Raw genomic sequence first — 115,343 nt, 5'->3', positions numbered from 1 at the left:
CTTTGCCTTTACCCTTGGCGAAGGCAACGACCTGGTTTGCAAGGCCGCCCATTATTATGCGAGCAAACTGGCAGGTAAAGATATTGAAGAGACCATGGCCGATTTTGGTCGCTTATTTAACCAATTGTCAAATGATCAGCAATTCCGTTGGCTGGGGCCGCATAAGGGTGTGGTACATCTGGCCCTGGCTTCGGTTACCAATGCCTGTTATGATCTTTGGGCCAAAAAGAGAGGCGTTCCCTTATGGAAATTACTGACAGATCTTTCACCCGAGCAAATCGTGGCCACGCTTGATCTTTCGTACCTGGAAGATGAACTGACCCACGCGCAAGCCATCCAAATGCTGACGAATCAACGGTCAACCAGCCATCAACGGGAAAATATTTTGCAAACTGGCTATCCAGGCTATGATACTTCTATTGGTTGGTTCAACTATTCCGACGAAAAAGTGCGCGAAAATTGTAAAAAAGCGCTGGAAGAAGGTTTCACCGCAATGAAACTTAAAGTGGGTTCTGTTGATCCGGAAAGGGATATCCGCAGGGCGCATATCGTGCGCGAAGTAGCCGGGGATAGCGTGAAAGTAATGTTGGATGCCAACCAGCAATGGAGTTTGCCGCAGGCTATATCTATCTGTAATAAATTTAAAGGCATGAACCCTTACTGGGTAGAAGAACCTACCCATCCGGATGATGTATTGGCCCACAAAACCCTGGCCGATGCCGTGACACCGGTAAAGCTGGCCCTGGGCGAACATGTGCCCAATAAGATCATTTTTAAAAACTACCTGCAAACCGGTTGCGCCTCCTTTATCCAGGTGGATGCGGTGCGTGTAGGCGGGGTAAGCGAATTTATAACCGTAAGCCTGTTATGCAAAAAATATGGTGTACCGGTTGTACCGCACGTGGGCGATATGGGGCAGCTGCACCAGCATCTGGTATTGTTCAACCATATTGCTATGGGGCACGAAGCTTTGTTTTTAGAACATATACCACATTTGCAGCAGCATTTTGTAAACCCTGTACATATCAGTAATGGCGTATACATCACCCCGCAGGAGCCCGGCAGCAGCTGCGATCTGATAGCGCTGGGGTGAGTTGTGAGTTGTGAGTTGTGAGTTGTGAGTTGTGAGTGGTGAGTGGTGAGTGGTGAGTGGTGAGTGGTGAGTGGTGAGTGGTGAGTGGTGAGTGGTGAGTAAAAATTACCTGGCAATTTAGAGTTTAGAATTTAGTAGTTAGAATTTAGAGTTTAAAAAGAACATGATCCACACTCCCGATTTAGTTATCAGTGCCTTATACATCGCCTTTATTTTTATTATAGGGCTATGGTCGGGCATCCGCCATCAGCGTAAAACCCGGAATAACAATAACGAGGCGGGGGAGTACTTTTTGGCAGGTAAAAAACTGCGCTGGCCTATGATCGGTTTAGCGCTGTTCGCTACTAATATATCCTGTGTGCATTTGGTAAGCCTGGCGCAAAGCGGTTTTGACAAGGGGCTGCTCAATGGCGATTTTGAGTGGATGGCGGCCTTTACGCTCATATTGCTGGCTTTGTTCTTCGCGCCTTTCTATATTAAATCTGGCGTAGCTACATTACCCGATTTTTTGGAGAAAAGATATGATCGCGCCAGTCGCGATTGGCTGGCTATTATATCCGTAGTATCCGCGGTGCTTATTCATATCGCTTTTTCCTTACTGGCCGGTGGGGTGGTGCTGCATACGCTTTTTGGGGTTGATATGTATACCAGCGTTATCGTTATCTCCATCATTACTACCATTTATACTATTGTTGGTGGCCTAACCGCTGTAGTGGTGACTGAATCTATCCAAACCCTGGTACTCTTAGGTGGCGCTATTATTATGAGTATTGCTGCATACAATAAAATGGGCGGCTGGGAGCCGATGGTTGATGTATTAAAACATACAGGCGAATTAAACAAGCTCTCGATGCTTCGCCCTCATGGCGACCCAAGCGGAATGCCCTGGTACGCCGTATTTTTAGGCTATCCCGTATTAGGTATCTGGTATTGGTGCGCAGATCAAACCATTGTGCAGCGGGTATTGGGTGCCAAAGACGAGAACCACGCCCGAGTAGGACCTTTATTTTGCGGCTTTATTAAAATATTACCCGTTTTTATTTTTGTAATGCCCGGCTTGTTTGCTTACACCCTGGCCCAAAGCGGCCACCTGGATATTTCGGCATTAAAATCGGTTGTTGGCGGGAAAGAAGTAGTGGACAGCAAAGGGATCTACACCCTCATGATCACGCAGTTAATTCCACAGGGATTGATCGGGGTACTGGTGGCCGCACTGTTATCGGGCTTAATGAGCCAGATTTCGGGTGCTTTAAACTCCATCTCTACTATTGTGAGCTATGATATTTATAAAAGATACAAGCCGGAGGCAAACGATGCCGGACTGGTAAAAGTGGGCAAAATAGCTGCCGGCATATCGCTGGTTTTATCGCTGGCCTTGCTGCCCTTGCTCAACAGATACGGCAGTATTTTCGATGGTTTGAATGATATTATCGCACACATAGCGCCGCCTATAACTTGTGTATTCCTGCTGGGAGTATTCTGGAAAAAGGCATCGGCGGTATCAGCTAAATATACTTTATGGATAGGTTCGGCTATTGGGGTGATCGTATTCGCGATGAATAAATTATTTCCGGATACGGTGATAGGGCAGATACCATTTATGATGATGGCTTTTTATCTTTTTGTGATCTGTGTGTTAATACAGGTAACCCTATCCTATGCCTACCCGGTAATACATACCAAAGAAAGCTCGGTATTGTACTGGCGATCACCCTTGGAGCCTTTACGCGGCCCTGCATGGAGTGGTTTAGGAAATTATAAAGTGCTCTCGGTATTGCTGGTATTAATTATGGTAGTGCTTTTTTACATTTTTAGATAACGGGTTATGTATATAAATAAACGCTGTATAATGATCATCTGCCTGCTGGCTTTCACCGCGTGTAATCATCGGCAAGCACATCAATCAGCAACTGATGCGGTTAAAGTAAAACGCTTTGGCATGGTTACCGGCTTAAAACCCGAAAAGATGGTGTATTATAAAAAACTTCACGCCGCTGCCTGGCCAGGGGTATTAAAAAGGATCAAAGCGTGCCATATCCGTAACTACTCTATCTACATTCAAAAAATAGAGGGCAGGTATTTTCTGTTCAGCTATTTTGAATACGTGGGGACTGATTTTGATAAGGATATGGCCCTGATGGCTGCCGATACTACCACACAACGCTGGTGGAAAGAAACCAATCCCACACAAAACCCACTGCCCGAAGCAGCCGCCCAGCAAAAAATATGGCAAAATATGGAAGAGGTTTTCCATACCGATTGATCATGATATCCGGTAAAATGTAACAAATATCATATGTGTTTAAATTAAAACTGTAAGTATTACATTTAATTTATATTTTTAACCCCGATTGCTACATCTGGGTGCTTTTGGAGATAGAATACGGTATGAATGCCGGAGCAAGCAATAAAACCAATTAAACACATAAATTTTCTTTTCTGATGATTAAAAAGATTGCTTGTTTTTCGCTTTTTTTAACGCAAACCGTATGGGTGTTTACCGCAGGTGCCCAGCAGGTAAACCCGGGCCTGCACCAAAAGAGTTTGGTGGTTTGGGATGATAAACCCGCTAAAACCTGGATGACTGAAGCCTATCCCATAGGTAATGGCCGCATAGGCGGTATGGTATTCGGCGGACTGGCGCAGGAACATATCCAGTTTAACGAGATCAGTTTATGGACAGGCGACGAAAACGAGACCGGCGCTTACCAGGCCTTCGGCGATCTTTACATCGATTTTAAGGGTAAAGATTCTACCCAAAAAATACCCGCAAATTATCGCCGTCAACTGGACATCAGCAAGGCGGTACAACAGATCAGCTATACCGATGCTGGTGTAACTTACAACCGTGAATATTTTTGCAGCTTTCCCGGTAAGGTGATGGTGCTGCATTTTGGCGCTGATAAAAAGGGCGCTTATTCTGCTACCATTAAATTAAAAGATGCCCATAACTCGGTGGTTGCTGCCAATGGTACAACATTGCAAATTACCGGCCATTTAGATAATGGCCTGGCCTATGATAGCGAGGTAACTATTAAAACAGAAGGCGGTTCTACCTACGCTGAACCGGACGGTAAAGGTGGATCACAATTAGTGATCAGCAAAGCTGATGGTTTTACCATATTATTGGCTGCAGCTACCGATTACAGCAACCAGCGCGAACAACATTGGCGCGGTGAAGCCCCTGGCATGAAAGTAAAACAGGCACTTGCTGGTACTCTGGGTAAAACCTTTACTCAATTGTTAACAGCCCATCTTCAGGATTACCAGGCCTTATTCGGTCGGGTGGCTATTGATCTGGGCAATACCCCGGCTGATCAAGCTGCTTTACCCACATATAAACGTCTTATCGCTTATAAAACCAAAGGCGACCCGCAGTTAGAAGCTTTATTATATCAATACGGCAGATATTTGCTCATCAGTTCATCACGTAAAGGTGGATTACCCGCTAACTTACAGGGTTTATGGAACGAAAGTAATAATCCACCTTGGCGCAGTGATTATCACTCCAATATCAACATCCAGATGAATTACTGGCTGGCCGAACCAACCAATCTTTGGGAATGTTATGTTCCATACATTGATTATATAAACAGTATGCGCGAGGTGAAAAAGGAAAGCACCCGTAAACAATACCCAGGCGTTCGCGGCTGGACGGTAAAAACCGAGAATAATATTTACGGTGGTTCCAGCTTTTTGTGGAACACTCCCGGCAGCGCCTGGTATATGCAGGGCATTTGGGAGCCTTATGCTTTTGCACTCGACAAAACCTATCTTAAAAACTTTGCTTACCCTATTCTGAAAGAAGTAGTGGAGTTTTGGGACGATCACCTGAAACGCCGTCCGGATGGTACGCTGGTATCACCGCTGGGCTGGTCGCCCGAGCATGGGCCAACTGAAGATGGAGTTACCTACGACCAGGAAATAGTATACGACCTGTTTACCAATTACATTGAAGCTGCTGATGTTTTGGGTATGGATAAGGCATATCGCGACCATGTTGCGGATATGCGGGAGCACCTCCTGTTGCCCAAGATTGGTAAATGGGGACAACTACAGGAATGGGAAACCGATCGTGACGATCCTAATGATAAACACCGTCACTCCTCAAACCTGTTTGGCCTGCATCCGGGAAGAAGGATCAGCCCCTTAAAAACACCTGAGCTGGCTAAGGCTGCCAAAGTAAGCTTACTGGCCCGTGGCGATGTATCAACAGGCTGGTCGATGGCATGGAAAATGAATTTTTGGGCCCGTTTACAGGATGGCGACCATGCCTATACGATTCTGAATAATTTTATAACCCTGGTAGGTGGTTCTGGTGTAAATTATAATGAAGGCGGCGGTTTATATTCCAATCTTTTCTGCGCTCATCCGCCGTTTCAGATAGATGGGAACTTTGGCTATACCGCCGGGATAACCGAAATGCTGCTGCAAAGCCAAACCGGCGAACTGCAACTATTGCCCGCATTACCAAAAGCATGGCTAACAGGCAGTGTACAAGGTCTGCGTGCCCGCGGCGATTTCGAGATCAGTAATATGGAATGGAAAGACGGCAAAATTATTAGGCTCAGCATTAAATCATTAGCAGGCGGCGAATGTAAACTGCAAAGCCCAAATGCTTTAAAAACCGATGTACAGGTGTCAAAAGCCGATGGAGCAGGTAATGATATGGCTTATAGTTTTAAAACGGATGCAGGTAAGGTTTATGATTTTGTGGGGAACTGAACAAGATAGGCATATCGCAGAATCGACTCACCCCGTCTGCGCTTTGCTGGACGACCCTCTCTTCCGCTTTGCGGTAAAGAGGGTTGAGAATTCTTTATTTTTATTTCTATTTTTTCAAATCCCCTCTTTGCGCCAAAGGCGGAGAGAGGGTGACCGAGCGCAGCGATGGTCGGGTGAGTAGTCTACGACATGTGAGGCAAGGGGAATTGTCCATCTACTTCAAAGATTTATCCATTTTTTGAGATACAATTAGCCAATACATTTACCAAACCAGTAAAAGCCTTCCGGCAAAACCATTATAACAGAATACAAGGCATGATAAACTTTAAATACCTATTTATTTTAACGATATCGTTCGGCGCTTTCTTACCGGTAAAAGCTCAGGACAAAACCAACCTTTGGAAAGGTTTTGAAAAAACAGTTGTAAGCATTGATGGGCATGATGCCTATTTTGTAAAACCTGCGCACCCATTGCCCGGTAATCCCTGGGTATGGCGCGCCTCCTTCCCAGATTGGCATACCGAAATTGACAGCATATTGCTTACCAGAGGATTTTACGTTGCCTTTGTCAATGTCGATAATCAATATGGCAGTCCGCAGGCATTACAGGTTTGGGATAAATTTTATACTTATTTAACCGAAAAACAAGCATTCGCGCACAAAGTTGCGCTGGAAGGGGTGAGCCGTGGTGGTCTTTATGTATATGGCTGGGCCAAACGCAATCCCGATAAGGTAAGCTGTATTTATGGCGAAACCCCGGTTTGCGATTTCAAAAGCTGGCCCGGCGGCAAGGGGAAAGGTCCGGGTGATGCGAATAGCTGGAAAGAGTTAAAAGCGGTGTACCATTTTACCGAGGAGCAGGCATTGGCCTATAAAGATAACCCGATAGATAACCTCGAAGGGCTGGCCTCGTTCCGCGTGCCGGTGCTGCATACCATCGGCCTGAATGATAAATTGGTACCTCCCGACGAAAATACTTATCCCTTTGCCAAAAACTATATCGCTTTGGGCGGCCCGGTGAGCATTCAGCCTATAACCCAGGGACCTGTGGAACTGCAAGGTCACCATGTTAAAATTGATCGCCCGGATTATTACGCCGATTTTATCTACAGCAATTCGTACCCGGTAAAAAATGCACTGCCGTACAGTAATTATGTAAACACGGCCAGCAAGCTGAATAACTTTTATTATGCGGTTACGGTTAAAAAGAAAGCCACGGTTTCATTTTTAGGAGGATCCATCACCTTTAACCCGGGCTGGCGCAATAAGATCTGCCGGTATTTAAAAGAAACTTATCCCGAAACAGATTTTCACTTTATAGCCGCCGGGATACCTTCACTCGGTAGTTTGCCTCATGCTTTCCGCGTGCAGCGCGACATACTGGATTCGGGCAAAACTGATCTGTTGTTTTTAGAGGCGGCCGTGAATGATCGCGGTACCGACAGCACCACCCAGGTACGCGCGTTGGAAGGTATTGTGAGGCACGCCCGCAACGCCAACCCATATACCGACGTGATCATGATGGCCTTTGTTGATCCGCAGAAAATGGAAAACTACGCTAAAGGTAAAGTATCGCCCGAATTGCTGAACCATGAATTAATAGCCAAACACTATAACCTGCCTTATGTAAACCTGGCGCTGGAAGTAAACGACAAGATCAAAAATAAAGAACTGACCTGGGCCGATGATTTTAAAGATATCCACCCGGCACATTACGGGCAGGAGCTTTACTTCGCTACCATCAGAACCTTGCTACAGGAATGTGTGGAAGACAAATACACAGCACCGTTTAAGATGCCTATGCCACAGGTAATTGATAAAGCCCGCTATGAAAACGGCAGCTACTATGATCTTACGAATGCCAAATTGGGCAAAGGCTGGCAGATCACGCCTGATTGGAGTCCGAAGGATGGTCTTTCAACCCGTGCAGGTTTTGTACACGTGCCGGTACTGAATGCCGATGAACCGGGTTCAGAGCTTTCGCTGCCATTTAAAGGTAACGCGGTAGGTATTGCTGTGGTGGCCGGCGGAGATGCAGGCACCATATCCTATGCGATTGATAATGGCCCATATAAAGATAAGGACCTGTTCACGGAATTCAGCAGTTGGCTGCACCTGCCCATTTATCATTTACTGGGCGATAATTTGAGCAATGGCAGCCATGTACTCAAAATTAAGATCAGCGACAAAAAGAACAATGCGAGTAAGGGGCATGCCTGCCGGATAGTCCATTTTTTGGTAAACAATAAGTAAATCCCAAATATGATGAAGAAAAAAGCAGCGCTGATCATGGCTCTGGCATTAAGCATTTTCGCGGCATTTGCCCAGGAAGTTAAAACACCCAAGGCAGTTATGGATCAGTTTATGGACAAGCGTTTTGGCATGTTTATCCATTTTGGCCCGGTAACACAACGCGGCACCGAAATTGGCTGGAGCCGCAACAAGGAAGTGGCCCAGGCCGATTATGACAACCTGTACCATGAGTTTGATCCCCAATTATTTAATGCCGATACCTGGGTGAAAACAGCCAAGGATGCCGGTATGAAATACCTGGTTATTACCGCAAAGCATCACGATGGTTTTTGTTTATGGCCAACCGCTTTTTCAGATTATAACATATCTAATTCGCCTTTTAAAAGAGATATCGTAGGTGAGCTGGCACAAGCCTGCAAAAAGCAGGGCGTAACTTTTTGTATCTACTTTACTGTTTTGGACTGGCATGACCCTGATTATCCTATCCATAACCCTTATGACTCTACCAAAAATGTTAAAGGTGATATGACCGCCTTTAAAACCCGCATGAAAAATGAGCTGAAGGAAGTGATCACCAAATACAAACCCTTTATGCTTTGGTTTGATGGCTATTGGGAAAAGCCATGGACAAAAGAAGACGGTAAAGAAATATACCAGTTTATCAAAAGCGTAGACGCCAATGTTATTGTCAATAACAGGCTGGGTAAGATCAGCGAAAAGCTGAATGAGGAATCGGTAGGCGACTTTTTGACCCCAGAACAGCGCATAGGGGAGATCAATATGAATGAACCCTGGGAAAGCTGCATCACCATTTGTAACCAATGGGCCTGGAAACCGAACGACCAGATGAAATCGTTAAAACAATGCATCCAAACGCTGGTAACCACCGCGGCCGGCAATGGCAACCTGTTGTTTAATGTTGGCCCAGCCATGGACGGACACATCGAAGCCCGGCAGGTAAAACGCCTGCAGGAAATGGGCGACTGGATAAAACAATACAGCGAAAGTATCTACAGTACGCAGGGAGGGCCTTATGCCCCTAATGCCGTCTATGCGGCTACCCGTAAGGGCAATAAAATATACCTGCATGTTTTTCAGCGTAAAGATGGGGTGCTGACTATTCCCGCTATTCCGGGTGTTAAGATCAACAAGTCCTATTTTATGAATGGGGACGCTGTAGTTATTAAAGCAGATAAAAACAATTATCAGATTACCCTGCCTGCAATCATGCCCGATGAAAATTGCTCGGTGATTGTTCTCGATCTTAACAAAAGCGCTCAGAACCTCCCGGTAATATCTACCAAAGCCTAATTACTTAAAACTAATGATATCCAAACGTCTCACATCAATAACAAGCATGCTGTTATTAACCTCAACGCTGAGTTTTGCGCAAAAACAAGCATTGAGATTGCATTACGACAAACCCGCCGCGGTTTGGGAAGAAACTTTGCCTTTGGGTAACGGTCGCCTGGGTATGATGCCCGACGGCAGGGTGAACGATGAAAAGATCGTGCTGAATGATATTACCTTGTGGTCAGGTTCGCAGCAGGATGCCAACAACTATGAGGCCTATAAACAGCTGCCGAAGATAAAAGAATTACTATTGGCCGGTAAAAATGTAGAGGCACAGGCCCTGATTGATAAAGATTTTGTGTGTAAAGGCCCGGGCTCTGGCAGTACACGATGGGGCTGCTACCAGGTTTTGGGCGATCTGGACCTGAAATTTGACTATGGCAAACCCGATGCGCAGGCTACGAACTACCAAAGAGCATTATCCCTCAATACCGCAGTAGCTAATACCAGCTACCAGGTTGATGGTGTTACCTACAAACGCGAATACTTCACCAGTTTTGGTGATGATGTAGATATGATCAGGCTAACGGCGGATAAACCCGGCAAACTCAATTTTAGTATCAATATCTCCCGTCCCGAGCGGTCGGCTACCAGCACCAGCGGCAATACGTTGCTATTGCAGGGCCGCCTGGATAACGGTACCGATGGCAACGGCATGCAATACCAGGCCAGCGTTAAGGCCAAATTAACCGGCGGAACGCTGAGCAGTACCGCCAACAGCTTGGTGGTAAAAAATGCTACCGAGGTTATCATTTATATATCGGCAGGTACAGATTTTCGCAAACCTGAATTTAAGCAAAGAATCCAGCGCGATCTGGATGCAGCTATGAAAAAGCCGTATGCTGTACAAAAACAACAGCATATTACCAATTTTCAAAAATTGTTTAACCGGGTCGACATTAATTTAGGATCGCCGGAAAGTACCGAAACTACCGATCAGCAACTGATCAGTTTTCATAAAGAACCCGGCAAGCATAAAGATATGCCGGTACTGTTCTTCCAGTTTGGCAGGTATCTGAGTATCAGCAGTACACGTGTTGGCCTGTTGCCTCCGAACTTGCAGGGGCTTTGGGCTAACCAGGTGCATACCCCCTGGAACGGCGACTACCATCTTGACGTGAACGTACAGATGAACCATTTCCCGGTGGAGGTGTCTAATCTATCTGAACTAAACTTACCCTTGGTTGAGCTGGTACGCGGCCTGGTAAAACCCGGCGAACGTACAGCCAAAGCCTATTACAATGCCGATGGCTGGGTGGCTCACGTGATCACCAATGTTTGGGGATGGACAGAACCAGGAGAAAGCGCCTCCTGGGGTGTAACTAAAGCTGGCTCGGGCTGGTTATGCAGCAACCTTTGGGATCATTATGCTTTCAGCAATGATAAAGCTTATCTGAAAAGCATTTATCCCATATTAAAAGGATCAGCACAGTTTTACAGCAGTATCCTCATCAAAGATCCTAAAAGCGGCTACCTGCTTACAGCGCCGTCTTCATCACCAGAAAATAGTTTTTACCTGCCCGATGGCAGTCACGCCAGTATTTGCATCGGCGCGACTATTGATAACCAGATCATCCGGGAGTTATTTACCAATGTAATTACCGCCTCTGAAACCCTGGGCATCGATAAAGCATTCCGCGATATGTTGCAGGCAAGGCTAAAACAGATCCCGCCCCCAGGTATCATCAGTAAGGATGGCCGTATACAGGAGTGGATGGAAGATTATAAGGAAACCGAACCTCAGCATCGGCATATTTCACATTTGTACGGTATTTATCCCGCCTCCGAAATTACGCCCGATGGTACGCCCGAACTGGCCGAAGCCGCTAAAAAAACGCTCAACGTTCGCGGTGACGATGGCCCGAGCTGGTCTATCGCTTACAAACTGTTGTTCTGGGCAAGATTGCATGACGGTAACCGCGCTTATAAGCTGTTTACCGAGATCATGAAACCTACCACGCGTACCGATATCAATTATGGCTCGGGTGGCGGTATTTATCCCAACCTGCTGTCTGCCGGTCCACCGTTCCAGATCGATGGCAACTTTGGTACCACCGCGGGTATTGCCGAAATGCTGATCCAAAGCCACGCCGGTTATATCGACCTGCTGCCTGCCATACCCGATAACTGGAAAGCATCCGGTTCTGTCAAAGGCCTTAAAGCCCGTGGAAACTTTACCGTTGATTTTGCCTGGAAAGATGGTAAGGTAACCACTTACAAGATCACCTCACCCCATCCGCGCAGCGTGAAGGTTAAAGTAAACGGAGCGATAAAAAATATTACTGCGCAAAAAAGCTAAACAATTCAAACTATACATGAAGCCTATTGCAATAGTAACAAACCTATTCATCCAAAAAATAGCCCGGCCGGTTTTAGTGTTAGCACTACTACTGGCTTTGCCATTTGTAAGCATAGTCTCGGCGCAGGCATATAAACAAGCTGTCGCAGACCAGGCAGTAATACCTTATGGCACAGGTAACGTTATCATCTACAACTTAAAAAACGGCTTGTATTCCGTTATTAAAAATAAACATCAGGTATACAGCAAGGTAAGCGCCATCATTTCACTCAATGGTAAAACTGTTTCCACTAAAGATTATACATCCCGTACCCTTACCAAAACCAATATTACTGATGGTTTTGGTAAGGGCGTTAAATACACCATTACATTAAGCGGCAAAGGTTTATACTCCATTAAACAGGTGTTTTATACCTACGCTGGGCATGAATATTTTATCACCCAGATAGAGGCCTCTGGCAAAGGATTGCAAACCAATTCCATCGTTCCGTTCTCAGGTAATATAGCCGCGGTTACTGGCGATGCACGCAGTGTTTTTGTGCCTTTTGATAACGATACTTTTATCCGCTATAATGCCAAACCTTTTACAGCCCCGTTTAGCAATATGAGCGCCGAAGTAGGGGCTGTGTACAGTAACGATAGCCGGAATGGCTTTGTAGCAGGCTCCATTGAGCATGAGGTATGGAAAACAGGCGTCCGCAGTACCGCAAAAAAAGATAGCGGTAACAGGGTTGAAGTCTGGGCCGGGTACACCGAAAACAGCGTCACCCGCGATAACATCGCCCACGGAATTATTAGCGGGGATTTGGTTAAATCCCCAAAAATATTGGTAGGTTACTTTAGCGACTGGCGCACCGGCATGGAAGAATATGCCAAAGCCAACCGCATTGCCGAACCGCCTTATGTGTTTAACTGGACAAAGCCAACACCCGTAGGCTGGAACAGTTGGGGCGTGATGCAGGAGAAACTCACCTATGAAAAAGCCACCAAAGTAGCCGACTTTTTTGCCGATAGTCTGGCCGGTTTCCGCACGGGTAAAACCGCTTTCATCGACCTGGATTCCTACTGGGATTTTATGGTAAAAGGCGGTCCTGAAGGCGATTACAGCAAGCTGAAACAATTTGCCGATTACTGCAAAAATAAAGGCCTGGAACCCGGCGTATACTGGGCGCCATTTACCGATTGGGGCTGGAAAGACGGCCCTCAGCGCAAAGTGCCCGGCAGCAAATACACCTTTGGTGATATCTGGACAAAAGTAGGCAACGGTTATCATGATATCGACGGCGCCCGTGCTATCGATCCAACGCATCCCGGTACCCGCGAACGCATTGACCTGACTATAGGTAAACTAAAAGCCTGTGGTTTTAAAATGATCAAGATCGACTTTTTAGGTCATGCCACGGCCGAGTCGACCCATTTTTATGATCCAACGGTAACCACCGGCATGCAGGCCTACCGCAAAGGCATGGAATACCTGACCGATAAACTGGGCGATCAGATGCTTATTTACGCCGCTATTTCGCCAAGCCTGGCAACCGGGCGTTATGTGCATACCCGCCGCATAGCCTGTGATGCCTTTAAAACTATAAAAGACACCCAATACACCCTTAACAGCGTTAGCTACGGTTGGTGGCAAACTTTTTTATATAATTATGTTGATGCTGATCATGTAGTGTTATCTACCGAGAGTGAAGGGGCTAACCGTGCCCGCTTTTTATCGGCTGTGATAACAGGTACGGTAATTACAGGCGACGACTTTTCTGTTCACGGCCAATGGAGCGACAGAGCCAAAGCCTGGTACCAAAATCCAGAGATCATCAAGCTGATCGAAAACGGTAAAACGTTTAGACCTGTTGAAGGCAATACCGGCGAAAGCGCCTCCGAAATGTTTACCCAGAAAATAGGAAATAGTATCTATATTGCCATTTTCAATTACAGCAACGAGCCCAAGACTTTTGCTATGGATGGCAAGCGCCTGGGCATGAGCGGTAAAACACAGTACGAGTTACACGAGTTGTTACAGGGTGATATTCTGGGAAAAACATTAAGCTTTAAACTGAATAGCGGTGACGCGGCTTTGTATAAATTGGATATTGATGAAAAAAATAATGTGCATTAAAAGCCTAAGGCCTGTGCGAATTCCCTCTTGAGAGGGGCGGAGGGGTGTGTTTATCAAAGCGAAGAACACATCGCTGTCCGAAGTTCGCCGCTGTCCGAAGTCTCTGACTTCGGACGATTATGCCTGTAGTTTGCAACTACAGAAAGCAGGTAGTCTGAAGACTACGAGCATACAAGTTCGAAGTCAGAGACTTCGAACAGCACTTGAGAATTAATAAAACACATAGCACTGAAAATAACCGCGCTGTCCGAAGTCTCTGACTTCGGACGATTATGCCGGTAGTTTGCAACTACAGAAAGCGGGTAGTCTAAAGACTACGAGCATACAAGTTCGAAGTCAGAGACTTCGAACAGCGCTGAATCTTAAAAAAAATATAATTAACACTGAAAATAACCTTATAAATTGAAAAGAATGTTCCGAAATCATTTACTGCCCTTATGCCTGGTGGGTGGCCTGTTTACGGCAGGCAGCAGTTTTGCCCAGGTAGTGACCATCCCGGTCGAAACACAGCACAATGCGCTGGTATTGCAAACTGATGCCAATAAAAATCTGAAGATGGTTTACTTTGGTGCCAGGTTGAGCAACACTGCCGAGTATGCACGCATCCAAAAAATGTATAACCAAAAGGACGACTCCGGCATCCTCAACTCGGCTTATACACCATCTGGTTCAGCAAACCTTTCCGAGCCAGCCATTACCGTTACCCACGCCAATGGTGATAAATCACTAAGCCTGGCTTATGTAAGCCATGAGGTTACCAAGGTTGCCGACGATATTTCGTTATTAACCGTTACGCTGAAAGACCCTGTTTATGATTTTGAGGTGAAACTGTTTTATAAAACCTATTTTAAAGAGGATGTTACCGAACAATGGTCGGTGATTAAGCATGGCGAAAAGGGTGAGGTGATATTAAACAAATTCGCATCAGCCAACCTCAACTTAAAAGGTGATGGCTTTTGGCTGAAACAATACCATGGCAACTGGGCCGAAGAAATGCGCCCCGAAGAAGCCAGGCTGACTCACGGCATCAAAACCATCGACAGCAAACTGGGTACGCGTGCCAATTTGTACGAGCCATCTATGTTTGCTATATCTGTAGATAAACCGGCAACTGAGGATGAAGGTAAAGTACTATTAGGTGCGCTAGAATGGTCTGGCAATTTCAAGATAGACTTTGAACTGGATGTGGCTGATAACCTGCGACTGATAGCCGGCATCAACAACGCCGCGGCTGAATATCATTTAAAACCTAACGAAGAGTTTGCTACACCCGCTTTTGTGTACACCTACTCAGATCAGGGTAAAGGCGATGCCAGTAGGAAATTACAGCGCTGGGCCCGTAAATACAAAATTGTTGATGGCGAAGGTTCGAGGCTTACCCTGCTGAACAACTGGGAATCCACCTATTTTGATTTTAATGAAACCAAGCTGGCCGAACTATTAAAAGATACCAAGAAGTTAGGTGTCGACCTGTTTTTGCTGGATGATGGCTGGTTTGCCAACAAATATCCACGTAATGATGACCATGCAGGCCTGGGCGACTGGCAGGAGAACAAGCAAAAGCTACCAGACGGTGTGAGCTGGCTGGTAAAAGAAGCGCAAAACAACGGCGTAAAATTCGGTATCTGGATTGAGCCCGAAATGGTTAATCCTAAAAGCGAGCTTTATGAAAAACATCCGGATTGGGTGATCAAACAACCAAACCGTCCCGAAAAATATTTCCGTAATCAACTGGTGCTTGATCTGACTAATCCTAAAGTGCAGGATTTTGTATTTGGCGTAGTAGATAACTTGTTCACCAAAAATCCTGACCTGGCTTATATCAAATGGGATTGCAACGCGGTGATCTATAACGCGTATTCGGCTTATCTCAAAAAAGATCAGTCGCATTTGTATACCGATTACGTTCGTGGCTTATACAAAGTGCTGGAGCGTGTGCGGGCTAAATATCCAAAAGTGCCATTGATGCTATGTTCAGGCGGGGGGGGGCGTGTAGATTATGGCGCGCTGAAATACTTCACCGAGTTTTGGCCAAGCGACAATACCGATCCGCTGGAACGTATATTTATCCAGTGGGAGTATTCCTATTTCTATCCGGCCATCACCAGTTCAAACCACGTGACCGACTGGGGTAAACAACCACTTAAGTTCCGTACGGATGTAGCCATGATGGGTAAACTGGGTTTTGATATTGTGGTAAGTAAACTGGGTGAGCAGGACCTGGATTATGTTCACGGGACTCTAAAGAACTACGATAACCTGAAAGAGGCCATCTGGCACGGTGATCAATACCGTTTACAAAGTCCATGGGATAATGATGCGGCATCCATCATGTATGTAGATAATGCCAAAGCAAAGGCGGTGATGTTTAATTACCTGGTGAACAATCGTTACGGTACAGGTACCCACGTGCCAATCCGCTTAAAAGGCCTTGATCCGCAGAAAAAATACCAGGTAAAAGAGATCAATCTTTATCCCGGCGCGAAATCACCCATAGAAAACGACCTGGTATTAACCGGCGACTTTTTAATGAACGTAGGTGTAAACCCACGTGTAGACAAAAACAGAACCAGCGTGGTGTTGGAGCTGGATGAAGCGAGGTAGTGAGTGGTGACTAGTGAATGGTGAGTAGTGAGTAGTGAGTAGTGAGTGGTGCCTGGGGGAAGAGAAACTTTAACTGTCATTTGGAACGGGGTACGAGGAGATGTCTTTTGGGTGGGATGGGTTCTACATACCACGGCCCGGTTCTCTATTTTGGAGAGAACCGGGCCGTTTGTATAAAAGCCAAAAAGGAACAAAAATCTACCGTTTGATATTTAGTTATTCGATGTAAATTATTTATTACTTTTTAAACTTTTCAAAACCCATCAAAAATTTGTTAAAAAGTGTTAAAATGGCATTGAAATTTAGTTAAATGAGCAAAAGAGGTGCGTATTTACCCTGTTTTTAGCTAAAAAAGTGTTAAAAATTAAGGTTTAAAAAGTTTTTGTCCGTGGTTTATCGGGCAGTAAAAACAAAAACAGGCTAACAATAGCCAGCAAAAAAATATTGATCCAGGTAGCCAGCCGGTAAGCCGATATATACCCGGCCAAAGTGGTGTCACCAGCCAGCTTGTAGAAAAATACACCGCCTACAATACCAATCCCCAAAGCAATAGCGGTTTGCTGAAAGGTAGAGAAAGTACCTGAGGCAGCCCCGGCAAAATGGGGCGGGATGCTTTTCAGGGCCATGGTCAATAAGGAGGGTAACACTGATCCGCAGCCGGTACCATAAATAAAAAGCACGGGTAATAGTAAATACCTGCTGATGGTCAATGAGTTAAAAAGCAATAAATGAAACAGGAGCGAAGTAACCATGATCAATACACCTATCTGCAGCACCCGCTTACCATAAAGCGGCACCAGGCGAAGGGAGAGTAACGAGGCTACCACATACCCAACACCCTGAAACACAAAGAATACCCCGGTTTCGGACGAGCTGATGCCGAAGCCATTCTGAAACAGGATCACGTTGATCACAAAATAGGTATCCTGCACCATAAAATAAAAAAGTACAGCACAAAGTCCGATATTGAAATCTTTAAAAGTAAAGAGGCGTACATCAACCAAAGGCTCCTGATCGGTATGTAGCTTACGACGCTGGTCGAATACAAACAGATATAACAATATAAGAGATAAAGCAATAGATACCATGCTCCACCAGGGCCAGTGAAGCTCGGGGCCGCGCACCAGCGGGTAAATCAAGGCTATCAGGGCTACGGTGAGCAAACTAACTCCCGAATGGTCGAACCGTGATTTTTTGATGGTTTTGGTATCCTTCAAAAATACAGCTGCCAGTATTACGGCAACTAAACCCAGGGGCAGATTGATGAGAAAGATCAGCCGCCATCCATCCATCAAAAAGTGAACATCGGGCAGCAGGCCACCTAAAAACTGACCTATGACCGAGGCTGTACCGGCAATGCTACCGTAAATACCAAGCGCCCGGATGCGGTCATGGTGCAGCGGAAAAAGTACCTGGATATAAGTGATGCTCTGGGGGATCATAAAAGCGGCGCTGATACCCTGTAAAAAGCGTGCAGTATTGATTTGCCAGGCAGTTTGCGAAAAGCCGCACAGGCAGGAGGTGAGCACAAATAGTGACATGGCGAATATAAAAACGTTCTTTTTGCCATAGTAGTCGCCGGCCCGGCCACCGGTGATCAGGAAGGCGGCATAACCCAGCAGATACAGCACAATAACCAACTGGATGTCGCTATCAGACCCATGTATCCCCCTTTTAATGGACGGAATAGCCACGTTGACGATAAAAATGTCGATCACGGATAAAAACACCGACGATGACAGGATAATCAGCAGAAACCACCTTGAAATTTGCTTGTTCATAATTTGCAGATAAATGAATTTAACCGGCTTTAAGCCTGATTTTGTTAACTTTACGGTTCAAAGATGAGCGCGGTAGGAGAGGCTCACAAGTAGTTTGAAGGAGGATACTAAGTATGAAAAATGATACTAATAATGACGATCAGCTGGTTATAAAAACCGAAAATGAAGAATTTTTGGAAGATAACTGTCCCATGACAAATGCGCTGGACATTATCGGCGGAAAATGGAAGCTGATGCTGCTCAACAAGATCAGGGAAGAGTGCCCTATGAGGTTCGGGGTGCTCCGAAAAAAAATGCAGTATATCACCCAGGCCACATTGACGGCCCAACTCAAAGAACTGGAACGCGATGGCATCCTGTTACGCACCGCCTATGCCGAATCGCCCCCGCGGGTAGAATACAAGCTCACAGAGCTGGGTAAAACACTCATCCCCATTATGGATGCCTTATGTGATTGGGGCAATAATTATTGCCAGATAAAAAAGAGTGTTAACTAATTCAGGTCAGTTAGACATCTTCATATATTTATAGGGACTCGCCGGGTATAGGACAGAATCGTCGCCATAATTAACCTGTTTTCTATAGTTATTAATACGCGTTTTTAAGTTAGTGAATTGAGTTCAAGTACGCTGATTTTAAGGTAGTTATACGGTATTTTTTTGATGTTTCTGTGCTCAACTTTGAGCTGCAGAATAATCTGTACCGATAAATTCTATAACTCTTTAACAATCAAATTTCATGAAAAAACTTAATTACTTATTTGTGTTGTCAGCGTTGGTGATGTTGATAACAGCATCGTGTGGAAAAGATGGGGCTGTTGGCCCGGCAGGCTCACAGGGAGCTCAAGGTACACAAGGCGCAGTTGGCCCCGCAGGCCCTCCGGGAGCTAACGGGCAAAATGGAAGTGTTATTTACAGTGGCACCACAGTTCCTGCCACCACTACCGGCGTGGTTGGTGATTTTTATCTAAATATATCTACCAGCTTGCTATACGGCCCAAAAACTGCGGCTGGCTGGGGTACAGGTTTCGCACTTAAAGGGCCTGCTGGAGTCGATGGTGCACCTGGTAATAAGATCCTTAATGGGACAGGGGTTCCGGCAAGCTCATTAGGTAACAATGGCGATTATTATCTTGATGTGGTAAATTATCTATTGTACGGCCCTAAAACGGACGGAGGATGGGGAGCTCCGGTATCATTTAAAGGAGCCACCGGCGCGCAGGGCCCTCCAGGTACCGCCAACGTGATGTACACCGGCTGGTTTACTCCAACTACCTATGTACAGGAAACTGTTTTTGGATCATTGGGATTTTACCACGACATCAGCGTTCCTGCTATTACACAAAATGTGCTTGATAAAGGTACTGTAATCGCTTTTGCCAAGTTAAATGGTTATAATCCGGTTATTTGGCCTACAGACCAGGTAGGGCAGTTGCCTATCGTTATTACTTATCTGCAAGGCACAACTCCTAATTTGGATACCTGGTCTGATGTTGTTTCGCTGGGCAAAGTAAGGGTTAAATTAATAAGCAGCCTGAACGCTTATACCAGCATTTCTAATGCTCACCAGTTTCGGTTTGTAATTATACCGGGCGGAGTTAGTATTCCTGGTACATTGAATTACGCAAACCTACAGCGTTATTTACGGATACCGGAGGAGCATTGATAAATAAAACGCCCTGATAAAGGGTTGCTGTAAAAGTATAAAAGCTAAAAAAGCCTGCATATCATTTGATATACAGGCTTTTTTAGACGATTTAAATCTTTGATGTAGCAGTTGAGCTGGCTATTAAAAAAGATATACCGCTAAATGCCAGGGCTACAAACAGACTTGTCCACTCGGGTTCGGTGTGCACATTGGCCGTTACACGCGGTAAATGGAGAATCAGCACCCATATTAAAAACATAAGGCCTAAAAGACTACCGGCCAGGCGGGTCAGTCTCCCGATAATAAAGCTTATGGCTGATGCAAAAAAAGCAACCATAACCAGATAGTCGCAAAACAAATGAGCGGGTATCCAGGTGGGTATCAGATTGGCTACAAACTGGGCGTACATATAGTGTTGTACCCCAAATACCAGCAGACCAATAACAAAAAGACAGGTACCTGTTTTTATCAGCTTAGTGCCATCCTTACTGATATTGCCCAACAGGATAAGCGTACCACCCATGATGCAGATCACCTCAAATACGGCTGCCCACTCTGATGGATTATTGGGATCGGCCAGTACTTTAGGAACATGGATCAGAAGCAAGGCTAATAAATATAGCAATGCTGCTAAAGAAGCGCCGTAAGTGGCGTATTTTTTTGTTAGAACAAGTACACCAGCCATAATCATTAGCGAACCGGTTAAGTAAGCCAGCGCCTGTTTTACTGGCAACGAAGCTGCAACGGGCATAAGTCCGGCGGGAAAATGGCCAGATATAATGTGAATTGCGCCTATGGCGATAATACTGATCACCAGGAATAGCTTTCCGATGTTAAGGTAAAGGTTGTTATTCATTATTTAGGTTTTTGAATGTGGCATAAGATAAATAAAAAATCAATAAAAAAATAAGTTATAATACTCATATTCAGTTTATTAATCATGTTTAAACATGTTTTATGCCAGTAGATTAAATGGCAGATTTGCTTGTAAATGGAAAATATTTTTTTAATTTTATTTTCCATTTATGACCAGACAAGATATCATCCAGAATTCGCTCAGACAGTTTTTACTCAACGGCATCCGGAAAATGACCATTCAGCAGATCGTGGCACCATTGGGTATTTCAACCAAAACGGTGTATAAATATTTTAGTGGCAAGGAGGAATTATTGGAGGCTTGCCTGTTAGTTCATTACGAAAAAATGAGCCTGGATTTTAATAATCTGATGGCAAATAGTTCTAATCCGGCAGAAAAGTTGTTTCGCTTGTTTTTTATGAGTCTGGAGGAGGATTTTAAAGTGGCACCGGTGTTTTACCACGACCTGAATTATTACTATCCCGAAATGCAGGATAAAGTGATTGCCAGGTATTTTGAAAACAATGGTCAATATATTAATGATGTCATCAAAAATGGTATAGAGCAGGGTTTTTTTAGGCCAGAGCTTAATACCACCGTGGTAATAACCGCTTTGCACCTGCTGTACAGATCGCTTACCCGTACCGGCGAATATCGAAAATTTAACCTAAGTCCTTTTGAACTCGCTTCCAATACGCTGGTAGTATACCTGAGAGGAATCTGTACGCCTAAAGGAATAAAAATATTGAATAACCTTAAATACTTATCACCATGAAAAAAACACTCCTGACCTGGTTTTTATTTTATGCTGTATTTGCAGCTAACGCGCAAAACAGCTCGCTTTTGCCCGTACCCCAGCATGTATCATTTGGTAACGGACGTTTTCTGCTGAACTCCGGTTTTACTATTGCGATAAAAGCTGACTCAAGCGATAGCGCCTTATATTTTGCTGTTAACAGGGCTTTTCAAACACTTAACCGACGCACAGCGCTTTATTTCAGGCAGCAACGGATAACCGCTAAAGATATCAGTGATACGAGTTCACTGATCATCCGGGTTAAACAGAAAAAGGAAGCGATACCGGGTGGTGACGAATCCTATACTTTAACCGTTACACCCCAAAATATACATTTGGAAGCTCCTGCCACAGCTGGCGCCTTACATGGCCTTGAAACTTTATTACAACTGGTACAGCACGATAAGGAAGGAATTTTTTTACCTGTAGTCAGTATACAGGATGCTCCGCGCTTTGTATGGCGGGGACTGATGATTGATGTGGCCCGGCATTTTATCCCAGTTGAGGTGATCGAAAGAAATATAGATGCCATGGCGGTTGTAAAAATGAATGTTTTACACCTGCACCTGTCTGACGATGAGGGTTTTCGGGTAGAATCAAAACTGTTTCCGGAATTGCAGAAAAAAGGTTCCTACGGCGAATATTTTACACAGGCACAAATAAAGCAATTGATCATTTATGCCAAACAACGGGGAATAATCATTGTGCCCGAATTTGATATGCCAGGTCACACTACCGGGTTTTTAGCCGGTTATCCCAATTTGTCGAGCACTCCAGGACAAAGCTATCAACCGGGCCCACGTTTTGATTTGGGCGATAAGCAGATGGGCCTGATGGATATCATGAAAATGATCAATACTTATCCTACGCCTTCATTTGACCCCTCTAAAGAATCTACCTATACCTTCATTGATAAATTCCTGGGCGAAATGGCCTCCCTATTCCCTTCGCCCTATATTCACATTGGTGCTGATGAAAATAACGGCGTATCCTGGCGCAATAACCCGGATATTGTGGCATTTATGAAAAAGAATAACCTGGCAGACACCCATGCCTTACAAGCTTATTTTGTAAAGCGGATACAACAGATCTTGACCAAACATCACCGGCATACCCTGGGCTGGGAGGAGTTGTTATCCAAAGATCTGCCAAAGGATGTAGCCGTACAGGTATGGACGGATGGTAAAAAAATGAATGAAGCCGCGAAGCTGGGCCACCCGGTTATCATATCAAAAGGCTTTTATCTGGATCTGTTTATGCCTGCTTATACCCATTATCAGAATGATATGCTGGCGGGCAATCTTCCCGATAGTGTAGCATCAAAAGTTTTAGGCGGCGAGGCCGCGCAATGGGCCGAAGCGGTTGACAAGAATAATATTGAAACCCGGATATGGCCGCGGGCCGCTGCTATCGCTGAGAGGCTATGGTCGCCTTATAAAGTAAATGATGTAGATGATATGTACCGTCGCCTGTTTGTGATCAGCTACCAATTGGATGAGATTGGTGTGCAGCATATCAGTAATTATGAACGTGCTTTGCGGCGCTTTACCGGCGGGGCTGATATTGCACCATTAAAAATATTAACAGATATTTTAACCCCGCTTAAAGGCTATAAAAAGCTGTTTGCAAGAATGACTGCACCTAAAAGTGTGAGTTATCAGACTACACCGTTAACGGCCATTTCTGATATTGTTTTTGTTGATCCGGAAGTGAAAAGGCAATTCCGGTTAACGGTAAAAAATTATTTGGATAAACCCAATGATGCAGCTGCCGCATCCATCACCTTGCAGCTTGAAAAATGGCGTGATCATAGTGCCGCATTAGAACTCCTGATGGATAGGGGGTTAATAGACAACAACATCAATGAAAATTCAAAAAAATTATATGCTGCGGCTGTGATAGGTCTGGAAGCCATCAAACTATTAAAAAACAAAGAAAAGCCATCGGTCGATTGGCTAAAACAACAATTGGATGCGCTTGATCAGATGAAAAAGGCCTATGGCGAGGTGGAGTTATCTATTATCCCTGAGATCAGAGCCCTGGCAAACCAATGGATAGACACAGAGCCGGCGAGTTATCCTGTTTTTTAGGGCTATCTGGTATATGTATGAATAACAGCAAGTCGCTAAGAAATTGGCGGCTTGCTGTTGTGTTTAGCAAAGTTAAGTTTCAAGTGCCGGTGTATATTCACCACGCCTGGCGGCATTATTGATGCTCAGTCGTTTATAAAATAGTTGCTGGGCAACGGCTACATTTTCATCTTTTCCCTTCCAATATTCCATAGCTGGTTGCTGAACCGCCCTGGCAAATGAAAAGGTAAGCGCCCATGGCAACTTGTTTTTGTATTTTACATGCATGGCACTTAAATGCGCGCTGGCGGCCGGAGCCGGTTGCCCACCCGACAGAAACGCAACACCTGGTACCGCAGCGGGCACACAACGCAGTAAACACTGAACTGTTAGGTCGGCAACCTGTTCAACGCTGGCTTGCACCGATGCATCAACTCCAGAAACCACCATGTTGGGTTTTAATATCATGCCTTCCAGGTAAATACGTTGTTGTATCAGCACTTCAAATACAATATGTAACACTCTTTGGGTTACTTCAAAACAGCGTTCAATGGTGTGGTTACCATCCATCAATACTTCTGGCTCTACTATAGGTACCACATCCGCTTCCTGGCAAAGGGCGGCATAACGAGCCAGTGCGTGGGCGTTGGCATAAATGCTGCCATCGGTTGGCGTATCGCCCGAAATAACGATCACAGCACGCCATTTGGCAAATCTGAGTCCGGCTGCAGCGTAATTTTTTAACCGTTCCCGTAGTCCGTCAAGGCCTTCAGTTATTTTTTCTCCGGGGAAGGCGGGCATATCTTTAGCCCCTTCATCCAGCTTTATGCCCGGGATAACACCGGCTTTAACCAGCAGTTCAATAAATGGGGTACCATTGTCCGCCGCTTGTTTGGTAGTTTCATCAAACAAAATAGCACCGCTGATGCATTCGCCCAGTTTGGGGGTGGTTACTATCAGTTCGCGGTATTTTCGGCGGTACTCTTCTGTTTGGGGTATGCCGGCTTCTGCAAAGCGTTTGTTACAGGTGGCTATACTTTCGTCCATGGCCAAAAGGCCTTTGTCGCCCGCCATTAGTTGTTGAGCGGTACTTTTTAAAGTTTGTTTATTCATGGGGTATGAGGTATATAGGGCAAACGTTTGGGAATGTTGCTTTGTTGTAAATATAAATAAATGATTCTGTATGGTTGATCTCTGTATTTGGTTCTACTATAAAATCAGATAAAAGTGACAAAAACAACAATGAACAACCGGTGTTTATTTAGAAATACCTAAATTGTAATCGATTACGAACCTTAAAAATCAATACCTATGAATTCACGTCGCGACTTTTTGCAGAAGTTGGGAATCTCCGCTTTAGCCTTGCATCTGGCCCCGCTTTCGGGATGGGCCGACTCAAACAGTAATAACGAAGCTCCTTATGAAGGCCGTGTACTTCGCGTAGCCATTATGGGGCTCGGCAGTTATGGAACACGGGTGGCTGAAGCCATGCAATCATGCGTAAAAGCCAAACTGGTTGGTGTGGTAAGTGGTACGCCTTCAAAAATTAAGGACTGGCAAAGCAAGTATGGCATCCCTGCAAAGAATTGCTACAATTACGAGAATTTCGACAACATCAAAAATAATCCCGACATTGATGCCGTTTATGTGATCACGCCAAACGCGTTACACCATGATATGGTATTGCGGGTGGCCAAAGCGAGCAAACATGCCATTTGTGAAAAGCCCATGGCTGTAAACGCCAAAGAAGGGCAGGAGATGGTGGATGCCTGTAAAAAGGCCAATGTGAAATTGCTGGTGGGTTATCGCATGCACTTTGAACCCAAAACACTCGAGGTGATCCGGATGCGTAATAACGGCGAGTTTGGGAAGATTCTGTTTTTCCAGGGCCAGTGCGGTTTTAAAATTGGCGACCCTACACAATGGCGGCTGAATAAGCAATTGGCCGGTGGGGGCTCTATGATGGATATTGGCATTTATGCTATTAATGGAGCGCGCTATATGACTGGTGAAGAGCCTGTTTGGGTTACCGCCCAGGAAACCAAAACCGATCCTGTGAAATTTAAAGAAGGAGTTGATGAAACCATCCAGTTTCAGTTTGGCTTTCCAAGCGGAGCCGTGGCATCCTGTTTATCAACCTATAATATGAATAACCTCGACCGCTTTTTCCTGGATGGTGAAAAAGGTTTTGCCGAGATGCAACCATCTACAGGTTATGGCCCCATACAGGGACGTACCCACAAAGGCGCGCTCACTCAGCCGGTTACAACACATCAAACGGTACAAATGGAAGAAATGTCGGCAATTATTTTTGATAATAAACAGCCTGTAGTGCCGGTAAATGGAGAAGAAGCGGTAAAAGACCTGAAAATTATTGACGCTATTTACCAGGCGGTAAAAACCGGGTCAAAGGTTGCGTTAAGTCTTTAGTCTGAAGTCTTTAGTCCGAAGTCCTTGGTCTAAAGTTTTTTATTTTCGGAGAAAGACACTTGTGTATTCGAATCCGTGGCTTCGGACTAAAGACTTCAAAATCAATATTATTCATTCGTCAGGAAACCACCTTTACCGCGATAAAGATCGAGTTTGCCATTCAATTCAACTTTTATAACAGACATGTATTTGTCCTGTACGCTTTCGGGGATGGTAATGTACGTTAAACCTGATACAACACTCCAGGATATCTTACCCACAACTTTATAGGTCAATGGTTTATCGCTGCCCAGTACGCTTACTTTTTTAATGCTATTTTTTTAGTCCTTTTATCAATATCGGCGCCTTGTTTTGGCGGGTACAAATAAGTATACCGCGGTGGAGTCTTTTGACAAAGTACTTGCCCCGTAATAATGGCCCTGTGGCATTCCGGCAATGGTATTAAAAACGCCTTCACCATTCTTTTTGTTCCAGGTGCCCAGTTCTTTAAGCAGGTTCACTTCTTCCGGCGGGATACTGCCATCGCCTTTTGGGCCGATATCCAGCAATAAATTTCCACCGTAACTAACAGCATCGGTAAAAATACTGATGATCTCGTAAGGGGTTTTAAAATTTTTGTCTTGTGGCTGGTAGCCCCAGTTATCATTACTGGTTAAGCAAAGTTCCCACCATTTATAGGCAGGTCTTGATACCGGGAAGTTTTGTTCTGGTGTATCATAGTCGCCGTACCCCTGTAAACGGCCATTGATGATAGTGTTGGGGTTGTAACTTAAGAGTTTCTGTCTCATCCCAGCTGCATTCCATTCTTCGGCGCTGTGTTCCCAATCGCCATCAAACCACCACAGGTCAGGGTTGTATTGTTTGGCAAGCTCATCCAGCTGACCGTTCATAAAAGTTAAATATTTAACCCATTTAGCTGGCTGATCTTTTACCTGGTACCTGCTGCTATCCTTTAAAAAACCAGGATAATTGGCATGGCTCCAGTCAATCAATGAAAAATAAGCGCCGGTTTTTACCCCACGCTGGCGTAAAGCGTCATAAAGTGGTTTTAACAGGTCTCTTTTAGCAGGGGTTTTCTGCACCACATTTAGCGGACCGTACTTACTGTTCCATAAAGCTACGCCGTCATGGTGTTTGGTGGTCATTACTGCGTAACGGGCGCCGCTTTCCTTGATCAGGTTGGCCAGTTCATTAGGTTTATACTGGTTTGCCGTAAAGCCCTTTAACTGGCTCATATAGTCAGCATAACTGATCTTTTTGTTATGAAAGCTCCAGCTTTCATCTATTCCTTTTACAGAGTAGATGCCATAATGAATAAATATGCCCAGTTTGGCATCAGCAAACCATTGCATTTTTTCTTTGATGTCATCGGGGTTTATACGGTGTTGTGCTTGTGCAAAACCCGAGTATAGCATGATAAATAGGGATAAAAAGTAGTGATAAAGCTTTTTTGACATGTAGACTAATTGATTTTTTTATATAAATTTAATATCTTTTTAATAAATTTAAAAAGAATTCTTTTATTATTAAATTTTTTTTTATAAATATGCAAATATAAAATCTTTTTAAAATGTTTTTCAAGCACATAGATATTGTTAAGGGATTGTACTACGGCAAAACTGCATCGTTATATGACCTTAGCATCAGTGTGGGGAGGAGTATTCCATATATAACCAAAGGTGTAGCTGATTTAGTCAAGTTAAATATTGTAAAAGAAATTGGCATAAGAACCTCAAGCGGTGGCCGCAAACCCGCAACCTACTCACTGGTAGCTGATACCGGCTTTATCATTTCGGTGGCAATGAACCAGTTTATGACCCGAATCGTTATCGTAAACATGAACAATGAGTTTGTAGATGATGTGCAGGAGTTTGAGCTGAAGCTTAATGATAACCATGATGCTATTCATTCATTAGTAGCCCATATTAAAACTGTGGTTATTAATTCAGGACTGCCAAAAGATAAATTCCTGGCTATAGGCATTACCATGCCGGGCTTTATCGATGTCATTCAGGGTAATAACCTGAGCTTTCTGCAAACGCCCGAAGATACCTTAGTAAGCTATATAAACAAGCAGGTTGAATTACCGGTTTTTATAGAAAATGATTCAACAGCCATAGCCGTGGCCGAGCAAAAATTTGGTCTTCCTATTGCACAAAATAATTCTATGATCATTAACCTGGGTTGGGGTGTTGGTTTGGGAATGATCATCAACAAAGAAATGTTTAGGGGGCACAGGGGTTTTGCAGGAGAATTTAGTCACTTGCCGCTTCATAAAAACGGTAAACTATGCTCATGCGGAAAGCAAGGGTGTTTGGAAACAGAAGCTTCCTTGCTGGCTATTGAAGCCAAAGCCATTGAGGGCTTAAAACAGGGGCAGGTAAGTAGTTTAATAAAATACGATATCGTATCGGCAGATAATATCATGGATGAAGCACTTAAAGGAGATGCTTTTTCTGTAAAAATAATTGCTGAAGCAGCATATTATATTGGACAAGGGCTGGCTATACTATTGCACCTGATGAATCCGGAAAGTATTATTCTAAGTGGAAAGGGGAGTGTTATTGGCAAATTATGGCTTAGCCCTATTCAGCAAGCCATAAATGAACATTGCATCCCTCATTTAGCTATTGATACGCAATTAGCGGTCTCTAACCTGGGTAATAATGCACAACTATTAGGAGGGGTAACCACAGTAGTAGAAAATTTATATAAACTTAATCCGGAGGCCAATATTTCTGAACCTGTATAAACAGGTGTTAAAAAGCTTTTATACTTAATTAATCATATAACAAACCAAAACAATTTTACATGAAACAACTTTACTTAATTTTCAGGAAATGGGTGGTGCTGCTACTCGTACTGATTTCGGCAAGTTCATTTGCCCAAACAACCGTTACCGGTGTGGTTCGTGACGAAGCCGGGCCACTGCCTGGTGTAACCATACTCATAAAAGGTACAACAAATGGTGTCCAAACCAACGCCAATGGTGCGTATAGCATCAAAGCGGCAAAAGGCAATGTACTTAAATTTTCATCCGTAGGGTATGATACAAAAGAAGTTACTGTTGGCGACGACCAGGTTATCAACATCACGTTGGCCGCAGGTAGTAATCAATTAAAAGAAGTTACTGTAACTACTTCTTTTGGTATTAAAAGGCAGGATAGATCACTTGGTTATGCAACCAGCACGGTTTCGGCCAAAGAAATTACCGAAGCTGGTAATACCAATTTTGGATCAGCTTTATATGGTAAGGCACCGGGTGTACAAATTACTACCGCTCCCGGTGGGTCAAGCAGCGCCGTTAACATCCAGATCCGTGGTTTAACATCCCTGAATTATCAGCAGCAACCTTTATTTGTGGTTGATGGTGTAATTATCAGAAGCGAGGGACAATATGGTTCTAAAGGACGTAATAATGGGGGGTTTTATGACGATCAGCGTATCAGGGGGAATGGTATATTGGATATTAATCCCCAGGATATTGAAAGTCTTACCGTTCTTAAAGGTGCTGCGGCGTCTTCACTATACGGATCTGATGCCAATGCTGGTGTAATTGTGATCACCACCAAAAAAGGCGCTAAAGGTAAGGGCCCAACTGTTGATTTCAACTATATTGGAACATCTGAAAGAGCTGCTTTTTTACCACAGTATCAAAATGTTTATGGCCAGGGATATGACAGGGCAACCAATTTAGCGGTAGGTGCATCAGAAGATGGATCTTTCCCAGATTCACAATCACCTGCAGGCTGGAGACCAAACTTTAGGGCTTATGCCGATTTTGGCCCAAAAATGGAAGGTCAAAAGGTGCGTTGGTGGGATGGTTCAATCCAGTCGTACTCACCTCAACCTGATAACTATAAAAACATCTTCAGGAATGGCTTCAGTTCACAAGCCAACGTTTCATTATCAAACCAAACAGATAATTACAACTACCGGATCTCGGCATCAAGATTGGATTATAGCAGTATCCAAAGAGAATCGGATCAGAAAAAAAACACGTTTAGTTTAAACAGCGGTTTAAAACTAAGCAAAAGTGTAAGTGTAGACATCATAGCCAACTATGTAAATACCTTAACGCATAATAGGCCATACCAAACAAACAGATTGGCTCAATCATTTGATGGTTTTTTTGGCCGTGAGGAAAAAATGGACCTGGTATTGGATAAATATCAAACTTCGCAAGGTTATTCATGGGTGCCTTATAACCAAACTGCCCGTAACCCTGCCGAGGCATTTACCTTTAACGTACGCCCTAACCTTTATGACTATTTTTTCACAACTTTAAAGAACACGTATGACGAAAATGAAAACCGTTTATACTCCAGTGCTACTTTAAATATTGACCTGTTAACCCATTTAAAATTAAGGGGAAGAATAGGGCAGGATTATACAGGTCGCAGTACCGATGAAAAAAATTACAATCAATACCCGGTTGCCTTTAACAATCCAGGCTCAAGCACAGGTGCATACAACGTAGGTACCGGTATTTACTCCATTGTTTATGGCGATGCATTGTTAACCTACTCCAATACTATCGCTAAAGATTTTGGCTATTCATTAGCCGGTGGTTTTACTTCAAGATCTGAGCGTTATAAAGATGAAACATCGGGTACCAGCCAAGGTTTAGTTTCTGAAAACTTCTTTTCATTAAATAACTCTTATGGCATACTCAATACAACCTATGCCAGGCAGTCGCTCTTAAAATATGGTTTCTTTAGTATATTGGATCTTTCATACAAAAACTACTTATTTTTAGAAGGAACCTATCGCCAGGAATCATCGTCTACTCTGCCTCCGCAAAACAATAACTACAATTATTCTTCACTAAGTGGTAGCTTTGTATTTACTGATGCCTTTAAAGATAACTTACCATCATTTATCAGTTATGGTAAATTAAGAGCATCTTATGGTGTTGTAGGCAACCCTTCCGCAATTTATGCTTCTAATATACTTTATGCGCAAAGTTCTTTACAAACAGTAAATGGCTCCGTTGCCCAGGTATCAATTCCTAATACTAACTACGGCAATAATAACCTTCAACCAGAAAAGAAGCATGAAAGTGAATTTGGTCTGGAAAGTAGGTTTTTTAATGATAGGGTTGGGTTTGAGATTACTTACTATCAGAACAAAATTAAAGATCAAATATTAAATCTGCAGATAGCTCCTACAAATGGTCAGTCAAGCCAAGTTGTTAATACTGGTGAAATTGGTAATCATGGATTGGAGCTTGGCATTAATGGCCGTCCTTTAGATGGTGATTTTAAATGGCAAACAAGATTGAATTTTTCTTTTAACCGCTCCAAAGCTTATTCGTTAAATGGAGTTTCACAAATTAATTATTATAATGCTGAAAATAGTGGAATACAACTTGTAGTAAAACCAGGTGAGGACATTGGTAATATTTATGTACATCCGGTAGCTACAGACAAAAGCGGTAACAAGTTGATTGATGATAACGGATATTACATTATTGACAAATTATCCTACAAAAAAGCGGGTAATGTTTTACCAAAGGTTGTTGGTGGTTTTTCCAATACATTTGGGTATAAAAACTTCTCGCTTACGGTGTTAACAGATTACCGTTTTGGCAGTAAGGTAATATCTACACCATTAAAATATGGTATAAGCAGCGGTATGTACCAAAGTACCTTAAAATACAGAGATGCCGAACATGGTGGTATATCATACTATGATGCGGGCAGCGGAAACTATATAGGTGTACCTGCTTCAACCACTGCGGGTCCGGGAGGACAAAAAGTGTATCATGATGGCTTAATCCAACCTGGTGTTTTAGCCAACGGGCAAGCAAACACTAAGATCATCGATGCGGCTTCGTATTATGAAAACGAGTTTGCTGCAGGCAGTGATGATGCATTGAACGAAGAAGGAGCTATTTTTAAAAATGATTACATCAAATTACGTGAAGTAACTTTTGGTTACACACTGCCAAAGTCTTTAACTAACAAGTTACACGTATCAAACATCAGATTTTCCTTAATAGGAAGAAACCTTTTATACTTCTACAGGACATTGAAAAACCTGGATCCTGAAACCTTAATTGGTAACCAGTGGTACAGCCAGGGTGTTGATAACGGCTCATTGCCGGCAACACGCAGTTTTGGTGCCTCATTAAACGTGACTTTCTAAATTATTAACATTTAAGTAATTAATGATGAAAAAAATATTCATACACATCAGCTATATACTTGTTCTGGCTGTTTCTTTCAGCTCTTGTAAAAAGAGCCTGACAGATCAGTACAACAATCCCGAACTTACATCAAAAGCCAGTTTGGCTACTCTTTTTACAGGCATATTAAATAATGACAGGGTAAGACCCGCTTATTGGAACCAACGTACCTATTTAATGCCACACGCGGCGGTTTATGCTCAAACGGCTTCATTTGATAACGTAAATACTGCTTATCAGCAAATTGACGGATATGTTGGCAATTATTGGTCAGATTTTTATTATCCTGCTGGTAATGGCAGCGGTCCAATGGCAATTTACCGTACGATGGAGAAGGCCTATGCTGCATTATCTCCGGCAGATCAGGCAAGCCAGGCTGTGTTTTTACAGGCTGCTAAAATAGTAATGTATGATCAGGCTTCTAAAATGATCGATGCCTGGGGCGATATCCCTTTTACCGATGCAGGTAGCCTTGAAACATACAGCATTATTAAAGATCCGAAGTTTGATGATGCCAAAACAACTTATAATACGCTTATCAGTGGTCTTAATGATGCGGCAACATTTTTTAAGTCAGCTGTTTTGCCAGCTAATACTGCCGCTGCATTTAGCAAGCAGGATATTTTGTTAAGCGGCAGTACCGATCAGTGGAGAAGATATGCTAATTCTATCCGCTTACGTTTGTTAATGCGTATATCATTTGTTGATGAAGCAAATGCTAAAACAGCGGTAACAGCCATGCTGGCCAATAGTACCGAATATCCGTTAATAGACGGTGCAAATAGCGGTACTTATAACCCGGCAACTACCGATGTGTTGTTACAGCCTTTAACTAATTATACCAATACACCACGGAGCGCGTTAACAGAAATAGATAGCTATTTTGCACCGGACTATATGCTGAACACCGTAATGGCGCCAGCTAACGACCCTCGTTTACCGGTGATGTTTGATAAATTTGGTCAAACAACTGGTGGTGTTTTTGTTCCTAACCCTACCTACAAGGCTATGCCGATAACATTCACAAATGATCAGCAAACTACGCAGTACACTCAGTACGCTATTATCGACTCCGCTACATTTGTTGATAACGGTAAAATACCAGGTATCGCCATAACAGCTCCTGAGGTTAACTTTTTAAAAGCCGAGGCTTTTGAGCGTTGGGGATCAACAGGTGATGCACAAACTGCTTATAATACAGCATTGCAACAGTCTATATCTTTTTATTACTATTTAAACAGCATTAGCTCAAGCCCGAGGGCAAAAACAAGTGCTCCATCATCTGCTGCAATAACAGCTTTTTTAGCGTCACCAAATATAGCTTATACAGGTTCGCCCGCACAAAAACTGGCAAATATCTGGATCCAGAAATGGGTGAATTTTGGTTTGCTTCAATCAGACGAGGCCTGGTCTGAGTATCGCCGCACCAAATATCCAAAATTGACAATTGTTCCACAAACATTGAATCCTTATCAATTACCTCCAACCAGGTTAACATATCCAAGTGTTGAAACCGGCTTTAATACCAATTACAACACAGTAAAAGCCAAAGACACACGCACAACAAAAATATTCTGGGATGTAAACTAATACAATGGTTGATTAAGGGGTAGCTCACCATGGTGAGCGCCTCTTTTTTACTGTTTTTTTTATAGCAAGGAGGCTGTATCATCAACCATGATCAGCCTCTTTTTTTTGATTTATTCAGATATATTACCGGCTAAATTTCAATTCATATTTGAAACACCAAGGGGAGCAATTTGATTGATGATACTGCTTCTTTTATACCACTTGAGGATATCCGATCAATTTTTTTGAATAGGCGTAACGCGAAACTCGGTTTTATAATTGTTTCTCAGTATGCCCATAAATTGAAACTGCCCGATCTTCTCTTCAGATAACAATTTAAAAAGAGCGTCGGAGCTTTCAATGGCTACATCATTAAATGAAAATAAGATGTCTCCGCTTTGGATTCCGGCTTTGTCAGCAGGGCTTCCTTTCGCAACCTCAGAAATAAACAAAGCTTGCCGATTAGCCACTTCGGCTATTGTCCGTAATTTGGGTACAATATCTATTTGCTGTAATACCAAACCCAGATAGGCCCTTCTAACTTTCCCAAAACGTATCAACTGACTGGCTATATCTTTTGCAGTATTGATGCTTATCGCAAAACATAATCCCTGAGCACCGTTTATGGTAGCCGTATTAACACCAATTACCTCTCCATCAGCATTGATGAGTGGGCCACCTGAATTTCCCGGATTTAATGCCGCGTCCGTCTGGATCATGCTGTCCATCAATCGCCCGTTCTGGCTTTGAAGTGTACGACCAAGAGCGCTTACAACTCCTGCGGTTACGGTGTGCTGAAAGCCCAATGGGTTCCCAATAGCTATAACCAGCTGCCCTATGGCCAATGCTTCTGAGTCGCCCATGTGAACGGGTATAAAATCCGGAGCCGAAATTTTTAGTATGGCCAGGTCCGTATCCTGATCCTGGCCAACCAGGGTAGCTAAATGCGTTGTGCCATCATGCATCTTAACTTTAATAACCTCTGCCTGCTGCACCACATGGCTGTTGGTAAAAAGATACCCATCCGAAGAAAATAAAAAACCCGAACCCGAGCCAACGGGTTGTTCCCTGCCTTTTTCTTGTTTAAAAAGCTCAATTTTGACCACTGCTGTTTTAACTTTCTCTACAGCATTAATGATGGTCGAAGAATACTGATCCATATAAATCCTTTCAATAGTTGGCCCTCAATAAGCGAACCCATTGAAAAACACTGTAATAATTTCCGTATTTGGTGTAAAACCACGAAAGAAACATGCTGTTTTGTCATCAATTAGCTTTAAAAGGGAGTTGACTCATCGATCCCTGATCTTTTTCCTTAGCAGAAATATTTTCCATGATTTATTAATATTCTTATCCAGTGTACAACTTATTTAAATATTATTATATTAGCTCTGCCAATTAAAAGAAGTGTTATAAGGACAATTATTGTTCGGTGAAACCTATTGATAATTAAACATTTACCTGATAATTCCTGGTTGATAAAGTGCACTTATCAACTGTTATCAGAAACAGCAAGTATACACAGCACCCTCTTACTCCACCTCTGAGTATCAGGACGTGATATTATTTGCCCTTGCCCTGGCATCCCGGTATCGGGCATTGCCTATATCAGCCTTTTTATTGAATTAACCAATTAGTAAAAAATAAACTAAAACAATTGCCTATGGGAAAAATGAGCTAAAACGATTATTTATTGTCAGAGAGGCTATTATATGTTGATCGCCTCCTGAAAGTATCTACACATCTTATTACACGCATTAATTATTAACTAATTAAAAAAGCTATGAAACACAATTTGGATAGAAACTATCCCCTGCTAAAAGTTTATAAAACTATTTTGTGCCAACTATTAATAATGCTGATATGGGCACCGTTTTCCTATGCGGATGCTACTAATACCCGAAAAATACCACACAAAGCAATATCGGGGCGAAAAAATAACATAAATGCTCCTGTAAAAATTTCCGGTAATGTGAGTGATCAGGCCACAGGCGAGAAATTGATCGGCGTATCGGTCATGGTTAAAGGCACTAATAACGGTACTGTAACCGATGTTAATGGGCGCTTTACTATCACCGCCCCTGAAGATGGAACCCTGGTGATAACCTATATTGGCTATAACACTTTAGAAGTACCTGTTAATGGAAAAAGTGCCATCAATATTAAATTACAAGCCTCATCAAAAGGGCTTTCAGAGGTGGTAGTAGTGGGTTATGGCGTACAGAAGAAGGTAACTGTTACAGGAGCGGTAGCCGCTGTAAGAGGGGCCGAACTTGAAAAATCGCCCACGGTAAACTTATCAAATACGCTGGCCGGCCGTTTACCGGGGGTTACAGCCGTACAATCAAGTGGTGAGCCTGGGTATGACGGTTCTGCTATCCATATCCGCGGAACAAATAGCCTGGGTAACAGTGATGCGCTGGTTGTTATTGATGGTGTTCCGGACCGGGCCGGAGGTTTAGAACGGTTAAACTCTGCTGATGTGGAAAGCATATCGGTACTGAAAGATGCGTCTGCCGCTATTTATGGTTCAAGGGCGGCAAATGGTGTAATCCTGATTACTACCAAGCATGGTAAATCGGGCAAAACACAACTTTCATACGACTTTAACCAGGGTTGGGCACAGGCAACGGTAATACCCAAAATGGCCAATTCTGCAGAATATGCAACCATGCTCAATGAACTTACCTTATTTGGGAATGTAGATCCTTCAGAGTGGGGCGCCGCATGGACTGCTTTTCAACAAACAGGTAGTTACAAGCAACTGGACAAATCTAAAATAGTTCAGCCTGCCGATCTGCAAAAATACCGGGACGGTTCAGATCCGCTTGGTCATCCCAACACCGATTGGTTTGGAACTACCTTAAAAACATGGTCGCCTCAAAGTCGTCACAATCTTCAGCTTAATGGCGGATCAGAAAATTTTAAATTTCTAACTTCTCTGGGTTATACTAATCAGGATGGCTATTATAAAAATTCTGCCACGGGCTACAAGCAGTACGATTTTCGTATAAACCTGGATGCCAAGGTAAATAAGTATATCAATACCAGTATTGGAGTAACGGCACGTGAGGAGGCCCGGAATTTCCCGACCCAAAGCGCGGGATCTATATTTCGGATGTTAATGCGAGGGAAACCAACAGAGCAGGAAGTTTGGCCTAACGGCTTACCTGGTCCGGATATCGAGAACGGCCAGAACCCTATTGTAATTACAACCAATAAAACAGGTTATGACAAAGATCGGAGAGACTATTTTCAAACCAACGGAAAGGTTGAATTGCAGGTTCCCGGGATAGAGGGCTTAAAGTTAACAGGTACGGCTTCTATTGATAAATATATCAAGCGTGAAAAGGTATGGTCGACACCATGGACATTGTATTTCTGGGATCATAAATCATATGAAGAAGATGGCAAAACTCCCGTACTTACACCCAGTGTGCGCTCTACTTTTACCGATCCGCGGTTATCACAAAGTGATGAAAATAAACTGAATGTTTTACTCGGTGGCTTTGCTAACTACGATCGCACTTTCGGCGATCATACCATTAACCTGATGGCGGCCGTAACAAGGGAAACGATAAGTGATGATTATTTTAGCGCCTATCGCCGTTATTTTCTTTCACCCGATGTTGACCAGTTATTTGCCGGCGGTGATGCTGAAAAGGATAATGGTGGTGGTGCTTATGACCGTGCCCGTTTAAGCTATTTTGGCAGGGCGGCATATAACTATAAGCAAAAATACTTGGCCGAGTTTTTATGGCGTTACGATGGATCATATATATTCCCGGCAGCACACCGTTTTGGGTTTTTCCCAGGCTTTCTGTTAGGCTATAATATTTCTCAGGAAAATTTCTGGAAAAGTAATTTTAAGGCCATCAATTACTTAAAGATAAGGGCCTCATACGGGCAAATGGGGGCGGAGCCATATTTCAATAACAACTTACAGGAAAATCAATATCTATCAACCTACGGCTTTGGAAGCTATATACTAAATAATCAGGTAACGAAGACATTATATGAGCTTCGGGTACCTAATCCTAATTTTACCTGGGAAGTAGCCAATAATTACGATATAGGTTTAGAAGGCGAACTGCTTGAAGGCCGTATTAGTTTTGAGGTGGATTACTTCTACAACAAACGAACCAATATACTTTGGGCGCGTCAGGGTTCGACACCTGCCAGTACGGGCATAAGTAATCTTTTACCTCCCGAAAATATAGGTAAGGTTAATAACAAAGGTTATGAGTTTAAAATAGGGTATAAAGGGAAGATCGGCGAGCTTAAATATAATGTGAGCATCAACGGTGGATATGCTAAAAACAAGATCATCTATCAGGATGAAGCGCCTGGCGTTCTTCCTTACCAGCGCCAAACCGGAATGCCTATCGGGTCGCCGCTTTTGTATGTTGCCGATGGTGTGTTTAAAGATCAGGCCGAAATTAATGCCAATAAGTTAGATTACAGCGAAATGACGCCTCAGCTTAAACCAGGTGACCTGAGATTCAAGGATGTTAATGGCGATGGTAAAATAAATGGTGATGACCGTAAAATAATGGATATGGGCATAACACCCAAGTTTACCGGTGGTTTTGCTATTAATCTGCAGTACAAAATGTTTGATCTGTCTATATTATTTCAAGGTGCAACAGGCGGTTACCTCCCTGTTGATACAGAATCCGGGGATATTGGTAATTATCTGCAGTTTACCTATGACCACCGCTGGACAGTTGATAAGCCAAGCAGTGTTGACCCACGCATAGCTAACCGTGGCGATGCCTGGTACTCTTTGGGTAACAAAGCCAATACCTATTTCTTCAGAAGCACCAATTATCTCCGGTTAAAGAATGTGGAACTGGGTTATAATCTGCCCGGGCTGATAGCTCAAAAAATTGGGATGAGCAATTTACGGGTATATGTAAGTGGTCTTAACCTGATCACCTGGGATAAATTGCATATATGGGATCCGGAGTCGCTTTCTGGCAACGGGCAGTATTATCCGCAGTCAAGAATTTTAAACACCGGTGTCAGAGTAACCTTTTAATAACGAAAACCATGAAAAATTTAATCAAACCTATTTTAACTGTATTAATTGTTTCGGGCGCGTTACTTACCTCATGTAAGAAAGATTTTTTAAATACCAAGCCCTTAACAGAAGTGCGTTCTGAGGATACCTGGAAAAATGACAATCTTTCTGCCGCTTTTGTAAACGAAATTTATAATGGCTTAGGCAACGGTGGTTTCGATGAACAGGAGCTGGCCTCCCTGTCAGACGAGGCTGTATTTACACATCCGGGAAGAAATATAAATATCATTAACGAAGGTACTGTTGGGCCAAGCAATATTGGCTGGACAAACAATACCTACGAATGGGGAAGCATGTACAACCGCATCAGAACATGTAATGTGGCATTACAGAACCTGGTTAGCGCACCAATTAATCAATCGCTCAAAGAACGCCTTCAAGGGGAGGCACATTTTTTAAGGGCCTATTATTATCAGCAGCTGGTGCGCTATTATGGGGGGATACCACTCATTACCAAAGTATATAAGCTAAACGAAGCAGATTATTCGGCAGCAAGAAACAGTTATGCCGACTGTATTAAGTTTATTACTACCGATTGTGACAGCGCTATTACCCTGTTAACCGGTAAAACGATGGATGTCGGCAGGGCAACTGTGCCTGCTGCGCTGGCATTAAAATCACGTGTATTGTTATATGCCGCGAGTGATCTGCATGATATTCCTACTGCAAAAGCCAAATCGGCAGTGATTAGTGCTTACGCGCATCCTGAGCTTTTAGGTTATATAAGCGGCGACAGAACAGCCCGCTGGCAGGCAGCAAAAGACGCGGCCAAAGCGGTTTTAGATGCGGCAGGGACTGGATATAAGCTGGACTTAGGTTCACCGGCCTCGTTTAATGATGCTAAAAATAATTATATTTCTATAGCGATGGGCGGTGGCAGTAAAGCCAAATTTGTTGATGCGGCAGCAGCATCTGAACTTATTTTTGCCCGGTATTTTGTTGCTGGTAAGGATGAAGGGGGCGAGAATGTAGGTTTAAATAATGGCCCCAATGGATATCATAACTGGGCTGGTAATACACCAGTTGAAAATTTAGTGAGCGATTATGAAAATATCGATGGAACTAAATTCGACTGGAGTAATCCGGCCAATAAAGCCGCGCCTTATAAAAACAGGGATCCACGGTTGTATGCTTCTATTTTGTTTGATGGTGCAGATTGGAAACCCCGTGATAAGATCTCTGGTAATGTTGACCCGGCTAATCAAATTCAAACCGGGAGCTACCAGGTAGGCTCAGGAACGCTGGCTGGCTTGGATACCCGTCAAAGCAGTATCGAAAACTGGAACGGCAGCTGGACTGGCTACTACATGCGCAAGTTTATTGATGTCGATCCTAACGTGGTAGATAATAACACTAAACAGTTTATTCCATGGCCGTTTTTCAGGTATACAGAAGCGGTGTTTAACTATGCCGAAGCCTGTATTGAGTTAGGTCAGGACGCCGAAGCCCGGACCTGGCTCAACAAGATCCGTTTCCGCGCGGGGATGCCTGCCCTTACAGAATCGGGCGACGCGTTAAGGCAACGTTACCGCAATGAGAGGAGGGTAGAGATGGTTTATGAAGAGCAACGTTACCATGACGCCCGCCGCTGGATGATTGCGCCAACTACCCTGGGTCGAAAACTGGTCTTTATAACCATAACAGGCACCTTAAAGCCAGGTCAAACGGCCCCATCGCCCTATAAACACGATGAAACTATTTATAATTATACCTATACGCCTGTTATTGATAACAGTATCGAGAATAGGCAATGGTTGGATAAAATGTACTTTTTACCTATTAGTTTAACAGAGGTAAACAAGAACCTCAAGTTGATCCAAAACCCAGGTTATAATTAAAAAAGTAGTAAGTCTTTTCATTAAAATAATATGTTCCGAAAGCCATGCCGTTATTAATGGCATGGCTTTCTTTTTTTAAGCCGGTTAACCCGTGTGCTTATTGTACACCGTTAATATCAAACTATAACTTATTGAAATGATATTTAAAGTTTAATTCGGTCGGTTTGGTGTAACAAACCTATGATAATTGAAATATTTGTTTTTTTTCTGAGCTTAATTGATAAATTTAGAGGTAAGTCGATATATATGAAAAAAACAATACTTTTTTGCTTTCTCTTTTTTGCTCTTAAAATTTCCAATGCACAGGAAACGTTCCCAGTTAACGGCGCATGGGATATCCGCCCGGGGCAGTACGCTTTTACCAATGGTACTATAGTAACCAGTGCCGATCAAACCATAAGTGGGGGTACTCTATTGGTTAAGGACAGGATAATTGAAGCCGTAGGCAAAGATATCCCCATCCCTAAAGGATATACTGTAGTAAATCTGGAAGGAAAATACGTTTATCCCGGTCTTATCGATGCATACACCACCTATGGTATGCCCGAACAACCAAGACAGGCATTTGGAGCTGGCGGTTTTGGAGGGCGCACTATAGTTTCCGTATCAACCAAACCTGGAGCTTATGGCTGGAATGAATCTATAAAACCCGAAATGAATGCCAAAACGGTATTCCATGGAGATGCTGTAAAGAGCGAAGATCTAAAGAAAAATGGTTTTAGTACCGTACAATCGTTGATACATGACGGCATCGCCCGCGGAACTTCGGTAGTAGTAAGCTTAGGTGATGAGCGTGATAATTTAGTGATGTTAAATGATCAGGCAGCCGCACATTATTCATTTAGCAAAGGAACGGCTGCTACCAATTATCCATCATCATTAATGGGTAGTATAGCACTATTACGCCAAACTTATTATGATGCGCAATGGTATAAAACACAAAAAGCAGAGTATAATATCTCTCTTGATGAGTTTAACCATACGCAAAACCTGCCTCAAATTTTCGAGGTAAGTGATCCGCAAAGTATTTTACGGGCCGATAAAATAGCCAGGGAGTTTGGCCGGCATTATATTTACAAGACTGATGGACTGGAGTACCGTCGTATCGCTGCTATAAAGGCCACGGGCAGTGAGTTTATCATTCCCGTAAATTTCCCTGAGCCATATGATGTGGAGGATCCTATGGATGCCCGGAGCATTAAATATGAGCAATTAAAAAACTGGGAACTGGCCCCAACCAATCCTGGTGTTTTAGAAAAGGCAGGAGTGAAATTTGCCATAACCTCCTACGGGCTAACCAATGCCCATGATTTTTGGACAAACATGAGAATTGCCATTAGCAATGGCCTGAGTGAAAAACAAGCGCTGAACTCATTAACAACCATCCCGGCAGAAATACTTGGTGTAGCCGACAAAATAGGCACTTTGGCAAAAGGCAAGCTGGCCAGCTTTATTATTACCTCTGGCGACCTGTTCAAGCCTGATAATATCATTTATGAAAACTGGACCGAAGGCCGCCAATATGTAGTTAGTAAAATGAACATTGCCGACCTGCGTGGCAATTATTTACTAAACGGAACAGGCTTTGCCAATAGCACTTTAACCATCAGCGGCTCGCCTGGTGTGTATGAAGTGAGCGTTAAACGCTCTGGTGTGGATAGCACACGTGCCAAGGGCACTATTATCAGAACAGGCGACCGGGTAAGCATCTATTTTGATTATAAGAAAAGTCCAGAAGGTATCATCCGTTTATCGGGCTATATCGCTTCTGTATCACCGGTAACCTTGAAGGGAGACGCCATATTTCCGGATGGGTCATTGAGCAAGTGGACAGCAACATTCACGAGTGCTGCACCGACATCCAGATCTCCGCAGGATACCCCTAAGTCTAATTTAAATGTTGGGCCGGTCATCTATCCGTTTACAGCGTTTGGTAATACCGAAATACCCAAAGCCGAGACCGTGTTATTAAAAAACGGTACCGTTTGGACAAATGAAAAAGATGGTATATTGAAAAATACCGATGTTTTATTGGAGAACGGCAAGATAAAGGCGATAGGTACAAACCTTTCAGCGGCAGGGGCAAAAGTAATTGATGCTACAGGCAAGCATATATCTGCCGGTATTGTTGATGAACACTCGCATATCGCGGCAACCGGAGGCATTAACGAAGGTACACAGTCGGTTACTTCAGAAGTTCGCATTGCTGATGTTATTGATGCGGAAGATATCAACTTGTACAGACAACTGGCTGGTGGGGTAACCACATCGCATATATTGCATGGTTCGGCTAATGCCATTGGCGGTCAAACGCAATTGATCAAACATCGCTGGGGTATGCTGCCAGAGGAGATCAAGGTTGCAGGCAGCGATGGCTTTATCAAGTTTGCCCTGGGCGAAAACGTAAAAGGAAGCAATAATGGTGCGCCAGCAAATAACGCGGCATTGCGCTTTCCGCAGACACGTATGGGGGTTGAAGAGGTCTATATAGATGCCTTTACACGTGCCAAAGAATACAAGGCGGCCCGTGCAACAAAGGGGAGCACCACCCGCAGGGATCTTGAACTGGATGCCCTGGTAGAGATATTGGATAACAAACGCTTTATTACTTGTCACTCTTACGTACAATCGGAGATCAATATGCTGATGCATGTGGCCGATTCCATGGGCTTTAAGATTAATACCTTTACCCATATATTGGAAGGCTATAAAGTAGCCGATAAGATGAAGGCGCACAATATTGCCGGTTCTACATTTTCGGACTGGTGGGCATACAAAAGTGAAGTGGCCGAAGCTATTCCATACAACGGTAAGCTGATGCATGAGGTTGGTTTGGTGACCGGCTTTAACTCTGATGATGCCGAAATGGCCCGCCGCCTGAACCAGGAAGCCGGGAAAGCAATAACCTACGGACACATGAGTGAAGAGGATGCCTTAAAACTGGTGACCCTGAACCCTGCAAAAATGATGCATGTAGATAACCGGATAGGCAGTATTAAGCCAGGTAAAGACGCAGATATTGTCTTATGGTCGGCCAATCCATTGTCTGTTTATGCCGTTGCCGAAAAAACTTTTGTTGATGGGGTGCTTTACTGGGATATTGAAAAAGATGCCGAAAAACAAAAAGCTATAGCCACGGATGGAGCCCGCATCATACAAAAAATGCTGGAAGCTAAAAGCAAGGGTGCTGCTACGCAAAAGCCAACAGCTACCCGCCGCCGTTTGTACGAATGTGAAAGCGTAGAAGAAGACAATTTTGTAGTAGCTGACGATTATACAGAGATGGAACGGGCTAAACAGGCTGCACGCGAAGCAAGAGATCATAATGAGCAATAATTTATATGAATCAAGAATCAAGAGTCAGGAATCAAGAGAGAAATTAACCTTCTGCCTTAATTCTTGATTCTAATATCTTGGATCTTAGTTTAAAATCAACATGAAAAAAACTATATTAAGTTTAGGAGGATTATTGCTTGGCATTTCCTTCACTTACGGACAGGCAAATATTTCGCCAACCAAACCACAGATAAAGCCCGTAGTCATAACAGGTGCAACAATACATATTGGCAACGGACAAGTAATTAACAACGGCTACATCACTTTTGTAAAGGGTAAAATTACGGCTGCTGGGGAAGGCACCGCACCAAGCGTTGCCGATGCGGATATAATTGATGCCACCGGCAAACAGATATATCCTGGCTTTATAGCCCCAATGACCACATTAGGTTTGATCGAAATAGAAGAGGGTGCCCGTGGTACGGTTGATGATACAGAAACCGGCGAGCTTAACCCGCATGTACGCTCCTTAGTGGCTTATAATGCCGATTCAAAGGTTATTCCGACGGTACGTTCCAATGGTATTTTATTGGCTCAGCCTACTCCAAATGGTGGTGTCATCTCCGGTGAGTCCTCAGTGGTACAATTGGATGCCTGGAATTGGGAAGACGCAGCTTATAAAAAAGATATCGCCATTCATTTAAACTGGCCCGTAGCTACCGGCGGTCGCGAAAGGAGAGGGGCCATAGTGCCGGTACCCGGAGTTGTTCAGGAAACACCCGCCCAGCGTGCCCAGAAGAAGATTGATGAGATCACCAGCTTGTTTGAGCAAGCTAAGGCCTATGCAGAGATCACTAAGCCTGCAGTAACCAATATCCGCTTTGAAGCTATGCGGGGTTTATTTAACGGCACAAAAAAACTGTTTATCATTGCCGATAATGCCAAAGAAATAGGGCAGGCCGTTACATTTTCTAAACGCCTGGGCATCTCGGCAGTCATTGTTGGCGGTAAGGAATCATATCTGGTTACAGACCTGTTAAAAGATAATAACGTACCGGTGATCATCCGCGAAACACAAGCCTTGCCGGATAGGGACGAAGATGATGTTTACCTGCCTTATAAGCTACCTAAGCTGCTGCAGGATGGGGGTGTACTTTATGGCTTAACCGGTACAGGTTTTTGGCGCCAGCGCAATTTGCCTTTTGAAGCAGGGCAGGCGGTAGGATATGGCCTAACCAGGGAGCAGGCTTTGTCAATGATCACCCTGAACAATGCCAAAATATTAGGTATTGATAAAACCACAGGCACATTGGAAACCGGAAAAGATGCCAATCTTTTTATATCCAAAGGTGATGCCCTGGATATGATAGGCCTCGATGTGGAAACCGCTTTTATACAAGGCCGCAATATCAACCTGGATAACCTGCACAAGCAGCTTTATAAAAAGTTTAGCGACAAATATGGCTTAAAACTATAATCAGCTATTTCTTAAACAGTGGGTATAAATGAAAGAATAATAGTAAAGGATGTCACTTGGTGGGCTATTACCTTTCCAGCAGCTTCTCTAAAGCCATAAAATGATGTTAGGAAGTTGTGTAAAAAACTTGTTTATTATTTCAGTTGCTTATTAGTTTAATTTTATAAATTGCCGGCGCAATATGAGTAAATATCTAATCCTTCTTATTTTTATAGGGCTTACCACATCGCTGTTTTCAAAAACGCATGTACGCAAATTTAAATTAACTCATAAAATAAAACATGCAAGCGCCAGTTTATCAACAGATAGCGTTTCGGCGGATACGCTGCTGCATTTTGCACAATCCCTCTTAGGCACGCGGTATCGTTCCAGGTGTTCCGATCCATCAACGGGTTTTGATTGTTCAGGTTTTGTAAGCTATGTTTTCAAAAAATTCAACTTTAGTGTCCCCCGTTCATCCTGTGAATTTATTGGTGTAGGTACAAAAGTACGATTAGAGGACGCCCGGCCAGGCGATATCATCCTGTTTACAGGTACTAAAAAACATACCCGCCGGATTGGACATGTAGGCATCGTATATTGTAATTCAAGCGACGAATTTAAGTTTATCCACTCCACATCCGGTAAAGAACACGGCGTTACCATATCCAATATGGACGAAAGATATAAACGCCGCTTTGTACAGGTTATCCGCCTCTTAATTTAACATTTTTCTTATCCTTTTGATATAAAAAGAGCTTCTGTTATGGTACAGAAGCTCTTTTATGATGATAGAAATCATCAGATTTAACAAAAATAATTTAGTTTTTTTGCTGCGAAAGAAAAGTGATGAGGGAAGCAAATTCATCGTATGACAGCGCGTTGGCCAAACCGGTTGGCATCATAGATGTTTTCAATTCCTTACGGCTGATCACGTCGGCAGCTTTTACTGTAAAAACATTGCCTGTGATATCCCGCATCACTATTTTTTGTGCCGATTCCTCGGTGATGAAACCCATGTAGTTTTTGTTTCCCTTTGCCGATATAACTACTGTGGCAAAGCCCTGCGAAATTGACGCGTTAGGTTTAAGGACCGACTCGGCAATTTGCTGCCGTGTCATGATCGAGCCTATCTGTCCCATAAACGGCCCTTTCAGTTTCTCGCCCCTGGTGAGGCTATGGCAGGCTATGCAACCTTGACGGGCAAAAAGTGCTTTCCCTTTTAAAGGATCGCCTTTTATTTTCGCTATCATCAGCATCACATCCTCGATAGAAGATTTACCGATCTGCCCTTTTTTATTCGTGATCTTGGCTAGATCGATTTTAACTTCTTTCGTGGCAGGGCCTTTTTCTTCACCGCCAAACGCCGTTATACCCATTTGATGGCGGGCATTTAAATTGGCAAAAAACTGTTTCCCGGCGGGGCTTGATTTGGTCCATTCGGCTTTTAAAAATTGCTCTATCCGTGCTGAACCTGCCCAGGTAACGCCTTTGTAAATTGGCCCGTGCGAATCCGGTCTGGTACCCCACCACCAGGAAGCATCATAATCGGCTTCCTTTTTATAAAGGCGTGATAGCGTTACCAGTATTTGCTTTTTAGTTTTATCGTCTTTGACTTTTGTGTAGGATTTAATTAAACCATCGACAGCTTTGGTATCATACATATACCTTAAGGCCCATAAGGCCAGGGTTGAATTTGCGGTGCCGATGGCGTTAACGCAATCATCAACCGCGTTCATACTCACCAAAGCCCTTACCGCAAGGTGCGGCAGTATAATAGGCGAATTTGGTTTGGCATGAGGACCCTCTTCGTTTTTACCCGGCGCCACAAAAGAAGCCGGAACAGGTGTTGCTAATAAGGCCTGCGCCGCGGCTATTCTATCCAGGCGACCTAAGCCGATTATAGCGGCTGCTTCAACCCGTTCGGAAGGATCTTTCAGGCCAGCTAAAAATGGTTCGGTGGGAACCTTTTCAATGCCAGGCTTCCTATCTGCCAGTGCCCTTAAGGCGAATTCTCTTAAGTCTTTATCCTTTGTAAGTTGCACTAATGCAGGTATCCCATTTTCACGGCTTGCCTGGGCATAAGTATAAATACCGGCCACCCGGGCATATAATGGCAAGCTTGTATCATTGGCAATGTCAAGTGATAGCTTACCGGCGGCCTCATTGGCATGATGCGCAAGGAGTTCCTGGGAGGCATTTAACCGGGCAACAGCGCTTGCTGATTTAAGCAGGTTTGCCAGATCGCTTGCTGATGCGGTTTTAAGGTCGGGGAAAGCTTTATAGGTCCAGTTTTGAGGTGCCGCTCTTACCACGTAGCCTTTAGCCGCATCGCCCGAATAACCGGCGCCATCCCATGCCGAAAGATAGAGCCTTCCAGAACCATCAACATCCAGGTCTGTAATTTGCGGTAATTGAATAAATTCTTCTTCTTTTTGCTGAAAGCTGGCGCCATCGGGTTTTAAACGATTGATATACAATTCGCTCCGTCCCCAGTCGGCGGTCATGGGTACATGATTATATTTTTCGGGCCAGGTAGGTTCGTCCATAAATAAGGAACCTGTACCAGATCCGCCTCCTAAATCAACCAGGGCCGGCAATATTTCATCCGTAAAATGTTGAAACAGTACCGGATATCCATATTCGCCGGATTGGATATGGTGCGAAAAACGGATATTCCATCCACCGCCATCATTGGTATTGTCCCTGGTGAAAATATTCATATAAGGGTCAATAGCTACATCATAAATATTCCGGGTGCCATGGGTGTAAATCTCCATCTCGGTTCCATCGGGGCGTACCCGAACGATGCCGCCGCCCAGCATGGTTAGTTTTTTGCCGCTGCGGTCTGTAGCATCATGAAATCCAAAATCACCAACAGCAATATATATCCAACCGTCAATACCCATGCGTATGCCATTGGTAGCGTGATCTGTACCTCGTTCGGCAAGCATGTGCGCATTACTTATGTGTTCAATAAGTGGTTTGGGTGGCCCATCGGCAATACCGTCCTGGTCTTTGTCTGTAAAAACTTCCAGGTTCATTCCGGTTGCCTTTCCAGTTTCTTTGGAAAATACAGTGTGCATTACAAAAACCTGATCGCCCATCACCAGGATACCGCGGGGATCGTCAACTTCGGCAAACTCTGTATGCTTGTCTATCTTCCCGTCATTGTCATTGTCTACCAACCTGATAATTTTTCCTTTCCCGGGAGTTTTGCCCAGAGAGCCTATCATATCTACACCAACAAATACCTCGCCGGTTGGCGCTGTTGCAATACAGGCCGGACTTGGAGTAAGATCCGGGCCTGCAAAGCGGGTAACCTTTAATCCATCAGGCCAGTGTAAGGTATCTGGATGAGTAATACTTAAAACATGTTTTTGATTGAGCGAAGTACGTTTAATTTGAGGTTGATCTTCCTGGAAAAAAGCGCTTGTAAAGTACCGGAGCGTACCAAAAAAAATGACAACAAAAAGCAGGGTGAAGGACAGTTTTAACATAAGTATTTAGAAATTTAGGAGAATAATAAGTGTTATTAAAGTGATAAATTTATGTGTTTCATTTTAATGATAAAGCACATTTTTTTTACTTAATGGCTAAGTTAGCTGCTGATAATGATTTTTTTAACCAATATCTGATAATAATTCAATAAGTTTTATAAAATGCGCTGTGTTAAGGCGATTATTTAAAACTCAATGAAATAACTGGTGTTATCAAGATGATAAGTATAAGAGATTAATCTTTAAAACCCAAAAGCTATGTCAGGAGTTAATAAGGTTATCCTGGTCGGCCATATAGGAAAAGACCCGGAGTTTAGATATTTGCAGGATAATACCGCCGTTTTAAGCTTTCCGCTTGCCACGTCTGAGTTTGTTATCAAAAACGGTATCAAAACAGAACATACCGAATGGCACAATATCGTTATGTGGCGTTCGCTGGCCGAGGCAGCTCACAAAACGCTTCGTAAAGGAAAATTAATTTATATAGAAGGAAAATGCCGTACCCAGTCTTTTGAAGATAAGGAGGGCATTAAACGATACACGACCGAGATCATTCCGGAAACTTTTACGCTATTGGGGCGAAACAGTGATTTTGAAACGGATGAATTTCTGGAAAAGATTGTCCGCTCCGAGAAATAACTTTCTTTACCTGTTTTTAATGCGTTCCTCTATTGCCAGCAGGATCAGTTGTTCATCGCCTGGAATATGTATGGTCCGGGCGTTCAGATAAAGTTCACGCTTACCTGTTTTCTGAAAATCATGCGTCACCTTAAAATCTTCCATCACTGTCTTTTCAGGCAGGATGCGTTCCAGTAGTTCTTTCAATGGAGGGATGTTCCATTCGCCCTTACCAATCTCATATAATAATTGACCCTCCACTTCTTTTTCACTCAGCTTAAACTTTAAGTAAAAGCTGCGGCTGGCACGTTTGATACGCAGTTCCTGATCAATAATAAGTAGTGGGTCGCGGATGGTATCAACAATTGCTTCTGTATAAAGACGGGCACTATTAAGTTGCTCGTTGCGGTCTATCAATTCCTTATTGATGATAATGATCTCTTCGTTGGTGCTTTGCAATTCCTCCTTTGAAGTTTCCAGTTCCTCATTCAGGCTTTGCTGCTCTTCCCCCGCCGATAGGAGCTCCTCATTATAACTTTGAAGCTTTTCGTTGGTGGCTTCCTGTTCTTCGGTAATCATGCGCATATTGGCCCGCGTTTGGATCAATTCCCTTTCCAGGTGCTCAATACGAAGGGAGGAAGCGTCATACGAATCGTCGCCGCCACGCCTGGCTATTTCAAACATATTGGGCTGGATACCCGTTGATGATGCCGGCTGGAAAACAACCAGGAAGAAGATGTCGGCTGCTGATTCTAAAGGAATAGCCTGCAGATTTACAAAATGCTGCAGATCGTTATAGGTATAAGGAATTGCATATTTGTGTGCAGTTTCCCGCGATTTCTTAGCCTGCAATAATATGGTTTGTACTTCATGTGCTATTTCGTCCCTGGCAATCTTTAGCAGGTTAAAGCTGGGTTTGCCATTTGGCAAAGATAACCAGTGATCGGTAGCCCCCTTAAATTGGATGATATCGAATTTTTCGTTCACTAAAACGCAAGGCGGGATCAATTTTTGAAGCATGGCCTCTTCGGCTATTTTAAAAATATCTTTTTCTTCCTCCCTGCGCAAATCATCGTTTAGTTCCTTAAACATCGTTTCGCTGGTTATACCGGCGACATTCACATAGCGGCCTGTCGGCCCTTTGCGGCGATACAACTTATCGGCAGCTTTGTGGGGATTGAATATATCGGTATGTCTTCCGATAGTTTCTGATTTGCCCAGCCACAGAAAACCATCCTTATTTAGCGCATAATGAAAAATAGCTAAAGCCTTGGTTTGCAGCACGGGCTCCAGATAGATCATCACATTGCGGCAACTCAGCAGATCGATCTTGGAGAATGGCGGATCCTTCAGTAAATTATGATGGGCAAATACACACATATCCCTGATCGATTTATTGACCTGATAACTGCCATCCAGTTTGGTGAAAAACTGCTGAATACGTGATACACTTAATCCTGTCATTTCTGCCTGCCGGTACATACCGGTGCGGGCTTTGGTAATGGCCGTTTCTGAAATATCGGTCGCGAAGATCTGGATCTTCAGCGCGGTGACTTTATCGCCTAATTGCTCTTGTAAACAAATAGCCATGGAATAAGCTTCTTCGCCCGTAGCGCAGCCGGCGATCCAAATGCGCAGCGGTTCCTGTTTATCGAGCTTTGAGCGCAGAAGTTCAGGGAATACCTCCGAACATACCACATTGAAAGTTTCCGGATCACGAAAAAAGTTGGTAACCGAGATCAGCATATCATTGTATAGGGCATCGAGTTCGTTTTTATTTTCCCGTAGAATTTCGAGATAAGCAGAAGGACTTTCTGTTTTATTAAGCGCCATGCGACGGATAATGCGGCGTTTGAGGGTGCTGGATTTATAGTTTTGAAAATCGACACCCCGGCGAGTCCTTAAAACGGCAAGTATTTGCTTGAAGATCTGCTGTTCAGATTTGGCGAGTTCGTTATGATCAACGGTGGCATCTGATTGAAAAAGTTTATTGATCCCGACTAATTGTTCGGCAATTTTTGCAGGCGGCAGTACAAAATCAATAACTCCTGCCTTAACAGCGCTGCTGGGCATGCTATCAAAAGCTGCCGAGCCTGTGTCCTGGGCAAAAGTTAAGCCTCCGTAGGATTTAATGACCTGCAGCCCCACTGTACCATCGCTCAATGCACCGGATAGTACAATGCCAACCGCGTAACTTTGGTGTACTACGCCCAATGAGGAAAAGAACTGGTCTATAATGTCATTTTTTTTGAGATTCTTGATCCGTGGTTCCAGATGCAGGATACCATCTGATGTAGTGACCACTTTATTTTCCGGTACGATGTATAACCGGTCCGGTTCGATCCGCATGAGGTCTGTCACCTGTTGCACAGGAATAGGTGACAGCCGCTCCAATATTTCCGGCAGAACGCTGACGTGATTGGGGTTCAAATGTTGTATAAAAATATAAGCCATTCCTGTTTTAGCAGGCAAGGCCTGTAAAAATTGCTTGAGCGCGTCCAGTCCACCTGCGGATGCACCGATACCAACAACCGGAAACAATAATGTTGAAGTAGTAATTTGTTTTTTGTTTTTTGAGGCTGTCATTATATTTCGGCTTAAGGCAATATTAAATCTTTTAAAGCAAAAAAAAGCCGTGAATTATATTTTTAGCAGAGGTATGCGATTGGATGGGCACAATAAACCAACAAGAAAATGATATTAATAAATTAAATACATTTTCTTGTTGGTATAGGTCAGGTATAGGATTCTGAAACGCGGATTAAAAAACGCATTAAAAGTTAAGGTTCATCACACAGTAGGACTGGATCTTCTGATAATGCCCAGCAAAAGCGCAATTATTGCGATAACAAGCAAAGCATGAATTAAACCGGTTGCTGAATAAGCAAATACGCCGATCGCCCATCCTATAATCAGGATGACTGCGATCAAATACAATAATGATCTCATAGTTTTTCAGATTTGATGTATTTAAACTTTACAAAAAATCATGCCAGTTTTTAGCATTGCTGTGGAATTGGTCCAATTAAGTGTTATGCCAATAGAAATTCTGCCTGTAATTAAGGATGCTCTATAGGGCGATCCAACGAAGCCCAATTATATTAGTTAGTCTGATCAATAGTTTTCATATTATCATTTGGATTTCTATCTACGAGCGTGCCGAACGGATCAACTCCGGCAGCGTTTGGTTTACCTTTAACTGTAATTGTAAATTGGTGTTCGCCCCAGGTTAGTTTATATTTTTTGAGATAAAGGAGATTAGCCTGATTTCTTCCATTTTTATCAATCGTGTCCGTGGCGAAGATCCCGATATCGATATAGTCATTCATCTTTAATGCGGGCACGTCGTTACGCTTGCTATCTATCCATACCTTATTGATATTTATCTTTATAGTTACTTTATACTCGTTCTTGCCTGCTATTTTTGTAGCTGTTACAGCGTTAACCTTGCTGTCATAAAGCGTTACCTTTTGCCAGGTATCAGTCATGTAATACTGTAAAGAATCAGGTACATGTTTTTGCAGATAACGATAAAGATCATTTGTGCCCGCAAAAGGCGGCTGACTTTTAAATGCGTAGGCATTTTTAAATTCGCGGAGCGCGTTGTTTAAACTATCTTCGCCAATGAGGTTGCGTAAACCGTACATGGCTACACTTGCCTTGCCGCTCCACTCAAACCATTGATTGGCCCTGATCAGCGGATGTTCCCCTTCTTCCAGCCGGCGTCTTACAAACAGGTAATACCATAATTGATCAAGCAATACAGCTCGGATGTTGGCTTTTCCGTATTTTTTTTCGGTCATGATCAACGCATCGTAATTGGCAAGTCCTTCGGGTATTACCAATGAACCTACTGTATTGTTCGGGGCCACCTGAAAGCGCCACCATTGCTGGGCAAGATTACGTGCAGTAGCAAAATACAGGTAATCAAACTCATTTGGTTGGGTGAAATGAGCATGCCAGCCATTGTACTCCGCATAAGTATCAAGCGTGGTTGTTGAAGATTCACGCGGGCCGTAAATGGAGGTTTCCGCAAGTCTGATGTTTTTGAATGGATAGGCGCCATATACAGAGCTGTAATATTTAAGACTCTCCTTATAAGCATCTATAAAACGGGCCGTGTTTTCATTATGAGCAGGATGATGATAAACATCAATATATATTTTATGATCAAGCATGATGCTATCACGGCTATCGGTAAACCGGGCCGAAATAATACCGAAAGGCACATACATACCCGGCTTGTCCTGGATGTAATGGAAATAGTTACGACCGTTCTGTTTCCATTGTTTGATCAACTCGCCGTGGGTTACAACAGTTTGATCGCCAGAGGTGCTTACCGTAACGTCAAGGCTTAGCAAGTCCGCAGATTTTCCCGCTTTCAAAGTTCTTATGCCAATTGGGTCATTTTGAGGTATTTCAGTCTCCGCTGTTTTGGGTGGTAAGCCTGCCTTTTTACGTACATATGGGCTACCAACTTCATCATCGTCGTCATAGCCCAAACCAGGCAGGCCGCCTGTAAAAAAGGTGCCGTTATGCAACAGATTAGTTGAATAAAGTCCATTGGTGAAACCGATATGTGAAACCGATGAGTTAACCTCCAAAATAACCGAATCCCCGGGTGCAAGCGGTTGTCTCAATTGGTATAATCTAAAATCGGCCGTATCATGCTTCGGCCTAAACCAGTTGAAAAATCCCCGCGAATAAAATAACGGATTAGTGAATGGAACTGGTTTTCCATTAATAGCTATGGAATAATTGAGGTCATCGGCATCAAGCAGCATTTTTGAAATGGGCTTATCTGTTTTGTTTATTATAGTGACCTGAGCTTTTACAAACTCCTGCTGCTTATCCGGAAAAATGTCAACAGCCATCTTTATGCGGGTTACTTTGGGTAATGGCAGCGACTGATATTTTTTTAAGGCCTTTTCATAAATAATAGCACGGTCTTCCAGCTCATTTTTGCTTAAATAATTATTGAGGTAACTTACATTATAATAAATATATGCGCCCACAACTAAAAACAAAGGGATGAGTACCGCTGCAAATAGCTTCGTTTTTTTATCGAAGCGTTCTGGTACCAGCCGCAACCGTTCTTTAAATGACGAGCTTACACCCCGGTAATAGAATAATGCGGCTACAATGATGAGAATTCCACCGCCTAAAAGCCAGTAAAGATTAAACCAGCTTATTGGCGCCATCATGTGCCCCATGCCATCCATATCCGAGATGCCTGTGTTTGGAGTGTAGGAGTACAGCAATAAATGATAATTGAACATGCCGGTAAGCTCCAAAAAGAAAAAGCCTATCCATAAGGTGACACCCACCGCATAAGCGGCAAATTTATTGTTGATGATTACATGTACCAGGTAACAAAACACAACAATCAGCAGTAGCTTTGGTAATAGTATAATGAAAATATAACTCAAATATGTACCTAAATGAAGCGCTGTATATCCTTTGGTAAGCTGTACAATTACGCCGATAACTAAAGGGATAAACGACAGGCCGGCACCAATAACGAGTAAAGGGATTAGCTTGGAACCGTTTAATACCCGGTTTGGGGGTGGTAACGAATCATTAATAAAGGCATAGCGGGTAAGCCGGTCGCGCTGAAGCGTTTCACCGGTATAAAACATGATAATAAAGAAGATGAAGAATGGAAAGGCATCATTGAAGATACTTAAAAGCATTACGGTTCGCGGCAGATCGGATATGCCGTAATTTCTTTCGCCCAACCAAAATACAAAACCTAAAAAGATACTGCCGCTGCCTACAATGATCCAGAAGTAATTATCGCGGATGATGTTTAACAGTTCCAGCTTTACAAGGTTTGATAAAACCCGCCGTTCATATTTACCCGCGAAACTTACAGATGGTATTTTAATGGGCTTATTGGCTGCCTTTGTATTTATATCATCAATGGCTGCTTTATCGCGCTTGCCGCTAAAGAATTTTTCAAAATTAAAGCGGATGTAGGTAAACAGCAGAATGACAAGTCCCAATCCTGGCCAAATAATTCTGTTAATGGCCATTGGGCCGTTGATCAGGATCAGGTTATTGTTTTGTTCGGTGGCTGTGGCATTGTTCATTTGATACCGGATGCCGTTCATTCCGAAGGGATCAGATATGCCGATAACCGTTGTGTTGTTTGTATGATTAAGGAAGAACAGGGCGATAAAATAAAAAAGAAACAAGAGGATACCACCAAAATAGATCACCTTCACATTACGGGTTATGGCTACCAGGCCAAAGAATAACGATGAGGTAAAGAACAGGTTTGGTAACGCGATGCTGAAAAATGGATATAAGTAATATAACAGGTGGTTTGGCCCATATTGAGCGCGGTCGGTTTTACCAATAAGCGGGCCTATAATGGTACCGAGATATATACCGAGTAAAATAGCCAGCGCTATAATGAGCATAAAAACAAACGAACCCAGGTATCTGCCCCAGAAATAGCCAGGCTTGGTGATGGGGTAGGTGAGATAATAATCTTTGGTTTGATATTCAATATCGCGGTAAATTGCAGAACCCATAACCGACGAACTTATAAGCATCATCATCATGGTGATACCTGCACACCAAAATGCTATTAAAAAAGGCGAATTGATGTGCTCTTTTTCGGCTACCGGCAAAGCCCCTGTAGCAAATGCGAACACGGTAAAAAGCAATACTGCAAAAAAATACAGGTAAAAGGCTGGCCTGCGGACCCTATTCTGGATCTCGAACAGAAATATTTTCAAGAACATAAGTTATTGTTTTTTAATTGTTTACATGGTATTTACATCTACCCGTTTGGCAATGTTGCTGAAGTATACATCTTCGAGATTAGGGGTGGCCGGAACAAAGCCATCCTGTAGCCCGGTTTCCTGTAATATCCTGATATGGAGCTTACCCGTTTTAAGCTGGGTGGATATCACATTATAAACATCGCGGTAATATTTAATCTCCGAACGATCGATAGCTTTAGAATAGATCTTTCCATTCAATTCATTTACTGCAGTTTCAGGATCACCGGCATAAAGTACCTCGCCTTGACAAATAATGGCAAAGTTGGCGCAAAGAGTGCTTACATCCTCAACAATATGGGTTGACAGGATAACGATGGTATTTTCGCCCAGTTGACTCAATAAGTTGTAAAAACGATTCCGTTCGGCCGGGTCAAGTCCAGCTGTCGGCTCATCGACAATAATAAGCTTAGGATCGCCAATGAGTGCCTGCGCTATGCCAAAGCGCTGCTTCATCCCTCCGGAATACGTGCCGAGGTGCTTTTTGCGATCCTTGAAGAGGTTCACTTTTTCAAGCAGGCCCTGTACCAGATCTTTTCGTTCGGCATTATTGCCCACACCCTTTAGCTGTGCAATATGATCAAGCATCCGTTCGGCCGATATTTTGGGATAAACACCAAACTCCTGCGGTAAATATCCCAGTAACTGGCGCACCTGCGTTTTATTTTTCAATACATTAAGGTCGTCAAGAAATACACTTCCTGAATCGGCCTCCTGTAATGTGGCTATAGTACGCATCAACGATGATTTGCCTGCTCCGTTAGGTCCAAGCAAACCAAACATGCCATTTGATAGTGTGAGCGATACGTTTTTTAACGCATGCACACCATTGGCATAGGTTTTTGAAAGAGAATCGATAATTAATTTCATGGCTGTTTAAGTTTTAAAATATTTTGCGATGAACCGTTTATAATAAGTTTGGCGCTATCGGCTATATGATAATTGAACTGTGTATTGCCGACCTCTCTGATCCATAAACGACTGCTGTTCCTGATATCAAGCTGAGCCTTGCCAATATGATTACCCTTGCCGATGGTAAGATTTGATGCGCTGCCATTAGTTATACCCGTTACAGCATCTAATATTGCTATACTATCATTTTGGAGCAGGATATTGCTGGCATGATCCTGCGTTATTTTTAAGTGATTGCTTGTAAAGCCGCTTATAATAGTTGAACGCCATTTAAAATCCTCAGCAGCAAGTGTATCTGTTACCTGATTTTCGCCTGCTGTATAACGGGCATCGGCAATAAAGGCATGGAGTTCAGGACATGAAACATACATGACGTAGGAAGAGCGCACATTATGAAAATTGGATTTAAAACTGGCTTCTACATTTAATGTATCTCCGTGCTGGTTTATTTTAGCATATTCAATGGCGTCCGGATCGGTAAGCACCTTAAAAGGTCCTTTCACAACTTTCATATTTATAGCGGTAGATGATTTGAGGTTGATCACCTTAAATCCACTTAAATTTAACTTGATAAAGTTGCCAAATGGGTTTCTGAAGTCTCCTTTTTTATATTCAGCCCTGAGCTGAAAATCGTATAAGACCACCGATAACAGGAGCAGGACTACGGCGGCTGTTAAAAATTTATTACTTGTTTTCATCCTGGTTATGTTGAGGTGTTATGCTGGGCTGGCTCATTTGAAATTGTCTATACTGTTCGCTGATCTCCGTTATTGAAATATCAAGCAGGTACATGTTCTTAAATAGCTCAGGCAGGTTTTGGCGCACAAAATTTTGTTTACGGTATGCTTTAACTTTGGCAAAGCCATCGGCAGCAACAAACAAACCAAGTCCGCGTTTATTGTAAACTATTTCCAGTCCCTGCAAAAATTCGTATGATCGCATAACCGTATTGGGATTTACTTCCAGTTCAACAGCCATTTCGCGCACCGATGGTATTTTCTGATCGGCGGGCCACTTGCCCATCAAAATCTGATCGCACACAAAAGCAGCTATCTGGAGGTATATTGCTTCGTTATCCTTAAATTCCATTTCGTGTTCCTTTAAACCTGTTTTTCCTTAAGCCTGAAATAAGTAGCTATCCAGAATAGCAATATCACTATCGATAAGGATGCAAAAATCCAAAGCGTTTGTTCGTAACCCACACTAAGAGAATAAAAGTTATGGCCCTCCATAAAATTCAGGAAACCGAATGGTGTTGCCGGAAATATATTACGCCCCATAATTGATTGCAAAAAGAACGTATTACAAATGATAAGCAAGGCATAGCATATGAAAAAGCAAAAGGCAATTTTAATAAAATGCAGTTTTTCAAAAACGATTGCGCCATACATGCTAATAGCGTGCAGCAACGAAAAAAGAATAATTAATATCGAAAATCTGTCCTGAAAAATGCTGAAGACTTCACTGTTATGGCCGGGCCAGTGTTTTATACTGATGAGGCCAAGCAAAACAAGATAAAATACCGCCGTATATATGATCATGAACAGCGGGTAAGAGTAAAACCAGCCTACCAGGTATTTTTCAAATGTAGACGCAGGCAGGCTTAAAGCCGGTATGGCTTTTCTTTTATCGCCCATATCTGCAAAAACGGTGCTGGTGAAAAGACTGCCGGCAATGAGCATAAGAATAGCAAACAACGCGGTTTGGAAGCCGGCATCCATTGGCCCTGGTATCATATAAAATATAAATGAACCACCAAGCAACATTACACCCGCCAAAACACCAATCGACATTAAATAAGTTCGATAATGCTCGGCGCTGTGCTTAATAAGCAGCCGTGAAAAACGTTTGAAGCTGAAAAAATTATTCATGATAGGTAGTCGGCTTTAGAATATTTAACAATTTAGTATTACCGCTGGTTGCTGCGTTAAAAAGCAGCTCGAGATCCATTTTGCTGAACTTACCGCTGGTGTTTTGTAATATGGCATGTTTACCTTTAAGCGTATCTTCTTCATACAGTACAGGCAGCCCATCGGTATCGTTAAATACGCCAAAAATTAGTTTTTCGGTAAGCTCATCAACAGACTGTTCAACTACTATCCGGTGATCGTCCAATATCAATACGGTATCAATAAGGCTGTCCAGATCGCGTACCTGGTGGGTTGATATTACAATACACCTGTCATCATTTAGCACAGATGCTATTAGTTTCCTGAATTGTACTTTTGATGGGATATCTAAACCATTGGTTGGCTCATCCATGATAAGTGTACCTGTATTAGTAGCCAATCCGAAAGCTATAATTGTTTTCTTTTGTTGCCCGTATGACATTTTACTCATTGGCAAAGCATCGTCAATATCTAAAGTTTTCAGATAGCCATAAAAATCAATGGTGCTGAATTTAGGATAAAAACCGGCGGTGCGTTTGAGGAATTGAGCAGGTGTTAATACAGGTACATGGACCTCTTCGGCTATAAAATAAAGCTCTTGCAAAATGGATACAGATCTTTTGGAACTTTCTATCCCGTTGATCATGCATTTGCCCGATGCCGGGAATGTTAAGCCGGCAATGTTTTTTAACAAGGTTGATTTGCCTGCCCCGTTTTTTCCGAGCAGCCCATAAATATGACCGGCATTAAGGTTAAGGCTCAGGTCCTTAAACAAAGGGCGTTTGCGATCATAGCTAAAATTCAAATTGCTTATTTGAATCATTGTTTTAGTGTATTAGTTTGGTAGTACAGTCAAATGTAGAAAAAAGAATTTGTAAATCAAGTCTTATGATAAAATTATTTGTTATTACGTTTTTATATGTTTTGCCTTCCCGTTAGTTTACCATTTTTGGGATGGCGTAGTAAATAGTGCCAGGGCAAATATTCTTTCGGGTAGATAATGCCTGGCTTAAAACAAACTAACCTGCTCTGTTCCGGGGTTTTGTAATTCATGCTGATAGGTACGGATCAATCCGATCAGTTCAGGTCCATATTGCGTTGCCTTATGCACACCGATCCCTTTGATGGTGCCCAGGGTTTTGAGTGTATCCGGTAGTTTTTCCGCTATTGTCATCAGGGTCTTTTCAGAAAGTACCATATTGGGCATGATATTTTCTTTAATCGCCGTTTTTTCCCGCCAATCAAGTATTTGTTGATATAGTTTTTCATTGGGCGGGGCGTTCAGTACCTTCAGATAGGATCTGTCATATGTTTTAATCTTGTCTTTGGTCAGTTCCAGGTAGGTAGTAGCCGTAAAAGGAGCTTGCGCAAAATATTCCAATAAACGGATGCGGTTCATCAGCCAAACAACGAGTTGGTCGGCTTTTTTGGCTAATTCTTTCGATTGTTTGATCAGGCCGGGTAATTGTTGATGCAGACTTTCGATAGCGGCTGTAAGTTTTTCAAGAAAATAAATAGCGGCCTGTTGGCTGCGTTCGGTTTTGAGTTGTTTAGTGAACTTACCCGCAATGCTAATAATGTCTTTTTCCAGGTCAGGAAGTAGCATTTCGAAACCTCTGAGCCTGGTTTGCAGTGCATGGAAATTAAATAATTCACCGAGCAAGTATTTTTCATATAGCAGTTGGTCGCGTTGAAGTGTATGTTCATCAGGTGTAATCAAAGCCGCCTGCTCGTTAAAGCGAATGACCGCCGGATCACCAATAATATTATGGGCGCTAATAGGATTGCGTAAGACCATACCCGATAAAGTGCGGCAACGGCTTAGTGCAACATAGGCCTGTCCGGAGGCAAAGGCTTCACTAACATCAATAATAGCTTTGTCGAAAGTTAAGCCCTGGCTTTTATGGATAGTGATGGCCCAGGCCAGTTTTAAGGGGATCTGCGCAAAACTACCAGCATCACTTTCACTGATAGCCTCACCATTCAATTGGTATTTCACATTCGTCCATTCTGCAGTTTCTACCGCAAGCTCTTTATCTTCCCGGCTGCATTGAACAAATACGGTATTGCCCTCGATGCGGCTAACTGTACCAATCTTGCCATTATAATACAGCTTTTCTGCTGATCCATCATTTTTGACAAACATCACCTGAGCTCCTATCTTGAGTTTGAGCCGGGTTTCGGTAGGGTAAGCATCTTTAGGGAAATCACCACGTATGGTGGCTGCAAATTCAAATTCCTGTCCCTGCAAAGCTTCCAGGAATTCCGTATTTACCTGTTGGGCAATGCTGTTATGTGTGGTCAACGTAATATAAGGATCGTCGGCGCCCGACCGAAAATCAGGCATGTAGCGTGCATTCAGTAAGGTCAGGCTTTCCTTACTGATCTGCTGGTTTCGCACTTCATTCAGGATATCCACAAAAGCTTGTTCCTTTTGCCGGTATATATGGTTTAGTTCGATCCGAACATAAGATGCCTTTTGCATTGCCAGAGCACTGAAAAAATAGGGCGTTGCATAATAACGACTTAATAATATCCATTCTTCATCCCGGATGATGGGACTCAGTTGTGAAAGATCTCCGATCAATAATAGCTGTACACCGCCAAAAGGATGGGGAGATTCCTTAACATTCCGCAAGATCAGATCAATCTGATCCAGTATATCCGGGCGTACCATACTAATTTCGTCAATGATCAGCAGCTCCAGATTGCCCAGCAGTTCCTTCTTTTCCTGGTTATAATGGATGTCGGGTCGCTCATTCCCACCGGGTATAAGCGGTCCGAATGGCAATTGAAATAAAGAATGGATGGTCATGCCTCCCGCGTTGATCGCCGCTACACCGGTTGGCGCCGCCACGGCCAGTTTCTTTTTCGAAGTATGCTTTAAGTTTTGCAGAAAAGTGGTTTTGCCAGTACCCGCCTTACCTGTAAGAAAAATAACCGTGTTGGTCAATTCCAGGTAATCGGCGGCCAATTGCATCGCGGGATTAAGCTCAGTCATTCGTTTACAATAATAACATTATCAATAGAATTCATCTTAATATAAAAAGCTCTTTCCATAAAGAAAGGCTCTTGCGTAACAGTAAATGATATCTGCTTTAATTTCTGACATATTAAATCATGGGGGTAAAGTTAATACTAAAAATATTAGTATTTTATTTATCTTTGGAAAAATTACAACCGTTAAAAATGACCACGCATAGCTATCTGACCAGGGAGGCTAAAGCTTTTGTAAAGCGCATTAATGGCCCCGATGAAATTATACGGGTAGTGCCAGGTAATCCGCCTGGTAAAGTAGCCCAATGTTATCAGCTGTATACCGCTTTTGATGAAAAGCCGGATAACCTGGGCTGTATCTTATTTGATGAGCAGGGGTATTGGATTTATGATGGCGACCTGTTATCTATTGGGGAGCAGGAGCAGCTTGCGAATTTTATCATCAATTATATAGAAAGACTATAAAAAAACGATCAGCTATCATTGCGTGAAAGTGCTTCCGAAGTCCGATCTGAAATATACACCAATTGATAGCATTTTAAACGAGCTCAGTAATACAAATACATATCGCTTTATAAAAGCGTTCCTTCTGTTTTCCTGCCTTCCGGTGGTTTTGATGAACATCATTCGCCATTGATAAAATCGCGCCAATTCAGGCGATTGATTTATAATAAATATCCTTTCCCTTATCCATATAAAGGTAAGCCTTGTTTATACTAATAACCAAGTTATAAAGGTTGCGATACCCAATTTTACATATTATGAAACCGATTGTATTTATTTACAAATTTATAGGTTTTTAGGATGGGTAGCTTTGATTGATAACACTACCTGTCTGCTACTAAAAGATTTTGCTTTTCTTCCCCTCAATGATCATGAGATTGTATTTGCATGTTTGTTTATAGCTAATTTAACTTTATTTAGCTCGTTTTAAACTTGTAAAAATGGAATCCCCTTTTTTTTAATAATCACTACACCTTTAACTCAAATGAATAAGGTAGGAAAAAATATATTGCAATCGATTGCATTTTTAAATAAATTCTTCTACTTTAGTCATCTGATTATAAACCAGCCGGATAAATCCCGGCACTGTACACCATAATTAATCTTTTATTAACCTATTTAATTGTACGCTTATGCGAATGACAGTTTACTCAAAAAAAAAGGTAACTGAGTCGTGCAGGTTTCACTCTAAAAGCATTTTTACCATCGCTTTTATGGCCCTGTTGACTCTTTTTTCCTTGTCGCTTTATGCACAAAACATCAAAATTCACGGACGGGTAATGGACTCATCCGGTCAATCAGTTCCCGGAGCCATAATTAAGGTAAAAGGTTCTCAGATTGGAGTAGTAGCCGATGCTAACGGCAGCTTTCAGCTTTCGGTACCTGGCAATTCCATATTGCAAATATCTTTTATAGGCTTTACCAGACAGGAAAAGGCTGTAAATAACCAAACTAACATCATTGTTACATTGGCATCAGAGACAAAAAATTTACAGGACGTGGTGGTAGTAGGGTATGGCAGCCAGCGCCGGGAGGCCGTAACCGGTTCAGTGGCTTCTGTAAGCGGGGCTAAATTGAATGAGGTACCCTCGGCCAATATTGCGCAGGCTTTACAAGGCCGCGTGGCAGGTGTGGAATTGGCTCAAACATCAACAAAGCCTGGCGCCACTATGCAAATCCGCATCCGAGGTACACGTTCTATCAATGCCGAAAACGATCCTTTGATTGTTCTGGACGGAATCCCATTTGGCGGAACTATTGCAGATATCAGTCCGGACGATATTAAAAGTTTAGACATTTTGAAGGATGCTTCTGCAACCGCTATATACGGATCCCGCGGAGCTAATGGTGTAATATTAATTACTACAAAAAAAGGCAGCAAGGGGCAGGAACCGCAAGTATCTTATAACGGTTATTACGGCATTAAAGACGTTATGAAATATCCGATGATGCAAGCCGATCAATATATTGCATTGCGGAAAAGAGCCGGGTTGAATATGAATCCGGGCGCTGACGAAGACCCGACAGGAAAGATAAATACAGACTGGCAGGATTTATTTTATAGAAATGCCGCTGTGCAAAATCATGATATAAGCGTAACGGGAGGTGCAACCAAAACAAGCTACAAATTTGGTGTGGGCTATTATAGGGATGAGGCCCCTATACCCTTGTCTCAATATAACCGTATTTCGCTTCGTGGCTCTGTAGACCAGGAGATAGGTAAGTTGTTCCGTATAGGGTTTACTACTAATAACAGTTACAGTATCACCGATGGCGCCAATTTAGGTATGTATGGTGTTTTAAGCATGTCGCCGATCGCCAATCCGTTTAATGCCGATGGAACTACCAAAAGAGTAGTTACCATGCCACAAGACATTCAATGGGTTTATACCAAAGGAACGATGAATGCATTAGGTGATAAATACATAAACAGAACAAAAGAATTTGGTTCATATAATTCAGCTTATGCCGAAATGAAAATTCCAGGAGTGGATGGATTGAAATACCGTTTAAATCTGGGAGGCAACTATCGTACCGGATACACAGGAAGCTACACGGGTATCGGTGTTTTTAGTTCCGATGTGGCAAATCCTAACACGGCATCAGTTAATAATTCGCTTACCACGCAATGGGCAATTGAAAACCTGCTTTCGTACGATAAAACTTTTGCCCAAAAGCACACTATTAATGTGGTAGGATTATATTCATCAGAGCAAATAAGCTATAACAGTTCATCTATCGGCAGAAAAAACCTTGCCGGCGACGATTTTCAATATTTCAACCTGGGGCAAACCTCAACAGGAAGTAACGATGATATCACAATAGATCCCAACAACCAATCTTATTGGGTTAGTGGCTTAAAGTCGTATATGGCCCGCATAATGTACTCTTATGACGATCGTTACCTGCTGAGTGCTACCTTCCGCAGTGATGCTTCATCAAGACTGGCTGAAGGCCATAAGTGGCACAGTTATCCAGCGGTTTCGGCCGGATGGAACATTCATCGGGAATCGTTTATGCAAGGCCTGAACTGGATCAATTCCCTGAAACTTAGGGTCGGTTACGGGCAAACATCCAACCAGTCTGTAGCGCCGTATGCCACCCTCGGACAATTGAGTGTAAGACCTTATAACTTTGGCGCTACAAACGCCAACGGATATTATGTAACCCAATTGCCTAATAACGCATTAGGGTGGGAGTACTCCAAAACTAAAAACCTGGGATTAGATTTCTCCTTATTCCAAAGCCGACTTTCGGGTACGGTTGAAGGCTATGTTACCAATACCAATGATCTTTTACTTAGCGTAGGCTTGCCTGCTACTTCTGGTGTAAGTAGCTATACCGGGAATGTTGGATCTACACAAAACAAAGGATTTGAGATTTCACTTAACGGAGTGATCTTCAGTAATAAAAATGGCTGGACGTGGGAAACTGGTGTGAATTTATATCGTAACGTTAATAAAATCACCAGCCTTGCATCCGGACAAACACGTGACGAAAGTAACTGGCTTTTTGTTGGGCATCCTCTGAACGTGATATTTGATTATCAAAAGGTAGGGATCTGGCAGGCCAATGAAGCTACCGCGGTGAAGCAATATGAAGGAAGCGGCGGGCAGGTAGGCATGATTAAAGTACTTTATACAGGTGATCACAATCCTGACGGCTCACCTACACGTGTTATTGGGTCTGATGACAGGCAAATTATGAATGCTGACCCTAAATTTCAAGGTGGATTTAACACACGGGTAGCCTATAAAGCAATTGACCTTACAATTGTAGGAGTTTTCCAGAATGGTGGGATATTAAACAGTACCCTGTATGGTTCCAATGGCTATCTGAATCTTGAAGACGGACGACGTGGGCAGATTGCCATAGACTACTGGACCCCGGATAACCCCAATGGCCAATACCCTGATCCTAACGGACCTAAAAATAGTAACAACCCCAAATACGGTTCTACTTCGGGCTATTTCAGCGCCTCTTATATGAAAATACGTACTATTTCGCTGGGTTACAATATAACCGGTAATTGGGCGCAAAAGGCCGGCATAAAAAGGCTGCGTGTTTACGCTACTGCACAAAATCCATTTATATTCTTTTCTCCTTATTACAGTCAGTCAAAATTGGATCCTGAACCTAACTCATATGCAAACGACAACGCAAATATGGCTGTTGCCTATGGATATGGACAACGAAGGCTGCTGACAGTGGGGTATAATACTCCTACAACACGTAACTATCTATTGGGTATTAATGTAACATTTTAAAATATAAGACAATGAAGCGTGTATATACAAACATATTTAGACTAACAGTCTTAACCGCATTCGTCTTAACAGGATGCAAAAAAATTCTGAATGAAAAACCGCGTAGTATTTTTACGCCGGAGTATTTTAAAACACAGGCTGGCGTAGTAGGTGGAATCACCTCATGCTACGCTCACCTGCGATTGATGTATGGTAATGGCTATTTTTTAAATTCAAATGAAATTAGTACAGATGAGGCAACCTGGGGGCAAAATTCCGATGGAAATGTAAGAAGCCTTGATTTTTCAGGTGTAGGAAATATAGATCCATCAACAAGTAATACTGGTATTCTTTGGGGAGCCGCATTTCCCAATATCAATACGGCCAGCGGTGTAATTGAAAATGGCGCGGCCGTGGGTGTTTCCGATGCCCTGATTGCAGAAGCCAGATTCTTCCGCGCGTTTGATTACTTTCTGCTGGTACAAACCTTTGGTGGGGTACCATTGGATCTGGGTGGAGGTGAATTGAAGTTTAACACATCTACCATAAGAACTTCAAAACGGAATACGGTACCAGAGGTTTACACGAAAGCAGTATTTCCGGATCTATTAACCGCGATAGATAAGTTGCCGGCCACCGGGCGTGTTGTTGGTGGGGTTACCAAAACGGTGGCACGTCTTTTCCTGGCGAAAGCTTATTTGACATACGCCTGGTGGCTGCAAAATCCCAGCAATATCCCAACTTTTCCAAGCACACCAAGAACCGATCCCAATGGTCATGATGCGGCATGGTATTTTCAGCAGGCCTATGATGTTGCAACCTCTGCTATCCAGGATCCCGGGACGTTTGGTTTACAGCCCACGTTTTACGACGTGAACATAGCCACGAACGATCGCAATAACGAACTTTTGTTATATGCTGATCACACACAAACCAGCAGCATTTACAACGGCGGCGATTTAGGCTATAGCGGTGGCGGCTTTGGTACCGACAGCTTTGCACAATGGTTTGAGCAATGGAATTATACAAATATTAAAAGCAGCACTTCCAGTAACAGTTGGACACCTGTAAGCTCTGTACAACGTGCGGCAGTACAGTCATTGGGCCGCCCATGGACAATGCTCGCTCCCCCTCAGGCTATATTTAAAAGTACTTTTGCCGATAAAACGAGCGATTCGCGTTATGACGGTACTTTTGTAACCCGCTACCGTACAAATTTTGTGGAGGCAGCTGTAAAAGTAAATAATGCAACTCCGGCTTATTTGTACAACGCTAACTTTTTGCCGGTAGCCGAAGGTGAGCCAGTACTTACCTTTTTAAATGACGATGTAAATGGTGTGGATTATTCCAATTCACAATTTAAAAGCACGGTTGGTGCCGGAGTATTACCTGGCCGGGCAGATTTTGTAATTGAACCAAGTGCATTCAGCAGAATTTGTTACCCCGGCAACTGGAAACTGGGGCCTTACCGTACAGATAATAATGGTGGTTTGGGTCAGCCTAACGGTAGTCTTACCCGACCATTTCCGGTAGCTAAATTCTCTGAGCTGTTCTTCATAGCAGCTGAAGCCGCGGTTAAGGGCGCTGCTACAAAGGGAGTTGGCGGTACCTACGCAAATGATGGTACTGCGAGAGGGCTCATTAACGTTATTCGCGGGCGCGCTGGGAGATGGCGTTGGGATAATGGCAACAATGTGGCTAAGGTACAGGATAATAGTGCTGCAGTGATAGCTGCTACGCCTGCTTCCATCGATATTAATTATATTTTGACCGAAAGAACCCGTGAGTATTTTGGAGAAGGTTATCGCTGGTTTGATCTTGTGCGTACACAAAAATGGGCCGAATTAAGCAGCACCTTTGTAATTGCAGGCAAAACAAACGCGAATGATTGGAACGATCATACCGTTGGTACATTTACACGTACTATTGCACCAAATTATTACCTGCGTCCTATCCCCCAATCACAATTGGACGGAATGGATATGAGCGCGGCAGATAAAAAGAGCTATCAAAATCCAGGATATTGATTTGTTTATGTATCTGTTGATTAACGATTAAGATTGTACTAATAAGGGGAGGTGAATTCATCTCTCCTTTATTGTTTTTTAATAAAATTACTCATCCGAACCACTTTGTCTGATATGAAATCTTCAGTCCTCATAGTTTTTAACCAGCAAAATATTTTAAAGCGATTTCTTTTTCATCCAAGTAAAATCGGTTTGAATTTTTTGTCCTTCATTTTGATATTAATCCATTTTCAATCCATAGCTCAGCAAAAAGTGATTAATCGGGCAAAAGCGAGAGAAAGGATCAATATCAACAAGGGCTGGATGTTTATGCGCTACAATGGCAAAGCAGACGACCTAATTTATGATGAACGCCCCGCTGTTTTCAACCACAAAGATGACGTCATAGCAGATAGCAGACCGTCTCAAACTGTATTTGAAGGTACTTCCGAAAAAGTATTGAAAAAATGGATACTGCCAACAGCAAATGATTTTATTAAGGATTCTTCAAAGCGTTTTGTACGACCACACGGAAATCCCGGCAGTGGTTTTCCCTTTGTACAAAAGGGCTTTAACGACAAAAACTGGGAAAATATAAACTTGCCTCATGATTGGGCTGCAAAAGGACCTTTTTATAAAGGTGTAGATGCTATTGTTGGCGGTGGCATGGGGCGGTTACCTATCCAGGGTGTTGCCTGGTACAGAAAAAAGATCAATATTGCGGCGGCAGACCGGGATAAGTCCATTTATCTGGAAATTGATGGCGCCATGTCTTATGCTATGGTATGGTTAAACGGCAACCTGGTAGGGGGGTGGCCCTATGGTTACAATTCTTTCAGACTTGATTTAACCCCATACATCAAGTTTGGTCAGGACAATCAAATAGCCATCAGGTTGGATAATCCTCCCAACTCATCCCGATGGTATCCGGGCAGTGGATTATACAGAAATGTCTGGCTGGTTAAAACCCACGCGGTGCAAATAGCGCAATGGGGAACCTTTGTACATACATCAAATGTTTCTGAATCCTCCGCAACTGTGGCCCTGGACTTAAATATCGAGAATAAGGGAGCGATAAACAAACGGGTGAATGTGGTGACAGACATATACAGTTTGAGCGAGAGAGGTAGAAAGTTAAAAAAGATCAGCAGTTTTCCCGAGTCAGCAATTAATCTCGGCAGTCATGCTAAATATTTGGTAAAAAGCCAGGTATTGATACATCACCCGGCTCTATGGGGGCCTCTGCCAAAACAAACCCCCAATTTGTATGTAGCTGTAACCCGTTTATTTGCGGATGGCCGGGCCACTGATACATATGAAACCCAATTTGGTATCAGAGATATCAGGTTTGACCCTGTTAAAGGTGTATTGGTTAACGGAAAGCCTGTTAAAATACAAGGTGTTAACCAACATCATGATCTGGGGGCACTCGGTGCCGCATTTAATTACAGAGCGGCAGAAAGACAACTGGAATTATTGCGGGAACTGGGATGCAATGCGATCAGATTGTCTCATAATCCGCCGGCTCCCGAACTATTGGATATAACAGACCGGATGGGTTTTTTGGTAATTGATGAAATATTTGACTGCTGGGAACAGGGAAAAACACCCTTAGATTTTCATCTCATCTTCCCGGACTGGTACGAGGCGGATACAAGGTCGTTTATCAGGAGGGATAAAAATCATCCGTCTGTTATTGCCTGGAGCTTCGGCAATGAAGTAGGGGAACAATACACGGCAGAAACAGGGGCAGGCGTGGCCAATAAATTAAAAGCTATTGTAAAAGATGAGGACCCAACAAGGCCTGCCACGGCTTCAATGAATTACGCAAAGCCGGAAATGCCGTTTCCGAAGGTTATGGATATTATTTCGCTCAATTACCAGGGCGAAGGCATCCGGGATGCACCGGCGTATGCTCATTTAAAGGGAATTAAAGCGCCACCGTTGTATTCGGCTTTTCATGACAAATTTCCTGAAAAGCTTATCATCAGTAGTGAAACCGCGTCTGCACTGAGTACACGCGGTACCTATATATTTCCGGTATTTAGCGGTTTTAGTGCCCCGGTGAGTGACACCTCAGGTGGCGATCCTAAGAATCAATATGTGAGTGCATATGAGCTGTATACCGCTCAATTTGGTGCTTCGCCCGACAAAGTATTTGCCTCACAGGACAAGCATCCTTTTGTAGGCGGCGAGTTTGTTTGGTCGGGTTGGGATTATTTAGGAGAGCCGACCCCTTATTACGGAGCCCGGAGTTCATATTCCGGTATCATAGATCTCGCTGGTTTTAAAAAGGACAGGTTTTATTTATATCAGGCGCGATGGAGGCCCGATTTGCGATTTGCTCATATTCTGCCGCATTGGACCTGGCCTGGTAGGGAAGGGCAAGTTACCCCGGTCCATGTCTTTTCTTCTGCAGATGAGGCCGAACTGTTTCTTAATGGAAAATCAATGGGGCGAAAAAAGCGTGGTGAGTATGAATATCGTTTCAGATGGGACGAGATAAAGTATGAGCCTGGTGAACTCAAAGTGGTGAGTTACAAGCATGGAAAACCTTGGGCAACAGAAACCGTTAAAACTGCGAGCAATTCAGCTAATCTGCAATTAACCGCCGATCGGGATGAGATCAGGGCGGATGGATCTGATTTATCTTTTGTTACGCTAAAGGTTTTGGATAAAGATGGAAACCTGGTACCACAAGCTAATAATAATATTACCTTTTCCATATCCGGGCCGGCAGAAATTGTAGCCACGGATAATGGAGATCCGACCGATCTGGTGGCTTTTTCTTCAAAAGTTCGAAAAGCATTTGGCGGCATGGCCCTGGTCATTATCCGCTCGAGAAGCAAACAAACAGGTAAATTGATATTGACCGCTAAAGCACCAAACATGAAAACGGCGAGGCTTGTTTTGTCGAGCAGAGATTAATTTAAGATGAGATACATCTTTGCAGTGAAGGAAAATACTTTATCAAAAAGAGCAACCGGTTGGAGAAGGTTAACCGGCTGCTCTTTTTAATTTAAGGTTTGTCCGTCCGGAAAGGAGCGGCGGGTAAACCTTCTTTATTAATCAGGTTTGGATTAACCGGATCATCTGCCCAGGCATAGCGTACATACATCGGGTGAGGCACTTCATCATTTGTCAGTATTATTTTATTGCCCTCAATTTTTGCTTTAGCCCAAACAAATACCTTATCGGCACCCGCTATAGCAAACTCCTGTGGCTCTTCACCATCTTTGGTGGCCAAACCAGAGCCAACTGAATTAAAAACAACGGTGATCTTATGGTCATCAATCGCTGCCGATTGGAAAACCGGTCCGGATGCCACTACCTTATTATCATGATAAGCTGTTTTTTCCGCTGCTAAGGCTAATCTTTGGCCTACTTCCTTTTTTGCATCAGGATGAATGTCGTTCCACTCACCAGCATCAATCGCCACCGCCATAGCTGTGTTTGGAACGGGTAACGAAGCCGCCTGCGCCTCGCGAAAGGCCGCCCACTGGCTTTCGGAAGGCAGATAATTCATATCCATGAAGCCGGGGAGCTGAACAAAAAGAAACGGCGCATCCGGTTTTTGAAATTTTTGCCGCCAATCAGCAATCATTGCTGGTTGTAGTTTGGCATACTGGGCAGGTTTGCCTGTATTTGCTTCCCCCTGGTACCACAGAAATCCCTTAATTCCATAATTAAGCAAAGGGGCAATCATCGAATTATATAATGCAGTTGGCTGATTTTGCGCAGCAAAGCCTCCCCCGCCCGTAGAAGTGCGCTGGGGAACTTTTACGAGGCCAACCTTATATTGCCAGTATCCGGTCAACTCAATCGTGTCGGCTCCGGCAATAAGCTGATAGGGTTTATCAGGCACAAAGCCACCTTTACCGGTGTTATTGGTAACGCGCACTACAAACAGGTTTTTGCCCGGTTTTAGTACCCCACCGGGAATGGTATAACGCCGTTGCGGATACAAATAAGAGGTAGTGCCAACCTGCTTGCCGTTTATATACATGACATCCGCGTCAACAATACGCCCCATAAAAACCTTTGCCTGCGCAGTAAGCATAGACTGTGGAATGTTAATCTCCCTGCGATACCAAACTACGCCATCCAGATTGTGAATGCCCTGGTCTTCCCAATAACCAGGGACGGCGATTCTACGCCATTCTTTTGGTGTGTAAGCCGGATCAAACCACTTTTCTGATAGGCCTTGATCCTGCGGAGGATGCGACCCGGTAGTATTTGCAGGTGTCTTTTTTATTTGGTTAAGGAAGGCTGTGTCTCTGTTCCTCATTACTATATTTTCCAAATCCGGAAAAGTTTTAAGACTTTCATCACTCATCCAGGCCTCAATCGGTGTGCCGCCCCAACTCGAATTAATTAACCCGATAGGCACGTGATATTTTTGATAAAGCGCATCAGCAAAAAAATAAGCAACTGCAGAAAATTCTCTGATATTAGCAGGCTCAGCCTTTTTCCATAAACCGCCGGGTACATCCTGTTGAGGTGCCAGCATGTTGGTGGTATTGGTTACCCAAAAATGCCGGATTGCCGGGTTGTTTGAGCTGGCAATTTCTTTGGCGTACCGGACGCTATGTAGTTCCATTTGGTGAACCATATTTGACTGCCCTGAGCAAATCCATACATCACCGATAAGAATATCGCTTAATAAAATTTGATTTGTTCCGTCAATTTTCATGGTGAATGGTCCGCCGGCTTTCATAGCGGGCAGGGTAACGGTCCATTTTCCGTCCGATGCAGTAATCGTTTTAAATGTTTTGTTATTAAACTTAACAGTAAGTCTTTCTCCTGGCGAGGCCCACCCCCATATTTTTATTTTGGTATCTCGCTGCAGCACCATACCATTGCTGATCAATTTTGGCAACCGCACTTCCGAATGCGAGGTGTATCCTGTAAGCAGAAGCATTGTCAATATGCACAGGCTCTTTATTTTTATCATTATATAGGTTTTTGGATTAATCAATTAAAAACCAACAGAATTACCGCCGTCTACAACTAATATAGTACCGGTTACATACTTAGCAGCGTCAGAAGCCAGGTAGTAAATAGCTTCCGCAATATCGGCTGGTTCGCCCAGCGTTCCCATTGGTGTTCTTGACATTACTTTGTTTTTCCGCTCCGGGTCGTTATTAAGTGCCTGAGCTGACATGTCTGTGGCGATAAAGCCCGGAGCAACGCAGTTGACACGGATGCCTTTCGGCGAAAGCTCTGTTGACATGGCCCGGGTCATACCTTCAATGGCCGATTTGGCTGCCGAATAGGCAATAACGTAAGGTATGCCGTATCTTGATGCCATTGAACTGATATTAATTATGCTTCCGGATTCTTTTTCAATCATGTATTTGATCACCTCCCGGCTGATGACAAAAACCGATGTTAAGTTAGTTTGCAGAACACGCTGAAAATCTTCATCAGTAACATCAAGAAAAGCTTTTTTTTGATTGATACCAGCATTGTTTACCAAAATATCAGGTATGCCGTATTCCTTTATAATTTCATTAATAAGCGCAGGAATACCTGCCAGATTATTTAAATCATATGATTTGTAAATACAAAGGGGGCCAAATTTTGCGACTGCTTCAGCCAGTTTTTGTTCATTGCGGCCAATTATTATAGTTTTAATGCCGCTTTCAACAAACTTCTTAGTTGTTGCCAAACCCAGGCCTGAGGCGCCTCCGGTAACGATAGCAACTTTAGTTTCAGAAATCATTTATTATTATTTAGGTATAAAACAGGTTATTTTCTCAGTGATGATTCCCTTATCAAAAGCTCATAGCGTAAGATAACGCTATGGGCAGGCTGAGCATCATCTTTGTCAATCAGATAATTGATCATCATTTTAGCGGCTACTTCTCCCATTTCATAGCCTTTGTAGTTTACTGTAGTAAGATTTGGTTCAACCACACAACATGTGGGGTCGTTGTTAAATCCAGCAAAAGCAAGTTGCCCGGGGATTTTAATTCCCGCTTGCTTAACCGCTAACATACAGGCAATAGCGCAAATATCGTTTGAAGAAAATACACCATCTGGTAAAGGAGTCATTTGTAAAATTTGTTCGGCGGCGGCAGTACCTGCGGCTGCACTTAAATCGTTAACAATAACAAAACTATCATCAAAAGGCATCCCTCTGTCTTCCAGGGCTTTTTTGTATCCGGCAAACCGATCCGCATAAACGTTTCTTAACAGGTTACCCGTAATATGAACAATGCGTTTACAGCCCTGGTCAATCAAATGCAATGTGATTTCATAAGCCGCTTTAAAATTGTCAATATGAATAAGCGGGCAATTTTCGAGCTCTGTTACCCGGTCAAAGAATATGACAGGAGTTTTTCGTCTGATAAATTCTTTGAAGTGATCAACATCGGTAGTATTATAAGCAAGAGATACCAGCAAACCCTCCACCCGGTTATTTAACATGGCTTCAGCGTTGGTAATTTCCCTTTGCATGGTTTCCAGCGACTGGCTGATGAAAAGGCCGTAATTGGCATTATTTACAACTTTTTCAATGCCGGCAATCACATCCGACATAAAGTTGCTGTTAAGGCGCGGAACGATTACTCCGATAACTTTACTTTTCTTTTTTCGTAAATTACTGGCAAAGCTGTTAAAATGATATCCCATTTCTTCGGCGGTCTTTCTAATCAGCTTTTTGGTGTTTTTGTTAACGCGGGGATGATCTTGAAGCGCCCGGCTCACGGTAGCTGCAGAAATGTGAAGCTTTTTCGCGATATCATAAATTGTTATGTCTTTCCGGTTGTCTGCCATCTAAGTTTTTTTAGTTAACAGGTAAAGATAAAAAAATGAATTAGAATTGCGGAAAAATAAGGCAATCGATTGCCTTATTTTTTTATATTTGAATTTAAGAAAAATACCGTTATGATACCCAATTTAGAGCAGACCTTTCGCTGGTTTGGACCAAATGATCCGGTTACTTTAGAAGCCATTAAACAAACGGGTGCCACCGGAATAGTAACCGCATTGCATCACATACCTTGTGGGGATGTTTGGAGTGTTGATGAGATACAACAAAGGAAAATATTAATTGAGGCGGCCGGCTTCAGATGGTCGGTTGTGGAGAGTGTAAATATTCATGAAAGTATTAAAATTGGTTCGTTTAGGCGGGATGAATACATCAATAAATACATCGAAACACTTAACAACCTGAAGAAATGCGGTATTAATATTGTTTGCTATAACTTTATGCCTGTACTTGACTGGACACGTACGCATCTGGATTATCGTTTAAACAATGGGGCTTCGGCTTTGCGTTTTCATGCGCCCGCACTTGCTGCATTCGATTTGTTTATTTTACAGCGGAACGGTGCTTGTGATGATTTTACTTCTGAACAACAAAAAGCTGCCAAAGTTTATTTTGATAATCTTAGCGAGCAGGAAAGAGAAGTGCTGAAAAATACCATACTGGCAGGTTTGCCAGGTACAGATGAAGTATTTACTGTTGAAGAGTTTAAAGAACACTTACAGAAATATTCAGCGGTTAATGCATTAGCGCTCAAGGATCATCTTGCTTACTTTCTGCGTGCAATTATGCCTGAAGCGGAGCGTTTGGGTATCAAAATGTGCATCCATCCTGATGATCCGCCATTCCCGGTGCTGGGTCTGCCGCGCGTTGTTTGTAGCGAGCAGGACCTGCAAGATGTTGTGAATGCCTGTCCGTCACCGTCCAATGGTTTAACTCTTTGCACAGGCTCACTGGGTGCTAATCCACAGAATGATGTTCCTGGCATTATAGATCGATTGGGCAATCATATTCACTTTTTACACTTACGCAATGTAAGGATTGAGCCCGATGGTAGCTTTTATGAAGATGAACATCTGGCTGGTAATATTGATATGGGCGCGGTGATGAAAAGTGTCGTAAAGGAGCAAATACGGAGAAAATTAGCCGGAAGAGATGACGTTGCTATACCCATGCGCCCAGATCACGGACATAAAATACTTGATGATTACCGCTATGATACCTATCCCGGCTACTCGGTTATCGGTCGCTTGAAAGGACTGGCGGAATTGCGTGGTTTGGAAATGGGAATTAAGCAAGGGATAGAGAGGAGTGAACTCTTCCCTAATGATTCTGTAACGGCCTAATGCTATTGTTATAAATTAAGCAGCTCTTGAAAATATCAATAAACATTTATATATTGGCAATCGATTGCATTATGTGTTTGTAGATAACTTGTCCGAACACCGCATCCAGTTGTAATCTTTAACCTACTTTATGAAATTAGTGATAGTATTCAGAAAAATCTTGTTGACTGTTTTGGCAATTGCAGCAAGTAACAGCGTTAGGGCTGATAACGGCTACAAACTATGGCTGGAATATCATCAAATTACGGATGCCGGTAAGGTGAAAGCCTATACTTCACAATTGGGGAAAGTCTTTTTTTCGGCTAAGTCAGAACAACAGCAGGTTGCCTTCAATGAACTTTCTACCGGATTGGTTGGCACACTTAATCTCAGGCCCATTAAAGTAAGCAGCATAACCGATGGCGAGCTGATTATAGGCACGCGCGACGAATTACGCACTATGAGTCATGTTATTGCACCCGATAGTGTTTTTGAGCGCATAGGCAATGAGGGATACGCGATTAAAAGTGTGGTTATAACCGGCAGAAAAAGGATAGTAGTGACCGCAAATACTGATATTGGAATATTATATGGTGTTTTTGGTTTTTTACGGCTGCTTGAAACGCAAAAGGATCTTGATAAAGTGAACATTATTGATTATCCGCGAACGATGTACCGCATACTTGATCACTGGGATAACCTAAACCGGACAGTTGAACGTGGATATGCAGGTGCGTCTATATGGAATTGGCATAAATTACCGGAGTATATTGATCAGCGGTATATTGATTATGCACGCGCCAACGCCTCCATTGGTATTAATGGTTCTGTATTAAATAATGTAAATGCCAATGCACTGATCCTCACACCTGAGTATTTGATAAAGGTAAAAGCATTGGCAGACGCCTTTCGGCCTTATGGCATTAAGGTTTACCTGTCTGTTAAATTTAGCAGCCCGATAGAAATTGGTAAGCTAAAAACAGCTGATCCACTTAACCTGCAAGTACGGCAATGGTGGAACGATAAGGCAAATGAGATTTACCGGTACATACCCGACTTTGGCGGCTTTTTGGTCAAAGCCAACTCCGAGGGGCAACCTGGGCCGCAAGCTTACGGGCGTACCCATGCAGATGGCGCCAATATGCTGGCAGATGCCTTAGCGCCTCATAAAGGGATTGTGATGTGGCGTGCGTTTGTATATGATAACAATGTTCCCGATGATCGGGCCAAACAGGCTTATAACGAATTTAAGCCTTTAGATGGTAAGTTCCGGCCGAATGTAATTGTTCAGGTTAAGAATGGCCCGATAGATTTTCAGCCACGTGAACCGTTTCACCCATTATTTGGTGCAATGCCCAACACTTCGCTGATGATGGAATTTCAGATTACCCAGGAGTATCTGGGATTCTCCACTCATTTGGTTTTCGAAGCGCCTTTGTTTAAGGAGTGCCTTGATGCCGATACCTATGCCCACGGTAAGGGGACTTCGGTAGCAAATATCCTGGAAGGCAAATACAATCGCAAATTGATAACTGGCATGGCCGGTGTTGCAAATATTGGTTCTGATATCAACTGGTGTGGTCATCCGTTTGCTCAAGCCAACTGGTTTGCATTTGGCAAGTTAGCATGGAACCCTGGTACAAGCTCAGATGAAATTGCGGATGAATGGCTGCGTTTGACCTTCAACAACGATCCCGACTTTGTTAAGCCTATGAAGCGGGTTATGCTACAATCGAGAGAAACTACCGTAAACTATATGACGCCCTTGGGCCTGCACCATATTATGGGGGTCAATACGCATTATGGACCCGGTCCCTGGGTAGATAACGCTGGGCGTGCCGACTGGACAGCTGTTTATTACCATAAAGCAGATTCCAATGGAATAGGTTTTGACCGGACAAGAACAGGTAGTAACGCTGTTAGTCAATACATGGCGCCCGTGCGTGATAAGTTTGAAAATTTGAACACTTGTCCGGACGAATATTTGCTATGGTTTCACCATGTAAAATGGACTTATCCCACAAAATCCGGCCGCAATGTTTGGAATGAATTAATACATAGATATTATTCAGGTGCGGACTCGGTTAAAAGTATGCAGCAAATATGGGATAAGATGGCTTCGAAGGTAGATGCAGAGCGCTTTATAGCCGTGAAGCAACTGATGACCATTCAATATCAGGAGGCGTTGCGCTGGCGTGATGCATGCGTGCTGTATTTTCAAACCTTCTCCCTGTTGCCGATTCCTGCCGGATATGAAAAACCGGCTCATCCGCTGTCCTATTATCGTGACCAAAAGTTTTCTATGCCGCCCGGGATAGGCGGTAATCAGTAATTAAATTACATTAAAATAGTTTTAATATGTTTATTATCAACAGCAAAAGGAAGCTGATGCTGCCGTTCCTGTTCATGCTCACAGTCTATCTTCCAACATCACTCGCGCAATCGAAAAGGGAGTTTTTAACAAAGCCACTTATTAAAAATATATATACCGCCGACCCATCGGCGCATGTATTTAATGGCAAAATCTACATCTATCCGTCGCATGATATAGACGCTGGTATTGCTGAGAATGATAACGGCGACCATTTCGCTATGCGCGATTATCATATCTTTTCGATGGACAAAGTAGGAGGAAAGGTTACGGATCATGGAGTAGCGCTTGATATTAAAGATATACCATGGGCAGGCAGGCAACTATGGGCACCTGATGCAGCTTATAAAAATGGCGTTTACTATTTGTACTTTCCGGTGAAGGACAAGAATGATATTTTTCGTATTGGTGTTGCTACGTCTAAAAATCCATCGGGGCCTTTTAAAGCAGAGCCTGCTTCCATACCTGGGAGTTTCAGTATAGACCCTGCCGTGTTTACAGACACAGATGGTAAAACCTATATGTACTTTGGGGGTATTTGGGGAGGGCAACTACAACGGTGGGCAACGGGTAAGTATGAAACGAATGGATCGAAAACGGATTTACAGCAAGACAATGCACCAGCGCTGAGTTGTAAGGTGGTGCTGCTAAAACCCAATATGAAGGAATTTGCCGGAAAAGTAAAAGATATAGTGATAGTAGATAAGGCTGGAAAGCCGTTACTGGGGAAAGATCATGACCGCCGCTTTTTTGAAGGCTCCTGGATGCATAAATATCAGGGCAAATACTACTTTACATACTCAACCGGCGACACTCATTTCCTGTGCTATGCCATTGGTGATAACCCGTTAGGACCGTTTACTTACAAAGGTGTATTCATGAAACCAGTACAAGGATGGACAACGCACCACTCAATCGTTGCATTTAAAGGCAAATGGTACATTTTTTATCACGATACGGAACTGTCTGGAAAAACGCATTTGCGCAATATTAAAATGACCGAACTCCATCATGACAAAGACGGCGGTATACAGTTAGTTGATACATTTAAATAATTGAAATGGTGTATACGCGCATTTATATCATTAGAAAGCAGCATGTTTTTTGAATGAAAAGCATCAATGCTGCACAACAGTTGCCTCCTGTTTCTCAGGTTAAACCCACTATCATCATCTCTCAGATTGAACTTAAAAATGTCGCCAGCCTGGATGATCATAAATTTAAAGGTTTGTAAAACTCCTCACCGATGTTAAAATGAGGTCTGCACTTACAAAATGCAGACCTCATTGAATTTAAATCGTTATAATTTGATCCGGCTATTGACAAATAAACTCATCGCCTGATCAGGACAACGTTTATAGCAATCGTTTGTAATTGAATGATAGGCTGCCAAAATAGTACCCGCTGGTATTGCCGGGTATATAATCAACGGTATTCAATTGCAGCACATATAATACAGTTGCTTGATGAATGCTTGTGCCTTTAAATAGTACTACATAGCGATCTTTTACAGGAATAAGTCCGTATTGCTTGCTGTCAGTATAGGTGTACCAATTCTTTGTACTGTTTTCCTTACCTTTTGCTGTTGTATCAACAAGCTGTAATGAAGTTGCGAGTATATCCTTTAAAGTAATGGTACTTAATGAGCTACCGGTTATATCTACATAACCTAAAGTATAACCATTGCCAGCGTGGATTTCCTTACACAAAGTACCATCAAAGCTAAGGAGCACCGAATCACCGGCCGCTTTGTTGCTGGCCAGATCGTAATTTACCTTTCCCCCGTTGCTACCAACTATACCTGCAACAGAATCTGGAGTGGTAAAGGTAGCTTTGGTTACGGCATTGAGCGTTAAAGCGGATGTTTTTGTATTGGCAGTAGCCGGACTTTCTGTAATCTGTTTTTTACAGCCCACGAAAGAAATCAATGCGATAAACACGCACAGGACGGGCAGGAATTTATTTGTCTTCATTTTAAGATATTTTAGAATAATAATTTGAGGAATTATGACAGTTGATTAATGCTTTATTTAAGCTGATCTGTCGAGATCAATAAAAGTAACTTGTATTTCTGAAGCCTTGTTTGTTAAGATAATCATTGATCAGGTTTACTGGCTCATCAGTAGTAATCCAGCGTACGCCGATGTCAACTAAAAACTGCCAACTGCCCCGGTTATCCTGGGTGTCGACTTTGCTTGGGTCTTTAGCAGATCTAAAGTAAAGACTTGCCAGTGTATAACAACAAGTTCCATTAGCGTAGTAAAAATTATTACCCCCTGCATCTGGTATAGCATTAAAACAGGCGATAGTTTTATGATCTCCCCATGCCTGGTTCATCACATCCTGCTGAATGCCATTGCGTTGTTTGATATCAACTTCGGCGCCTATAAAATAAGGTTTACCCCTGAACGACTTATACTGCCCCAAACAATCAATCTTATCAATCATATTGGTGGTATAAACAGGTACGAATCTAAAGTCATTATACCGGCTTCCGCTTAATCCCAAGCTTTTTTCCAGATCACCCGGTCCATTATAAACAGTGGCGTTAATTTTAAAGATAGTCCATTTCGCGGCAGGATTTCCCCAATGATTCTTCCAGCCCCCGCCTTCGTTCATGATGTTCCAGCAGGCCCATGCAGCATTTTTATCCTTAATATCTAATGCCAGTATTATCGCGATTTGATGGTCACGGATATAGGAAAGTACCTGTCTGAACGTAGGTAAATGCTCGTTAGTTAAATTTCCGTTTTTGTCTTTTAAACGAAGGGTTTGTAATGCACCGTTTGGCCAACTGCTCACCAGGTCATTTCTACCCATTCCCAGTTCTGTAGTGCGGCCCAAATTCCAATCATGCATCAGCACCGGCTCACCGTCGCTACTCATTTTTATATCAATTTCTACCATCTCGATCTTATTGTCAAATGCCCGCTGAATGGCACGTAAAGAGTTTTCAGGTACGCCATTTTCGCGCCAGTAGCCCCGGTGGGCACATACCGTAACGAGGTCATTTTTCCACCCAGATTTTAATGTATTGATTACTTTATCTGTGTTTAAAAGCTGTGCCTGTAACAGGTTGGAAGCGCAGACCAGCAATAGTAATAGACTTAATTTTTTAATGTTTTTCATAATAATGATGAATGTCCTTTTTTCTTTTTTTTTAGTTTTTTAAGCGATGTTTTTCTTTGACGCAATTGGCATCTGCGAATTGCACATTTTGTGTGTGGGCGATGTTTTTAAGGTGGTTTCATTTTAATAGGGGTTTTATAATTTAATTTGTTGATTAATTCCGCTTCAGGCGAAACGGGTGTCTTTTATTCCTCCTCTTTATCACTGAATATCCGATCATTAAACCGACTTTATAAGCAATAGCAGGCACAGAAAAGCCTACTATTAGTAAGTTTCATGGAATATCCCGGTAAAAAGTATTTGAATGAGTTAGCTGATTTTTAAGGATGAAGTTTTCCTGATCTTAAGTAATTAAGCAGATCCCTGGGCCTGTCTGTCTGTATAATATTTGCGCCATGGCTAATCAGCCATCCCCATGTTTCATCTGGTTTATTTTCTTCAACAGCAGTATCGTCATCATGCCCGCCATTTTGCTCAGGCCATAAAGCGTTGAACCAGATCGAGTAGCTTTTCTTTAAAGCGGGAACTTTGCCGAGAATGGCATCGGCGTCATTACTGAAAATAATCTGTATAATGGTTTTACGGTGGCTTTTGTAGGAGCTAATGATGTTTTCAGCATTCGAGTCTTTCGGATTCACGATTACCTGCAAAGTCAATTCTTCGGGAATGTTTTGATGATGGGCCTTTACGCTGTCCAATGGCAAGCTATAGATATTAAAAATAGACTGATCAAACATCTTAGCCGAGTCCAGTTTTTGGATGATCTCATCATAATATTCATACCCTTTATCAATATCAATAATGATTTTTCCCTTTGAGGCAGCCAGCATTTCATTAAATGTAGGGATGGGATGTACGGTTGGATGCCCGGTACCGCTTTTTAACCGGAACTTCCTGATCTCTGCCAGTGTATAGTCTTCCGGTTTACCTTTTCCGTTAGTACTGCGGTCAATGGTTTTGTCATGCATAATAATCAGCCGCCCATCTTTTGTTTTACCCATATCAAACTCTGCAATATCAACCCCCATTGCTATACAGTTTTTTAATGCCTGAACAGAGTTTTCGGGCGAGTTCCGCCAATCGCACCGGTGTGCGGTAACTAAAACTGATTTTGAATTTTTATTATTCAGTTGCTCAACCGTCCATTGATAATGCTGCTGAATATTATTAATGGTGTTATTGTTTTTTGACTGACAGAAGCCTGTAACAGGGACCAGAAAAAAATAAAGGCTTATAATATTTTTAATAGGAATCATTTTGAAATTTAATTAGCAGATGCCTATCAGGCACCTGCTTGGTTAGCAATTTAGTAACCCGGGTTTTGTGTATACCCTGCCAGATCCTTCTCCGTTTGAGGGATGGGATAGTATAACAAATAGGTACGCCCATTCAGTGTAGTCAGCAAATCTGTGCGACCGGTTCTTTTAATATCATACCACCAATGCCCCTCGCCAAAAAACTCACGACGTGATTCATTCAGGATCATGTCCTGGTATTGTGAAGCCGTTAAGGCAGCAATTGATGCTGCGGTGGGCGCTAACTTATACCGGTTGGTAAGGTAGGATGCAAGTGTAACCGAGCCAGCTGATGCACCCTGTGCTTCTGCTTTGATCAGATACATTTCGGCCAGCCTGGATATGATGATCGGTGTGGCGATAGGGGTGGGAGATACGGCTAATTGCTGCCCTGTTTTGCCATTCGGGAATTTGATGATCCGGGTAGGATCTGCGGAAAAGACCGCTGCTTTTCTTTTATCTCCCGTTTTGATCAACGGCGCAGATGCATCACTATACAAATTTTTATAAGTAAACATGGCGGGCGAATACGGCCAGGTTGCTTTGGTATCATTTACCTGGCTCAAAAATGAATGCGTACTGGCCGTGCTGTTATTGGCCAGGGCAAATATGATCTCTTTACTGGCTGTGCCTGCAGTAAACATGGAAGAATAAGACATGGAGTCTGTAGATAAAGCAAATTTACCACTGCTGTAATTAATCAGAGAATCGGCATAGGTTATGGCATTGGCATTGTCACCTGTAGCCAGATAAACCCTTGCCATTAATGCTTTTACGGCCTGGTCAGACACGTAAAGGTTATTGCCGAAAGCGCTAACCAATGATCGAGCAGCTATCAGATCGCTTTTTATCTGTGCCCAAACCTGCGCTTCGCTTGAACGCTGAACGGCATCAGTTGAGCTTTTTAAAAGGATAGGCACACCACCGTACCTGATTACCAGATCATAATAGATGAGCGCCCTGAAATACAAAGCCTCGCCTTTATAGGATAGTTGTGTTGTGGTAGCGCCAGCGCCTAAATTATTAACATTCTGAATTAAAATATTGGCGGTATTTATGCCTTTATAACAGCCGCGCCAATAGCTGGTTATATCTGCATCAGAAGCATTCATACTTACCGGGTCGACTACATTATAGCCCGGGCCACCCGTTAGGTTTTCGCCCCTTTTATCAAAATCAAACCAAAAATTGAACAGTACATCTTCCATGGTAGCATACAGGCCTGTTCTTAATTGTGGTATATCGTTTACGCCAAGTGAACTCACGGGTATGGCATTTTGTGGCGATAGATCCAGTTGTTTGGAGCAGCTCCATAGGGTTATGCTTAAACAGGATAATATCATCAATCTTTTTAAGTTTTTCATCATCTTATATTTATACATGATTAAAATTTTAAATTAAATCCGAAAAGGATAGTTCTTAATGCCGACTGTAAGCCAAAATCAACTCCATAGTTAGGATCACCAGGATTGGTAACATATGATTGTTCCGGATCGTAACCATCATACCTGGTAAAGGTGTACAGATTATCGACAGAAGCAAAGATCTTAAGTGCGCTGATATGATATCTTTTTAAAACAACAGGAGGGATATTATAGCCCAGGGTAACTGTTTTTAAACGCAGGTATGATCCGTTTTCTAAAAAATGCGTTGATGGCTCCTGGTTGTATCCATTGGTATAACCCGTAAATACACCTCCTCTTACTGCTCTGGGCATAAAGTTGCTGGTACCGGGCCCGGTCCAATAATGCGTTGCAGCATAAGCGTCAACATTGTAAAACTGCTCGGTTTTACTGCCATCATTTAAAGTCGCGGTTGAAAAGGCATTTCCTAAAGATTCGATCCCTTCCGGGCTACCTCCTTTATAGGAAGCATATACTTTAGCGCCTACTGAATATTGTGCAAATACACTCAGATCAAAACCTTTATAGCTAACATTGTTGGTAAAACCGCCATAATAATCAGGGGTAGCTTTACCAGCATATTGCCGATCGGCAGCGGTAATATCACCATCGCCATTAATATCATCGTATTTAATATCACCAGCTCTTACACCTTTTGCGTATAATTTGGCTGGCACCTCATTATCCTGTTGGTAGATCCCTGTTTGTTTTAATAAGTAAAACGCGCTGATAGGTTCGCCATTGATCAGGGCATGAATACCGGTTCCGCCGCCTAATAAACTGCTTCCCGTAGCAGGGATAATATACTGCTGACTGCCATCATACAGGGAGAGCAGTTTGTTTTTAACAAACGTAATATTGGCCGAGGCATCCCATTTAAACTCCCCTGTGAGTATTTTAGCATTTAAACTTAACTCTAAACCTTTATTGTTTAATGCCCCGATATTGGCTGCTACAGAAGTAAATCCGGTTGTAGCATAAACGGGTTTATTATACAACAGATTGGTTGTTTTCTGGTAAAAATAGTCTGTTGTAAATCCTACACGTCCGTTCCACAACTCGGCATCTATCCCTACATCAAACTGACCGGCTTTTTCCCAGGTAAGGTTTTGGGCATTTTGTGTAATAACCAGGCCACCCTGGTTATTATAGGAATTACCACCCGAAACCAACGATTGATTAGCATAATTACCAATACCCGCCAAGCTTCCGGTAACACCATAGCTCGTTCTTAATTTAAGTTGCGAAAGTGTATTGGCAAGTGGGCTGTTTTTCATAAAAGATTCATTCATTACCTGCCAGCCAACAGAAACTGAAGGAAATGTGCCATACCTTTTACTGGAGGAGAACCGGGAAGAGCCATCAGTGCGTAAACTCGCGTTCAGGATATAACGGTTATCATAGTCCAGGGTCAACCTTCCAAAATAGCTTTCCAACGCATATGAATCATAACTAACCGCATCCGGGTAAATATTTGTTCCGGCATTAACTGAATTTAAGTTAGCTGAGGGATATGCGGCGTTAGCATAATTGCTGCTGTACACACCCAATTGATCATTGGTGTATTTTTCATAAGAATGGCCTGCCAGTACATTGTAGTTTAATTTACCTATGCTGTTCTTATAATTAAGTATATTATCCACCACATAGCGGTAGGCAAGGTTTCTATCCTGTAAAATGGCGCCATTGCCTGCTGTAACATTCCTGGCTACCATTTTATCCGTTAACTTTTTATTATTATTAAATAAGGAGCCAAACGCACTTACAGACGGTGTATAGGTTAGTCCTTTTATGGGAGTAATGTCCAAACTTATCCTTCCTATTCCCTCTGTAGTATTTGTTTTCCAGATCTCCTCGTTAATCAGCATCACCGGATTATGGCGAATGATGCCATTTACCCCGTTCACAGCATAACTGCCATCTGCATTATAGGGGCCATACCAGGGTTGCTCTTCTCTTGCGGTGTATAATACTTTGAGTCCTACGTTACCTTCTTCCAATAAGCGTTGAGCGGTATAGGAGCCGGATAAATTGGTATGCAAAGTAAAGTATTTGCTAATAGTATGATTAAGATTTAAACGATAATTGTACTGATTATAATTACTGTTCTTCAAAATACCCTGCTGACCAAAATACCCAAAAGAGGTAAAAACATTGGTGTTTTTGTTTCCTCCGGAGATATCAATGGCTGCGGAATTGTTAACAGCCGATTCGCGAGAAATTAGTTTTACCCAATTAGTTTCCTGAATTACCGGGGGAACGTATAAGGTAAGGCTGGTACCTTTCTGAATATTATAATTTTTAACCGCGTCCTGCATCACGGCAGTGTATTGCGCGGCGCTGGCCATGGGGATATCATTATAAATCCTGCCTGTTCCGGTATGAGCCGTTACATTCACTTGCGTTTTACCCTCTTTGCCCGATTTGGTGGTGATAATGACCACACCGCTGTTTGCCCTTGAACCATATATGGCTGATGCTGCAGCATCCTTCAATACATCTATGGATTCTACGTCATCCGGGTTTAGGTTAGGCGCGGTTTCAAAAGGCACGCCATCAATAACATATAACGGTGAACTTGCCCCACTAATGGAGCCCGTACCGCGTACCAGCACAATAGGTTTTGCACCAGGGATACCAGATGGGGTTAACACGTTAACACCTGTAACCCTTCCCTGTAAAAACTTAACAGGATCATTGGTTGCTCCCTTATCTACTTTATCAGGTTTTATCGAAGCAATAGATGAGCTTATATCTTGCTTTTTCTGGCTGCCATAGCCCACCACCACAACCTGATTAAGCGCGGAAACCCCGGCGAACAGCTTAACATCAATACGCGATTGTGTGCCAACTGGAATCTCTTTTATGGTATAACCAATGTAAGAAAATACAAGCACAGCATCCTCACTGACCACATTGACACTGTACTCACCCCTGGCGTTGGTTATGGTCGATTGGTTGCCTCCCTTAATCGTTACCGTTACACCAACAAGGCTTTCGCCGGTAGTTGCGTCAATAACGGTACCTGTAATAATACCAGACCTTTTTGCTGATGCTGCTTTTTTAGGTTTGATCAGCACATAATTGCCGGAATACTCAATATTAACCGGATAGCCTTTAAGTAAACGCACCAGGGTGTTATTTAGCGACTGATTTTTTACCTCCAGCGATACAAGTTCAGCTAAAGGCAACACGTCTTCACCGTAAACAAATTTACACCGGCTTTTATTTTCAATTTGTGAAAGGGCGTTTTCTAAAGTAACATGTTTAAGTTTTAACGAGATGATCTGATCTGCTATTGATTGCGCCTTGACTGGTTCAGCATAGCTTAAGGTATTCAGTATAACGATGATGACTGTTATCAGCGTACTGTATTTCATGATCTTCCATGTTTTTTTTGGTGCATTTATAGAAAGGCACAAAAGATTATTCATAATTTTGATTTGGTTTTAAGTAAACGCTTAAAGCAATAGAGCTCCCTGTTAAGGTCCCTTGGATCTTAATGATAGTGTTTAGCGACATCTGTATGGGAGAAGGATCAATACCGGAGGTGTTAGTAGCATCTTCGGTATTTTTATTTTTGGTTCTTTATTTTATCATCAATAATTTTTAAGGTCAATAATTCAGGTTAATTGTTGGTTATCTTATCAGGTACGTTGTACCTTCATGTTTATACCTGGCACCAACATAGGTGCATAAAACGCTGATCACATTTTCGAGCGATTCATTTTTATCAAAATGCGCGTTCAATATCGACTCAGCTATACGGTTATTCTGAATAATGATATTTGTGTTGTACCTGCGGATCAATGTCCGGGTAATTTCGTTCAGTGTCTGGTCTCTGAAAATTAAGGTACCGTTTGTCCAGGCTTTCAAAGTCGATGCATTTGTTATAGTGCTTTTTAATAGTTTACCATCTTTAATATAATAATCAGCCGTTTGGTTGGGAATAAGCAACGCAGATGATTTCCCGGCTACAACACCTACTTTACCGCTGGTTACGGCTACCATGATTTTAGGTTCATTGGCATAAGCTTTTACATTGAAACTAGTTCCTAAAACCTGGGTCTTTACTTTACCTGTATATATTAAAAATGGCTTTTCGGGATTGTGCACTACCTCGAAATAGGCTTCGCCTATCAAAGTAACCTCCCTGGTTGCCGTGTTGAATTTACTGGGAAAGCTTATCCGGGTAGCGGCGTTTAAAAATACCCTTGAGCCATCTGGAAGGGTTATCGTTTTGAGCTGGCCGGCAGGGTTGTAAATGCTGCTATATTGCTCGGGTTGTTTACCGCTATATTTATTCCAGCCCCAAATACCAATAGCACTCACAAGTAATAGCATTGCGGCGATTTTCAGGATGCTTTGTAAATGGATATGGTCGCTTTTTTTCTTTTTAGCAAATAAGCTGCTTTTTATCTGGAAACGGATATCTTCTTTTAGTCTGTTTTCCTGCTCATCGTTTTGGAATTGATAATTGGGTTGACCATGGCCCTGCTCATCGATCCATTGGTTCAATATTTCCATTTCTTCCTCGGAACACAAACCTTTTTTATATTTTGTAATGAGTTTAAGGGCTTGTTCTTTATCCATTGTACGCTTGGCTTTATAAATACATTATCAGTTATGAGGCCACATAGTACTATACCCAATTAAAATTTATTTAAAAAAAGTTTGTTTCACGCGGGATGTTAGCCCAATAGCGAAGATTAGGAATGGTATTCAAGCTGAAAAAACGGACAATTATTTCAGAAGAAAGTAGATCACCGCGATGGTCAGGTAATCCGCGAAGTTTAATTTCAATCGTTTTAACGCGGTCGAAAGCTGGTTTTTAACAGTTTGTTCAGAAATATTAAGTTGTTCGGAAATTTGCAGTGTTGAATGACCGTCAATACGGCTTAGCTTAAAAATTTCCTTCATTTTACAAGGTAAGTTCTGTATAGACGAGTTTAATAAGCTGTTCACTTCATTGATATGAACTCTTTGATCTATGTTGTTTTCTGAAGGGTGATCATATTGATTAACACGCAAGGCATGTAGTTTCCTGACCTCATTGGCGTGGTAAAAATTGATTAACTTAAACCGGAGTATCGAAAAAAGATAGGCAGATAACGAAGAGTTTAATTTTAAACCATCTCTTTTGTTCCACAGTGAAATAAAAACATCCTGCACCATGTCTTTGGCAATATCCTCAGACTGTAATCGATTGTATGCGTATTGAAAAAGTTGTTTCCAGTAAAGATCATAAATGTAATCGAACGCCCTTTCACCATCCTGCAGTAGTTGTTCAATTAAAAGCTGGTCATCGTGGTAAACAATATTCATAACAATATATAATCGCGCAAAAATAACGACATATTAAGGACTCTGCATTAACTTATCATTAAGTTAAATCATTATCAAGGAAATTTGATTGCCCCCTCAGCAATTTAAAATCATTACCTTGGCGTTAACATTAAGAGATTACGCCATCTGGTTTATCTCGGTAGGCACTTATACCGGGAACATATTGGACATTGCGCGGCATGTCAATGCAACTTGCTTTTTTTAAACTCGCTTGGTGTGCAGTCATATTTTGCTTTAAATACCGTTGCAAAATAGTTCGGGTTGGAAAAGCCGACCATATAGGTAATTTCGGCGATGGTATAGTTTTCATTAATCAGCAGGTATTTAGCTTTTTTTAAACGCCTGTTCAAAATATAATCAGTAATACTACAGCCCATCAACGCTTTAACCTTACGATAAAGTTGCACTCTTGAAATACCTATAATTTTACAAATATCATCAACACTCAAATTCTCGTTTGACAGGTTTTGCTCCACAATTCCAGAAAAATCGTTAACGAATTTTTTGTCGAGGTTTTTTGAAAGCGGGAGCTTATCTAAACCACTGATATCACTGGAAAAATGCTCTTTTAATATCAGCCTGTTTCTAAGCAGATTTTGAATATTCGCTGCCAGGTAAGCCAAATTAAAGGGCTTGATTATATACATATCCGCCATGGACTTCAATCCGTCAATCTGCTGTTCAACACTGGCCTGCGCCGTAAGCAGAATAACGGGGATATGTGAGGTTCGCAAATCTGATTTTAACTTTTCTACTAAAACCTTACCGGTGAGGCCAGGCATCATTACATCAGCAACGATAAGGTCAGGGACTTTTTCAAAAGCCTCGTTTAAAGCCTCGTTACCGTTGCTTGCCGTATAAATATCATATTGTTCGGAAAGCTTTTCCTTGAGGTAGCATAGCAATTCGGCATTATCTTCCGCCAACAAAAGCGAGTACTCTTTGGGCGCACTGAGGGCATCGTTTGGACTATCCGGGTTTATCCGTTCAAGATCCGCCTGATAAATCTTCGACTTTTCACCGAGGTCATCATGACCTAAAGGTATATCTGATTTTTGTTCTTCATTGAATTGGTGAGCTCCCAAAGGTAAAGCGACGGTAAAAGTAGTTCCTTTCCATTTTTGACTGTGGACTTCTATTGTGCCGCCATGAAGCAGCACAATCTCCCTGGAAAGTGAAAGCCCGATACCTGATCCCTGACCTTTATGATGATCAACCTGGTAAAACTGGTCAAATATCTTAAGTTCCTCCTCCGGGGTCAGCCCAACTCCGCTATCCGCTATGTCAACATACACTTGTGATTCGTTTTTCCTGACATGGACGCTGATCTGTCCCTTTTCCGAACTAAACTTGATCGCATTGGATATCAGGTTAAAAAATACCTTGTCGAGCATATTCACATCAAACCATAACTTAATTTCTTTTTCTGCCGGGAAAAATTTAAGATCAATCTGCATTTTACCGGCATGATGTGTAAAGCTTTCGATAATATCCTGTAAAAACTTAACGAGGTTGTGCTCAGAAACCTGTAGTTGCTGCTTATCATATTCTATCCTGCGATAATCAATTAACTGATTAACCAGGCGCAGCAGACGGTAAATATTTTGATGCACCATTTTAAGCTGACGCCCTGCAATGGAGATGATCTTTTCGTTTTGAAAAAGCTCTTCTATCGGAGACAACATGAGCGTTAACGGTGTACGGAACTCGTGTGATATATTGGTGAAAAAATTAAGTTTCGCCTCTGTAGCTGTCTCAGCCTTCACAGACATCTCCATCAGCTGGTTACGTTGTTCCAAAATCTCGGCATTTTTTAATTCCAGGCTTTTATTGATCTTCCGGTTCTCCATCAGGAAGTAGAACGCCAGCCCTCCTAAAATAACCGCCAAAACCAATGTTATAATAATAATGTTGAGTACAACCTGCTGACTGTTATAAACCGCTTCCTGTTCCTCCAGCAATAATTTCTGTTTTTCAATATCTTTTTGTTGACTGCTGATCCTGCTCCATTGCATTTTCATTAATTGTACGTTCGAGGAATCAATCACGAGCGACTGGAGGATACGTTCCCTTTCAAACGGCTCCTTGTTAAGGATGTTGAAAGCGGTGGTAATGGCTTCTTTTCCGCCGGTGGGGTAAAGCAAACTGGCGTCCAATATTTTGTCAGAAACCATTTGCAATCCGCCGCCGGGGCCAGGCAAGGCATCAATGCCAATTATTTTTGTATCGTGGGTCGTATGTTGCCGGTTGAATACTTCGCGTGCACCGCTCGCCATGACATCATTATGCGCGAATACCGTATTAAAGCCGGGGAGCTGGTTGTTTATTTTAATTAACTGGTCCTCTGCATTTTTCTTGAGCCAATCTCCATAAATCTTGCTTTTGATCCGGATGTTTTTGTAACTGCGGATACCGTCCTCAAAGCCACGGTCGCGTTCGATAGCGGGCGAGGAACCCGGCAGCCCCATGATTTCTAATAAATTAACCGGGCCTTTCAGGGTGTTGCCGACATAGGTTCCCGCCATAAAACCAAGTTGATAATTATCTGCACCAACATAAGCAGTGTATAGAGATGACGAAGTTTTTCGGTCAATAACAATCACCGGGATGCCTTTATTATAAGCCTGTTCTACTACTTTGGTCAGTGGCCGGGCTTCATTTGGTGATATAATGAGCAGATCTATACCGTCATCGACCATTTTTTCTACCTGGGCAATTTGTTTTTTGCTGCTTCCGCCTGCATCTGCATAAATGAAGTCAGCGCCGGGATGCAGGGAAAGCTCCATTTTCATCTCTTCCAGCATCGTTCTTCGCCATTGATCGGACCCGACGCATTGGGAAAAACCGATGACATATTGCGATTTTTTGTTAACAGGCCGGCATCCGAAAATGCAACAAACAAGAATAAGTGAGAATATGGTTTTAAAATAGCTCATAAAAACAAGGCTGCACAACTGGAATATGATCAAAAAATAATCGGCAAGATCTCCGCAATTGGCTGACGGAAGACTTCTTTGATGTAAAAATAACCATAATGGAACGGCATAACAAAACCATGCTTTGACCCGGGCACACTTCAGTTGCATAAAAATGTAACCATACAAGAGATAGCTGTAACAAAAACAAAGATTTCTACACCTTAAATTGTGTTTTTTATTATATGTTATTGAAAATCAAGTATTTAATAAAAGTTTTAAATTTTGAGATTTTTGATATAAAAACGTTCACCCATAGTGTTGTAATCAGCCTACTTTCGATTTGTTAACCAATTAACACCTATAATTTATGAGAAAAAATTCCGTCCTGGCCTGGTCCATGGTCGTAGCCCTTGGTGGGTTTTTATTCGGATTTGACACCGCCGTTATCTCAGGTGCCGAAAAATCAATTCAGCAATTCTGGCACCTGTCTGTTTTTGAACATGGATTAACCATTTCCATCGCTTTAATAGGTACAGTGATCGGTTCTTTATTAGGCTCGCGGCCATCTGACCGTTTTGGCCGCAAAAACACACTATATTTTGTAGCACTGGCTTACCTACTTTCTTCTATCGGTACCTCGCTCGCCGGTAACTGGTACCTGTTTTTAGGATTCCGTTTTTTAGGAGGCCTGGGTGTGGGTGCTTCTTCGGTAACTGCACCTATTTATATATCCGAAGTTTCTCCGGCTGATCGTCGTGGTCGCTTGGTGGGCTTGTTCCAGTTCAATGTCGTTTTAGGTATACTGGTTTCTTATTTGTCCAACTACCTGATCAGCCAGGGGGGCGAGACGTCCTGGCGGTGGATGCTCGGCGTACAGGCCTTTCCGTCATTGGTCTTCCTGATCCTGATCCGCTTTATTCCCGAAAGCCCTCGTTGGCTGATCCTGAAAAAAGGCGCTACAGAACGCGCATTACAAATATTGCGTATTATAAATCCACTCAATTGCGATGCGGAACTGGAATCAATAAAAAACTCGCAGTTAGGCAGCGATTCACATCTGCGTAATGCAAGCCTTTTTTCCGGGGAATATAAATTACCCATTATCCTGGCCGTACTTTTTGCTTTTTTTAACCAGGTATCAGGCATAAACGCGATCATCTATTATGCGCCGCGTATTTTTGAGATGGCAGGTCTCGGCGCACACTCCTCCCTTTTGTCCACCGTCGGCATCGGGATGATCAATTTCATTTTTACCCTGCTGGCTATTAACATTATTGACAAGGTTGGCCGGAAATTATTAATGCTCGTTGGATCGGTTGGCCTCATTGTCTCCCTGTTTATGGTGAGTTACACTTTTTTCACCGGTAATTTTAGCGGTTTTGCTATTCCTGTCTATATGATGATCTTTATCGCCTTTTTTGCCTTTTCACAAGGGGCTGTCATCTGGGTGTTTATTTCTGAGATCTTCCCTAACCAGGTACGTGCGAAGGGTCAGACCCTGGGTAGCTCCACGCACTGGATCATGGCCGCTTTGATCGCCTTTAGCTTTCCCTATTTCGCTGAAAAACTTGGCGGAACCATCACTTTCTCCTTTTTCGGGACTATGATGGTGTTGCAACTCATCTTCGTTTGGCGACTGATGCCCGAAACCAAAGGCAAATCCTTAGAGCAAATAGAAAACAATATCGTAATGCATTAAATGACTGCGTGATGAAAACAAACACACTTGAAATACCTGTAATCTGCTATGGCGAAATACTATGGGACATGTTACCCGATGGTCCCCAACCAGGCGGAGCGCCGTTAAATGTTTCCTATCACCTGAATAAACTGGGCTTACTTACCAGCATTGTCAGCAGGGTAGGGAACGACACCAATGGGGAAAAATTGATAAAGTTGCTTGAAAACTGGGGCATAAACCACGATTTCGTACAGGAAGATTCGGAATATCCAACAAGCGAGGTGGTAGCAAAAATGAATAACGGGAATGAAGTTTCCTACGACATTGTATACCCGGTTGCCTGGGATTTTATCGGGGTTTCCGATGCTATTGCGGATCAGCTGTCGCCTGATACGTATTTCGTATATGGCAGCCTGTCTTCACGAAATACGATTACCAGAAAGACCCTGATGGAGCTTTTGGAAATAGATTGCATCAAAGTTTTTGATATCAATTTAAGACCGCCATTTGTAAACAAGGATCTACTGGAGATGCTGCTGGCAAAAGCAGACATCGTTAAGTTCAACCAGGCGGAACTGGAAATGGCGCAGATATTATTTGGCGGTTCTTTCAGTCAGGAACTTTCTCAAATCAGGTTTATCCAGGACAAGTTCAATGTTCCGGAGATCATTGTGACCAAGGGTGAATTCGGCGCTTCTTACTATAAAAATGACAAAGTTTATCATGCCTGGGGCACCGAAGTCAAAGTGAAGGACACTATCGGCAGCGGCGATTCATTTTTATCGGCATTCATTGCCAACCATCATTTAAAACAGGATCCTAAAGTCACGATCAAAAATTCAGTCGCGATGGGCGCGTTTATAGCCACAAAGAAAGGAGGATGTCCACCATATGAAATAGCAGAGTATACAAACTTCAGAAATCAAATGTTTTAAACCAATCAATAACCATTTAATAATTATGAGAAAAATTTTATTTTTTTGTTCCCTGCTGGTAACAATGGCCAGCGGAAGTTTTGGGCAGTCCCGCTTAATTAAGGGTACTGTTACAGACAAATCTTCCAATACCTTAGAGGCGGTTACTGTTGCCGTTATCGAAACCCAAAAAGCGGTGTTGACAGATAAGAACGGCAAGTTTGCTATTGAGGCAACGCCAGGCCAGACCCTAAGATTCTCTTATGTAGGCTTAACGTCGCAAACGGTAAAAATTACATCGGCATCGGCAAATCTGCAAATTACACTGGAAGGTAATTCAAACCTGAACGAAGTGGTAGTTACAGGTTATCAAAAAGAACGTAAAAAGGATATTACGGGTGCAGTTGCTGTTGTGAATGTAAGTGAGATCAAAGATATTCCCGTAGGTAATCCTATTAAAGCGTTGCAAGGCAGGGTACCAGGTTTGTTTATCACCGCAGATGGTTCGCCTAACGGAACAGCAACAGTACGGGTACGCGGTAACACCACGCTGCCACTGCCGGGCCTTCCGGGTAACGATCCACTGTATATTATTGATGGTGTACAAACCCAGCGCGGGCTGCAGGAAATAAACCAAAGCGATATCGAGTCGATACAGATCCTGAAGGACGCTGCGTCAGCCTCTATTTATGGTTCACGCGCGGCAGCAGGTGTTATTATTGTTACCACCAAAAAAGCAAAAGCCGGATTTAGCCGTATCAACTTTGATGCTTCTACATCCATGCAGTTTTATACCACCAAGTTAAAAACATTAAATACCCAACAGCGCGGAGCAGCCTACTGGCAGGCATCCGTAAACGATAAACTTGACCCTAATCTGAATCAGACCTATCAGTACGACTGGAATAAAGACTACAATAACCCGGTACTGAACCAAGTTATATTGCCTGAGTTTTTGGATGCAGCCAAAACAATGAAGCCTGCCAATACAAACTGGTTTAATGAAATTGGTCAAACATCGGTTATTCAATCATACAACCTATCGGTAGCTAATGGTAATGAAAAAGGAAATTCGCTGTTTTCTGTAAGTTATTATGATAACAAGGGCGTAATTAAAGAAACTCACGATCAAAAGATCACAGCCCGCTTTAATTCGGAATACAACTTTTTTAATAACCGTTTAAAAATAGGCGAAACCTTTACGGGCACCTATATGAAGGATGTGCTGATTCCCACCGGCGATGTTACCAGTCTTTCTCAAATTGAAGAGCCAGCTGTACCTGTACATACGGTTGATGGCATAGGCTGGGGTGGCCCGGGCCCGGGCATGGCCGACAGGCAAAATCCAGTAAGGCTGATAGAAGATAACAAACAAAATAAAAACAATTTTGGCCGGATACTGGGCAACGCCTATGCCGAATTAAATATTATTAAGGGCTTAAATTTTCGCACAAGCATATCGGCAGACTATAACGGAAATTATGCGCGTACTTTGCGTAAATCATACATTTCCGGCTTCCTTTCCGATCCTACAAACCTCGTTAATCAAAATGCCAATTATGAGGGTAACTGGATATTCAGCAATACACTTACCTATAATTTTAATAAAGGAAAACATAAACTGGATGTACTGGCAGGCCAGGAAGAACTTAAATACATTAATCAATCGCTTTACGGAACAAGACAAGGTGTTGGAGAAGAAAATATAGATTATGCCTACCTGAGTTCCGGATCAACCAATATAGATAATGGCGGTTCGGGTGCCACCTATTCCTTGTTATCATACTTTGGTAAGGCCAACTATTCTTACGACGACAAATACCTGTTGTCAGCTACTATCCGTAGAGATGGCTCGTCGAGGTTTGGTTCCAACAACAGGTATGGGGTGTTTCCGGCGGTTTCAGCGGGCTGGCGTTTGAGCCAGGAAAGTTTTATCAAGGATAATATTTCTGCCGTGTCTGACCTGAAATTAAGGTATTCTTATGGTCAAACTGGAAATCAGGCAAGTCCATATTATGCTCCCTATACGCTTTACTCGGCTATTTATGGCGTAAACCACATTTTTGGCTATGAAACCGGTTCGGCCTATGATATTTCAGGGGCTGGTACAGGCCAGCTGCCATCTGGTTTTACGCAAATACAGCAGGGTAATGATAATTTAAAATGGGAAACTACCACACAATCAAACTTTGGTTTGGATTTTGGTCTGTTTAACAATACCGTTACCGGATCGGCTGATTATTTTGTTAAAAATACCAAAGATATTTTGCTTACCCCCGCATACCTTGCCGTTTTGGGCGAGGCCGGCAACCGCACTATTAATGCAGCCTCGGTGCGTAACACCGGTTTTGAGTTTTTGTTAAATTATAGTGGCAGGGTGTCAAATGACCTTTCTTTTACGCTAACAGGTAATATAGCCGCATATCGCAATAAGATCACCAGTTTGCCCCAGGATGCAATAGCTTCCTATCCAGGTAATGGAACAGACCAAACTATTCTGGGCCGGTCAGTTAACTCTATATACGGGTACGTTGCCGATGGATTGTTCAGGTCGCAGGTCGAAGTTGATAATTCTGCCAGCCAGCCGGGTAAAGGCCTGGGCCGTATAAGGTACAAAGACTTGAATGGCGATGGTGTTATTGATAGCAAGGACCAGAAATTTATAGGTAACACTGATCCCGACTTCACCTATGGTTTAAACACCACGGTTAACTTTAAGCAATTTGACCTCGTATTCTTTTTTCAGGGAGTGCAGGGTGTTATGGAGTACAATACCTACAAAGGCTTAACCGACTTTTCATCAATTGCACCCGGAGCTAATTGGGGCGTAAGAACGCTGAGCGCCTGGACTCCTAAGAATCCTAACTCAACCATTCCCGCATTAACCACTGTTGACAGGAACAACGAGGGACGGTCATCTACCTATTACATTGAAAATGGTTCCTACTTAAAATTAAGGAATATTCAAGTAGGTTATAACCTTAAAAGTGCGCTCAGAAGCATAAATGTTAAAACTGCACGCGTATTTGTGCAAGCCAGTAACCTGTTTACGGTTAAGAGTAAATCATACACGGCAACTGATCCGGAAAATCCGAATAACATTTATCCGATCCCGGTTATAGCTACCCTGGGTGTAAACCTTTCCTTTTAAATATTTATAAAATAAAGACATGAAAAGTAAAATATATATAGCGGGCTTTATTTGTATCTGCCTGCTGTCCTGCAAAAAAACTTTGGACACCATACCTCAGGGTACGGCGGCAAGTGCCGATTTAAATACACCTGCCAATGTTGATAAAATGGTAATTGCCGCTTACTCGGCCTTAGGTAATGATGAGTATATGACCCCTTACAGCAGTATGTGGCCTTATGGCAGCATTAGGAGTGGAGATGCTTATAAAGGCGGCGATGGCCCCGGCGATATCAGCGAGTTTCATGGCTACGAAACGTTTTCATTAAACCGTGTAGATTATGGGCCAACAGATGCGCTCTGGTTTCGCATATATGTAGGAATAGGCCGGGTAAATGACGCATTAAGCCGGGTTAATGCTATAACCGAAACTGATTATCCTAATAAGACCATAAGGCAGGGCGAGCTGCGCTTTTTACGCGGGCATTTCTATTTCCTCCTAAAGATATTGTTTAAGTATGTGCCTTATATTGATGAAACGATAACCAAAACTGATTATCCAACCATTTCAAACCGTGCGATGACCGATGATGCTTTATGGAAAAAAATTGAAGATGATTTCCGTGCAGGAGTAGCCAATTTACCAAAAACACAATCTGATGTGGGCAGGGCTAATAAATTTGCTGCGGAAGCGTACCTGGCTAAAGCGTTATTATACCATGCCTACACTCAGGATGACAATAATAATGTAACCTCGGTCGATCAGGCAAAACTTAAAGAAGTTAATAGCCTGTGTGATGATGTGATCAATTCCGGCTCTTATGCTTTAAGCACTGATTTTGCCAATAACTTTTTATCGCAATTTGAAAACGGCAAGGAATCTGTTTTCGCTATTCAATATTCTATAAATGATGGTACACCGCAAGGTCGCGAGGATTTTGGTCATGAGCTCGATTACCCGATGAATCAAGAGTATGGTTGCTGCGGATTTCATGTACCCAGCAATAACCTGATCAATGCGTTTAAAACTGATAATACGGGCTTACCTATGTTTGGTACTTTTAATAATGCCGATGTGGAACCTACCGGTAATTATCAGGCCAACTCATTTGATCCGCGTATTGACCATACTGTGGCAACCCCCGGACATCCGTATAAATACGATCCAAATTTTATATTTCAGACATCGTGGGCAAGGGCTCCGCAGGTTTACGGACCTCATTTGAGCATGAAAGAAACCGTGTTACCGGGTGATGCCGCCTTTAAAAAGTTCCCGCCATTTATGTCGAGCGGTAAAAACTGGGCCATTATCCGCTATGCCGATGTACTTTTATTTAAGGCCGAGGCGTTGATAGAGTTAGGAAGGCAGCTGGAAGCTGTGCCATTGATCAATCAGGTACGCCAGCGTGCAGCTAATAGCGAATCACTGCTTAAGCAGGCCAACGGAAACAGCATATCCAATTACAAAATTGATACCTACAAACCGGGTGTCAACTGTGTATGGACACAGGATTATGCAAGGCAGGCATTACGCTTTGAGCGCCGCCTGGAGTTTGCCATGGAAGGGTACCGCTTTTTTGACCTGGTGCGCTGGGGTATTGCTGCTGAATATATGAACAGCTATTTTACTGTGGAGAAAACCAGGAAATCGCATTTGCAGGATGCCGTGTTTAAAAAGAACCGGGACGAATACATGCCAATTCCGCTAAACCAGATTAATTTTAGCAAAGGATTATACAAACAAAATACCGGATGGTAATTTAATTGATAACTCAACTATGAAAAGAAATTTCAAACATCTCCTTAGTCTGGCTTTCGTAGTGATAGGTGCAACAGCCTTGGCACAAACACAGGACAATAACAAATATCAGGAGCAATATCGGCCACAGGTGCATTTCTCGCCCAGGGAGCACTGGATCAATGATCCGAATGGTATGGTTTATTATAACGGAACTTATCATTTGTTCTATCAATACTATCCCGGCGGCACAACATGGGGCCCCATGCACTGGGGGCATGCACAAAGTAAAGATCTGATGCACTGGAAAGAAATGCCGATTGCGTTATATCCGGACAGTTTGGGTTATATTTTTTCTGGCAGCGCAGTTGCCGACATTCATAACACCTCGGGCTTTGGAAAAAATGGCCGTATTCCCTTAGTCGCCATTTTTACACATCACGATCCGAAAGGCGAAAAAAGCGGACGGAACGATTTTCAGAACCAAAGTCTTGCCTACAGTCTGGACGAGGGTAAAACCTGGACGAAATACGCCGGTAATCCTGTTTTGAAGAATACCGGAATACGGGACTTTCGTGATCCTAAAGTGATGTGGTTTGAGCCGCAAAAGAAATGGATAATGACATTGGCCACTCAGGATCATATCACTTTTTTTTCTTCACCTGATCTGAAGCGCTGGAAACAGGAAAGTGAATTCGGAAAACAGTTGGGCGCTCATGGCGGTGTTTGGGAATGTCCCGATCTGTTTCCGTTAAAAGTCGATGGGAAAACTTATTGGGTGTTAGTTGTAAACCTGAATCCTAGCGGCCCAAATGGCGGATCGGCAACTCAATATTTTATCGGAACGTTTGACGGACATGGCTTTACAGCGGTGGACGGAAAGACCCGTTGGCTCGACTACGGACCTGATGAGTATGCAGGTGTGACCTGGAGCAATACCGGCGACCGTAAAATATTTCTGGGCTGGATGAGTAACTGGGCGTACGCCAACCTGGTGCCTACAGAAAAGTGGCGTAATGCCATGACCATACCCCGGGACCTGTCACTAAAACAGGTGAACGGAGAAGTACTCCTTGCCTCATTGCCTGTGCCCGAATTGAATGGAATCAAAGAGCCAGCTAAATCAGTAGTATTGAACAAAGCAGGTACATTTACAGGACGCGGTTTGCTCAAGTTGTCAACAGCGTCTTTAAGCGATTACCGTGTGACATTGTCAAATAGCCTCGGGGAGGAATTGGTCATTGGTTATGACAAAAAAGCCAGGCAATATTATATTGACCGCACGAAGGCCGGCAATACGGCTTTTCAGAAAGACTTCAAGGGGCGTTTCTTTGCACCCAGGTTTTCATCCTCACAAAGCTCTGATCTTACCCTGGTAATTGATGTGGCTTCTGTAGAACTCTTTGCCGACCAGGGCCTTACCACGATGACTGCCATCTTTTTTCCCAATAAGCCATTTGATCATTTTAAAGTTGAAAGTAAAGACAGGCTCAAGGACCTTAAACTATCGGGGCTTAACGCTATCTGGAAATAGATGAATTAGGACTCCAGTTTGAGAATTAGTTGATATAAGTGCTCCGGTAAAATGGGGCGCTTATTTTTTTTTAAAATAAAAATGGGACAGAGTACGATTTTACATCTCTGTCCCACTGAGTGACCTGGGAGAGGCTCGAACTCTCGACCCACTGATTAAGAGTCAGTTGCTCTACCGGCTGAGCTACCAAGTCTTTTATTTTTATTGGGTTGCAAATATGCTGATTTATTTTTGATTTTAGGTTCAGGATATTTGATTTTGGATAATTTTTTTGATTAAAAACTCCAAGAATGGTCTTCTTCGTATTGAGGTATTAGGTGAAAATTAATATTCAGCCAATACATTGAAGCCAATACCCGCTATACCTACTTTTTCCCATTTTGCCTGGCTGGTTTCGCGAGAGATGATGGAGCCACCTAAGAAACTTGCAGAAAACATTACGCCATGGCCCTCTGTATTTTGTATCCATTCCAGGCTTACATAAAATTTGTCCTTGGCAACAATGTTATAAGGTTCCAGGTTTACATTTATCCTTTGCTGGCCTTTTTTAACGGTCACAAATATGTTTTCATTTTGCAAAAGCTGATCGGGCATGCCGTCTTTAACGCTGTAAAAGTTTAGGCGAAGTTTTACAGAGTCGGTTACTTCGGTTGCTATATTGGCGTTAAATTGCTTTATAAAAGTAGGCGATTTTTTGATCTTGATAATGGCACCTATCTCATATCCTGGTTTGTTGTCGGTAAAACCCGCGTTGGTAGATTTAGATTGCGAAGTATTTCCCAATACTACTTGTTTCCATTTATGGTTGTTAACCTTTACTTCTTTTAACTGGGTAACTGTGGGCTGTAAAAGCAGTATTTTATGAGCTTCTGCATCCTTAATAAAACTGGCCACCTGGTAGGTGAGTGATTTATAGCCTATCATAGATAGCTTCAAACTATCGGCATCATGACCGGTTAAATTAAGCTTAAAGCGGCCGGCATTATCGGTAACAGAACCTATGCCTTTATCAACAATACCCACATTTACATAAGGTAAGGGCATACCGGTTTTGGCATCTTTAACAACACCCTCAAACACCTGGGCATGGGCAAATAAAGTGCAAGTGGTAAATAAGCAAATAAGTATTGAATTTTTCATACCTGTAAGACTATTTACCTGCTCTTTGGTTACACTAAAGCATATAGATCAGCCCGTTGTTTTTCTACGATATCGCTGTTGATATATTCGTCGTAGGTCATCAGCTTATCGATGTAGCCGCCTGGTGTTAGTTCAAATATGCGGTTGGCTACTGTTTCTACCAGTTCATGATCTCGTGAGGTGAACAGAATGGTGCCCCTGAAATCTTTCATGCCATTATTAAGCGCCGTGATCGATTCCAGGTCGAGGTGGTTGGTAGGTTCGTCAAACATCAGCAAATTGGCTTGTTGTAGCATCATACGGCTAAACATGCAGCGCATTTTCTCGCCACCAGAAAGTACATTGCTTTTTTTCAATACCTCTTCGCCAGAGAATAGCATCCGGCCCAAAAAGCCGCGGATAAACTGGTCATCCTTTTCGCCCGGTGAGTATTCGCGCAGCCAGTCTATCAGGTTATCATCCTTGCCTTTAAAGTATTCGGCATTATCGATAGGAATGTCGGCCGGATTAATGGTAACGCCCCATTTAAATGAGCCTTTAAAGTCGGTATCCCTGCCCGTTAAAATATTATAAAACGCGGTGGTTGCTAAACTGTTTTGTGACAGTATAGCAATTTTATCGCCTTTGTTTACCGTAAGACTGATGTTGTTGAATAAAAGTTCACCATTAAGGGTTTTACTTAAATTCTCGATCTGTAATATCTGGTCGCCGGCTTCGCGGCCCAGGTTATTGAATATAATTCCGGGATATTTACGGTTTGATGGCTGTATCTCGTCGATATTGATCTTATCGAGCGCCTTTTTACGACTGGTAGCTTGTTTCGATTTAGAAGCGTTGGCGCTAAAGCGGCGGATAAACTCCTGCAATTCCTTAACACGATCTTCTGTCTTTTTATTCTGATCAGAGCGTTGTTTCAAAGCCAGCTGACTTGACTCATACCAGAAAGTATAGTTACCTGTATAAATGGTCATCTTACCAAAATCAATATCTACCACGTGGGTACAAACCGTATCCAGGAAGTGCCTGTCGTGCGATACTACCAGTACAATAGCTTCGTACGATGCTAAAAAGTCTTCAAGCCAGCTTACGGTGTGGATGTCCAGGTCGTTTGTAGGCTCATCCAGTAGTAAAATATCAGGTTTGCCAAAAAGTGCCTGAGCTAACAATACGCGTACTTTTTGGGTATTGTCCAGATCTTTTACCAGGTTGTAATGATATTCTTCTTTGATACCCAGGTTACTTAACAAGGTAGCGGCATTGCTTTCGGCATTCCAGCCATCCATTTCGGCAAACAGGTTCTCCAGTTCGCCGGCGCGTTCGCCATCGGCATCGGTAAAATCTTCTTTCAGGTAAATGGCGTCTTTTTCCTTCATTACGGCGTACATCTCTTTGTAGCCCATCATCACAGTCTCTATAACCGTAAACTCGTCAAAGGCATAGTGATTTTGGCTTAAAACCGCCATACGCTCGCCCGGAGTAAAGCTTACTGAACCGCTTGTTGGATCAATATCGCCCGAAAGAATCTTTAAAAATGTTGATTTGCCGGCACCATTGGCACCTATAATGCCATAACAATTGCCTTGTGAAAATTTAAGGTTAACGTCTTCAAATAAAGTCCGTTTTCCGTAACGTAATGATAGATTGGATACCGTAATCATGCTGCACCTGTAATTTGCCGCAAAAATACGGTAAATAGTTCATTTTTTTGGTATTAAGGCTGATTTTAAATGGGGAGTTTTGTGGATTTAAGTACGTATTCCGTCACATTTAATTGACATTAGCGTGTACATATTTGCCCATATTATGGGTAACTTTAAAACTAAGAGCTCAGTTTAGCGTTATACAGTTATAAATTAACCAATTACAGAAAATGGAACAACCTTTGACTCAACAGATTCATACATTATTAAATATTACCAGTCATGGGAGCATTAATCATCACATTGGTTATTATCAACGTAATAATAGCCATCAACAATACACAGAAAAGGAAAGTATATTGATAGGCAGATGCTGCGCTTAACTTAATATTTCGGTTAAGCTATTTGTTTCATGATCCGCCAGTTTTTGCAGCGGACCCGAGGCAAGCATCTTCATCATCATGTTCAGATCTGCATCGATAGTAAAAATAACATCAGTATGGTCGTTATCATAAGATAACGACCATTTTAATTTCAGATCAAACGGCGGTTTAGCTGCCGGCACAATAATAATTTCCTGGTCAGGCACACGGCTTTCAATCTTTAAGGAAAGCTTGGCCATATTCTGAATGCTGAAATGAGCTTCGTCTGCAGTCGAAACCCATTCCTGTATATTTTCCGGCATCAGTTTCTGGTGATTGTTAAAATCGGCCAAAAAAGCGTAAACCTCGCTAACGGGTTTGTTAATGCTGATATTGCTGGTGAAAGTGCTCATTGTTTTAGTCTTTAGTCTTAAGTTTGGAGTCTGAAGTCCTGGGTCAAGAATCTGGAAGGTGGTCTTTAACTTAAGACTTCGAACTTAAGACTAAAGACTCGCAACTAACTGGAAGCTATCTGCCCCCAGGCGGCTGGGTTTTCGCGCCATTGTTTTAAAATAGCCACGTCTTTATCGGCAATGTATTGGTGCTCCTCGGCGTATTTTATCAGTGCATTATAGTTTGATAAAGTAACAAAGGGGCAACCGGCTTGTTTAAAGTTTTCGGTTGCCACATCAAAACCATAGCTGAATATGGCGGCGAGGCCTGCTACTTCGAAACCCGCTGCGCGCAAGGCTTCAACAGCCTGCAAGCTGCTTTTGCCGGTTGATATCAGGTCTTCAATAACCACTACACGTTTACCGGTGGTTGTAGAGGCATCCCCCTCAATAAGGCTGCCGGTTCCATGATCTTTCGGTTTCGAGCGTACGTAAATAAAAGGTAACCCCAATTCCTGGGCTACAAGCGCTCCTTGTGGTATACCGGCGGTTGCCACACCGGCTATGCAACCCACGCTGCCAAATTTTTCCTGTATAGCAACGGTTAATTGCTGACGGATATAAGTACGGATAGACGGATGAGAAAGTGTTACGCGGTTATCACAATAAATTGGCGATTTCCATCCCGACGCCCATGTAAAAGGATTGTTAGGTTGTAATTTAATTGCTTTAATTTGCAGCAGAAATTCAGCAACTTGCTGCTCGATCTCATTATTATTAAACATGGCTCAAAAATACAGAATTTATATCAACGAAAAGGTTATCCTGCTAACTGAATCGGAACCATCGCATGCAGAAAGTTATGAAAGGCTTGATGCAGAGACATTTGATCTGCGAATAATTTATACCTGGATACTGGCAAATCCTAAAAAGTTGTTCTACGTGCCCTGCGCCAATGCCAAGCTTTTCTTAAAATCGGTTATCAAAAATATAACACTTATTGAAGCTGCGGGTGGCCTGGTGATGAATACCGCCGGGGATTACCTGTTTATTTACCGCAACGATAAATGGGACCTGCCCAAAGGTAAAATTGAGAAGGACGAGAAAGTAAAAGAAGCTGCCGTACGCGAAGTGGAAGAGGAATGCGGCATAAAAGTGAGCAAGCTGAACGAAAAAATATGCAAAACCTATCATGTTTATATTAGCAGGGGCGAGGTGGTGCTTAAAAAAACGCACTGGTTTGCCATGGACAGCAAGGGTAAGGACAAGCTAAAACCACAAAAAGAAGAAGGCATTACCGATGTGCGCTGGTTTAAGAAAGAACACATCGAACCTATTGTGGAAAATACATTCCCATCCATAATGGATGTATTGCATAAAGAAAAGCTGGTTACAAATAAGCTAATGCCTCTGCGGGGATAAACTGTGCCACATCGCCATGGTGACGCATAATTTCGCGCACAATGGTTGAACTGATGGACGAATAACCCGGTTTGCTTACAATAAAGATGCTTTCAATATCGGGCACCAGGGCATGGTTCATCTGGGCTATGGCTTTTTCGTATTCAAAATCGGATACGGTACGGATCCCCCTGATCATGTAGGTAGCGCCGATGCTTTTGCAAAAGTTTACCGTTAATCCTTCATAAGCAACAATATGTATCCGCTCATCATGTTTAAACACCGCCCTGAGCATCTGCTCGCGGGTTTCAATACTGAGCAGGCCCTGTTTGCTGCTATTGGCGCCTATGCCAATATAAACCTTGTCGAACAGATCAACCGAGCGTTTTACAATATCAACGTGGGCTTTGGTAACCGGATCAAAAGAACCTGGGAAAAGAGCGATCTTCATTTTAGGCTGATGTTAATGCTTTGATCAAAAGTAGCCTTTTTAGCGTCAGGAAGCAAGAGACTTGTAAGAAGAGTCAAGAATTAAGAGTCAAGAATCAAGAGGGGAAAAGCTTGTCGTTTTTGTCTCACATATAACAATATATAGAAACGACGTCATTGATGACGGGTTGTGGAGAAATAGTATTTATAAAGCTCTACCTACCAACAATATCCTCCAACCTATAATAAACCTTCAAACCGCGTTCCTTCGCTATCCGTACATCTTCATCGGCTCCTTTTGAGGCGCCTGGGATCCTTAACACGGCATCGCATTTGGTGAGCAGGCGCTGGGCCACGGGGTATAGGATCTCTTCATAAGCGGCATCGCCCGGGTGTTTTGAGCCTGCTTGTTCCAGCAGAGGTAAGGCAAACCATTCGCCAATTACCGGGATATGCCCCGCCCTGAATATCGGCAGGGCCATTTCTTCGAGTTTTTTTAAGTTTTGAGCCATCAGGTATGGATCATCATTGGTGCCCGAACGGTACGGGCCTGCTATTAAAATTACTAAAGGTGTATTGGTCATGATATTAACTGATTAAGTTGTGCATACTGTAAAAGCATGATGGTTTTGCCGTCTTTTATTTCGCCGGTTTGTACCATTTGCAGGGCTGTGGTAAATGGCAGTTCCAGTACCTCAATATTTTCGTGTTCTTCTTCCAGTCCGCCACCATCGCTTATCTTCATGTCACTTGTATACTCCGCCACAAAAAAATAAAGGTTCTCCGTTACTGAGCCCGGCGACATATAAGCTTCGAACACCTTTTTTACATTGCTGATATGATAACCCGTTTCCTCTTCGGTTTCCCGCCTGATGCAATCTTCGGCATTATTTTGATCCAGCAAACCCGCGCAGCATTCTATCAACATCCCATCGTTGTTACCGTTGATGTAAGTAGCCACCCGGAATTGTTTGGTCAGTATCACTGTTTTATTGTCGCGGTTATATAAAAGTATGGTAGCGCCATTACCCCGGTCATACGCTTCGCGGGTAAGTTTTAGTACAGTGCCATCTTTTTTTGTAGCTTCAAAAATTATTTTCCTGAGGATGTACCAGTTGTCTGATAGTACCTCTGTTTTTAAGATTTTGATATCTGTCATAAATTGATTAAAAATGATCAATTATGATTATTTTTGATCGAATATAAAACTATTTGAATGAACTTTCAAAAAAGAAAGCAAAAAATATTAGAGCAACTGGACCATACCGGCGAAGTTGACATCAAAGAGCTGGCCACCGCATTAAATATTTCGGAGATCACCGCCCGGCGCGATCTGAACCAACTGGCTAATGATGGCCTGTTGTACCGTACCCATGGTGGCGCCATGAAAGTTGACCCTTTAGCCAAACCGCATGATTTTGTAAACAAGGCGGCTCAAAATGCTGATGTGAAGGATAGTATTTGCCGCAAGGCGGCTGAACATATTAACGATGGCGATATCATTTTTATGGATTGTGGCAGTACGGTTTTCAGGCTGTGCCAGTTTATTAAGCATAAAAAGATCAAGGTGATCACCAACTCATTGCCTGTTATTTATGAACTGCAAAACTGTTCAGTATCAATCAATATCATTGGCGGCGAGTTTAATAACGAGCGGCAGGCAACCCATGGTAAAATAGCCAATGAGCACATTGCCCGATACCGGGCTGGTAAGGCTTTTTTAGGAGTGGACGGTATATCGGCTAATGGTTTGTTTGCCAACAGCGAGCTGGAGGCCGAAATTACGTCGATGTATATTAACCAAAGCGCCTACACTTATGTGTTATGCGACGATAGCAAAATAGGGAAGGAAACCTACCTCAAATTTGCCGATATCAACCAGGTTGAGGCTATTGTCACCAATGCGGATGAAGGAAAGCTGACAGGCTTTAAAGATACCGCGTTAACTATTTTACAGGTAGGGTAGATCTTTGCAGACTATAAAAGATTTTACTCCAGTAGTTGCTAAGGCTATAGCAGGGTGAGCTAAGAGGAGTTTTGAATGTCACTATCATAACTTATGAAGTTTTTAAGTGCTGTGCAAGTATGGTAAATACTGGTCGGATTTTCTATTTTTAGGTCATACTAAACAAGTTGAATCCCACAAATTATGAGTATATATTTTAATGGAGCGAACTGTGATATTTATATAGGTACAGGTGCGGGAAAAATGCTTTTAAACGATATTAGAAATGCTCGAAAATCGGTTAAGATAGTATCTCCTTATTTAACAGCCTCATTAATAGCCGAACTTATTGAGATGCGGAATAGAAATATTGATATTCAGTTAATTACAATGGATAACATTGAGGAGAATTTTTATGAAGATACACCTAAGAACATATATAAATTAATTATACAACATAGAAGCTTAGATAAAGAAGCCGGCAATCTAAGAAATAAATGGATAAGTACATCTGAAATTTTACGCTATATAATCATAGCAGTAGTCGCTATCGAATTATTATTAATATATTTTATTAGGGACTTAAAGCTGATTTTGGGAATTATACCAATAGCTGTACTTTTTGGTATATATAAATTATATAAAACTAAAATCCGCGCAAAAAGAATTTATAATTACTGGTATTCACAGTTATTTCCTTTTAAAGTTTATATGTCATCGAAAGCATTAAGAGAAAGTAGAAGTACTTTTATCCATAGTAAGATCTATTTAATAGATAATACTATAGCGTACCTTGGATCGTTAAATTTTACAAAAGGAGGAACAGAGCATAGTCATGAAACCAGAGTTAGAACAGTGAGCCCTGGTGCTATAAATGAGATAAGTAAAGAAATAGAGCATTTATTTAACCGATTTGATTTATTGCAAAGAGATATTCAATTATGGGGTAAGCAATTATACGAAGAACCCATCAATTAGAAGATGATCTCTTTTAGGTCTAAAGATGATTGAAAATAAATCAGCGCAACGAAGAAATTGTCAAATACAGATGGATAGTTATTCTGTTTGTTATGATGATGAATTTATCCATGTTATTTGTTATATAACCATAATTTTATATTTATATCAATAGGCCAGGCTTTCTTTTAAGGAAAACCGGGCCGTTTTGTTAAGAGAAAAACCAAGCAAGAAACAGATCGTTGGTATGGTTATTTGATATTAATAAATTAATACTTTTTAAAATTTTTAAAACCGTTCAAAACCGTATTGGAATTTGTTAAAAAGTGTTAAAATAGATGGTTTTGAATGAATTTTTGATTGTTTTTAACCTCTTTTAAGACAGAAAAGTGTTAAAATTTAAGGTTTAAAAAGTTTTTTGCAGGGTTATTCAACAGGATGCCTGAAAAATGAAAAGGACGAATGTCCATATTTTCGTTGCTCCACAAAAGAGGGGTGGTTGTTGAGATTTTGCATGGACTGATGCTCCACGATCAGCAAGCCATCAAGCGCCAGGATGTTGCGTTCAAAAACTATTTTTGAAATTTCGGGAATTCGGTTAAGGTCGTAAGGCGGGTCGGCAAAGATGAGGTCGTACTGTTCAGTTTCCATTTGCAGGTACTTAAAAACATCCTCCTTATAGGCTTTTATTTGCTCCAGCTTGTGCTGGCGGGATATGTCCTTCAAATAATTCACGCAATGGATGCTACGATCAACGGAAATTACCTGTGCAGCTCCTCTGGATGCAAATTCCATGGAGATATTACCTGTACCGCTAAACAGGTCAAGCACCTTAATGCCCTCAAATTCAATTTGATTTTGCAGGATATTGAACAGGGCCTCCTTAGCCAGATCGGTTGTAGGGCGTACCGGAAGATTTTTGGGTGGGTTAAGTCGCAGTCCTTTTAAACTACCTCCGATGATGCGCATAAAGATAAAGCAGCGAGTGATAATATTTGGTGTGCAGGTATTTCGGCTGGAATTTGTACTACCTGCAGTTGATTAAGCTCTACCTGGCCAAAAAAATCTGCCAGATGGCTGATGCTTTTATCGCCGGTGTCTATATCACCATTTAAATAAATATGAGTATCAGTAGGTTGTAAATCCAATTCATTAACTGTGAGGGCCACAAAGTAAGCAAGTTCGTCGTTATTTTGAAATTCGAACAGGTTATAGAAGCGCAATTTGTTGTGGTTAAAGGTTACAATTTCGACTTGTGAACCATTTAAATTCAGATACAGATCATGATCGGCCGGGTTATTTCCTGCAATGGCGGTTATCCATCCTTTCGACGAAAAAACACTGTTACGCAGTCCAAATTCTTCGGCTGCGTTGATTATCGCGCTGTCTGTCTTGTAAATAATGATGTTGCTGCTATCTAAAGGCTGAGCGGATATCTTTTCGCTTGAGTTTACATCCAAAAAGCGGGCAAAATCGGTAATATGATCTGGGCTAAACAGGCTTTGAGGGACTAAAGTAAAGCCATTAGCAGGCAAACCTACAACTACCTGTTTGTATTTGGCCGATAAAAGATCAAGCAGTTCCTGCGGATTGGTTAGCTCATCCAATGGGTGCATATCCGCACAGGCAACCAGTTTATCCTGATCAGTGATCGCATACGAAAATGTAGCTTTATTAATCTGTATCAATAAATTATAACGTTCGGCCTCGTCAAGGCTAAAGTTATCATCATGGTAGTTATAATTGTATTCGCTCATGCCAGTTTAACAAAAGTAATATTTTTTGGCAGATACTATGAATTACCGTAGTTAAAAAAGCATTGTCTCATTAAAACCCTCTGCCTCCCAAAAACAATGTTAAAAGGATATAAATCAATATTGGCCACAAAACGGACCTTGGATAATAGTCATCGTCGGGGAAATATTTCTTAAAGAAATACCTTGTCAAAACAATGCCTGCTAAAATATTGTAAAATAGGGTTAAACAGAATAATTGAAAAAAAGGCATTACCTGGCTAAGCGATGTTGCCGGGGTGCTGCCAGAAGCAAATTTGCGGAGTGCTTCCAGATCAGGTTTAATATTTAACGCCCTGATGGCAAACAACAAAACAAGATTGCCGAACAGTAAAAACATGATCACCTGAGCTATTACCCATTTGTAGCCAGCTACCCATAAATTGATAATGAGTAATATACCTGCATACAAAGGGCTGAATACAGCAAACCAGAATATGGCTCGCCTGGAATATATTTCAACGTAGTCTCCTCCGGTTTCTTCTATTTTATCTTCATCAAATTCCATGGTCAAATTTATAAAAATGCTGATAAGTAATTAACTTATCGTCATTTTTGCAAAGTGACTGAATTTGATCATATACGTAAGGCCTTTCCGCATCAACCTACCGGGCAGCAACTGGAGTTGTTTAATCGTTTACATGAATTTTTGCTAAGCGACGATGGGGATGAATGTTTTATACTAAAAGGATACGCTGGTACGGGTAAAACAACGGTATTAGGCGCATTGGTAAAGGCATTGCGAGAGTATAAGTATAAAGCCGTTTTATTAGCGCCAACTGGTCGTGCGGCTAAAGTGATCACTAATTATTCGGGTCGTAAGGCATTTACCATACATAAGCGTATTTACCGAAAAAAATCGGCTTTAACTTTAGATGATGGTTTTGCCATAGCAGATAACCTGGCCAGCGATACACTGTTTATTGTAGATGAGGCATCCATGATATCGGATGAACCAGGTGGTTTAAACCGTACATCGCTGTTGTACGACCTTTTAAGATACGCGTATAATGATAAAAATTGTAAGTTGATATTAGTGGGTGATACCGCCCAATTACCGCCTGTAGGCTCTGAAAATAGCCCCGCGCTCGATGCCGGTTTGATGAAAGATAAATTTGGATTAACCGTGTTTAGCTACGAATTGACAGATGTGCTGCGGCAGGGAAAAGATTCAGGGATCCTGTATAATGCTACCCGGATCCGTGATATAATCAGAGCTAAGGAAATAAGCACACCGAAAGTAATTACCAAAGGATATAAAGATGTATTCAGGATGACAGGTGAGCGACTGTCCGAGGGTCTTGAATATGCTTACCGGAAATATGGTTATGATCGTACGCTAATCATCTGCCGATCCAATAAAAACGCCAACCTCTACAATGGGCAAATCAGGAATCGCATTCTGTACCGGGAAGAGGAACTTACTGGTGGCGACCAGATCATGGTGGTGAAAAACAACTACTTCTGGCTACAGGAGCAGGATGAAAGCAGCACCAATTTTATCGCCAATGGCGATATTGCCCGCATCAGAAAGGTGCGCCGTATAGAAGATATGTACGGCTTCAGGTTTGCCGATGTACAAATAGAATTCATTGACTATGCCGAAGACCCGGTGCTGGATTGTAAAATATTACTGGATACCTTGTATGCCGATTCACCTGCCTTATCACAGGCCGACCAGAAACGGTTTTATGAGGAAGTGATGAAAGATTATGAGGGAATGGTGAACAAACGTGCGATGCATAACGAATTAAAGCAAAACCCATATTACAATGCATTACAGATTAAATTTGCCTATGCCATTACCTGCCACAAGGCCCAGGGCGGGCAGTGGGATGCAGTATTTGTAGATCAGGGCTACGTAACCGACGAAATGATCAATATGGATTTTCTGCGCTGGTTTTATACCGCTGTAACCCGCGCTACCACCGAGCTTTTCCTGGTTAATTTTGACGGCCGGTTTTATGCTGCCCCGGCAGAAGAGTAGGTGAAAGTGGGTTTACATAGTTTAAACTTTTATGGTTTACATCTAATATTTAATTGGAAATCAATTGTTGAATTATAAATTTCCAATATCATAGATTTTATATTAACCGAATTAAGCAAAAGAATTGCTAACATCTGAATAGTGCCCATTTCATTTCTATATCGAAAATATTCCTATCTTTAAAGCATAATTACTTTTACCACATATCAAACAAGGATTGCCAAAAATCCGGCCTGTTAAACAGGTTATTAAAGCACTGAACTATTAGTGTCGGTGTTTCGCACGAACTAAATTTTACATCATTTTTTATTACCAGTAATGGAAATCACCAAACTACAGGCAATAGCTATTTTCTGCATTTTATTGTGCAGCAGCTTGCCTGCCAAAGCAAATACAGTTATGGATACCTTAACCAATAAACAAAAAGTACTTTCATTTTATAAATTAATTGTTGGTCAGCGCCGCGCCGAACTGATTCCTGAGTTTGTGCGGGAGGATTATATTCAGCATAATCCCACCGTTAAACAGGGGAGGGCCGGTATTACCGAAATGATCAACTATTTGAAAACCTTGCCGCCACCGCCGGTGGATGCAAAATCGCCCATCATCAGGGCTATTCAGGAAGGTGATCTAGTGGTTACGCACCTGGATATTGTATTCATGGGCAAACGAATGGCAGTAATCGATCTGTTTAAATTAAAAGATGGCCTGTTGGCCGAACATTGGGACGCCATACAACAAATGCCTGATCAAACCGGTATGACCATCACTGCTACTAACGGAAGTAATGAGATAGATCAAAGTGCCTCAGCTATTAAAAGTAAAGGGATCGTTGACCGGTTTTACAAAGCAATTATGAATAAAATACCTGCTGCTAATTTTATAAAGTCAGATTATATCGAACATAATCCCGCGGTAATTCATAGCGGCAAAAGCCTTGATGTTTATTTAAGTGATGATATCAACCGGGAAATCGAAATACATCGTACTATTGGCGAAGGTAATTTTGCGGTAGTTCAATCAGAATTTAAAAGAGGAGATAAGGCATTTGCCCTTTATGAGATATTCAGAATAGCACAAAACAAGATAGCTGAACACTGGAGTGTGGAGCAAGCTATTCCGGATGGGGTAGAACCAGCTGCTATGTTTTGATGAATGCGTCTAAACCCAGAAACATGTCATTGCGAGAAGGAACGACGAAGCAATCGCGAATAATGCATGCTTCTCTGTAAAGTATGCGATTACCACTCCGCCATTCGGCGGATCGCAATTGTAAAGGTCAGATAATTCGAGGACAGATTAGTGTAACTTAAAGTTATGCGTATTAACACGAACGATCTG

Annotated in this window: 78 protein-coding genes and 1 tRNA gene (1 of these 79 running past the window's edge); 41 read left to right on the top strand and 38 right to left on the bottom strand. The window is 42.5% G+C overall.

Features of this window, described 5'->3' with window-relative positions; genetic code table 11:
* The 9 genes from AB6735_RS01915 to AB6735_RS01875 form a co-directional block, all read left to right on the top strand.
* Positions 1-1,093, top strand: partial view of an enolase C-terminal domain-like protein gene (locus tag AB6735_RS01915; protein WP_370994126.1) — the 3' portion only. It extends 137 nt beyond the left edge of the window; the window shows 1,093 of its 1,230 coding nt (coding positions 138-1,230); the start codon falls outside the window, past its left edge; the stop codon is at positions 1,091-1,093.
* A 163-nt stretch (positions 1,094-1,256) separates the two neighbouring features.
* Entirely contained in the window at positions 1,257-2,912 is a 1,656-nt protein-coding gene (locus AB6735_RS01910; RefSeq protein ID WP_370994125.1) for a sodium:solute symporter, read from the top strand.
* A 30-nt stretch (positions 2,913-2,942) separates the two neighbouring features.
* Positions 2,943-3,356 (top strand): L-rhamnose mutarotase, encoded by a 414-nt coding sequence (locus tag AB6735_RS01905; protein ID WP_370994124.1) that lies wholly within the window; start codon positions 2,943-2,945, stop codon positions 3,354-3,356.
* A 179-nt stretch (positions 3,357-3,535) separates the two neighbouring features.
* Positions 3,536-5,818: a glycoside hydrolase N-terminal domain-containing protein gene (locus AB6735_RS01900; RefSeq protein WP_370994123.1), complete on the top strand. Its 2,283-nt coding sequence runs from the start codon at positions 3,536-3,538 to the stop codon at positions 5,816-5,818.
* 315 nt (positions 5,819-6,133) lie between these two features.
* A complete protein-coding gene (locus tag AB6735_RS01895) occupies positions 6,134-8,071 on the top strand; it encodes a GDSL-type esterase/lipase family protein (RefSeq protein WP_370994122.1) in 1,938 nt (645 codons plus the stop codon).
* 9 nt (positions 8,072-8,080) lie between these two features.
* Entirely contained in the window at positions 8,081-9,382 is a 1,302-nt protein-coding gene (locus tag AB6735_RS01890; RefSeq protein ID WP_370994121.1) for an alpha-L-fucosidase, read from the top strand.
* Positions 9,383-9,395: 13 nt separating this feature from the next.
* Complete coding sequence (locus AB6735_RS01885) at positions 9,396-11,723, top strand: glycoside hydrolase N-terminal domain-containing protein (RefSeq protein ID WP_370994120.1); 2,328 nt, start codon at positions 9,396-9,398, stop codon at positions 11,721-11,723.
* Between the two features lie 16 nt (positions 11,724-11,739).
* Complete coding sequence (locus AB6735_RS01880) at positions 11,740-13,842, top strand: alpha-galactosidase (RefSeq protein ID WP_370994119.1); 2,103 nt, start codon at positions 11,740-11,742, stop codon at positions 13,840-13,842.
* 411 nt (positions 13,843-14,253) lie between these two features.
* Positions 14,254-16,446, top strand: coding sequence for an alpha-galactosidase (locus tag AB6735_RS01875; protein ID WP_370994118.1), 2,193 nt, complete (start codon positions 14,254-14,256; stop codon positions 16,444-16,446).
* A 371-nt stretch (positions 16,447-16,817) separates the two neighbouring features.
* Here the strand turns inward: AB6735_RS01875 and AB6735_RS01870 are convergent, their stop codons facing one another.
* Entirely contained in the window at positions 16,818-18,227 is a 1,410-nt protein-coding gene (locus tag AB6735_RS01870; protein WP_370994117.1) for an MFS transporter, read from the bottom strand.
* A 113-nt stretch (positions 18,228-18,340) separates the two neighbouring features.
* Here AB6735_RS01870 and AB6735_RS01865 point away from each other — a divergent pair, with 113 nt between their 5' ends.
* Together AB6735_RS01865 and AB6735_RS01860 are read left to right on the top strand one after the other, a co-directional pair.
* Positions 18,341-18,724 (top strand): winged helix-turn-helix transcriptional regulator, encoded by a 384-nt coding sequence (locus AB6735_RS01865; RefSeq protein ID WP_370994116.1) that lies wholly within the window; start codon positions 18,341-18,343, stop codon positions 18,722-18,724.
* Between the two features lie 241 nt (positions 18,725-18,965).
* Positions 18,966-19,892, top strand: coding sequence for a hypothetical protein (locus AB6735_RS01860; RefSeq protein WP_370994115.1), 927 nt, complete (start codon positions 18,966-18,968; stop codon positions 19,890-19,892).
* A 91-nt stretch (positions 19,893-19,983) separates the two neighbouring features.
* Here the strand turns inward: AB6735_RS01860 and AB6735_RS01855 are convergent, their stop codons facing one another.
* Positions 19,984-20,730, bottom strand: a complete 747-nt coding sequence (locus AB6735_RS01855; RefSeq protein ID WP_370994114.1) for a hypothetical protein — start codon at positions 20,728-20,730, stop codon at positions 19,984-19,986.
* Between the two features lie 169 nt (positions 20,731-20,899).
* Here AB6735_RS01855 and AB6735_RS01850 point away from each other — a divergent pair, with 169 nt between their 5' ends.
* Both AB6735_RS01850 and AB6735_RS01845 read left to right on the top strand, forming a co-directional pair.
* Entirely contained in the window at positions 20,900-21,505 is a 606-nt protein-coding gene (locus tag AB6735_RS01850) for a TetR/AcrR family transcriptional regulator (protein WP_370994113.1), read from the top strand.
* Positions 21,502-23,616 (top strand): beta-N-acetylhexosaminidase, encoded by a 2,115-nt coding sequence (locus AB6735_RS01845; RefSeq protein ID WP_370994112.1) that lies wholly within the window; start codon positions 21,502-21,504, stop codon positions 23,614-23,616. The genes AB6735_RS01850 and AB6735_RS01845 overlap by 4 nt, the downstream gene beginning before the upstream one ends.
* A 72-nt stretch (positions 23,617-23,688) precedes the next feature.
* Here AB6735_RS01845 and AB6735_RS01840 read toward each other — a convergent pair whose 3' ends face one another.
* Positions 23,689-24,708, bottom strand: a complete 1,020-nt coding sequence (locus tag AB6735_RS01840; protein WP_370994111.1) for a class I fructose-bisphosphate aldolase — start codon at positions 24,706-24,708, stop codon at positions 23,689-23,691.
* Between the two features lie 198 nt (positions 24,709-24,906).
* Here AB6735_RS01840 and AB6735_RS01835 point away from each other — a divergent pair, with 198 nt between their 5' ends.
* Positions 24,907-26,025 (top strand): Gfo/Idh/MocA family protein, encoded by a 1,119-nt coding sequence (locus AB6735_RS01835; RefSeq protein ID WP_370994110.1) that lies wholly within the window; start codon positions 24,907-24,909, stop codon positions 26,023-26,025.
* A gap of 107 nt (positions 26,026-26,132) precedes the next feature.
* Here the strand turns inward: AB6735_RS01835 and AB6735_RS01830 are convergent, their stop codons facing one another.
* Both AB6735_RS01830 and AB6735_RS01825 read right to left on the bottom strand, forming a co-directional pair.
* Positions 26,133-26,285, bottom strand: coding sequence for a hypothetical protein (locus tag AB6735_RS01830; protein WP_370994109.1), 153 nt, complete (start codon positions 26,283-26,285; stop codon positions 26,133-26,135).
* Positions 26,286-26,357: 72 nt separating this feature from the next.
* Complete coding sequence (locus AB6735_RS01825) at positions 26,358-27,482, bottom strand: alpha-L-fucosidase (protein ID WP_370994108.1); 1,125 nt, start codon at positions 27,480-27,482, stop codon at positions 26,358-26,360.
* 113 nt (positions 27,483-27,595) lie between these two features.
* Here AB6735_RS01825 and AB6735_RS01820 point away from each other — a divergent pair, with 113 nt between their 5' ends.
* From AB6735_RS01820 to AB6735_RS01810, 3 genes are read left to right on the top strand one after another with little or no spacing between them, the layout of a single operon-like run.
* Complete coding sequence (locus AB6735_RS01820; protein WP_370994107.1) at positions 27,596-28,777, top strand: ROK family protein; 1,182 nt, start codon at positions 27,596-27,598, stop codon at positions 28,775-28,777.
* A 59-nt stretch (positions 28,778-28,836) separates the two neighbouring features.
* Positions 28,837-32,175, top strand: coding sequence for a SusC/RagA family TonB-linked outer membrane protein (locus tag AB6735_RS01815; RefSeq protein ID WP_370994106.1), 3,339 nt, complete (start codon positions 28,837-28,839; stop codon positions 32,173-32,175).
* Between the two features lie 25 nt (positions 32,176-32,200).
* The gene (locus tag AB6735_RS01810; RefSeq protein WP_370994105.1) at positions 32,201-33,805 is read left to right on the top strand and encodes a SusD/RagB family nutrient-binding outer membrane lipoprotein; all 1,605 of its coding nucleotides are present in this window, start codon (positions 32,201-32,203) and stop codon (positions 33,803-33,805) included.
* A 215-nt stretch (positions 33,806-34,020) separates the two neighbouring features.
* On the opposite strand, the gene AB6735_RS01805 is transcribed toward AB6735_RS01810, so the two are convergent.
* The gene (locus AB6735_RS01805) at positions 34,021-34,944 is read right to left on the bottom strand and encodes a S1C family serine protease (protein WP_370994104.1); all 924 of its coding nucleotides are present in this window, start codon (positions 34,942-34,944) and stop codon (positions 34,021-34,023) included.
* Between the two features lie 623 nt (positions 34,945-35,567).
* Here AB6735_RS01805 and AB6735_RS01800 point away from each other — a divergent pair.
* The 5 genes from AB6735_RS01800 (at position 35,568) to AB6735_RS01780 (ending at position 46,164) form a co-directional block, all read left to right on the top strand.
* Positions 35,568-38,825: a SusC/RagA family TonB-linked outer membrane protein gene (locus AB6735_RS01800; RefSeq protein WP_370994103.1), complete on the top strand. Its 3,258-nt coding sequence runs from the start codon at positions 35,568-35,570 to the stop codon at positions 38,823-38,825.
* A gap of 11 nt (positions 38,826-38,836) precedes the next feature.
* The gene (locus tag AB6735_RS01795) at positions 38,837-40,705 is read left to right on the top strand and encodes a RagB/SusD family nutrient uptake outer membrane protein (RefSeq protein WP_370994102.1); all 1,869 of its coding nucleotides are present in this window, start codon (positions 38,837-38,839) and stop codon (positions 40,703-40,705) included.
* Between the two features lie 246 nt (positions 40,706-40,951).
* Positions 40,952-44,041: an amidohydrolase family protein gene (locus AB6735_RS01790; RefSeq protein ID WP_370994101.1), complete on the top strand. Its 3,090-nt coding sequence runs from the start codon at positions 40,952-40,954 to the stop codon at positions 44,039-44,041.
* A gap of 100 nt (positions 44,042-44,141) precedes the next feature.
* Positions 44,142-45,458: an amidohydrolase family protein gene (locus AB6735_RS01785; RefSeq protein ID WP_370994100.1), complete on the top strand. Its 1,317-nt coding sequence runs from the start codon at positions 44,142-44,144 to the stop codon at positions 45,456-45,458.
* A gap of 181 nt (positions 45,459-45,639) precedes the next feature.
* Positions 45,640-46,164, top strand: coding sequence for a C40 family peptidase (locus AB6735_RS01780; RefSeq protein WP_370994099.1), 525 nt, complete (start codon positions 45,640-45,642; stop codon positions 46,162-46,164).
* 94 nt (positions 46,165-46,258) lie between these two features.
* Here AB6735_RS01780 and AB6735_RS01775 read toward each other — a convergent pair whose 3' ends face one another.
* The gene (locus AB6735_RS01775) at positions 46,259-48,937 is read right to left on the bottom strand and encodes a hypothetical protein (protein WP_370994098.1); all 2,679 of its coding nucleotides are present in this window, start codon (positions 48,935-48,937) and stop codon (positions 46,259-46,261) included.
* Between the two features lie 258 nt (positions 48,938-49,195).
* Between AB6735_RS01775 and AB6735_RS01770 the strand changes: the two genes are divergently transcribed.
* Positions 49,196-49,576, top strand: a complete 381-nt coding sequence (locus tag AB6735_RS01770) for a single-stranded DNA-binding protein (protein WP_370994097.1) — start codon at positions 49,196-49,198, stop codon at positions 49,574-49,576.
* A gap of 6 nt (positions 49,577-49,582) precedes the next feature.
* On the opposite strand, the gene AB6735_RS01765 is transcribed toward AB6735_RS01770, so the two are convergent.
* From AB6735_RS01765 to AB6735_RS01725, 9 genes are all read right to left on the bottom strand, one after another.
* Positions 49,583-52,141 (bottom strand): CheR family methyltransferase, encoded by a 2,559-nt coding sequence (locus AB6735_RS01765; protein WP_370994096.1) that lies wholly within the window; start codon positions 52,139-52,141, stop codon positions 49,583-49,585.
* A 204-nt stretch (positions 52,142-52,345) separates the two neighbouring features.
* The gene (locus tag AB6735_RS01760; RefSeq protein ID WP_370994095.1) at positions 52,346-52,504 is read right to left on the bottom strand and encodes a lmo0937 family membrane protein; all 159 of its coding nucleotides are present in this window, start codon (positions 52,502-52,504) and stop codon (positions 52,346-52,348) included.
* A 152-nt stretch (positions 52,505-52,656) separates the two neighbouring features.
* A complete protein-coding gene (locus tag AB6735_RS01755) occupies positions 52,657-56,307 on the bottom strand; it encodes a hypothetical protein (RefSeq protein ID WP_370994094.1) in 3,651 nt (1,216 codons plus the stop codon).
* A gap of 21 nt (positions 56,308-56,328) precedes the next feature.
* Complete coding sequence (locus tag AB6735_RS01750) at positions 56,329-57,216, bottom strand: ABC transporter ATP-binding protein (RefSeq protein ID WP_370994093.1); 888 nt, start codon at positions 57,214-57,216, stop codon at positions 56,329-56,331.
* Positions 57,213-57,956: a hypothetical protein gene (locus tag AB6735_RS01745; protein ID WP_370994092.1), complete on the bottom strand. Its 744-nt coding sequence runs from the start codon at positions 57,954-57,956 to the stop codon at positions 57,213-57,215. The genes AB6735_RS01750 and AB6735_RS01745 overlap by 4 nt, the downstream gene beginning before the upstream one ends.
* Positions 57,943-58,347, bottom strand: coding sequence for a GntR family transcriptional regulator (locus tag AB6735_RS01740; RefSeq protein ID WP_370994091.1), 405 nt, complete (start codon positions 58,345-58,347; stop codon positions 57,943-57,945). Before AB6735_RS01740 ends, AB6735_RS01745 begins: the two co-directional genes overlap by 14 nt.
* Before the next feature lie 11 nt (positions 58,348-58,358).
* Positions 58,359-59,129: a hypothetical protein gene (locus AB6735_RS01735; RefSeq protein ID WP_370994090.1), complete on the bottom strand. Its 771-nt coding sequence runs from the start codon at positions 59,127-59,129 to the stop codon at positions 58,359-58,361.
* Positions 59,122-59,970: an ATP-binding cassette domain-containing protein gene (locus AB6735_RS01730; protein ID WP_370994089.1), complete on the bottom strand. Its 849-nt coding sequence runs from the start codon at positions 59,968-59,970 to the stop codon at positions 59,122-59,124. The genes AB6735_RS01735 and AB6735_RS01730 overlap by 8 nt, the downstream gene beginning before the upstream one ends.
* A 186-nt stretch (positions 59,971-60,156) precedes the next feature.
* Positions 60,157-62,148 (bottom strand): HRDC domain-containing protein, encoded by a 1,992-nt coding sequence (locus AB6735_RS01725; protein ID WP_370994088.1) that lies wholly within the window; start codon positions 62,146-62,148, stop codon positions 60,157-60,159.
* A 188-nt stretch (positions 62,149-62,336) separates the two neighbouring features.
* Here AB6735_RS01725 and AB6735_RS01720 point away from each other — a divergent pair, with 188 nt between their 5' ends.
* The 4 genes from AB6735_RS01720 (at position 62,337) to galB (ending at position 71,328) form a co-directional block, all read left to right on the top strand.
* Complete coding sequence (locus AB6735_RS01720) at positions 62,337-62,609, top strand: hypothetical protein (RefSeq protein ID WP_370994087.1); 273 nt, start codon at positions 62,337-62,339, stop codon at positions 62,607-62,609.
* Positions 62,610-63,286: 677 nt separating this feature from the next.
* On the top strand, positions 63,287-66,415 hold the full coding sequence (locus AB6735_RS01715; protein ID WP_370994086.1) for a SusC/RagA family TonB-linked outer membrane protein: 3,129 nt from the start codon (positions 63,287-63,289) through the stop codon (positions 66,413-66,415).
* Positions 66,416-66,426: 11 nt separating this feature from the next.
* Entirely contained in the window at positions 66,427-68,421 is a 1,995-nt protein-coding gene (locus AB6735_RS01710; protein WP_370994085.1) for a RagB/SusD family nutrient uptake outer membrane protein, read from the top strand.
* 213 nt (positions 68,422-68,634) lie between these two features.
* Entirely contained in the window at positions 68,635-71,328 is a 2,694-nt protein-coding gene (galB, locus tag AB6735_RS01705) for a beta-galactosidase GalB (RefSeq protein ID WP_370994084.1), read from the top strand.
* 91 nt (positions 71,329-71,419) lie between these two features.
* Here the strand turns inward: galB and AB6735_RS01700 are convergent, their stop codons facing one another.
* From AB6735_RS01700 to AB6735_RS01690, 3 genes are read right to left on the bottom strand one after another with little or no spacing between them, the layout of a single operon-like run.
* On the bottom strand, positions 71,420-73,354 hold the full coding sequence (locus AB6735_RS01700) for a sialate O-acetylesterase (protein ID WP_370994083.1): 1,935 nt from the start codon (positions 73,352-73,354) through the stop codon (positions 71,420-71,422).
* A gap of 24 nt (positions 73,355-73,378) precedes the next feature.
* Positions 73,379-74,125 (bottom strand): SDR family NAD(P)-dependent oxidoreductase, encoded by a 747-nt coding sequence (locus tag AB6735_RS01695; RefSeq protein ID WP_370994082.1) that lies wholly within the window; start codon positions 74,123-74,125, stop codon positions 73,379-73,381.
* Between the two features lie 26 nt (positions 74,126-74,151).
* Positions 74,152-75,180, bottom strand: coding sequence for a LacI family DNA-binding transcriptional regulator (locus AB6735_RS01690; protein WP_370994081.1), 1,029 nt, complete (start codon positions 75,178-75,180; stop codon positions 74,152-74,154).
* Between the two features lie 111 nt (positions 75,181-75,291).
* On the opposite strand from AB6735_RS01690, the gene uxuA reads away from it, so the two are divergent.
* The 4 genes from uxuA (at position 75,292) to AB6735_RS01670 (ending at position 80,102) form a co-directional block, all read left to right on the top strand.
* Positions 75,292-76,518 carry a mannonate dehydratase gene (gene uxuA, locus AB6735_RS01685; RefSeq protein WP_370994080.1) on the top strand — a complete coding sequence of 409 codons (1,227 nt, stop codon included), beginning with the start codon at positions 75,292-75,294 and terminating at the stop codon, positions 76,516-76,518.
* Between the two features lie 130 nt (positions 76,519-76,648).
* Positions 76,649-78,829 (top strand): alpha-glucuronidase family glycosyl hydrolase, encoded by a 2,181-nt coding sequence (locus AB6735_RS01680; RefSeq protein ID WP_370994079.1) that lies wholly within the window; start codon positions 76,649-76,651, stop codon positions 78,827-78,829.
* Positions 78,830-78,855: 26 nt separating this feature from the next.
* On the top strand, positions 78,856-79,923 hold the full coding sequence (locus tag AB6735_RS01675; RefSeq protein WP_370994078.1) for a glycoside hydrolase family 43 protein: 1,068 nt from the start codon (positions 78,856-78,858) through the stop codon (positions 79,921-79,923).
* Between the two features lie 53 nt (positions 79,924-79,976).
* Positions 79,977-80,102: a hypothetical protein gene (locus AB6735_RS01670; RefSeq protein ID WP_370994077.1), complete on the top strand. Its 126-nt coding sequence runs from the start codon at positions 79,977-79,979 to the stop codon at positions 80,100-80,102.
* 121 nt (positions 80,103-80,223) lie between these two features.
* Here AB6735_RS01670 and AB6735_RS01665 read toward each other — a convergent pair whose 3' ends face one another.
* The 8 genes from AB6735_RS01665 to AB6735_RS01630 all read right to left on the bottom strand — a co-directional run bounded on the left by AB6735_RS01665 (position 80,224) and on the right by AB6735_RS01630 (position 92,977).
* On the bottom strand, positions 80,224-80,841 hold the full coding sequence (locus AB6735_RS01665; RefSeq protein ID WP_370994076.1) for a hypothetical protein: 618 nt from the start codon (positions 80,839-80,841) through the stop codon (positions 80,224-80,226).
* A gap of 76 nt (positions 80,842-80,917) precedes the next feature.
* Entirely contained in the window at positions 80,918-81,997 is a 1,080-nt protein-coding gene (locus AB6735_RS01660; protein ID WP_370994075.1) for a glycerophosphodiester phosphodiesterase family protein, read from the bottom strand.
* A 320-nt stretch (positions 81,998-82,317) separates the two neighbouring features.
* Positions 82,318-83,253, bottom strand: coding sequence for a glycerophosphodiester phosphodiesterase family protein (locus tag AB6735_RS01655; protein WP_370994074.1), 936 nt, complete (start codon positions 83,251-83,253; stop codon positions 82,318-82,320).
* 50 nt (positions 83,254-83,303) lie between these two features.
* Complete coding sequence (locus tag AB6735_RS01650; RefSeq protein WP_370994073.1) at positions 83,304-84,674, bottom strand: RagB/SusD family nutrient uptake outer membrane protein; 1,371 nt, start codon at positions 84,672-84,674, stop codon at positions 83,304-83,306.
* A 2-nt stretch (positions 84,675-84,676) separates the two neighbouring features.
* Positions 84,677-88,129, bottom strand: coding sequence for a TonB-dependent receptor (locus tag AB6735_RS01645; protein ID WP_370994072.1), 3,453 nt, complete (start codon positions 88,127-88,129; stop codon positions 84,677-84,679).
* Between the two features lie 205 nt (positions 88,130-88,334).
* Entirely contained in the window at positions 88,335-89,288 is a 954-nt protein-coding gene (locus AB6735_RS01640; RefSeq protein WP_370994071.1) for a FecR family protein, read from the bottom strand.
* A gap of 150 nt (positions 89,289-89,438) precedes the next feature.
* Positions 89,439-90,020: an RNA polymerase sigma factor gene (locus AB6735_RS01635; protein WP_370994070.1), complete on the bottom strand. Its 582-nt coding sequence runs from the start codon at positions 90,018-90,020 to the stop codon at positions 89,439-89,441.
* 203 nt (positions 90,021-90,223) lie between these two features.
* A complete protein-coding gene (locus tag AB6735_RS01630; protein ID WP_370994069.1) occupies positions 90,224-92,977 on the bottom strand; it encodes a substrate-binding domain-containing protein in 2,754 nt (917 codons plus the stop codon).
* Positions 92,978-93,326: 349 nt separating this feature from the next.
* Here AB6735_RS01630 and AB6735_RS01625 point away from each other — a divergent pair, with 349 nt between their 5' ends.
* The 5 genes from AB6735_RS01625 to AB6735_RS01605 are packed head-to-tail and all read left to right on the top strand — an operon-like array spanning position 93,327 to position 101,956.
* A complete protein-coding gene (locus AB6735_RS01625; RefSeq protein ID WP_370994068.1) occupies positions 93,327-94,658 on the top strand; it encodes a sugar porter family MFS transporter in 1,332 nt (443 codons plus the stop codon).
* Between the two features lie 11 nt (positions 94,659-94,669).
* On the top strand, positions 94,670-95,575 hold the full coding sequence (locus AB6735_RS01620; protein WP_370994067.1) for a carbohydrate kinase: 906 nt from the start codon (positions 94,670-94,672) through the stop codon (positions 95,573-95,575).
* Between the two features lie 25 nt (positions 95,576-95,600).
* Positions 95,601-98,705: a SusC/RagA family TonB-linked outer membrane protein gene (locus AB6735_RS01615; protein ID WP_370994066.1), complete on the top strand. Its 3,105-nt coding sequence runs from the start codon at positions 95,601-95,603 to the stop codon at positions 98,703-98,705.
* Positions 98,706-98,724: 19 nt separating this feature from the next.
* The gene (locus AB6735_RS01610) at positions 98,725-100,443 is read left to right on the top strand and encodes a RagB/SusD family nutrient uptake outer membrane protein (RefSeq protein WP_370994065.1); all 1,719 of its coding nucleotides are present in this window, start codon (positions 98,725-98,727) and stop codon (positions 100,441-100,443) included.
* Between the two features lie 19 nt (positions 100,444-100,462).
* A complete protein-coding gene (locus AB6735_RS01605; RefSeq protein WP_370994064.1) occupies positions 100,463-101,956 on the top strand; it encodes a glycoside hydrolase family 32 protein in 1,494 nt (497 codons plus the stop codon).
* A gap of 120 nt (positions 101,957-102,076) precedes the next feature.
* Here the strand turns inward: AB6735_RS01605 and AB6735_RS01600 are convergent.
* From AB6735_RS01600 to pyrE, 5 genes are all read right to left on the bottom strand, one after another.
* A tRNA-Lys gene (locus tag AB6735_RS01600) sits at positions 102,077-102,149 on the bottom strand.
* Positions 102,150-102,280: 131 nt separating this feature from the next.
* Complete coding sequence (locus AB6735_RS01595) at positions 102,281-103,096, bottom strand: carboxypeptidase-like regulatory domain-containing protein (RefSeq protein ID WP_370994063.1); 816 nt, start codon at positions 103,094-103,096, stop codon at positions 102,281-102,283.
* Between the two features lie 29 nt (positions 103,097-103,125).
* A complete protein-coding gene (locus AB6735_RS01590) occupies positions 103,126-104,754 on the bottom strand; it encodes an ABC-F family ATP-binding cassette domain-containing protein (RefSeq protein WP_370994062.1) in 1,629 nt (542 codons plus the stop codon).
* Between the two features lie 361 nt (positions 104,755-105,115).
* Positions 105,116-105,511: an SRPBCC family protein gene (locus tag AB6735_RS01585; protein ID WP_370994061.1), complete on the bottom strand. Its 396-nt coding sequence runs from the start codon at positions 105,509-105,511 to the stop codon at positions 105,116-105,118.
* A 104-nt stretch (positions 105,512-105,615) separates the two neighbouring features.
* Positions 105,616-106,275, bottom strand: coding sequence for an orotate phosphoribosyltransferase (pyrE, locus tag AB6735_RS01580; RefSeq protein ID WP_370994060.1), 660 nt, complete (start codon positions 106,273-106,275; stop codon positions 105,616-105,618).
* Between pyrE and AB6735_RS01575 the strand changes: the two genes are divergently transcribed.
* Complete coding sequence (locus AB6735_RS01575) at positions 106,274-106,912, top strand: NUDIX hydrolase (RefSeq protein WP_370994059.1); 639 nt, start codon at positions 106,274-106,276, stop codon at positions 106,910-106,912. The genes pyrE and AB6735_RS01575 overlap by 2 nt on opposite strands.
* Here AB6735_RS01575 and coaD read toward each other — a convergent pair.
* From coaD to nudK, 3 genes are all read right to left on the bottom strand, one after another.
* Positions 106,881-107,342, bottom strand: a complete 462-nt coding sequence (gene coaD / locus AB6735_RS01570) for a pantetheine-phosphate adenylyltransferase (RefSeq protein WP_370994058.1) — start codon at positions 107,340-107,342, stop codon at positions 106,881-106,883. The genes AB6735_RS01575 and coaD overlap by 32 nt on opposite strands.
* Positions 107,343-107,535: 193 nt before the next feature.
* Complete coding sequence (locus AB6735_RS01565; RefSeq protein ID WP_370994057.1) at positions 107,536-107,904, bottom strand: DUF4406 domain-containing protein; 369 nt, start codon at positions 107,902-107,904, stop codon at positions 107,536-107,538.
* The gene (gene nudK / locus AB6735_RS01560) at positions 107,901-108,479 is read right to left on the bottom strand and encodes a GDP-mannose pyrophosphatase NudK (RefSeq protein ID WP_370994056.1); all 579 of its coding nucleotides are present in this window, start codon (positions 108,477-108,479) and stop codon (positions 107,901-107,903) included. The genes AB6735_RS01565 and nudK overlap by 4 nt, the downstream gene beginning before the upstream one ends.
* Before the next feature lie 57 nt (positions 108,480-108,536).
* Between nudK and AB6735_RS01555 the strand changes: the two genes are divergently transcribed.
* Positions 108,537-109,286, top strand: coding sequence for a DeoR/GlpR family DNA-binding transcription regulator (locus tag AB6735_RS01555; RefSeq protein ID WP_370994055.1), 750 nt, complete (start codon positions 108,537-108,539; stop codon positions 109,284-109,286).
* 183 nt (positions 109,287-109,469) lie between these two features.
* Complete coding sequence (locus AB6735_RS01550; protein ID WP_370994054.1) at positions 109,470-110,243, top strand: phospholipase D-like domain-containing protein; 774 nt, start codon at positions 109,470-109,472, stop codon at positions 110,241-110,243.
* A 405-nt stretch (positions 110,244-110,648) separates the two neighbouring features.
* Here AB6735_RS01550 and rsmD read toward each other — a convergent pair whose 3' ends face one another.
* The 3 genes from rsmD to AB6735_RS01535 all read right to left on the bottom strand — a co-directional run bounded on the left by rsmD (position 110,649) and on the right by AB6735_RS01535 (position 112,523).
* On the bottom strand, positions 110,649-111,191 hold the full coding sequence (rsmD, locus tag AB6735_RS01545) for a 16S rRNA (guanine(966)-N(2))-methyltransferase RsmD (RefSeq protein WP_370994053.1): 543 nt from the start codon (positions 111,189-111,191) through the stop codon (positions 110,649-110,651).
* A complete protein-coding gene (locus AB6735_RS01540) occupies positions 111,167-111,979 on the bottom strand; it encodes a DUF3822 family protein (protein WP_370994052.1) in 813 nt (270 codons plus the stop codon). Before AB6735_RS01540 ends, rsmD begins: the two co-directional genes overlap by 25 nt.
* Before the next feature lie 70 nt (positions 111,980-112,049).
* Entirely contained in the window at positions 112,050-112,523 is a 474-nt protein-coding gene (locus AB6735_RS01535; protein WP_370994051.1) for a hypothetical protein, read from the bottom strand.
* A gap of 54 nt (positions 112,524-112,577) precedes the next feature.
* On the opposite strand from AB6735_RS01535, the gene AB6735_RS01530 reads away from it, so the two are divergent.
* Together AB6735_RS01530 and AB6735_RS01525 are read left to right on the top strand one after the other, a co-directional pair.
* Positions 112,578-114,002 (top strand): ATP-dependent RecD-like DNA helicase, encoded by a 1,425-nt coding sequence (locus AB6735_RS01530; protein WP_370994050.1) that lies wholly within the window; start codon positions 112,578-112,580, stop codon positions 114,000-114,002.
* Between the two features lie 318 nt (positions 114,003-114,320).
* Positions 114,321-115,154: a nuclear transport factor 2 family protein gene (locus AB6735_RS01525; protein WP_370994049.1), complete on the top strand. Its 834-nt coding sequence runs from the start codon at positions 114,321-114,323 to the stop codon at positions 115,152-115,154.
* Positions 115,155-115,343: the final 189 nt, after the last annotated feature.

Source organism: Mucilaginibacter sp. RCC_168, from assembly GCF_041355315.1.
GTDB lineage: Bacteria > Bacteroidota > Bacteroidia > Sphingobacteriales > Sphingobacteriaceae > Mucilaginibacter.
Note: the sequence above shows the minus strand (reverse complement) of the source record. Positions and strands in the feature narration are given on the sequence as shown.

Excerpts from the sequence above, each read along its gene's own strand:
- AB6735_RS01810 (WP_370994105.1), top strand. The coding sequence starts at position 32,201 with ATGAAAAAAATATTCATACACATCAGCTATATACTTGTTCTGGCTGTT.
- AB6735_RS01710 (WP_370994085.1), top strand. The coding sequence starts at position 66,427 with ATGAAGCGTGTATATACAAACATATTTAGACTAACAGTCTTAACCGCA.
- AB6735_RS01640 (WP_370994071.1), bottom strand. The coding sequence starts at position 89,288 with ATGGATAAAGAACAAGCCCTTAAACTCATTACAAAATATAAAAAAGGT.
- AB6735_RS01780 (WP_370994099.1), top strand. The coding sequence starts at position 45,640 with ATGAGTAAATATCTAATCCTTCTTATTTTTATAGGGCTTACCACATCG.
- AB6735_RS01910 (WP_370994125.1), top strand. The coding sequence starts at position 1,257 with ATGATCCACACTCCCGATTTAGTTATCAGTGCCTTATACATCGCCTTT.
- AB6735_RS01595 (WP_370994063.1), bottom strand. The coding sequence starts at position 103,096 with ATGAAAAATTCAATACTTATTTGCTTATTTACCACTTGCACTTTATTT.
- AB6735_RS01610 (WP_370994065.1), top strand. The coding sequence starts at position 98,725 with ATGAAAAGTAAAATATATATAGCGGGCTTTATTTGTATCTGCCTGCTG.
- AB6735_RS01725 (WP_370994088.1), bottom strand. The coding sequence starts at position 62,148 with ATGACTGAGCTTAATCCCGCGATGCAATTGGCCGCCGATTACCTGGAA.
- AB6735_RS01825 (WP_370994108.1), bottom strand. The coding sequence starts at position 27,482 with ATGTCAAAAAAGCTTTATCACTACTTTTTATCCCTATTTATCATGCTA.
- pyrE (WP_370994060.1), bottom strand. The coding sequence starts at position 106,275 with ATGTTTAATAATAATGAGATCGAGCAGCAAGTTGCTGAATTTCTGCTG.
- AB6735_RS01655 (WP_370994074.1), bottom strand. The coding sequence starts at position 83,253 with ATGATTCCTATTAAAAATATTATAAGCCTTTATTTTTTTCTGGTCCCT.
- AB6735_RS01885 (WP_370994120.1), top strand. The coding sequence starts at position 9,396 with ATGATATCCAAACGTCTCACATCAATAACAAGCATGCTGTTATTAACC.
- AB6735_RS01870 (WP_370994117.1), bottom strand. The coding sequence starts at position 18,227 with ATGAACAAGCAAATTTCAAGGTGGTTTCTGCTGATTATCCTGTCATCG.
- AB6735_RS01550 (WP_370994054.1), top strand. The coding sequence starts at position 109,470 with ATGAGTATATATTTTAATGGAGCGAACTGTGATATTTATATAGGTACA.
- AB6735_RS01540 (WP_370994052.1), bottom strand. The coding sequence starts at position 111,979 with ATGAGCGAATACAATTATAACTACCATGATGATAACTTTAGCCTTGAC.
- nudK (WP_370994056.1), bottom strand. The coding sequence starts at position 108,479 with ATGACAGATATCAAAATCTTAAAAACAGAGGTACTATCAGACAACTGG.
- AB6735_RS01675 (WP_370994078.1), top strand. The coding sequence starts at position 78,856 with ATGTTTATTATCAACAGCAAAAGGAAGCTGATGCTGCCGTTCCTGTTC.
- AB6735_RS01875 (WP_370994118.1), top strand. The coding sequence starts at position 14,254 with ATGTTCCGAAATCATTTACTGCCCTTATGCCTGGTGGGTGGCCTGTTT.
- AB6735_RS01855 (WP_370994114.1), bottom strand. The coding sequence starts at position 20,730 with ATGAATAACAACCTTTACCTTAACATCGGAAAGCTATTCCTGGTGATC.
- AB6735_RS01835 (WP_370994110.1), top strand. The coding sequence starts at position 24,907 with ATGAATTCACGTCGCGACTTTTTGCAGAAGTTGGGAATCTCCGCTTTA.
- AB6735_RS01690 (WP_370994081.1), bottom strand. The coding sequence starts at position 75,180 with ATGGCAGACAACCGGAAAGACATAACAATTTATGATATCGCGAAAAAG.
- AB6735_RS01805 (WP_370994104.1), bottom strand. The coding sequence starts at position 34,944 with ATGGATCAGTATTCTTCGACCATCATTAATGCTGTAGAGAAAGTTAAA.
- AB6735_RS01525 (WP_370994049.1), top strand. The coding sequence starts at position 114,321 with ATGGAAATCACCAAACTACAGGCAATAGCTATTTTCTGCATTTTATTG.
- AB6735_RS01535 (WP_370994051.1), bottom strand. The coding sequence starts at position 112,523 with ATGGAATTTGATGAAGATAAAATAGAAGAAACCGGAGGAGACTACGTT.
- AB6735_RS01820 (WP_370994107.1), top strand. The coding sequence starts at position 27,596 with ATGTTTTTCAAGCACATAGATATTGTTAAGGGATTGTACTACGGCAAA.
- AB6735_RS01605 (WP_370994064.1), top strand. The coding sequence starts at position 100,463 with ATGAAAAGAAATTTCAAACATCTCCTTAGTCTGGCTTTCGTAGTGATA.
- AB6735_RS01850 (WP_370994113.1), top strand. The coding sequence starts at position 20,900 with ATGACCAGACAAGATATCATCCAGAATTCGCTCAGACAGTTTTTACTC.
- AB6735_RS01715 (WP_370994086.1), top strand. The coding sequence starts at position 63,287 with ATGACAGTTTACTCAAAAAAAAAGGTAACTGAGTCGTGCAGGTTTCAC.
- AB6735_RS01695 (WP_370994082.1), bottom strand. The coding sequence starts at position 74,125 with ATGATTTCTGAAACTAAAGTTGCTATCGTTACCGGAGGCGCCTCAGGC.
- AB6735_RS01625 (WP_370994068.1), top strand. The coding sequence starts at position 93,327 with ATGAGAAAAAATTCCGTCCTGGCCTGGTCCATGGTCGTAGCCCTTGGT.
- AB6735_RS01790 (WP_370994101.1), top strand. The coding sequence starts at position 40,952 with ATGAAAAAAACAATACTTTTTTGCTTTCTCTTTTTTGCTCTTAAAATT.
- AB6735_RS01880 (WP_370994119.1), top strand. The coding sequence starts at position 11,740 with ATGAAGCCTATTGCAATAGTAACAAACCTATTCATCCAAAAAATAGCC.
- AB6735_RS01660 (WP_370994075.1), bottom strand. The coding sequence starts at position 81,997 with ATGAAAAACATTAAAAAATTAAGTCTATTACTATTGCTGGTCTGCGCT.
- AB6735_RS01620 (WP_370994067.1), top strand. The coding sequence starts at position 94,670 with ATGAAAACAAACACACTTGAAATACCTGTAATCTGCTATGGCGAAATA.
- AB6735_RS01800 (WP_370994103.1), top strand. The coding sequence starts at position 35,568 with ATGAAACACAATTTGGATAGAAACTATCCCCTGCTAAAAGTTTATAAA.
- AB6735_RS01795 (WP_370994102.1), top strand. The coding sequence starts at position 38,837 with ATGAAAAATTTAATCAAACCTATTTTAACTGTATTAATTGTTTCGGGC.
- AB6735_RS01735 (WP_370994090.1), bottom strand. The coding sequence starts at position 59,129 with ATGAATAATTTTTTCAGCTTCAAACGTTTTTCACGGCTGCTTATTAAG.
- AB6735_RS01905 (WP_370994124.1), top strand. The coding sequence starts at position 2,943 with ATGATCATCTGCCTGCTGGCTTTCACCGCGTGTAATCATCGGCAAGCA.
- AB6735_RS01700 (WP_370994083.1), bottom strand. The coding sequence starts at position 73,354 with ATGATAAAAATAAAGAGCCTGTGCATATTGACAATGCTTCTGCTTACA.
- rsmD (WP_370994053.1), bottom strand. The coding sequence starts at position 111,191 with ATGCGCATCATCGGAGGTAGTTTAAAAGGACTGCGACTTAACCCACCC.
- AB6735_RS01895 (WP_370994122.1), top strand. The coding sequence starts at position 6,134 with ATGATAAACTTTAAATACCTATTTATTTTAACGATATCGTTCGGCGCT.
- AB6735_RS01730 (WP_370994089.1), bottom strand. The coding sequence starts at position 59,970 with ATGATTCAAATAAGCAATTTGAATTTTAGCTATGATCGCAAACGCCCT.
- AB6735_RS01575 (WP_370994059.1), top strand. The coding sequence starts at position 106,274 with ATGGCTCAAAAATACAGAATTTATATCAACGAAAAGGTTATCCTGCTA.
- AB6735_RS01565 (WP_370994057.1), bottom strand. The coding sequence starts at position 107,904 with ATGACCAATACACCTTTAGTAATTTTAATAGCAGGCCCGTACCGTTCG.
- AB6735_RS01840 (WP_370994111.1), bottom strand. The coding sequence starts at position 24,708 with ATGAATAAACAAACTTTAAAAAGTACCGCTCAACAACTAATGGCGGGC.
- AB6735_RS01770 (WP_370994097.1), top strand. The coding sequence starts at position 49,196 with ATGTCAGGAGTTAATAAGGTTATCCTGGTCGGCCATATAGGAAAAGAC.
- AB6735_RS01765 (WP_370994096.1), bottom strand. The coding sequence starts at position 52,141 with ATGACAGCCTCAAAAAACAAAAAACAAATTACTACTTCAACATTATTG.
- coaD (WP_370994058.1), bottom strand. The coding sequence starts at position 107,342 with ATGAAGATCGCTCTTTTCCCAGGTTCTTTTGATCCGGTTACCAAAGCC.
- AB6735_RS01860 (WP_370994115.1), top strand. The coding sequence starts at position 18,966 with ATGAAAAAACTTAATTACTTATTTGTGTTGTCAGCGTTGGTGATGTTG.
- AB6735_RS01720 (WP_370994087.1), top strand. The coding sequence starts at position 62,337 with ATGACCACGCATAGCTATCTGACCAGGGAGGCTAAAGCTTTTGTAAAG.
- AB6735_RS01845 (WP_370994112.1), top strand. The coding sequence starts at position 21,502 with ATGAAAAAAACACTCCTGACCTGGTTTTTATTTTATGCTGTATTTGCA.
- AB6735_RS01865 (WP_370994116.1), top strand. The coding sequence starts at position 18,341 with ATGAAAAATGATACTAATAATGACGATCAGCTGGTTATAAAAACCGAA.
- AB6735_RS01590 (WP_370994062.1), bottom strand. The coding sequence starts at position 104,754 with ATGATTACGGTATCCAATCTATCATTACGTTACGGAAAACGGACTTTA.
- AB6735_RS01745 (WP_370994092.1), bottom strand. The coding sequence starts at position 57,956 with ATGAAAACAAGTAATAAATTTTTAACAGCCGCCGTAGTCCTGCTCCTG.
- AB6735_RS01890 (WP_370994121.1), top strand. The coding sequence starts at position 8,081 with ATGATGAAGAAAAAAGCAGCGCTGATCATGGCTCTGGCATTAAGCATT.
- AB6735_RS01815 (WP_370994106.1), top strand. The coding sequence starts at position 28,837 with ATGAAACAACTTTACTTAATTTTCAGGAAATGGGTGGTGCTGCTACTC.
- AB6735_RS01755 (WP_370994094.1), bottom strand. The coding sequence starts at position 56,307 with ATGTTCTTGAAAATATTTCTGTTCGAGATCCAGAATAGGGTCCGCAGG.
- AB6735_RS01670 (WP_370994077.1), top strand. The coding sequence starts at position 79,977 with ATGAAAAGCATCAATGCTGCACAACAGTTGCCTCCTGTTTCTCAGGTT.
- AB6735_RS01760 (WP_370994095.1), bottom strand. The coding sequence starts at position 52,504 with ATGAGATCATTATTGTATTTGATCGCAGTCATCCTGATTATAGGATGG.
- AB6735_RS01650 (WP_370994073.1), bottom strand. The coding sequence starts at position 84,674 with ATGTATAAATATAAGATGATGAAAAACTTAAAAAGATTGATGATATTA.
- AB6735_RS01740 (WP_370994091.1), bottom strand. The coding sequence starts at position 58,347 with ATGGAATTTAAGGATAACGAAGCAATATACCTCCAGATAGCTGCTTTT.
- AB6735_RS01615 (WP_370994066.1), top strand. The coding sequence starts at position 95,601 with ATGAGAAAAATTTTATTTTTTTGTTCCCTGCTGGTAACAATGGCCAGC.
- AB6735_RS01630 (WP_370994069.1), bottom strand. The coding sequence starts at position 92,977 with ATGAGCTATTTTAAAACCATATTCTCACTTATTCTTGTTTGTTGCATT.
- AB6735_RS01680 (WP_370994079.1), top strand. The coding sequence starts at position 76,649 with ATGAAATTAGTGATAGTATTCAGAAAAATCTTGTTGACTGTTTTGGCA.
- AB6735_RS01785 (WP_370994100.1), top strand. The coding sequence starts at position 44,142 with ATGAAAAAAACTATATTAAGTTTAGGAGGATTATTGCTTGGCATTTCC.
- AB6735_RS01665 (WP_370994076.1), bottom strand. The coding sequence starts at position 80,841 with ATGAAGACAAATAAATTCCTGCCCGTCCTGTGCGTGTTTATCGCATTG.
- AB6735_RS01585 (WP_370994061.1), bottom strand. The coding sequence starts at position 105,511 with ATGAGCACTTTCACCAGCAATATCAGCATTAACAAACCCGTTAGCGAG.
- AB6735_RS01645 (WP_370994072.1), bottom strand. The coding sequence starts at position 88,129 with ATGAATAATCTTTTGTGCCTTTCTATAAATGCACCAAAAAAAACATGG.
- AB6735_RS01555 (WP_370994055.1), top strand. The coding sequence starts at position 108,537 with ATGAACTTTCAAAAAAGAAAGCAAAAAATATTAGAGCAACTGGACCAT.
- AB6735_RS01635 (WP_370994070.1), bottom strand. The coding sequence starts at position 90,020 with ATGAATATTGTTTACCACGATGACCAGCTTTTAATTGAACAACTACTG.
- AB6735_RS01750 (WP_370994093.1), bottom strand. The coding sequence starts at position 57,216 with ATGAAATTAATTATCGATTCTCTTTCAAAAACCTATGCCAATGGTGTG.
- uxuA (WP_370994080.1), top strand. The coding sequence starts at position 75,292 with ATGATACCCAATTTAGAGCAGACCTTTCGCTGGTTTGGACCAAATGAT.
- AB6735_RS01775 (WP_370994098.1), bottom strand. The coding sequence starts at position 48,937 with ATGTTAAAACTGTCCTTCACCCTGCTTTTTGTTGTCATTTTTTTTGGT.
- AB6735_RS01900 (WP_370994123.1), top strand. The coding sequence starts at position 3,536 with ATGATTAAAAAGATTGCTTGTTTTTCGCTTTTTTTAACGCAAACCGTA.